Source organism: Frankia sp. Hr75.2, assembly GCF_949319125.1.
GTDB classification, from domain to species: domain Bacteria; phylum Actinomycetota; class Actinomycetes; order Frankiales; family Frankiaceae; genus Parafrankia; species Parafrankia soli.
The window spans coordinates 1-115,343 of record NZ_CASGGV010000055.1 but is presented as its reverse complement, the minus strand read 5'-3'; the positions used below and the strand labels follow the sequence as shown (position 1 = coordinate 115,343).

Annotated in this window: 96 protein-coding genes and 1 pseudogene (1 of these 97 running past the window's edge); 40 read left to right on the top strand and 57 right to left on the bottom strand. The window is 71.9% G+C overall.

Annotated features, from left to right (window positions below):
• The 5 genes from AC559T_RS06240 to AC559T_RS06220 all read right to left on the bottom strand — a co-directional run.
• A protein-coding gene (locus AC559T_RS06240) for a flavin-containing monooxygenase (RefSeq protein ID WP_498868058.1) crosses the window boundary here: on the bottom strand, window positions 1–1,594 show its 5' portion. The gene continues 233 nt to the left of window position 1, outside the view; only the first 1,594 of its 1,827 coding nucleotides appear in the window; its start codon is at window positions 1,592–1,594; its stop codon lies beyond the left edge, outside the window.
• A 76-nt stretch (window positions 1,595–1,670) separates the two neighbouring features.
• On the bottom strand, window positions 1,671–3,053 hold the full coding sequence (locus tag AC559T_RS06235; protein ID WP_112105666.1) for an aromatic ring-hydroxylating oxygenase subunit alpha: 1,383 nt from the start codon (window positions 3,051–3,053) through the stop codon (window positions 1,671–1,673).
• Window positions 3,054–3,143: 90 nt separating this feature from the next.
• Window positions 3,144–3,989, bottom strand: a complete 846-nt coding sequence (locus AC559T_RS06230; protein WP_112105665.1) for an SDR family NAD(P)-dependent oxidoreductase — start codon at window positions 3,987–3,989, stop codon at window positions 3,144–3,146.
• A gap of 6 nt (window positions 3,990–3,995) precedes the next feature.
• Window positions 3,996–5,591, bottom strand: a complete 1,596-nt coding sequence (locus AC559T_RS06225; RefSeq protein WP_498868057.1) for an SMP-30/gluconolactonase/LRE family protein — start codon at window positions 5,589–5,591, stop codon at window positions 3,996–3,998.
• 119 nt (window positions 5,592–5,710) lie between these two features.
• Window positions 5,711–7,021, bottom strand: a complete 1,311-nt coding sequence (locus AC559T_RS06220) for a cytochrome P450 (protein ID WP_373693861.1) — start codon at window positions 7,019–7,021, stop codon at window positions 5,711–5,713.
• Between the two features lie 230 nt (window positions 7,022–7,251).
• Between AC559T_RS06220 and AC559T_RS06215 the strand changes: the two genes are divergently transcribed.
• The 7 genes from AC559T_RS06215 (at window position 7,252) to AC559T_RS06185 (ending at window position 13,993) form a co-directional block, all read left to right on the top strand.
• Window positions 7,252–7,812 (top strand): TetR/AcrR family transcriptional regulator, encoded by a 561-nt coding sequence (locus AC559T_RS06215; RefSeq protein ID WP_071066252.1) that lies wholly within the window; start codon window positions 7,252–7,254, stop codon window positions 7,810–7,812.
• 233 nt (window positions 7,813–8,045) lie between these two features.
• Window positions 8,046–9,182 (top strand): acyl-CoA dehydrogenase family protein, encoded by a 1,137-nt coding sequence (locus tag AC559T_RS06210; RefSeq protein ID WP_071066253.1) that lies wholly within the window; start codon window positions 8,046–8,048, stop codon window positions 9,180–9,182.
• Complete coding sequence (locus AC559T_RS06205) at window positions 9,179–10,492, top strand: acyl-CoA dehydrogenase family protein (protein WP_116430166.1); 1,314 nt, start codon at window positions 9,179–9,181, stop codon at window positions 10,490–10,492. Before AC559T_RS06210 ends, AC559T_RS06205 begins: the two co-directional genes overlap by 4 nt.
• Before the next feature lie 12 nt (window positions 10,493–10,504).
• Window positions 10,505–11,689, top strand: coding sequence for an amidohydrolase family protein (locus AC559T_RS06200; protein WP_498868056.1), 1,185 nt, complete (start codon window positions 10,505–10,507; stop codon window positions 11,687–11,689).
• Between the two features lie 118 nt (window positions 11,690–11,807).
• On the top strand, window positions 11,808–12,668 hold the full coding sequence (locus tag AC559T_RS06195) for an SDR family NAD(P)-dependent oxidoreductase (protein ID WP_498868055.1): 861 nt from the start codon (window positions 11,808–11,810) through the stop codon (window positions 12,666–12,668).
• Window positions 12,669–12,841: 173 nt separating this feature from the next.
• A complete protein-coding gene (locus AC559T_RS06190; protein ID WP_071066256.1) occupies window positions 12,842–13,399 on the top strand; it encodes a nuclear transport factor 2 family protein in 558 nt (185 codons plus the stop codon).
• A gap of 54 nt (window positions 13,400–13,453) precedes the next feature.
• The gene (locus tag AC559T_RS06185) at window positions 13,454–13,993 is read left to right on the top strand and encodes a nuclear transport factor 2 family protein (protein WP_071066257.1); all 540 of its coding nucleotides are present in this window, start codon (window positions 13,454–13,456) and stop codon (window positions 13,991–13,993) included.
• Here the strand turns inward: AC559T_RS06185 and AC559T_RS06180 are convergent.
• Together AC559T_RS06180 and AC559T_RS06175 are read right to left on the bottom strand one after the other, a co-directional pair.
• The gene (locus AC559T_RS06180; RefSeq protein WP_112105660.1) at window positions 13,965–14,387 is read right to left on the bottom strand and encodes a PPOX class F420-dependent oxidoreductase; all 423 of its coding nucleotides are present in this window, start codon (window positions 14,385–14,387) and stop codon (window positions 13,965–13,967) included. The genes AC559T_RS06185 and AC559T_RS06180 overlap by 29 nt on opposite strands.
• Window positions 14,388–14,531: 144 nt before the next feature.
• On the bottom strand, window positions 14,532–15,791 hold the full coding sequence (locus AC559T_RS06175; protein ID WP_131622078.1) for an aromatic ring-hydroxylating oxygenase subunit alpha: 1,260 nt from the start codon (window positions 15,789–15,791) through the stop codon (window positions 14,532–14,534).
• A 243-nt stretch (window positions 15,792–16,034) separates the two neighbouring features.
• On the opposite strand from AC559T_RS06175, the gene AC559T_RS06170 reads away from it, so the two are divergent.
• Both AC559T_RS06170 and AC559T_RS06165 read left to right on the top strand, forming a co-directional pair.
• Window positions 16,035–17,663, top strand: coding sequence for an aldo/keto reductase (locus tag AC559T_RS06170; RefSeq protein WP_498868054.1), 1,629 nt, complete (start codon window positions 16,035–16,037; stop codon window positions 17,661–17,663).
• Window positions 17,664–17,955: 292 nt separating this feature from the next.
• A complete protein-coding gene (locus tag AC559T_RS06165) occupies window positions 17,956–18,312 on the top strand; it encodes a group I truncated hemoglobin (RefSeq protein ID WP_112105657.1) in 357 nt (118 codons plus the stop codon).
• A gap of 132 nt (window positions 18,313–18,444) precedes the next feature.
• On the opposite strand, the gene AC559T_RS06160 is transcribed toward AC559T_RS06165, so the two are convergent.
• Window positions 18,445–19,032, bottom strand: coding sequence for a TetR/AcrR family transcriptional regulator (locus AC559T_RS06160; protein ID WP_112105656.1), 588 nt, complete (start codon window positions 19,030–19,032; stop codon window positions 18,445–18,447).
• Window positions 19,033–19,617: 585 nt separating this feature from the next.
• Between AC559T_RS06160 and AC559T_RS06155 the strand changes: the two genes are divergently transcribed.
• Entirely contained in the window at window positions 19,618–20,862 is a 1,245-nt protein-coding gene (locus tag AC559T_RS06155; RefSeq protein ID WP_112105654.1) for a hypothetical protein, read from the top strand.
• A 103-nt stretch (window positions 20,863–20,965) separates the two neighbouring features.
• Here the strand turns inward: AC559T_RS06155 and AC559T_RS06150 are convergent, their stop codons facing one another.
• The 12 genes from AC559T_RS06150 to AC559T_RS06095 all read right to left on the bottom strand — a co-directional run bounded on the left by AC559T_RS06150 (window position 20,966) and on the right by AC559T_RS06095 (window position 33,800).
• On the bottom strand, window positions 20,966–22,705 hold the full coding sequence (locus AC559T_RS06150) for a glycosyltransferase family 2 protein (RefSeq protein ID WP_498868053.1): 1,740 nt from the start codon (window positions 22,703–22,705) through the stop codon (window positions 20,966–20,968).
• A gap of 93 nt (window positions 22,706–22,798) precedes the next feature.
• Window positions 22,799–22,966 carry a hypothetical protein gene (locus tag AC559T_RS06145; RefSeq protein WP_157904353.1) on the bottom strand — a complete coding sequence of 56 codons (168 nt, stop codon included), beginning with the start codon at window positions 22,964–22,966 and terminating at the stop codon, window positions 22,799–22,801.
• A complete protein-coding gene (locus AC559T_RS06140) occupies window positions 22,963–23,601 on the bottom strand; it encodes a PadR family transcriptional regulator (protein ID WP_112105652.1) in 639 nt (212 codons plus the stop codon). The genes AC559T_RS06145 and AC559T_RS06140 overlap by 4 nt, the downstream gene beginning before the upstream one ends.
• A 60-nt stretch (window positions 23,602–23,661) precedes the next feature.
• Window positions 23,662–24,993 carry an ABC transporter substrate-binding protein gene (locus tag AC559T_RS06135; RefSeq protein ID WP_498868052.1) on the bottom strand — a complete coding sequence of 444 codons (1,332 nt, stop codon included), beginning with the start codon at window positions 24,991–24,993 and terminating at the stop codon, window positions 23,662–23,664.
• Between the two features lie 58 nt (window positions 24,994–25,051).
• The gene (locus tag AC559T_RS06130; protein WP_112105650.1) at window positions 25,052–26,278 is read right to left on the bottom strand and encodes an ABC transporter substrate-binding protein; all 1,227 of its coding nucleotides are present in this window, start codon (window positions 26,276–26,278) and stop codon (window positions 25,052–25,054) included.
• Window positions 26,279–26,655: 377 nt separating this feature from the next.
• On the bottom strand, window positions 26,656–27,585 hold the full coding sequence (locus AC559T_RS06125; RefSeq protein ID WP_498868051.1) for a DUF7064 domain-containing protein: 930 nt from the start codon (window positions 27,583–27,585) through the stop codon (window positions 26,656–26,658).
• A 71-nt stretch (window positions 27,586–27,656) separates the two neighbouring features.
• Window positions 27,657–28,154 carry an MDR/zinc-dependent alcohol dehydrogenase-like family protein gene (locus AC559T_RS06120; RefSeq protein ID WP_112105648.1) on the bottom strand — a complete coding sequence of 166 codons (498 nt, stop codon included), beginning with the start codon at window positions 28,152–28,154 and terminating at the stop codon, window positions 27,657–27,659.
• A 251-nt stretch (window positions 28,155–28,405) separates the two neighbouring features.
• The gene (locus tag AC559T_RS06115; protein WP_368953839.1) at window positions 28,406–28,852 is read right to left on the bottom strand and encodes a peroxiredoxin; all 447 of its coding nucleotides are present in this window, start codon (window positions 28,850–28,852) and stop codon (window positions 28,406–28,408) included.
• Window positions 28,853–29,019: 167 nt separating this feature from the next.
• On the bottom strand, window positions 29,020–29,955 hold the full coding sequence (locus tag AC559T_RS06110) for an aldo/keto reductase (protein WP_498868050.1): 936 nt from the start codon (window positions 29,953–29,955) through the stop codon (window positions 29,020–29,022).
• A 116-nt stretch (window positions 29,956–30,071) separates the two neighbouring features.
• A complete protein-coding gene (locus tag AC559T_RS06105) occupies window positions 30,072–30,926 on the bottom strand; it encodes a flavin reductase family protein (protein ID WP_498868049.1) in 855 nt (284 codons plus the stop codon).
• Between the two features lie 28 nt (window positions 30,927–30,954).
• Window positions 30,955–31,932 (bottom strand): transporter substrate-binding domain-containing protein, encoded by a 978-nt coding sequence (locus AC559T_RS06100; protein ID WP_235013839.1) that lies wholly within the window; start codon window positions 31,930–31,932, stop codon window positions 30,955–30,957.
• Window positions 31,933–32,273: 341 nt separating this feature from the next.
• Window positions 32,274–33,800, bottom strand: a complete 1,527-nt coding sequence (locus AC559T_RS06095; RefSeq protein ID WP_498868048.1) for a GlnX family signal transduction membrane protein — start codon at window positions 33,798–33,800, stop codon at window positions 32,274–32,276.
• 37 nt (window positions 33,801–33,837) lie between these two features.
• Between AC559T_RS06095 and AC559T_RS06090 the strand changes: the two genes are divergently transcribed.
• From AC559T_RS06090 to AC559T_RS06080, 3 genes are all read left to right on the top strand, one after another.
• Window positions 33,838–34,311, top strand: coding sequence for a hypothetical protein (locus tag AC559T_RS06090; protein ID WP_498868047.1), 474 nt, complete (start codon window positions 33,838–33,840; stop codon window positions 34,309–34,311).
• A gap of 82 nt (window positions 34,312–34,393) precedes the next feature.
• Window positions 34,394–34,618 (top strand): Sec-independent protein translocase subunit TatA, encoded by a 225-nt coding sequence (tatA, locus tag AC559T_RS06085; RefSeq protein WP_071066273.1) that lies wholly within the window; start codon window positions 34,394–34,396, stop codon window positions 34,616–34,618.
• Window positions 34,619–34,757: 139 nt separating this feature from the next.
• Window positions 34,758–35,384, top strand: coding sequence for a peroxiredoxin (locus AC559T_RS06080; protein ID WP_498868046.1), 627 nt, complete (start codon window positions 34,758–34,760; stop codon window positions 35,382–35,384).
• Window positions 35,385–35,450: 66 nt separating this feature from the next.
• On the opposite strand, the gene AC559T_RS06075 is transcribed toward AC559T_RS06080, so the two are convergent.
• Complete coding sequence (locus tag AC559T_RS06075; RefSeq protein WP_498868045.1) at window positions 35,451–36,374, bottom strand: alpha/beta hydrolase; 924 nt, start codon at window positions 36,372–36,374, stop codon at window positions 35,451–35,453.
• Window positions 36,375–36,427: 53 nt separating this feature from the next.
• Window positions 36,428–37,309, bottom strand: coding sequence for an alpha/beta hydrolase fold domain-containing protein (locus AC559T_RS06070; RefSeq protein WP_498868044.1), 882 nt, complete (start codon window positions 37,307–37,309; stop codon window positions 36,428–36,430).
• Window positions 37,310–37,487: 178 nt separating this feature from the next.
• Between AC559T_RS06070 and AC559T_RS06065 the strand changes: the two genes are divergently transcribed.
• A complete protein-coding gene (locus AC559T_RS06065) occupies window positions 37,488–39,110 on the top strand; it encodes a dolichyl-phosphate-mannose--protein mannosyltransferase (RefSeq protein ID WP_498868043.1) in 1,623 nt (540 codons plus the stop codon).
• Window positions 39,111–39,125: 15 nt separating this feature from the next.
• Here AC559T_RS06065 and AC559T_RS06060 read toward each other — a convergent pair whose 3' ends face one another.
• Window positions 39,126–39,944 carry an Fpg/Nei family DNA glycosylase gene (locus AC559T_RS06060; RefSeq protein WP_071066278.1) on the bottom strand — a complete coding sequence of 273 codons (819 nt, stop codon included), beginning with the start codon at window positions 39,942–39,944 and terminating at the stop codon, window positions 39,126–39,128.
• On the opposite strand from AC559T_RS06060, the gene AC559T_RS06055 reads away from it, so the two are divergent.
• On the top strand, window positions 39,930–40,094 hold the full coding sequence (locus AC559T_RS06055) for a hypothetical protein (RefSeq protein ID WP_498868059.1): 165 nt from the start codon (window positions 39,930–39,932) through the stop codon (window positions 40,092–40,094). The genes AC559T_RS06060 and AC559T_RS06055 overlap by 15 nt on opposite strands.
• Window positions 40,095–40,125: 31 nt before the next feature.
• Here the strand turns inward: AC559T_RS06055 and AC559T_RS06050 are convergent, their stop codons facing one another.
• The gene (locus tag AC559T_RS06050; protein ID WP_131622092.1) at window positions 40,126–41,847 is read right to left on the bottom strand and encodes a DHA2 family efflux MFS transporter permease subunit; all 1,722 of its coding nucleotides are present in this window, start codon (window positions 41,845–41,847) and stop codon (window positions 40,126–40,128) included.
• Window positions 41,848–41,998: 151 nt separating this feature from the next.
• On the opposite strand from AC559T_RS06050, the gene AC559T_RS06045 reads away from it, so the two are divergent.
• A complete protein-coding gene (locus AC559T_RS06045) occupies window positions 41,999–42,472 on the top strand; it encodes a MarR family winged helix-turn-helix transcriptional regulator (RefSeq protein ID WP_498868042.1) in 474 nt (157 codons plus the stop codon).
• Here AC559T_RS06045 and AC559T_RS06040 read toward each other — a convergent pair.
• The 5 genes from AC559T_RS06040 to AC559T_RS06020 all read right to left on the bottom strand — a co-directional run bounded on the left by AC559T_RS06040 (window position 42,453) and on the right by AC559T_RS06020 (window position 47,972).
• Window positions 42,453–43,241, bottom strand: a complete 789-nt coding sequence (locus AC559T_RS06040; protein ID WP_498868041.1) for an NUDIX hydrolase — start codon at window positions 43,239–43,241, stop codon at window positions 42,453–42,455. The two genes, AC559T_RS06045 and AC559T_RS06040, sit on opposite strands and share 20 nt — an antisense overlap.
• A gap of 150 nt (window positions 43,242–43,391) precedes the next feature.
• The gene (locus AC559T_RS06035) at window positions 43,392–44,537 is read right to left on the bottom strand and encodes a thiolase family protein (protein ID WP_112107244.1); all 1,146 of its coding nucleotides are present in this window, start codon (window positions 44,535–44,537) and stop codon (window positions 43,392–43,394) included.
• A gap of 207 nt (window positions 44,538–44,744) precedes the next feature.
• On the bottom strand, window positions 44,745–45,536 hold the full coding sequence (locus tag AC559T_RS06030; protein ID WP_112107242.1) for a dienelactone hydrolase family protein: 792 nt from the start codon (window positions 45,534–45,536) through the stop codon (window positions 44,745–44,747).
• A gap of 42 nt (window positions 45,537–45,578) precedes the next feature.
• Window positions 45,579–46,829, bottom strand: a complete 1,251-nt coding sequence (locus AC559T_RS06025; protein WP_131622095.1) for a cytochrome P450 — start codon at window positions 46,827–46,829, stop codon at window positions 45,579–45,581.
• Between the two features lie 189 nt (window positions 46,830–47,018).
• Window positions 47,019–47,972 carry an SDR family oxidoreductase gene (locus tag AC559T_RS06020; protein ID WP_498868040.1) on the bottom strand — a complete coding sequence of 318 codons (954 nt, stop codon included), beginning with the start codon at window positions 47,970–47,972 and terminating at the stop codon, window positions 47,019–47,021.
• A 46-nt stretch (window positions 47,973–48,018) separates the two neighbouring features.
• On the opposite strand from AC559T_RS06020, the gene AC559T_RS06015 reads away from it, so the two are divergent.
• Complete coding sequence (locus AC559T_RS06015; protein ID WP_071062980.1) at window positions 48,019–48,585, top strand: TetR family transcriptional regulator; 567 nt, start codon at window positions 48,019–48,021, stop codon at window positions 48,583–48,585.
• Window positions 48,586–48,682: 97 nt separating this feature from the next.
• Here the strand turns inward: AC559T_RS06015 and AC559T_RS06010 are convergent, their stop codons facing one another.
• Window positions 48,683–50,236 (bottom strand): MFS transporter, encoded by a 1,554-nt coding sequence (locus AC559T_RS06010; RefSeq protein WP_071062977.1) that lies wholly within the window; start codon window positions 50,234–50,236, stop codon window positions 48,683–48,685.
• A gap of 407 nt (window positions 50,237–50,643) precedes the next feature.
• Between AC559T_RS06010 and AC559T_RS06005 the strand changes: the two genes are divergently transcribed.
• Window positions 50,644–51,930, top strand: a complete 1,287-nt coding sequence (locus AC559T_RS06005; protein WP_498868039.1) for a hypothetical protein — start codon at window positions 50,644–50,646, stop codon at window positions 51,928–51,930.
• A 176-nt stretch (window positions 51,931–52,106) separates the two neighbouring features.
• On the opposite strand, the gene AC559T_RS06000 is transcribed toward AC559T_RS06005, so the two are convergent.
• Both AC559T_RS06000 and AC559T_RS05995 read right to left on the bottom strand, forming a co-directional pair.
• Window positions 52,107–52,820: an NADPH-dependent F420 reductase gene (locus AC559T_RS06000; RefSeq protein WP_373693862.1), complete on the bottom strand. Its 714-nt coding sequence runs from the start codon at window positions 52,818–52,820 to the stop codon at window positions 52,107–52,109.
• Window positions 52,821–52,928: 108 nt separating this feature from the next.
• Window positions 52,929–53,459 carry a pyridoxamine 5'-phosphate oxidase family protein gene (locus tag AC559T_RS05995; protein ID WP_112107236.1) on the bottom strand — a complete coding sequence of 177 codons (531 nt, stop codon included), beginning with the start codon at window positions 53,457–53,459 and terminating at the stop codon, window positions 52,929–52,931.
• A 263-nt stretch (window positions 53,460–53,722) separates the two neighbouring features.
• Here AC559T_RS05995 and AC559T_RS05990 point away from each other — a divergent pair, with 263 nt between their 5' ends.
• On the top strand, window positions 53,723–54,544 hold the full coding sequence (locus tag AC559T_RS05990) for a siderophore-interacting protein (protein ID WP_498868038.1): 822 nt from the start codon (window positions 53,723–53,725) through the stop codon (window positions 54,542–54,544).
• A gap of 256 nt (window positions 54,545–54,800) precedes the next feature.
• Here AC559T_RS05990 and AC559T_RS05985 read toward each other — a convergent pair whose 3' ends face one another.
• Complete coding sequence (locus AC559T_RS05985) at window positions 54,801–54,965, bottom strand: hypothetical protein (protein WP_498868037.1); 165 nt, start codon at window positions 54,963–54,965, stop codon at window positions 54,801–54,803.
• Between the two features lie 359 nt (window positions 54,966–55,324).
• On the opposite strand from AC559T_RS05985, the gene AC559T_RS05980 reads away from it, so the two are divergent.
• Window positions 55,325–56,317, top strand: coding sequence for an alpha/beta hydrolase (locus AC559T_RS05980; protein WP_112107234.1), 993 nt, complete (start codon window positions 55,325–55,327; stop codon window positions 56,315–56,317).
• Window positions 56,318–56,580: 263 nt separating this feature from the next.
• Here AC559T_RS05980 and AC559T_RS05975 read toward each other — a convergent pair whose 3' ends face one another.
• Together AC559T_RS05975 and AC559T_RS05970 are read right to left on the bottom strand one after the other, a co-directional pair.
• The gene (locus AC559T_RS05975; protein WP_498868036.1) at window positions 56,581–58,905 is read right to left on the bottom strand and encodes an MMPL family transporter; all 2,325 of its coding nucleotides are present in this window, start codon (window positions 58,903–58,905) and stop codon (window positions 56,581–56,583) included.
• A 301-nt stretch (window positions 58,906–59,206) separates the two neighbouring features.
• On the bottom strand, window positions 59,207–60,130 hold the full coding sequence (locus AC559T_RS05970; RefSeq protein ID WP_498868035.1) for a TIGR03620 family F420-dependent LLM class oxidoreductase: 924 nt from the start codon (window positions 60,128–60,130) through the stop codon (window positions 59,207–59,209).
• A gap of 112 nt (window positions 60,131–60,242) precedes the next feature.
• Between AC559T_RS05970 and AC559T_RS05965 the strand changes: the two genes are divergently transcribed.
• The 3 genes from AC559T_RS05965 (at window position 60,243) to AC559T_RS05955 (ending at window position 62,698) form a co-directional block, all read left to right on the top strand.
• Window positions 60,243–60,821, top strand: coding sequence for a TetR/AcrR family transcriptional regulator (locus AC559T_RS05965; RefSeq protein WP_235014211.1), 579 nt, complete (start codon window positions 60,243–60,245; stop codon window positions 60,819–60,821).
• A gap of 153 nt (window positions 60,822–60,974) precedes the next feature.
• Complete coding sequence (locus AC559T_RS05960) at window positions 60,975–61,394, top strand: YciI family protein (protein WP_071062959.1); 420 nt, start codon at window positions 60,975–60,977, stop codon at window positions 61,392–61,394.
• Complete coding sequence (locus tag AC559T_RS05955; protein ID WP_200835342.1) at window positions 61,394–62,698, top strand: RNA polymerase sigma factor; 1,305 nt, start codon at window positions 61,394–61,396, stop codon at window positions 62,696–62,698. The genes AC559T_RS05960 and AC559T_RS05955 overlap by 1 nt, the downstream gene beginning before the upstream one ends.
• Before the next feature lie 54 nt (window positions 62,699–62,752).
• On the opposite strand, the gene AC559T_RS05950 is transcribed toward AC559T_RS05955, so the two are convergent.
• The 9 genes from AC559T_RS05950 to AC559T_RS05910 all read right to left on the bottom strand — a co-directional run bounded on the left by AC559T_RS05950 (window position 62,753) and on the right by AC559T_RS05910 (window position 73,729).
• Complete coding sequence (locus tag AC559T_RS05950) at window positions 62,753–63,397, bottom strand: nitroreductase family protein (RefSeq protein ID WP_112107254.1); 645 nt, start codon at window positions 63,395–63,397, stop codon at window positions 62,753–62,755.
• Window positions 63,398–63,487: 90 nt separating this feature from the next.
• Entirely contained in the window at window positions 63,488–64,336 is an 849-nt protein-coding gene (locus AC559T_RS05945; RefSeq protein WP_131622111.1) for an SAM-dependent methyltransferase, read from the bottom strand.
• 231 nt (window positions 64,337–64,567) lie between these two features.
• Window positions 64,568–65,974, bottom strand: a complete 1,407-nt coding sequence (locus AC559T_RS05940) for a tetratricopeptide repeat protein (protein ID WP_498868034.1) — start codon at window positions 65,972–65,974, stop codon at window positions 64,568–64,570.
• Window positions 65,975–66,001: 27 nt separating this feature from the next.
• Window positions 66,002–67,045 carry an OmpA family protein gene (locus tag AC559T_RS05935; RefSeq protein ID WP_498868033.1) on the bottom strand — a complete coding sequence of 348 codons (1,044 nt, stop codon included), beginning with the start codon at window positions 67,043–67,045 and terminating at the stop codon, window positions 66,002–66,004.
• Window positions 67,026–69,524 carry an Hsp70 family protein gene (locus tag AC559T_RS05930; protein ID WP_498868032.1) on the bottom strand — a complete coding sequence of 833 codons (2,499 nt, stop codon included), beginning with the start codon at window positions 69,522–69,524 and terminating at the stop codon, window positions 67,026–67,028. The genes AC559T_RS05935 and AC559T_RS05930 overlap by 20 nt, the downstream gene beginning before the upstream one ends.
• An 83-nt stretch (window positions 69,525–69,607) precedes the next feature.
• Window positions 69,608–70,135 (bottom strand): hypothetical protein, encoded by a 528-nt coding sequence (locus tag AC559T_RS05925; RefSeq protein WP_071062949.1) that lies wholly within the window; start codon window positions 70,133–70,135, stop codon window positions 69,608–69,610.
• A complete protein-coding gene (locus AC559T_RS05920; protein WP_498868031.1) occupies window positions 70,128–71,795 on the bottom strand; it encodes a hypothetical protein in 1,668 nt (555 codons plus the stop codon). The genes AC559T_RS05925 and AC559T_RS05920 overlap by 8 nt, the downstream gene beginning before the upstream one ends.
• Window positions 71,792–72,907 carry a serine/threonine-protein kinase gene (locus AC559T_RS05915; RefSeq protein WP_071062945.1) on the bottom strand — a complete coding sequence of 372 codons (1,116 nt, stop codon included), beginning with the start codon at window positions 72,905–72,907 and terminating at the stop codon, window positions 71,792–71,794. Before AC559T_RS05915 ends, AC559T_RS05920 begins: the two co-directional genes overlap by 4 nt.
• A gap of 105 nt (window positions 72,908–73,012) precedes the next feature.
• On the bottom strand, window positions 73,013–73,729 hold the full coding sequence (locus AC559T_RS05910; RefSeq protein ID WP_071062943.1) for a helix-turn-helix domain-containing protein: 717 nt from the start codon (window positions 73,727–73,729) through the stop codon (window positions 73,013–73,015).
• 515 nt (window positions 73,730–74,244) lie between these two features.
• Between AC559T_RS05910 and AC559T_RS05905 the strand changes: the two genes are divergently transcribed.
• From AC559T_RS05905 to AC559T_RS05890, 4 genes are all read left to right on the top strand, one after another.
• On the top strand, window positions 74,245–75,675 hold the full coding sequence (locus AC559T_RS05905; protein WP_498868030.1) for a serine/threonine-protein kinase: 1,431 nt from the start codon (window positions 74,245–74,247) through the stop codon (window positions 75,673–75,675).
• Window positions 75,676–76,022: 347 nt separating this feature from the next.
• On the top strand, window positions 76,023–77,174 hold the full coding sequence (locus AC559T_RS05900; RefSeq protein ID WP_498868029.1) for a substrate-binding domain-containing protein: 1,152 nt from the start codon (window positions 76,023–76,025) through the stop codon (window positions 77,172–77,174).
• A 108-nt stretch (window positions 77,175–77,282) separates the two neighbouring features.
• Window positions 77,283–78,074 (top strand): SAM-dependent methyltransferase, encoded by a 792-nt coding sequence (locus tag AC559T_RS05895; protein WP_498868028.1) that lies wholly within the window; start codon window positions 77,283–77,285, stop codon window positions 78,072–78,074.
• A gap of 55 nt (window positions 78,075–78,129) precedes the next feature.
• Window positions 78,130–79,002 carry a Sco1979 family transcriptional regulator gene (locus AC559T_RS05890; protein WP_498868027.1) on the top strand — a complete coding sequence of 291 codons (873 nt, stop codon included), beginning with the start codon at window positions 78,130–78,132 and terminating at the stop codon, window positions 79,000–79,002.
• Window positions 79,003–79,060: 58 nt separating this feature from the next.
• Here AC559T_RS05890 and AC559T_RS05885 read toward each other — a convergent pair whose 3' ends face one another.
• Complete coding sequence (locus AC559T_RS05885; RefSeq protein WP_498868026.1) at window positions 79,061–79,930, bottom strand: SDR family oxidoreductase; 870 nt, start codon at window positions 79,928–79,930, stop codon at window positions 79,061–79,063.
• Here AC559T_RS05885 and AC559T_RS05880 point away from each other — a divergent pair.
• Window positions 79,923–80,303 (top strand): annotated as a pseudogene (locus tag AC559T_RS05880) (winged helix-turn-helix transcriptional regulator); the annotation flags it as partial. The gene AC559T_RS05885 and the pseudogene AC559T_RS05880 overlap by 8 nt on opposite strands.
• A gap of 227 nt (window positions 80,304–80,530) precedes the next feature.
• On the opposite strand, the gene AC559T_RS05875 reads toward AC559T_RS05880, so the two are convergent.
• Genes AC559T_RS05875 through AC559T_RS05845 form a run of 7 tightly spaced genes read right to left on the bottom strand, consistent with a single transcriptional unit; the run spans window position 80,531 to window position 87,824 of the window.
• Window positions 80,531–81,796, bottom strand: coding sequence for an anthranilate synthase family protein (locus AC559T_RS05875; RefSeq protein WP_498868025.1), 1,266 nt, complete (start codon window positions 81,794–81,796; stop codon window positions 80,531–80,533).
• Complete coding sequence (locus AC559T_RS05870; RefSeq protein WP_498868024.1) at window positions 81,772–82,482, bottom strand: isochorismatase family protein; 711 nt, start codon at window positions 82,480–82,482, stop codon at window positions 81,772–81,774. The genes AC559T_RS05875 and AC559T_RS05870 overlap by 25 nt, the downstream gene beginning before the upstream one ends.
• A 57-nt stretch (window positions 82,483–82,539) precedes the next feature.
• On the bottom strand, window positions 82,540–83,388 hold the full coding sequence (locus tag AC559T_RS05865; protein ID WP_498868023.1) for a 2,3-dihydro-2,3-dihydroxybenzoate dehydrogenase: 849 nt from the start codon (window positions 83,386–83,388) through the stop codon (window positions 82,540–82,542).
• Window positions 83,385–84,866: an amidohydrolase family protein gene (locus AC559T_RS05860; RefSeq protein ID WP_498868022.1), complete on the bottom strand. Its 1,482-nt coding sequence runs from the start codon at window positions 84,864–84,866 to the stop codon at window positions 83,385–83,387. The genes AC559T_RS05865 and AC559T_RS05860 overlap by 4 nt, the downstream gene beginning before the upstream one ends.
• Window positions 84,863–85,135, bottom strand: coding sequence for a phosphopantetheine-binding protein (locus AC559T_RS05855; protein ID WP_112107195.1), 273 nt, complete (start codon window positions 85,133–85,135; stop codon window positions 84,863–84,865). The genes AC559T_RS05860 and AC559T_RS05855 overlap by 4 nt, the downstream gene beginning before the upstream one ends.
• Complete coding sequence (locus AC559T_RS05850; protein WP_498868021.1) at window positions 85,132–86,784, bottom strand: (2,3-dihydroxybenzoyl)adenylate synthase; 1,653 nt, start codon at window positions 86,782–86,784, stop codon at window positions 85,132–85,134. Before AC559T_RS05850 ends, AC559T_RS05855 begins: the two co-directional genes overlap by 4 nt.
• Window positions 86,784–87,824, bottom strand: a complete 1,041-nt coding sequence (locus AC559T_RS05845) for a ketoacyl-ACP synthase III family protein (protein ID WP_131622122.1) — start codon at window positions 87,822–87,824, stop codon at window positions 86,784–86,786. The genes AC559T_RS05850 and AC559T_RS05845 overlap by 1 nt, the downstream gene beginning before the upstream one ends.
• A 317-nt stretch (window positions 87,825–88,141) precedes the next feature.
• On the opposite strand from AC559T_RS05845, the gene AC559T_RS05840 reads away from it, so the two are divergent.
• The 3 genes from AC559T_RS05840 to AC559T_RS05830 all read left to right on the top strand — a co-directional run bounded on the left by AC559T_RS05840 (window position 88,142) and on the right by AC559T_RS05830 (window position 95,084).
• Entirely contained in the window at window positions 88,142–89,452 is a 1,311-nt protein-coding gene (locus tag AC559T_RS05840; protein WP_112107251.1) for a phenylacetate--CoA ligase family protein, read from the top strand.
• A gap of 118 nt (window positions 89,453–89,570) precedes the next feature.
• Entirely contained in the window at window positions 89,571–90,848 is a 1,278-nt protein-coding gene (locus tag AC559T_RS05835; protein ID WP_498868020.1) for a beta-ketoacyl synthase N-terminal-like domain-containing protein, read from the top strand.
• Window positions 90,849–90,854: 6 nt separating this feature from the next.
• The gene (locus AC559T_RS05830) at window positions 90,855–95,084 is read left to right on the top strand and encodes an SDR family NAD(P)-dependent oxidoreductase (RefSeq protein WP_498868019.1); all 4,230 of its coding nucleotides are present in this window, start codon (window positions 90,855–90,857) and stop codon (window positions 95,082–95,084) included.
• Window positions 95,085–95,144: 60 nt separating this feature from the next.
• On the opposite strand, the gene AC559T_RS05825 is transcribed toward AC559T_RS05830, so the two are convergent.
• Window positions 95,145–95,966 carry a TetR/AcrR family transcriptional regulator gene (locus tag AC559T_RS05825; RefSeq protein WP_498868018.1) on the bottom strand — a complete coding sequence of 274 codons (822 nt, stop codon included), beginning with the start codon at window positions 95,964–95,966 and terminating at the stop codon, window positions 95,145–95,147.
• A gap of 136 nt (window positions 95,967–96,102) precedes the next feature.
• Here AC559T_RS05825 and AC559T_RS05820 point away from each other — a divergent pair, with 136 nt between their 5' ends.
• Genes AC559T_RS05820 through AC559T_RS05800 form a run of 5 tightly spaced genes read left to right on the top strand, consistent with a single transcriptional unit; the run spans window position 96,103 to window position 101,279 of the window.
• Entirely contained in the window at window positions 96,103–97,674 is a 1,572-nt protein-coding gene (locus tag AC559T_RS05820) for an ABC transporter substrate-binding protein (RefSeq protein WP_498868017.1), read from the top strand.
• Complete coding sequence (locus AC559T_RS05815; protein ID WP_498868016.1) at window positions 97,671–98,657, top strand: ABC transporter permease; 987 nt, start codon at window positions 97,671–97,673, stop codon at window positions 98,655–98,657. The genes AC559T_RS05820 and AC559T_RS05815 overlap by 4 nt, the downstream gene beginning before the upstream one ends.
• Window positions 98,654–99,586: an ABC transporter permease gene (locus tag AC559T_RS05810; RefSeq protein ID WP_112107181.1), complete on the top strand. Its 933-nt coding sequence runs from the start codon at window positions 98,654–98,656 to the stop codon at window positions 99,584–99,586. The genes AC559T_RS05815 and AC559T_RS05810 overlap by 4 nt, the downstream gene beginning before the upstream one ends.
• Window positions 99,583–99,984: an ATP-binding cassette domain-containing protein gene (locus AC559T_RS05805; RefSeq protein ID WP_498868015.1), complete on the top strand. Its 402-nt coding sequence runs from the start codon at window positions 99,583–99,585 to the stop codon at window positions 99,982–99,984. The genes AC559T_RS05810 and AC559T_RS05805 overlap by 4 nt, the downstream gene beginning before the upstream one ends.
• Window positions 99,918–101,279: an ABC transporter ATP-binding protein gene (locus tag AC559T_RS05800; protein ID WP_498868014.1), complete on the top strand. Its 1,362-nt coding sequence runs from the start codon at window positions 99,918–99,920 to the stop codon at window positions 101,277–101,279. The genes AC559T_RS05805 and AC559T_RS05800 overlap by 67 nt, the downstream gene beginning before the upstream one ends.
• Before the next feature lie 15 nt (window positions 101,280–101,294).
• Here the strand turns inward: AC559T_RS05800 and AC559T_RS05795 are convergent, their stop codons facing one another.
• The 3 genes from AC559T_RS05795 to AC559T_RS05785 form a co-directional block, all read right to left on the bottom strand.
• Window positions 101,295–102,878, bottom strand: a complete 1,584-nt coding sequence (locus AC559T_RS05795; RefSeq protein ID WP_112104976.1) for an MFS transporter — start codon at window positions 102,876–102,878, stop codon at window positions 101,295–101,297.
• 88 nt (window positions 102,879–102,966) lie between these two features.
• Window positions 102,967–104,757 (bottom strand): ABC transporter ATP-binding protein, encoded by a 1,791-nt coding sequence (locus AC559T_RS05790; RefSeq protein ID WP_498868013.1) that lies wholly within the window; start codon window positions 104,755–104,757, stop codon window positions 102,967–102,969.
• Complete coding sequence (locus tag AC559T_RS05785) at window positions 104,754–106,568, bottom strand: ABC transporter ATP-binding protein (RefSeq protein WP_498868012.1); 1,815 nt, start codon at window positions 106,566–106,568, stop codon at window positions 104,754–104,756. The genes AC559T_RS05790 and AC559T_RS05785 overlap by 4 nt, the downstream gene beginning before the upstream one ends.
• 148 nt (window positions 106,569–106,716) lie before the next feature.
• On the opposite strand from AC559T_RS05785, the gene AC559T_RS05780 reads away from it, so the two are divergent.
• Entirely contained in the window at window positions 106,717–107,424 is a 708-nt protein-coding gene (locus AC559T_RS05780; protein ID WP_498868011.1) for a TetR/AcrR family transcriptional regulator, read from the top strand.
• Between the two features lie 39 nt (window positions 107,425–107,463).
• Here the strand turns inward: AC559T_RS05780 and AC559T_RS05775 are convergent, their stop codons facing one another.
• The gene (locus tag AC559T_RS05775) at window positions 107,464–110,469 is read right to left on the bottom strand and encodes a helix-turn-helix transcriptional regulator (RefSeq protein WP_498868010.1); all 3,006 of its coding nucleotides are present in this window, start codon (window positions 110,467–110,469) and stop codon (window positions 107,464–107,466) included.
• A gap of 1,191 nt (window positions 110,470–111,660) precedes the next feature.
• Between AC559T_RS05775 and AC559T_RS05770 the strand changes: the two genes are divergently transcribed.
• The 3 genes from AC559T_RS05770 to AC559T_RS05760 all read left to right on the top strand — a co-directional run bounded on the left by AC559T_RS05770 (window position 111,661) and on the right by AC559T_RS05760 (window position 114,325).
• Window positions 111,661–112,518 carry a class I SAM-dependent methyltransferase gene (locus AC559T_RS05770; protein WP_112104981.1) on the top strand — a complete coding sequence of 286 codons (858 nt, stop codon included), beginning with the start codon at window positions 111,661–111,663 and terminating at the stop codon, window positions 112,516–112,518.
• Between the two features lie 152 nt (window positions 112,519–112,670).
• Window positions 112,671–113,150 carry a hypothetical protein gene (locus AC559T_RS05765; protein ID WP_498868009.1) on the top strand — a complete coding sequence of 160 codons (480 nt, stop codon included), beginning with the start codon at window positions 112,671–112,673 and terminating at the stop codon, window positions 113,148–113,150.
• Between the two features lie 269 nt (window positions 113,151–113,419).
• The gene (locus tag AC559T_RS05760; RefSeq protein ID WP_498868008.1) at window positions 113,420–114,325 is read left to right on the top strand and encodes an SAM-dependent methyltransferase; all 906 of its coding nucleotides are present in this window, start codon (window positions 113,420–113,422) and stop codon (window positions 114,323–114,325) included.
• Window positions 114,326–115,343 lie beyond the last annotated feature (1,018 nt).

The following is a 115,343-nucleotide window of genomic DNA, read 5'->3' as shown; positions in this document are numbered from 1 at the left end:
CGGTCACCGCGCCACGGGCGAGGGTCTCGGAGATGATGTGGGCGATGTGCACGGCCTGCTGCTCGAACATCGCCGGCACGGCCGCCGTGACGCCGCCCTGGATGTAGCCGGTGAAGAACTGGTTCGGGAAGCCGTGCGTCATGATCCCGTGCAGGGTGCGGTACCCGTCGACCCAGTGCTCGTAGAGCGACCGGCCCTCGCGGCCGGCGTACGGGTGGATCGCGAGCCGGCGGTCGAGGTCACTGGTGATCTCGAAGCCACTGGCGAACACGATGCAGTCGACCTCGTACTCGACGCCGTGCGCGACGATGCCCTTCGCGGTGATCCGCTCGACGCCCTTGGTCTCCGCCACGTCGATCAGGGTGACGTTGGGGCGGTTGAAGGTCGGCAGGTACAGGTCGTTGAAGCACGGCCGCTTGCACAGGAACCGGTAGTACGGCTTCAGCGCCTCGGCGGTTGCCGGATCCTCGACGATCGCGTCGATCCGCTGCCGCAGCCGCTCCATCACCTGGTAGTCGACGAGCTCGCGCAGCTCCATGAACTTCGCCGGGTCCGCCAGCGCCGCCCAGCCGTTGGTGGCGTCCAGCTGCGCCTGCAGGTTACGGCTGATCTCGGTCCAGCCGTCGCAGATCAGGTCCGGCTGTCCCGGCGCGAACGCCTCGTACGCCGCGGCGTGGAAGTTGCGCCGCCGCTCCTCCTGCCAGCCCGGCTGCAGCGCGCTGGCCCACTCGGGGTCGGTCGGGACGTCGCCGCGTTCGTCGATCGAGGAGGCGGTGCGCTGGAACACGTACAGGTGCTCGGCGGTCTCGGCGACGTACGGGATGACCTGCACACCGCTGGCCCCGGTCCCGATCACCGCGACCTTCTTGCCGGCGAGCTTGTCCAGCCCGCCGTGCAGGTCGCCGCCGGAGTACTCGTAGTCCCACCGGGCGGTGTGGATCGTGTGGCCCTGGTAGTCGGCGATGCCGGGGATGCCCGGCAGCTTCGGCCTGTTGAAGGGCCCCTGGCACATCACCACGAACCGGGCGCTGATCTCGTCGCCCCGGTTCGTCGTGATCTTCCAGCGTTTCGTCTGCTCGTCCCACTCCTGCGAGCGGACCAGCGTGCTGAACACGGCGTGCTCGTACAGGCCGAAGTGCTTCCCGATGCGCTGGGCGTGCTCCAGGCACTCGTCGCCCCGGGCGTACTTCTCCTTCGGGATGTAGCCGACCTCCTCGAGCAGCGGGAGGTAGCAGTAGCTGTCGGTGTCGCACTGGATGCCGGGATACCGGTTCCAGTACCACACGCCGCCGAAGTCGCCCGCCAGATCGATGATCCGGAAGTCGGTGACGCCCTGCTGCTGAAGCCGCGCCGCGGCCACCAGGCCGGCCCAGCCACCGCCTAAGATCGCCACGTCGATGTCCTCGACTATCGGCGTCCGGGGCACGACCGGTGTGTACGGGTCGGCCTCGTAGAACTCCTCGAAGTCGCCCTCGGTCACCACGTACTGCTTCTGGCCCTCACGGCGCAGGCGCTTGTCCCGCTCTCCCAGATACTTCGTCCGGAGCGCGTCATGGTCGACCTCGGGCGTCTCGGTCGGGGCACAGTTCTGCATGCACATTCCTCGGATCTGGGCTGGTGCTCGGGTCACTCGTCAGGCGCCGCGGCGGGATTCGCGGGAGAGGCTGGGTCTAGGCGAGTTTGTGAGGCTCGCCGGTTCCCATGTACTTGGCCAGGTTGTGGTGCAGGTTCACGACACTGCGCTCGCGGTACGGATTAGGCTTCGGCCCGGAGAAACCGCCCGACTTCATGCCCTGCTGCACGGCCGACATGTTCGCGAAGTCCTGCGGCAGCACCGTGCGCCAGCCCGGGTCCTCCGGCGGCGTGAACTCCCACTTGGTCTCCGGCTCCCCGCCGGCCGGGTAGAGCTCGTAGACGGCGGCCTCGAAGATGCACTTGTCGGGGTCGTAGCCGTAGGGCCGGGCGCTGTAGCAGAGCATGTTGTTCAGCGCGTGCCCGATCTGGAAGTTCGGGAAGATCTGCCAGGCGGTGCCGCTCTTCGCGACGATCTCCGGGGGGACCGTCGGCCACACCACCCCGCGGGCGGCGTCGTCCCGGCGGGCCGAGGCGAGCCAGTGCTGCAGCACCTCGCCCGGGGGCGTCCCCTCCGGGAGCTCCTCGGTCAGCCGCTGGGCGGCGTCGACGAGGGTGCGGGTGGTGTTGGTGTTCGCGTTCTCCCAGGTGAAGTTCTGCAGCTCGATCGTCGACAGCCGGGCGTCCGGGCCGCTGCCGATCCGCAGCTTCGCCTGGTTCTCCTCCATGCCCTTCGGCGCGTCGTACCCGATGTTGCTGTGCCGGCCCTGCGCCCGCGCCCAGCCCAGGAAGTTCCCGAAGTTCATGAACTCCGGATGGGTGTACGGCACGTGGTAGGTCTCCATGAACGCCTCGAGGGCGACCTTCCAGTTGCAGTCGAAGACCAGCCACTTGCGCCACCGGTAGCGCATGTTCTCGAGCTGGAAGGGGTCGAGCAGCGACGCCGCCGGCTCCAGGTACTGCCGCAGCGGCTCGGCGTCCGGGTCCAGGTTCACCCAGATCCAGCCACCCCAGGTGTCGACCTGGACGTCCTTGAGCCCGGCCTTCTCGTCGGTCAGACCGCACGGCCAGTCCTCGCGCTCGGCCGCGAACGTGTTCTCGCCGTCGAGGTTGTACCGCCAGCCGTGGAAACCGCACACGAACTGCCGCAGCTGGCCGCGGGCGTCGCGCGCCCCCTCAGGGGTGTCGACCAGCCGGCGGCCCCGGTGCGAGCAGACGTTGTGGTACGCCCGGATCCGGTCCGGCGCCGAGCGCACCACGACGAGCGAGTCGTCCAGGATCTCGTACGTCAGGAAGTCGCCGACCCGCGGAATCTCCTCGACCCGGCCGACCTGCTGCCAGACCTTCCGCCACAGCTTGTCCCGTTCGGCCCGGGCGTACTCCGGGGAGAGGTACGCCTCCACGCCGATCTCGAGCGGTTCCGACAGCGGCTCGACTGGAGTGGAAACTGTTTCCTGGATGTTGTCGAGAGTCTCGCTCATGACATTCTCCAACCCGCGTCACGGGGTAATCGGGTTCGGGTGTGGCCTAGGTCCGGGATCTGGCAGAAAACAAACAGAATCGCTTCGGCGTCAGCGCAGGAGGGACGCGCGGAACTCCTCGTCCTTCAGGAACAGCGACGTGTTGTCGGCGCCCAGATGGGTCCACCTGAGGTTCAGGCCGCCGTCCACGAGAATCGTCTGCCCCGTGATGTACGAAGACAGGTCCGAAAGGAGGAAGAGGATCGCTCCGGCCTGCTCCTCCGGGCGGCCGCGGCGGCCCGCGGTGATGGCACGGCGGTCGCGGTCGGGGTCGGCGTCCACATACGCGCCCGACGACGGGGTCTCGGTCACCCCGGGCGCCACGGCGTTCACCCGGATGTCGTCCCCGGCGAGCTCGACGGCCAGCGTGCGCGTCGCCGCCACCACCCCCGCCTTGGCGGTGCCGTAGGCGACGTGGAACGGCGCCGTGTTCATACCGCTGATCGAGGAGACCGACACGATCGACCCGGGGCGGCCCTGCGACTTCAGCTCGGCGGCGACCGCCTGGCTGAAGAAGAACATCGTCTCGAGGTTCTGGGTGAACAGCGCGCGCCAGTCCTCCCGGGTCACCCGGGTCGCCGCCATCCACGTCGCGGGGGCGGCACCTCCCGCGACGTTGACCAGCCCGTACAGGTCGCCGTCCGTCCGCGAGGCCGCGTTCAGCACCGTCGCGATGCCCTCGTCGGTCGAGGCGTCCGCCGCGACCGGCACGACCGGCAGCCCCTCCTTCACCAGCGGCCCGATGTGCGTGTCGAGGTTCTCCTGGGAGCGGCTCACCGCGAGCACGGTCGCCCCGGCGCGCGCCACGGCGCTCGCCACCGAGGTTCCGATGCCGCCGCCGCCCGCGCCGGAGACGATGACGATGCGCCCGTCCAGGTTGAGGAAGTCGTTCGTCATGTCGCCTCAGCCCTCCCGCCGCAGCGCGAGCACGCTGCCCTCGGCGTCAGCAGATAGGTAGAGCGTGCCGTCCGGTCCGGCGGCGATGCCCGCGAACGGGCCCTGCGGCCCGGAGAAGGGCGGCAGCCCGCGCAGCGGCTTGGGCGTCACGCCGGGCGGGGCGCCCACCGGGAGGTCACGGGCGATGGTCTGCCGGGCCCCGGTGCCGAGGTCGACGCTGATCAGCTGCTTCGTGCCGGCGTCGACGATGAGGAGCTGCCCGCCGCGCACGAGGATTCCCTGCGGCTGCTCCAGGCCGTCGACCACCGTGTCGACGCGGAAGCCGGAGATCGTGACGACCCGCCCGGCGCCCGACTCGGAGACGAAGAGCGTGCCGTCCGGGCCGAACGCGACACCCAGCGGATCGTTGAGCCCGGACGCCAGCTCCTCGACCCGGCCGGAACGGATGGAGAGCACGCGGCCCTTGCCGAGCTCCGCGGCCACGACGTCGCCGCCCGGGGCGACCACCACGCCGTAGAGCTGGTCGAGCTCGTCGGCCAGCACCTCGCTCTCCGCGCTCGCCGGCCGGTAGCGGGTGACCTGCCCGCCCGAGGTGGTGACGATGAACTCGCCCGCGCCGACCGCGGTGACCCCGCGGACGAAGCCCGGGTAGCCCGGGGAGAAGAGCATGCCGAGCGTCTCCGGCTTGCCGCCGGGGCGCAGGAGGTAGAAGTACGTCCCGTCGGCGATGTAGAGGTTGCCGTCCTCACCCACGGTCAGGTCCAGCGGCCAGTTCAGCCCGCCCGGCAGCGTCTCGCGGGTCGCCCCGCCACCGAGGATCTCGGTGATCGACCCGGTGAAGTTCGAGACGAACAGCCGGTCGCCGACGAAGGTGCAGTTGTCCAGGCCAGGCGTGAGGGCGGCCAGCACGGTGCGCTCGCCGTTGCGCGGGTTGATCCGCAGCACCTCGCCGGAGGCGACCTGGGTGGAGACGATGAAGCCCTCGGGGTCGAACTTCAGCGAGTCCGGGACGCCGAGATCCCCCACGACCCGCTGCGGCTCGCCGCCCTCCGGGTCGATCCGCCAGATGTCGTTCGTCCCCATCACCGGGTAGTACAGGAGGCCGTCGGGGCCGACCTCCATGGCGTTGGGCATCGCCAGGTCCTCGAGCAGCACGCGGGGCTCGCCGCCGTTGAGGTCGAGCTCCATCAGGCGACCGCCGACCCGGCACTCGTTGACGAACAGCCGACCCTGGTGGACGGTGATGCCGTTCACGCTCGGGAGATCGTCGCGCAGCACCCGGGTGTTGCCGTCGGCGCCGCGCACGCTCACCCGGCCGTCCATGACCTCGGTGGCGTAGAGGTCGCCCTGCGGGCCGAAGGCCACGTCGTCGGGGGCGATGATCGCGCCGCCCTTCGCACTGATGGTCTCCAGCTGGCCGGTCTCGACGTCGAGTGCGCTGATCTGGCTGCCGGTCACCTGCGCCACGTAGACGCGGCCGTCCGGGCCGGTGCGTAATCCGTTCGCGCCGAAAAGTCTGCTCGGCGACGTGAGCCGGTCCAGGCTCCATCCTTCGGCGAGGCCGATGGATGCGGCGCTGTAGCGCGCCCCTTGCGACAACATGGTGACGGACTCCCGAACCTCGTCGTTGAGATGAAGAATTTCGGCTACCGGCCCGCGCGGGATGTCGACTCACGCCGCGGGCCGGTCTCACCGGGACCGGTTCTCACCGGGGAGGGCCGTTACCGGGAGTCGGACGCCGCCGGCGTGAACTCGAGCTGCAGGTGGGTCAGGCCGCGCAGGATGAACGTCGGGAGGTACTGGTAGTTGCGGGCGCCCGCGGGACCGTGCACGCGCTCGGAGATCCGGATGTCGGCCGTGCGGTCGAGCAGCCGCTCGATTCCCGCCCGGGCCTCGGCCCGGGCCAGCGGCGCACCGGGGCAGCTGTGGATGCCGCGCCCGAACGCGATGTGCTGACGTGCGTTGGGGCGGGCGACGTCGAGCGTGTCCGGGTCGGCGAAGCGGCGGGGGTCGCGGTTCGCGGCCCCGTTCACGACCATCACAGTGGTGCCGGCGGGGATGTCGACCCCCCCGACCGTGGTCGGCACCCGGGCCAGCCGGAAGTCGCCCTTGACCGGGCTCTCCAGCCGCAGCGTCTCCTCGATGAAGTTCGGGATCCGGTCGCGCTCGGCGCGCAGCAGGCGCTGCAGGCCGGGATTGTCGGCGATCAGCTTCGCCGCGGTGCTGACCAGCCGGACGGTGGTCTCCTGGCCGGCGGAGAACAGGTTCGCGGCCACCCGCACGACGTCGATGACCTCGGGGGTGGAGCCGTCCGGGAACGTCGCGGTGGCCAGCCCGGTGAGGACGTCGTCGCGGGGCTCCCGGCGACGGGCCTCGATGTAGGTCGTGAAGCGGTCGTAGAGGAACTGCAGCGGGGAGTGCTCCATCGAGTGGTCGCCGGTGCTGCCCACGCCGCCGCCCTCGGCCGGCCGGTGCTGCAGCCGGTCGGTGAACTCCTCGTGGTCCTCCTCGGGCACGCCGAGCAGGTCGGCGATGACGAGCAGCGCGAAGGGGCCGGCGAACCCGCGGATGAACTCGCCCTCGCCGCTGGCGAGGTAGTCGTCCAGCAGCCGGTCGGCGAGCCGCCAGATGAACTCCTCGTTCTCCTTGAGCCGCTTCGGCGTGATCAGCCGCATCAGCAGCGCGCGGTGATCGGTGTGCATCGGCGGGTCGAACGTTGGGAGCTGGTCGCTCATCGGCAGCTCGGCACGGTGCCGCTCGATCAGCTCGGAGATGTCGTCGCCCTCGAGGCCCTCGAGCGGGACCGGGAATCCGGGAAACGGCCCGGTTACCGAGGTACACGACGAGAATCTGTCGGAGTCGTGGAACACCGAGACGGCTTCCTCGTAGCCCGTCACCATCACCACGCCGTGGTGCGGCTCGCGGCGGACCGGACACTGCTCCCGCAGCGCGTGGAAATAGGGATAAGGGTCCGCGACGAGCTCGTCACCCCGGAAGAAGTCGATCGCCTCGATGTTCTTCACCGTCTGCACCGCATCCCTTCGACACCGCTGTGCGCGTGTCCCGCTGGCCCTGAAGCGAATGACCCGTTGTCCGCAGCGTTCGGCGCCATTCCCCGCCACGGTCCGACGCCTGGTCCGCCCTGCGCCCCGAATCGCCTTACCCGCGATCGGACCGGTCCTGCGAACTAGGCCGCTACGATACGGACCGGCGGTCCACATCGGCAAGAGGTCCGAGCACATCGGCGCGAGGAGGTGCAGCGGTGGCCGGGTCCGAGCGCGCCGACGCCGCCCGCAACCGGGCGGCGATCCTCGCGGCGGCGGCGGACCTGTTCGACCGCGACGGCGCCGAGCAGGTGTCGATGAACGACATCGCCCGGGCCGCGGGGGTCGGCAAGGGCACCCTGTTCCGCCGCTTCGGCGACCGCACCGCGCTGATCGAGGCCGTCCTGTACCCGCGGGTCGCCGCGATGCTGACCCTCGTCGAGCAGGGGCCTCCCCCGCTCGGCCCCGGCGGGGAGCCGGTGGCCGCGCTGCACGCCTACCTCGACTCGCTGCTCGACTTCGTCTGGACGAACCGCACCCTCATCCGCGCGCTCGAACACCACGGGCCGTACGCCTACTACGCCAACCCGTCCAGCCAGTACTGGATCAGCGAGCTCGCCCGGCGCCTCAACGCCGTGCGCCCGGGTGAGAACACCGACTACCTGACGCACGTCCTGTTCACCGCGCTGCGGGCCGACGTCATCGACTACCTGGTCTCCGGCCGCCGGATGGACCCCGACCGCGTCCGCGCCGGCCTGCACCGCCTCGCCGGCAGCTGACCGCCGACGTCAGCCCGCGGCGCCCGAATCATGCCCGAACCACCCTCTTGCGTATGTGGACCGCCGGTCCGTATCGTGACGGCCTAGTCCGCCGGACCGGTCCTGAACCACGGGCGCGCACCCCACGGTGTGCACCGCCCCGTGCGGCCGCGGTCGGACGGGAGCCCACGCGGCGCGACCCGAGCCGCGGCAGGCGTCGGGCAAGGGAGCCGAATGACGCGAGGTGACGGATCGTGCTGCTGGAGTTGAGTCCCGACCAGGAGGTCCTCAGGGAGGCGACCGCGAGATACCTCGCGGACCGGGTCCCGGCCGAGGCGGTCCGCCGCCTGCGCCACGACCCCGCCGGCTTCGAGGCCGACTACTGGCAGGGCGGAGCCGAGCTGGGGTGGACGTCCCTGCTGGTCGGTGAGGAGCAGGGCGGCGGGTCGATCAGCGGGTCCGCCCTGGTCGACCTGACGCTGGTCGCCCACGAGTTCGGCCTGCGCGCCGCACCCGGGCCGCTGGCCGCCACCAACGTCGTCGCCGCCGCGCTGGGCGCGGCGGGCCCAGCGCACTCCGAGGTCCTGGCCGACATCCTGTCGGGTGCCACGGTGGCGGCGTGGTGCCTCGGCGGGCCGCCGCCGCTGGACCGGCTCGACAGCGTCGGCCTCGCCCTGCGGGTCGACGGCGACGACCTCGTCCTCGACGGGGTGAGCCGCCCGGTCGAGTCGGCCGCCCAGGCCGGGCACCTGCTCGTCGCCGCCCGCGGCGAGGAGGGGCTCACCCAGCTGCTGGTGCCCGCGGCCACGCCCGGGGTGACGGTGGAGCCGCTGCGCACGGTCGACCTGACCCGGCGCTTCTTCGCCGTCCGGATGGACGGCGTCCGGGTGCCGCGCGCCGCCGTCGTCGGCGAGGTCGGCGCGGCGGCCGACCAGATCGAGCGCCAGCTCCAGCGCGCGATCGTGATCCTCAACGCCGAGACCGTCGGCGCGATGCAGGCCGCCTTCGACATGACCGTCCGCTGGGCCTTCGAGCGTTACTCCTTCGGCCGGCCCCTCGCGTCCTACCAGGCGCTCAAGCACCGTTTCGCCGACATGAAGACCTGGCTGGAAGGCGCGCACGCCGTCAACGACAGCGCCGCGGCGGCCGTCGACGCCGGCTCACCCGACGCCGGGGAGCTGGTGAGCGCGGCGAAGTCCTTCATCGGCGACTACGGGACGGAGCTGCTGCAGGACTGCGTCCAGCTGCACGGCGGGATCGGCGTGACCTATGAGCACGACCTGCACCTGTACCTGCGCCGCGTCACCGTGAACCGGGCGCTGTGCGGCACGCCGGCCGAGCACCGCCAGCGCGTCGCCGCCGTCGTCGAGCACCTCAAGGAGCGGGCATGACGTCCGACATCAGCACCGGCACCGGCTCGGCCGCCGGCGCGGCGAACGCGGAAGCCACGGAGAGCGTCGCGGACTTCCGCCGGCGGGCGCGGACGTGGATCCGCGCCAACCTGCGCCCCCTCGAGCACAACGAGGGTGCCGGCGTCATGCGGGCGGACACGACGGACGAGGAGGAGCTCGCCGCCGTCGCCCGCGAGCGGCAGATCCAGCGGATGCTGTTCGACGCCGGCCTCGCCGGCATCTGCTTCCCGCGCGAGTACGGCGGTCAGGGCCTGTCGCCGGAGCACCAGCGGGCGTTCAACGAGGAGATCACCGGCTTCGAGTACCCGGGCCGGCTGCAGGCGCCGACGTTCTCGCCGTGCGCCGCGGTGCTCCTCGAGTTCGGCACCCCGGAGCAGAAGGAGCGCCACCTCCCCGCCATCATCAAGGGCGAGGAGATCTGGATGCAGTTCCTCTCCGAGCCGAGCAGCGGCTCGGACGTCGCCGGCGCGCTGACCACCGCCGTGCGCGAGGGCGACGACTGGATCCTCAACGGCTCGAAGATCTGGACGACCGGGGCCTGGTGGTCGGACTGGGCGCTCTGCCTGGCCCGCACGAACTGGGACGTCCCGAAGCACCGCGGGCTCACCGTGTTCATCATGCCGTTGCGCCAGCCCGGCATCGACGTCCAGCGCATCGAGATGCTCAACGGCAACAAGGAGTTCTGCCAGGAGTTCATCACCGACGTCCGGGTCCCCGACACCGACCGCATCGGCGACGTCGACAACGGCTGGACCGTCGGCACCCGGTGGATGTTCCACGAGCGGATGCTGCACAACTCCCCGTTCGTCACCGTCCCCGCCGGCTGGTCCTACGGTGGCGTCGACGCCACCGTCCTGGTGGACGTCGCCCGCGACGCCGGCCGCCTCGACGAGCCGCGGGTACGGGACCTCATCGGCGAGGGCCGGGTGCTCGACCTGGTCCGCGAGTCGCTGCAGGGCCGGATCGGCCGCGGCGTCGTCTCCCGCCGGATGCCCGACCAGTCGGCCGCCATCGGGCGCCTGTTCGCCGGCATCGCCTCCACCCGCGTCACCAGCATGGCGTACGACATCGCCGGCTCGGCGGGCGCGGCCTGGAGCGCCGAGGACGGCGCGGTCGCCGAGTGCGGGAACGACTTCCTCCTGCGCCAGACCACCTGCATCGGCGGCGGGACCACCGAGATGGCCCGCAACGTGATCAGCGAGCGTGTCCTCGGCATGCCCCGCGAGCCCGCCCTCGACCGTGACCGTGCCTTCCGCGACGTACCCCGCGGGGGATCCGGCCGCTCCTGACCAGGAGGTGTGATGCCCACCCACGACATTCCGGTGTTCGACGCCGACAACCACCTGTACGAGACCCAGGACGCGCTCACCAAGTTCCTGCCGGCGCGCTACCGGGGCGCGATCGACTACGTCGACGTGCACGGCCGGACGAAGATCGTCGTGCGCGGGCAGATCAGCCAGTACATCCCGAACCCGACCTTCGAGGTCGTCGCCCGCCCGGGGGCGCAGGAGGACTACTACCGGCACGGCAACCCCGAGGGGAAGACGTACCGGGAGATCTTCGGCAAGCCGGTGCGGTCCATCGACGCCTGGCGGGAGCCGGCCGCGCGCATCAAGGTCATGGACGAGCAGGGGCTCGACCGCACCCTGATGTTCCCCACGCTCGCCAGCCTGATCGAGGAGCGGATGCGCGACGACGCGGACCTCGTCCACGCCGTCATCCACTCGCTCAACGAGTGGCTGTACGAGACCTGGCAGTTCGACTACCAGGACCGGATCTTCACCACGCCGGTGATCACCCTGCCGATCGTGGAGAAGGCCGTCGAGGAACTCGAGTGGGTCCTCGAGCGGGGCGCCCGGGTCATCCTCGTCCGGCCGGCGCCCGTGCCGGGCCTGCGCGGGCCGCGCTCGTTCGGCCTGCCGGAGTTCGACCCGTTCTGGGCCCGTGTGCAGGAGGCCGACATCCTCGTCGCACTGCACTCGTCCGACAGCGGGTACGCCCGCTACAGCGGCGAGTGGATGGGCGCCAACCGCGAGATGCTGCCGTTCCAGCCGAACCCGTTCCAGATGCTGCAGGCCTGGCGGCCGGTCGAGGACGCGGTCTCGGCGCTCGTCTGCCATGGCGCGCTCTCCCGCTTCCCCCGGCTGAAGGTGGCCGTCGTCGAGAACGGGATGAGCTGGGTCGCCCCGCTGATGGACGCCATGAAGAACCTGTACAAGAAGATGCCGCACGACTTTCCCGAGAACCCGCTCGACGTGATCCGGCGCAACGTCTACGTCAGCCCGTTCTGGGAGGAGGACCTCGGCGCGCTGACCAAGGTCCTCGGTGAGGACCACGTGCTGTTCGGGTCCGACTATCCGCATCCGGAGGGGCTGGCGAACCCGGTCAGCTACATCGACGAGCTCGCCCACCTGCCGGAACCGCTCGTGCGCAAGCTCATGGGCGGCAACCTCGCCCAGCTCATGAAGGTCCCGGCCGCGGTCTGAGCGGCAGCGCCTGATGAACCTCGCGGGGTAGGTCCCCCGCCCGTGGTCCGGCCGGCCACCACGGTGCCGTCGGGGCGGCCGGCCGGACCACAGCCATGAACACCAGCTGGGAGTTCGCATGGGTTTACTTTCGGGCCGGGTCGCCGTCGTCACCGGCGCCAGCCGGGGCATCGGGAAGGGCATCGCGCTCGCGCTCGCCGACGAGGGCGCGACGGTCTACGTCACCGGGCGGACGGTGTCCCCCGGCTCGCATCCGCTTCCCGGCACGGTCGGGGAGACCGCGGCGGAGGTGGACCGCCGGGGCGGCCAGGGCATCGCCGTGCAGGTCGACCACGGGGACGACGACCAGGTCGCCGCGCTGTTCGAGCAGGTCGAGCGCGAGCAGGGCCGGCTGGACATCCTGGTCAACAACGCCTTCTCCCTGCCCGAGGACCTGACGGAGCCGAACCCGTTCTGGGAGAAGCCGCTGTCGAACTGGGAGATGGTCGACGTCGGGGTGCGGTCGAACTTCGTCGCCGCCTGGCACGCGGCGCGGCTCATGGTTCCGCGCCGGGCCGGCCTCATCGTGGCGATCTCCGGCTACGTGGGAGTGACCTACACCTACGGCGTCGTCTTCGGCACCTGCAAGTCCGCGGTCGACCGCATGGCCAGGGACATGGCCGTCGAGCTCAAGCCGCACAACATCGCGTCGATCTCGCTGTGGCAGGGCCTCACCTTCACCGAGCGGGCCGAGCGCAACATCTCGCTGAACCCCACGATGAAGGAGCAGCTCGTCACCAACCCGACGATCGGCTGCTCGCCGGAGTTCCCCGGCCGCGTCATCGCGGCGCTCGTCCAGGACACGGACCTGATGCGGCACTCCGGGGGCACCTTCATCACCGCCGAGCTGGCCCAGGAGTACGGCGTCACCGACCTCGACGGGAAGGTCATCCCGTCCCTGCGGGCCCAGCGTGGCGCCCCGCTCTGGTCCCCCGTCTAGCGGCCCGCGAACCGCCGGCGCCCCCTGAACCAGAGGCGCGGTCCCCAACCAGCGGCGTTCCCTGAACCAGCTACGCCGCACACAGCATCGCAGAGCGCACGCCACCACACCCACGACCCGCATCTCCACCCCCGGCGTCGACGCCGACGTCGGCACAGCAACCGCGAGGAACGATGAGCCAGCCCATCACCGCCGAGAAGCTCGCCCGGCTCGAACGACTGCTCGAGCGGCAGGACATCCACGACACCCTGACCCGGTTCAGCCGGGGCATGGACCGGTTCGACCGCGAGCTCTTCCTCTCCGCCTTCCATCCCGACGCCGTGATCGCCGCCGGTCCGTTCGTCGGCGGCCCGGTCGAGCTGTACGACTGGGCGTCCGCCGGACATGAGCAGGGCCAGGTGGCCACCCACCACAACCTGCTCAACGTCACCATCGACATCGACGGCGACACCGCGCACACCGAGACGTACTACCTGTTCGTCGGGCGCAACCGCGACGACTCCAACTGGATCGCCGGTGGCCGCTACATCGACCGGCTGGAACGGCGCGCGGGTGAATGGCGGATCGCGCTGCGCACCAACGCCATCGAGTGGTCGGGCCTGGTGCCCACCATGGACATCCCGTTCTCCGACGTGCCGGACATCCACCTCGACGGCGCTCCCGCCCGCGGCAAGGAGGACCCCTCCTACCGGCGGCCGTTGATCAACACCCGCAAGCCGCAGATTCCCTAGCCCGGGGCGGCCACCGCCCGTTCCACCCCCAGCCGACCACGAGGTGAGCCGGATATGACTATCAGCGCCGACGACCTGAGTTTCGTCCTCGACCGGGAACAGATCCGCGACGTCCTCGCCCGGCTGGCCAGGGGCGAGGACCGGCGCGACGCGGACCTGATCAGCGGGGCGTACTGGCCGGACGCGACCGACGACCACGGCATCTTCCGCGGCACGTTCAAGGAGTACCTGGCGTGGGTCGTGCCCGGCGCGCCCTCGATTCCCGTCACCCTGCACACGCTGGGCCAGACCCTGATCGACGTCACGGGTGACACCGCGGTGGCCGAGACCCACGTCACCTCCTATCACCGGATCGACTTCGGTGAGCAGGAGCATGACGTCGTGATCGGCGGCCGTTACGTCGACCGGCTGGAGAAGCGGGACGGGGAGTGGCGCATCGCGCACCGCACCATGCTCTACGACTGGTTCCGGGATTTCGGGCAGTCGGTGGACTGGTCGCAGGGGGTCATGGGCACCCCGTTCCTCGCCGACCACTACGTGGGCAGCGCGAACGGCGACCACAGCGTCACGTTGTTCCAGCAGAAATCCGACTGACCCCGCGCGCCCGCAGTGCCGCCCCGTCCGGATCGACACCCCAGCTGATGATCCGGACGGGGTGGATGCGGATGACCTCGCGGCTGAGATGACGCTGCGGCGGGTCCTGATCGGTCAGCGCCTCCGCCGTTCCCCGGATCTCCACGCCGCGCACCCGCCACGGGTCGACGGAGGCGATGTCGTCGACGACGAGGGACACCACGCCGGTGGCCGCGACGTTGCGGAACTTCCGGCTGGCGCCCAGGTCGTACCCGTGGATGTCGATCGTGCCGGTCGCCTCGTTGACGCGGAAGGCGACCGGGGAGTTCTGCGGCGCGCCGCCCGGGGCGACGGTCGCCAGCCGGCCGAGCCGCTGACTGGCCAGATACGCACGTTCGGTCTCGGTGAAGTCCATGCCGCCAGCCTCCGACATGAAGTGGACTTCAGGTCAAGGGGGCGGCGCCGGACCCGGCGGAGCCGGGACCGGTTCGGCACCAGGCCAGACGCGCCCTACGGGGCAGCGCCCAACAGAGCAGCGCCCGGCCGCCGGCGTGCGGTGCTACCCCTGGTACCCGGCGACGTAGTCGCCCGCGGTCTTGTGGAGGTGCCGGATGGCGATCTCCTGGTCGTTGAGCGGGAACCGCGAGACGGCGCGGGACTCGAGCATGGTCTGCGTGGCCTCGAGCGTGTTGCAGTCCTGCAGCGCGAACTCCTTGAAGGTGACCGCGGCAAGCTCCTGCCGGATGCGGTCCTGCGCGGTCCGGGCCGGCACGAAGTACAGCGTGCCCTCGAAGATGTGCTGGTTGTACGCCGTCGGCCAGTAGTGGTAGGTGAGGTACCAGCCCGGCGCCCACACCACGATCATGAAGTTCGGGAAGAAGACGTAGGAGTCCAGGCCCCACGCCGGGTGGCCGACCGGGTTGACCCCCGACGGCAGCGGGTTCAGGCCCTCGATGTCGGGGCGGTCCCACGGCCCGAAGTTGCCGCTGCGCAGGACCCGCTCGATCGGCTTCACCATGTTGAGGTCCTTGGGCGGCGACATCCCGCCCCACGCCGACTGCATCGAGTGCGGACCGTCGATGTCGTAGTGCAGTGACTCGTAGCCGTAGCCCAGCAGCTTGCGTGACTCGTCGCCCACGTACTGCTTCGCGTGCAGGACGGGCGCGTGGTAGAACTCCGCGAACGCGTCGATGTAGAGCTTCCAGTTGCTCCCGACCTCGGCCCGGTACTTGTAGACCTCGGTCATCTCACCGAAGGGATAGCCCTCGAGTCCCTTCGCGAAGCGCCCCAGGTACTCGGCCAGCGATGTCGTGCCCTCGCTGTCGAGGTTGATGAAGATGAAGCCCTCCCACAGCTCACAGCGCACCGGTACCAGACCGAGCTGCGACCTGTCGAGGTCGAAGAACTCCGACTCCTGCTGGACGAACGTGCAGGAGCCGTCGAGCCCGTAACGCCAGGCGTGGTACTTGCAGGTGAACTGCCGTGCCGTGCCGTGCGTCTCCTCCTGGGGGAAGTCGTTCCACACCAGCTTGTTGCCGCGATGCCGGCAGACGTTGTGGAACGCGCGGACCTCGCCTTCGGCGTCGCGGACGACGATCAGCGACGCACGCGCGGCGTGGATCTCCTTCGTGAAGTAGTTGCCGGTCCTCGGGATCTGCTCGACCCGACCGACGTTGAGCCAGGTCCGCCCGAAGATCGCCTTGCGCTCCAGCTCATAGTGCTCGGGCGAGATCGAGTCCTCGAACGAGACGAACCCGGTACCGAGGTCCGGGTAGTGCTCGGTCCAGCTGCCCTCCGCGGGCTTCGGGAAGTGCGCCATCCGTCTACCTCCGAGCCGATGCACGTACGAGCCACGTGGCTACGGGCCGCCGCGAACTCCGAAACGATCCATCCGCGTGCTGCTTCTCCAGCCGCGTGAGAATGAACCCTACGAGTCCGTATGGTTTTGGTCAACAGCCGGCGGCAACGGGCGGACCAGGGCCGCGCCCGCCTCCCATGAAGGCGCCCGGACGGCACCGCCGTCGACCTTGACCAGAATCCGACGCATCCGTAGCTTTAGCGGATGGAGTCCAGGGCGGGTGGCGAGCGTTCACGGGCCGGGCGCCCGACGGCAACGGAGGCAGCCAGGCTGACCGAGCGGCTCCGGCGGGCCGCCGTCGACACGTTCCTGGAGTCGGGCTACGACGGCACCACGATGGAGGCCGTCGCGCAGGCCGCGGGAATCACCAAGAGCACCCTGTATGCCCGCTATCCCGACAAGCGAACTCTGTTCATCGCGGTGAGCTCGTGGGCGCTCACCCGCCAGGAGCGCGACGAGCGCGTCCTCGAACCGCTGCCCGACGACCTCGCCGAGAGCCTGACCGTGATCGCGCGGGCGATCCTGGCCCGCTCGGTCGACCCCGACATCGTCCGCCTGAGCCGGATGGCGATCGCCGAGTCCGCGCGCTTCCCCGAGTTCGCGGCGAGCTCGCAGGCCGTCACCTGGTCACCGCGGGTGCAACTGATCATTGATCTGCTACGCAGGCACGAGAGCGCGGGCACCGTGGTCGTCGGGGACGTCGACCTCGCCGCCGAGCAGTTCTTCGCCATGGTCGGCGCGATGCCGGCGTGGCTGGCCGCCTACGGCATCTACCGGACCCCCGAGGTCGAGGAGGAGCACCTCCACCACGCGGTGAGCCTCTTCCTCAACGGCGTCCTGGCCAGGCCGGAGACCATGCCGGACCCGCACCCGACCGAGGCCACCAGGCCCACCGAGGCCGCCAGGCCCGCCGGGGAGGGACCGGCCGTCCCGCGTGCGAGCTGGCCGATGGAGTACCGGCGGCTCGGCCGCAGCGGGCTGAACGTCTCGCGGCTCGCGCTGGGAGTCGCGGCTCTCGGCGCCGGGCCCGCGGGCCATGACGAGCGGGCCGCGATCGGCGTCATCCACCGCTTCCTCGACGCCGGCGGCAACCTCCTCGACACCACCGCCGCGGGCGACATCGGCCGGGGCGGCACGGACCCGGACGGCGCCGCGGCGGAACTCTGCGGCCGTGCCGTTCGGGACAGGCGCTCGAGCGTCGTCCTGGCCTCGAGCGTCGGGCGGCCGAGCGGGCAGGGCCCCCACGACGGCGGGAACAGCCGCCGTCATATCCGGGCCGCCTGCGAGGCGACCCTCCGCCGGCTCCGGACGGACTATCTCGACCTCCTCCAACTCGACGCCGACGACCCGACGACCCCACTGGAGGAGACGATCGACGCGCTGGACGACCTGGTGCGCGCCGGGAAGGTCCTCTACGTCGGCGTCGCCAACCTGCACGTCTACCGGGTGATGAAGGCGCTGTCGGTCAGCGACCGGCTCGGCCGGGCCCGTTTCATCTCGTTCCGCGGCCCGTACGGCCTGCTCTCGCGGGAGCTCGAACACGAGCACCTCCCGCTGCTCGCGGAGGAAGGCCTCGGCCTGATCAGCACGAGCTCACTCCGCTCCCACGGGCACGGGCACGCCACCGTCGCCGCCACGGAGGCCACGGCGGCGGAGCTCGGGTGCACGACCACGCAGCTGTCGCTGGCCTGGCAACTGACGAGACCCGTCACCTCGATCACGCTCGACGTCGCCTCCGCGGCCCAGCTGGACGAGCACCTCGCGGCTCTGGGCATCGAGATCCCCACCGAGATCGCGGCAGCACTGGAACAGGTCTCCCGTCCCCAGGGGTAACGGTCCGCGGCCGCGCCGGCCGGCCGGCCGGTACGGCCGCGGCCGCGCGCCGCCCGGCTGACAGCGGCGCTGACAGCGGCGCGGCGGCTTCACCTGCTGATACGCGTGGCCGTGAGGAGTCGGGCGGCCCCCGACCGCGTGCCGTCCGTCGCTCCCGCGTCGACATTCGGCTCTTTCGAACGCGTTACCTGCGCGATTTAGTGGACGTGTCGGAAATGTACCAATGCGGCCCATGGAAACGCACGTGGTCACCGACCTCGACTGGGCCCATCCTGCGAAAGCGAGACCTCTGATGAGTATCTACGACGCTATCGGTGGTGCGAGCGCCGTGCAGGCCGCGGTCGACGAGTTCTACGTCCGGGTGACGGCCGACCCCGAGCTCGCGCCCTTCTTCGCCGGCAAGGACATCCCGCACCTCAAGGCGCACCAGCAGGCGTTCATCTCCGCGGCGATCGGCGGGCCCGAGGTCTACCAGGGCGGAGCGATCGCCTCGGTGCACTCCGGCCTCCGGATCACCGATGCCAACTTCGACGCCGTGGTGGACCACCTGGTCTCGGCGCTGAGCGGCCTCGGCGTCCCGGCGGAGACCACCGGCCAGATCGGAGCGGCGCTCGCGCCCCTGCGTGCCGACATCGTCACGGCGAAGTAGCGCCCACCGGCGCCGGGCCGTCCCAACAGGGCCGTCCCATCGGATGGGGCTCGGGACCGTGCGCCGCCCGGCTGGTGAGGCCGACCAGCGCGGCCGGGCACGGCCCCGAGCGGCTCGGGCCGCGGCGCGGGCTCAGACGGCGACGAGTCTGTGCAGACCGGCGCGGACCTGCGACAGCGGCATCCCGCGCGCCGAGACCAGGTAGTCGACGGCGTTGGCCCGCAGCGCGGGGAACAGCACGTGCGCCAGGTATTCGGCGTCGGCGTCGGCGTCACCGCCGGGACGGGTGGCGGACAGCCGCCGCGCCAGCTCGCCGATCCAGAACTCGCTGAGTGGGCTGGTGTAGTAGGTCTCCAGGCTGTCATCCTCCAGGGTGCGGATGAGGGCCCGGTTGGTCCAGACGAACTCGAGCAGGGCGTCGAGGTAGGCGTTCAGGGCGTCGACGGGCTCGCCGCCGGGGCCGAGCGGCGCAGGCCCCTCCTCGATCCGCTCCCGCAGCGCGGCGGCGCGGGGGGCCAGCACCGCGTGGATCAGCGCCGCGCGGTCACCGACGCGGCTCAGCACCGTGGACCTGCCGACGCCGGCGGCCTCGGCGATGTTCTCCATCGAGACCGCCTCGACCCCGCCCCGCTCGAACAGGATGGCGGCCGCCGCCACGATCGCCGCCCGGCCGCAGGCGGTGTCCGATCTTTCCGGAGCCACTGCTCTTTCGAGAGCCACGGCGCTCCTCCCCTTACGGAGGCGGACTGATGGTCCGTATCGTAACAGCATTCCGGACCGACGGTCCGTTTCTGCTGGTCGACAACACTCGCGGGCACCCGGCCTCCTGACCGGCGGGCACAGCAACGGCGAGATCGGACCGTGCGGGGGCGGCGGTTCGGCGGGGCGCGCCCGCCGGTGCGCGGCCCCGAAAGCGGCTGGCACGTGGCATCGACATCAGCATCGGCACGCACCGCGGCAGCTGTCGGCCGTCAATCCTCCCGTTCATCCGCCATGAAAATGCGGACACTTACGGAAGGTAGGTCAGGCGATGCGCCGTACAACTCGATTACTCGTCACATCCGTCGCTTGCTGTGCGGCCATTCTTCTCGGGGTCTGCGGCGACGGCGACTCCGCCCCGGCCGCCCGGCTCCGCCCTCACTCTTCGTGGCTGCCGGTGCCCATCCGGCGCGGTGGGTGGCGCCGCTCGGTGGTGGCCCTGCGCCACCGTGTAGAAATGCGCGGTCTGCCGGGAGAGTCCCGGTGTGCGCGTCCTGTGCCCCGCGAGCGGTCGCACGGGCGGCCGAGGGTCGGGAACCGGGGGCCATGCCGGACTCATCCGCTTTCGATGTGCTGATCGGGCTGGCGCTGCTCTTCGCCGTGTTCAGCCTCGCCGTGTCCCGGATCAACGAGGCTGTGCTCGCCCTGTTCCGCTACCGGGGACGCCAGCTCGAGGCCGAGCTGCGGCGGCTGCTCGGCGCCCGGCCAGCCGGCGCCCCCGACGGCGACCCTGAGGACGGCCCCGACGGCGGCAACCCGCCGGACGTCGCCGCCGAACTGCTGGACGGCCCGCTGCGCACCACCCGTGCCACCGGCCGCAACGCCACCCCGCCGGCCATGGCGGACCACCCGCCCGTCTCCGGGGCCCTGGCCGCGGTGCGCCGGGCACGCAGCCTGCGGCTGCCGTCGTACGTGCCGTCGACCGCCTTCGCCCAGGCGCTCCTCGACCGGGTCGACCCGCCCGCCCGGGCCATGCTGTCCCAGCTCCGCCCGGAGACCCTGCCCGACCATGTCACCGACGAGGCCCGGGCCGCCTACCGGCGCGCCTACGACGAAGCCCGACACGCCCTCGACGAGCGGACCGCCCAGGCGCTGTACGCCGCGATGCCCGCGGACCACCCGGCCGGGCGGGTGATGGCGGCCGCGCTCGTCGCCGCCACCGGCTCCGGCGCGGTCGGGACCATCGAGGACGGGCTCGCCTCGCTCCCCCCCTCGCCGGCGAAGGACGCCCTGATCGCGGCGACCGTCCAGGCCGCCGGGGACCGCGAGAAGATCGTCACCGAGCTGGCCCGCTGGTACGACGATGCCATGGACCGCCTCTCCGGCTGGTACCGGCGGCGTATCGCCATCTTCCTGCTCTGCTACGCGATCCTGCTGGCCGTCCCGTTCAACCTCGACGCGATCGGGCTGGCCCGGGCGTTCTGGCAGGACGGGACGGTACGCCAGGCCGCGGTGGCGGCCGCCCAGGTCGAGGTGACCTCCGGCGGCGCGGCGGCACCCGACCAGCCCGAGCCCGACCAGCCCACGGCCGGCGAGGCGGCGGAGCAGGCGGTCCAGGCCGTGCGGGACGCCTCCGGACTCGCCGTCCCGATCGGCTGGGTGCACAACTCGGAGGAGCGGGACGACCCGCGGGAGGTCCCCGACTCCGTCGGCGGCTGGCTGCTGAAGATCGCCGGCCTCGCGATCGGCTGCTTCGCGCTCACCGCCGGCGCCCCGTTCTGGTTCGACCTGCTCGGACGGCTGGTCAACATGCGCGCCACCGGGCCCAAGCCCCGGGCCACCAACGGCTGACACGGGCCGGAGCCGGCGAGAGGGGCGGCCCCCCGGCCGGTTCACCGCCGGCGATCAGCTGACCGCCGGCTTCGGCACCGCCAGCATTTTCGGGTAAGCCCGGTCAGCCCTCCAGGAGGGTGACGACGGCGAAGCTCAGCACCAGTCCGAGGATGACGGCCCGGATCGGCAGCTGGGCCCGCTCCACCCGGTCCTGGCGTTCCGAGAGCGCCGACAGCGGCCCGGCCACCATCGACAGCAGCACCCCGGCCCACACCAGCGCGGACAGGTCGGCCACGTCCGGGCTGACGCCGACGACGAGAATGGTGACCACCAGACTGGCGGCGAAAAGCACCTGGGGCAGCAGCAGGAGCGACATCCGCGGCAGCGCGGTCTTCGCGGTCGCGCCGGAGTCGGGTCGGCCGGAGAGCACGACCCGCACGAACGACAGCGCGTACAGCGGAGCGTTGAACAGGGTGCTGGCCACCGTCCGCTGGGCTCCGCGCGGCCCGGTGTAGGCGACGATGAACAGCAGCGAGCCGACCAGGTACGGCAGGGCGTGCAGCACGTAGGCGGTCAGCGACACCCCGGCCGCGATCTGGACCCCGGCCAGGACGCTCAGCGGCGGCCCCAGCAGGAACATCATCTGCGCGCACGCCACCAGGTAGCCGATCCCGGTGTGCAGGTAGTGCGCCCGCTGCCAGCCGGTCAGGCCGGGCTTGCGCAGCGGGTTGTCGAACAGCAGCAGGCGCAGGCCGTCCATCGCCCACCGGCTGCGCTGCTTGGCGTACTCCGCCGCGGTGGCCGGCGCGATCCCGACGGACACCGGGCCGTGGTGGTAGACGCTCTGCCAGCCGGCGGCGTGCAGCTGGTAGGAGGTGTGCAGGTCCTCGACGATGTTCCACTCGCTGAAGCCGCCGACGGACTCGACCGCCGTCCGCCGGTACAGGGTGCCGTTCCCGCAGGACGACGCGGCGCTGTCGCGGTCCTTCGCCGGCTGCACCGCCTTGTACAGCATCGGTTCGGCGTTGTTGAGCACGTCGTGGCGGCCGACGTCGAAGCGCTGCTCGGTGCAGACGAACCCGACCTTCGGATCCCGCAGGTAGCCGAGGACGAGCTCGCCGAGATCGGGCACCGCGATGTGATCGGCGTCCAGCGTCATGATCGCGTCGCCGTCGGTGCGGGCCAGGCCGTGGTTGAGGTTCGCGGCCTTGCCACGCGGCCCGTCGGTGCGGGTGAAGCAGGTGATCCCGAGCCGGGCGGCGAGGGCGTCGATGTCGCGCCAGTTGGGCCGGCCGGCGATCCGCCCGTCGTTGAGGACGTAGGTGCGGTGCGGGTAGTCGATCGCCAGCGCCGCGCGCAGCGTCGCCTCGATCATCTCGACCGGCTCTCCGCAGACGGTGACGAAGACGTCGAGGGTGCCGGCCGGCGCCGGGGCGCGCCGGACGTAGCCGGTGCGCATCCGGCCGGTCATCACCGCCGTCCACACGATCGTGAGGTAGCTGACGATCTCGGCCGCGTAGAACAGGTGGCCGGCCACGCCGGTGCCGTCCAGCGTCCCGGCGCGCCACACCGCGTACACCGCGCCGATCAGCGTGATCGCGACCCCGACGACCCGTCCGGCGACGGCCCTCCACCACGCGACGGGCACCCTGACCCAGGTGTCGACGCCGTCCAGCGGCGGGATCCCGGCCGGGGAGGCGTCGCGGGTGTCGCCGGCCACGGCCTGCGCCGGGATCGCCGGGACGGCCGGGGCCGCGACCGCGGACGGCTCACGCGGAGCCAGGCTGGGCGGTGCTGACGGTGGCGCGAACTCGGGTGAAGCCGGGCCGGCCACGTCGGCGGGCGCTGCCTGGTACGCCATACAAGTCCCTTCTCTATCCCCCCGCCATGCATCCTGTCAGCTGGTCATTTCGGGCTAGTTCGCTGGGGGGCGGCAGCCGCCGGACTCCGCCACCTATGTGGTCTCGCCGGGCCCCACCGCGGTGCCAACCGCGTCCGCCGGCCCGCGCGCTGCCAGCCCTTCGCGCCGCCGGCAGTGCGGTGGGCGTGGGGGTGCGGCGGAGGCGCGAGGGACGCGGCGGGCCGCCGACTCCCGGACGGCGCCGTCCAGTGTGATCGTCATCGGCGGGCCTCCGTGACGGCACCCGGGCGCTCACCGCCGGACGCACCACCGGCAGACGCACCACCGGGCGCAGCGGCGTCGGTGCGGGTGCGCGTCACGGCGGCTCGCGCCAGGCGGGACTCGACGTGGTCGAGCCAGCGGATCTCGGCCTCGGCGGCGAAGACCAGACTGTCCAGCACGAGCAGCCAGGCGACGTCCCCGGTCTCGTCGGCCTGCCGGCGCAGCCGGGTGTGCTCCTGCATCGCCCGCAGCGTCTCGGTGCGCTGCCGCAGCACCAGCCCGCCGACATCGACACCGGGCACCGTGACGGCGAGCGCCAGCTTGATGGCGAGCTCGTCCCGGCCGACCGTGCGGCGGCTGACCGGGGTCGTCCACCAGCGCCGCGCGGCCGCGTGGCCCGACGCGCTGAGCCGGTAGACGATGCCCCGGCCCTCCCCACCGGCGGGCGCCTGCGGGCCGGGGTCCTCAGCACCCTCGACGAGCCCGTCGCGCTCGAGGCGGCGCAACGTCGTATAGACCTGCCCGATGTTCAGCGGCCAGGTCGACCCGGTTCTGGACTCGAACTCCGCTCGCAGCTGGTAGCCGTACATCGGGCGCTCGGCCAGCAGCGCGAGCAACCCGTTCCTGATCGACATCCCGACCCCGCACACCGCCCGTCACGGCGGCGGCCGGGACCGCCGCCGTGACCCGTCACCTCAGCCGAAGCTCGTCGGCTTCGGCTCGGACCAGGTGGTGTCCTTCGGCGGCCAGCAGACGAACGGCTTGTCCTTCGTTCCACCGACGATCTCGAACTTCCCGCCCCGTACGCGGACGAGCGCCCGGCAGTCGAGCTTGTAGCCGTTGGTGACCGGGTCGGCCTTGGAACGCTGGCCGTGCTGGCGCGACCAGTCCACCGGAACGGTCAGGCCATCCGCGGTGTAGTCGGTCAGGTGGTTGGTGGCGTCGATCACGGACGCCTGGGTGAACGCCGGCCCCGCCTTGAGGATGCCCTGGTAGGCGAGGTCCGCGTTGATCCATCCGTACATCGCCATCTCGTCGGGCCGGCCGCCCACCTTGCCGATCCACTTCTTGAACGTGGCCATGGCGGTGTCCGCGGGATCGGCCTCGAACGGCCGGAACCCGACGCTGACGTAGTCACCCTCGAAAAGCGCGCCGGCCTCCTCGACGAACTTCTGGTTGTAGGTGTTCAGGTGGTACATCGGGACGTCGCCCATGCCCTGCCGCTCGAGTTCCTGGGCCAGGGTCTTCATGCCGTTCAGATCGAGACAGGTGATGACCAGCTGCGCGTCCGCGCGCTTCATCGCGGCCACCTCCGGACCGACCCCGTTACTCAGGCCGAACGCCAGGGTGTCATTCTTGTAGACGATCTCCTGGTCGGTGGCCGCACCGTACCGCTCGATCGTGTCGGTGATCTGGGTGACGCACTGCTTCGAGTTGTCGGACACGCCGTACCCGAGCGCCGCGATCCGCTTGGTGCCGGCCAGTTCGGCGACGTAGGTGAAAGTGCGGTCCATGCAGTCCAGGCAGGGCGGGGCCGCGTTACCGAAGATGCTCTTCCGGCCGATCATCTGCGCCGGGTGGATGTCCCATCCATACAACGGGATCCCCGCGTCCGCGAAGTTCTGCCATCCGCTGGCGAGCTGCGGGGCGCTGAAGGTCGCGAAGGTGTCCTTCGCCGACACGATCTCGATCGCCTTCTGCTGGTTCTGCCCGAGCGCGTCATCGAGCTCCCGGGCGACGACGAGCTTGCGGCCGTGGACGCCGCCCTCGCTGTTCCGGTAGTCGAAATACGCCTTGATCCCCTGGGAGAAGCAGTCCAGCAGGCAGGTGCCCAGCGGGTTGTTGGTTCGCGTCCCCAGGACGGAGAACCGGATCTCGGCGTTCGTGACACCCGGTACCGCGCCGCCACCGGCGGACGAGGCGGGGGCGGCGGTGTTCGAGTCGGAGGAGTTCGAGCAGGCGGCGACCAGAGCGCCGACGGCAAGCAGGATGGCCAGGCAGCGCAGGCGGCGGCCATGACGTTTCATGGTCGGGCGGTTTCCTTCGTTCGGAGTACACGGATCGCACGCGGGCGGCACCGGCTCGTCAGTCGGCGAGCCGATGTCCGCAGTAGTTCGGGCTGACGATCTCGATGGCGGAGCCTTCGGGGTTCACCTCGACGAACGAGTAGCACTCGGCGGGCTTGCCGAAGTCACGTTCGAGGTCGATGTCGCCGATGAGGCCACCGGCGTTGTAGCCCTTCACCGCCCGGAGGCCGTCGATGTAGCCCTGCCGGGTCGGGCAGTCCCCCGCCTCCTCCAGGCCCCGGATGAACATGTCGGCGATGATGTAGCCGACCAGTGCCAGCGTCTGGTCGGTGTCCTGCAGCTGCGGGGCGTGGGTGGCCATCGCGGCGCGGTAGGAGTCGAGCGCGGGCGACTTCGTCTCCAGCGGTATGTAGGCGGCGAACGTCGTCAGACCCGCCAGCTGCGAGCCGTAGGTCTCCAACAGCTCGGCGTTCGGCGCGGGGCTGCTACTGAGGATGACCTTGAGCGGGACGCCCTGGCGCCGCGCGGCCGCGACGACCTGGGCCAGGCCCTCCGTGCTCAGCGTGCCGGCCAGCGTGTCGATGCCCTCCTCGGCCATCTGCCGCGCGAGCTGGTCCGCCTGGGCCGTGACGGGGTTGTTGTCGGTGCTGACCGAGGTCGTCGCGATCCCCACCGACCGGAAACTGGAGGTGAACTGTTCGGCGATGTGCGTCGACACCGTCGCGTCGAGCGGGTTGTACAGGATCATCGCCTTGGTCCCGCCGCGCTCATGGACGAACTTGCCGAACGTGTCGACCGAGCCCTTCGCCGTGAAACTGTAGTTGAAGGAGAACATGTTCCGGTACTTCGCCCACGCGTCCTCCACGGCGATCCCGAGCACCGGAATCCCGCGCTCCGCGAGATAGGCGGCGCTGCCCGAGGCCACCGTGCTCGTCTCGAGCATGCCGAAGATGTTTTCCCGCTCGATCAGTGTGCGGGCCATCGTGAGATTCACCGACACCTTGGCCGTGTCGTCTCGCCAGTCATAGACGATCTGGCGCCCGTGCACACCGCCGGCCGCGTTCACCGCTCCGAGTCGGGCGTCGATTCCGGCCCGGGCGGCACTGAACGTCACCGCGCCGAGCCCGGTGTCCGGAAACAACAGCCCCAGCTTGACCTCGTCCGCGGTGACACCCTCGGTGGTACAGGACGTCGCGCTCTGCGCCGCGCCGCCCTGACAGCCGGTCAGAGCGGCGGCGCATAACAGCACGGCGGACAACCACGACAGTGAACGAGTTGTCGCCATGCAAGCCTCCCGGGGATCGAGCCGATTCTTGCAGCCACCGTATCCCGGACGTCCAACATGGGTAACGACCTGCTCACAACTATGAATCGGCGCGCCTATACCACCTCGCGAATGATCACTCCGGCGTGCATGGACACTATGCTCCGATGGACGCGAACAATATGACCGAAACAGCGGTCACGATTCAACAGATACCCGCTGACCTGGGTTGATGCTCTGTCATGAGAACCTCCGCCGCAGCCCGCCCCGGCACCCGGGGCGGGCCACACCGACGGCGCCCCGTGGCGCACCGTCGGGTGGCCACGCGCCACGCCACGCCACCGATAGCCGATCCATTGCGTACTCGTTGACCTGACCGGGCCTGGCGTCACCGCCTCTCAGGGGCGGAGCAGCGACCGGACCTGCTCCCGCGGGAAGAACTCCTGGTTCTCACCCCAGCCCTGCTGGCCGTCCCAGCGCCAGTCGGTCAACGTCCAGAACGCCAGCCTGCCGGGCCAGCCGAACCAGCGCAGGGCGGTCACCACCTCGCCCTCGGCGTGCAGCGACCGCCCGCGGTCGTCCTCGGCGTCGAGCACGACCCTCGTCGGTGCGCCGCGACGCCGTTCCAGCACCCGCCGCTCACCGCGGACGAGCTCGCCCAGCTCACCGTTGCGGACGAGATAACCGTTCATCACCAGATCCACGCCGGGCTCGTCGTCGGCGATGGAGATCGCGTGCCAGTGCGAGTCCGGTGCGGCGATGGCCCAGAGGTAGTCCCCGGATCGCGACGCGCCCGGGCGGTGCGGGCCCCATGTACGGTCGCGCAGCGAGTAGCAGTCGATCTCGATCCGCTCGCCGTCCAGCACCAGCCACCCGGTGGCGCGCCCAGGCTGGTCGAAGTGCCGGGCCCCGGTCATCGTCTCCAGGTCGCTGTAGCGGATCTCGTGCGGCGCCATCAGCGCCGTCCACTCGAGGTCGAGCTCCAGGCCGAGCTCGGCGTAGGACAGCCGGTAGCTCCGTAACGGCTCGACCACCTCCTGGCGGAGGCTGTTCGGCAGCCGGAAGTCACGGAAGTCGAGCGGGCCGGTGGCTGGCTGGGTCCAGCGCCAGTCGTAGAAGCGGCAGTCGTAGGTCTCCTCGCCACTGGCATCCCACAGCGCGGGCCCGCCACCGGAGACGCCGGTCCGGACGTCGTGAAAGTAGTAGACGAAGCCGTTCATGCCCCGCTCGGGGATGGCGAAGCCGAACCAGGCGCTTTCCTTCCAGTAGGGGTCCTCACCCGCGGGGTGGAAGATCTCGTCGGCGGTGGCGTCGATCGGCCTGGTCACAGCCTCTGCCCTTCGTCTGGGACGCGGCACGGGACGGCCGCGGCCCCGGTGACGATAGGGGGTGCGGGTTCTCAGACGACGTCGAGCACGGCCCGGCGGCGCCGGGTCCGGCCGGCGGCGAAGCTCTCGAGCAGACCCGCGACCTCACCCCAGCCACCGCGCCAGCCCGGCCGTGGGCACAGCCGCCCGGCGGCGACCAGCTCGACGACCGTGGCCAGGTCGCCGCCGACCGGCCAGCTGCCCCAGAACCCGCGGACACGTCGGCGCAGCGGGCTCGCGAAGGCCGCCGGCGGGAAGACCATCCGCTCCCCGGAGATCGCGCCGACCGCGAGGGCGGTGCCGCCCTCCGCCAGCAGGTCGACCGCCCGGGTCATCGTCGACCCGCCCGCCGCGTCGAACCCCCAGACTCCGCCGTCGCCGAGCATCGCCGCGGCATAGCCCGTGTCGCGGTCGACCAGCGAGATCGCCGCCGTTCTGATCAGCACCTGGTCGGGCCCGGGTACCGGATCGGGCACCTCCCCAAGCCGCAGCCCGCTGGCCGCTGACCCGTCCGTCACAAGTGCCCGCATTTCTCCACTCTCCGCCCTCATTCCGATGCCCACGGTGATGGAGATTGAGATGCCTCCAGCCCATAGGCAGGACCAAATTTCCATCACGGCATCGACGACGAAACCGGTCGGTTCAGATTGAGAGGCGTGTCGCGTCCGGCGTGAGGCAGGTCTCGGCACGACGGAGCGGGGTCGGGCTGACCGCTCACCGGGTGGTGCGGCGGTCCGCGGGCGTGGCCTCAGGCCTCACGACCCGGCCCTGACGTCAGGCCTCAGCCGAGTGCGCGCAGCGCGTCGAGCGCCTTGTCCGCGTGCCGGTTCATCGCGAACTCCGAGTCGATCCGGGCGACGACCGTTCCGTCCCGGTCGAGGACGAACGTGGCCCGCTTGTTGGGGCCGAACCTGCGGCGGACCCCGAACGCGTCCGCGATCGTCCGGCTGGTGTCGGCGAGGAGCGGGAAGCCGAGGGAGTGCTTGGCGCTGAACTCGGCCTGCTTGGCGGTGTCGTCCGCGCTGACGCCGACGATGCCGGCGCCGATCGCCGCGAACTCGCTCGCCAGGTCGCGGAAGTGGCAGCTCTCCCTGGTACAACCCGGGGTCATCGCCGCCGGGTAGAAGAACACGACCAGCGGCCCCTTCGCCAGCAGGTCCGACAGCCGCAGTTCGGCGCCGGTCTCGTCGACACCGGACAGGTCACCGACCCGGTCTCCCACGTTCATCCGAGGGCCCTCCACTCGTTCGCGAACCGGCATCCTGGCCACCGGGCGACCGATCCTCCCACCTGTGCACGATAGGTGACATATCGAGTGGAGCGGACCGGCGCGCACTCAGGCCGGCAACGGGCACGCCGGTCGAGCACGCGCCGGTCAGGCGGGCACCGGCTTGTTCAGCCCGCGGCGGGCTGGGGCAGCGCGGCCAGGTCGTCCTCCGTCAGCGACCACCCGGCGGCGGCGGCGTTCGCCGACACCTGCTCGGGGCTGGTCGCACCGGCGATCACCGACGCCACGCCGTCCTGGGCGGCGAGCCAGGCGATCGCCAGCTCCAGCACGGAGCGGCCGCGGTCGGTGGCGAACGCGATGAGGGCGTCGAGGTAGGCGAAGTTCTCCTCGGTCGCCATCGCGGCGAAGTAGGAGCTGGAGGCCAGCCGGCTGCCGGCCGGGAACGGCTCACCGGCCCGGTACTTCCCACTGAGCATCCCGGAGGCGAGCGGGAAGTAGGGCACGATCCCCATGTCCGCCTTGAGCGCCGCCGGGACGATCTCCGCCTCGACGGCCCGCCGGAGCAGGCTCCACTCGATCTGGGCGGCGACGAACGGAGCGACGTCCCGCTCGGTGGCGAACGCCGCCCGTGCCTCGATCTGCTCGGCGCTGACGTTCGAGCAGGCGATGCTGAGTACCTTGCCCGAGCGCACCAGCTCCTCGAAGGTCTCCATCGCCTCGCTCAGCGGCGCCTCGGCGTCGGGAAAGTGCTGGTAGTAGACGTCGATGCGGTCGGTGCCGAGGCGGCGCAGGCTGCCTTCGCACCCCTCCAGGATCCGCCGCCGCAACGCGCCGGGCGTGTACGCCTCGCCCCGCGGGCGCGGGAGCACCTTGGTCGCGATGACCGCGGCGTCGCGGCGGGAACCGAGCGCGGCGCCGAGGAACTCCTCCGACGCGCCGTCGCCGTACATCTCGGCCGTGTCGAAATGGGTGATCCCGAGATCGAGGGCCGCGTGGACGACAGCCGCGCTCTCGGCGGCACCGAGCCGGGCCCCGAAGTTGTTGCAGCCCAGCCCGACGATCGAGACGGCTGGTCCGGCACTGCCCAGCGGGCGGGTCCGCATGACGGTTCTCCTTGGTTCCGCTCGGCACCACGGCACGAGCTGGTCGACGGCGCGCCTTGACGCGGAGGCACGCCTGGGAGGCGGTCGATCGGTCAGCCGCGCGGAGCGCACGCTCCTCAGCACGCGCCGCGGATACTCAGATCGCCGTCGCCGATCGTCCCATCCGGCTCTCCGGCACCCGGTCGAGGGCCCGCGCCACCCGCCGACAGCACCGCCGAGGGCACCGGCCTCGCACACACTCGCGTCGAACTCGCGGGCGCCGTGCTCGTCGGCACCGTGCCCGCTGCCGCCGTGCCCGCTGCCGCCGTGCCCGCCGACGTCGCGCCCGCCGACGTCGCGCCCGCCGACGTCGCGCCCGCCGACGTCGCGCCCGCCGACGTCGCGCCCGCCGACGTCGCGCCCGCCGACGTCGCGCCCGCCGACGTCGCGCCCGCCGACGTCGTCTGGACGGTGCCGTAGGCGCCGTCGTGGTAGACCAGCGGGGCCTCGGCCCGGCCGGTCTGGCTGTCGAGCACCTCGGCGACGACGAGATGATGGTCGCCCTCGACGGTGCGGCGCCGGATGCGGCACAGCAGCCAGACCGCGGCGTCGAGCAGCAGCGGCTCGCCGCCGGGGAGCGCCCGCCACCGCGTCGGCGGGCCGAACCGGTCAGCGCCCGGCTGCGCGAACCGGGCCGCCAGCTCATGCTGCCCTTCCGACAGCATGTGGACCATGAGCGTCTCGCTGGCCTCGAGCACGGGCGCGATGGACGACCGCACGGACAACGCCAGCGACACCAGCGGTGGGCGCTCGGACAGTGAGGCGACAGACGTCGCCGTGAACCCCACCGGACCGCGTGGCCCCGCCATCGTCACGATCGTCACGCCTGCGGCATGACGCCGGAAGGCACGCGCGAGCGCGCCCGGGTCAGCGACACTGCGGGCCGGTGACCGGCGCGGCGTCGGGTGCTGCGCGGAGACCTGCTTCGGCATAACCACACCCTTTCCCAGCGACGCCGATCTAACAACCACGGACGCCCCCGATCAGCCCGGCGGATGGCGGGCCGACGCAGCTGGCATGCTCGCGCTGTGACGGAACCGCCCCTGCCGCAACCGCCTCCGGCCAGGACGGATTCCGCGCGAGCGGACTGTCGCGGGGACCGAGAGCGCCGAACCACAGGTTGTAGATCCGGTCCCACTTCCCGCTCAGCATCATGTTCTTGAGCACACCGTTGACGAATCTGACGAACTCGTCGTCCTGGGCCTGATTCCCGCTGCGCCACAGGGCTACCCCGTAGGGCTCGTCCAGGGTCGCGGAGTCGGTCCCGAACACCCTGTCGAAGGCCGACGGGGCCACCTCGAGGTACTCGTCCTGATCGGCCATGCCGGCCAGAACGACGTCATCGGTCGCCGCGGCGTCCGCCCTGCCCTGTTGGACCGCGACGAGGCAGTCGGCGGCGCGCGGGAGCTCGATGACCGTCAGGCCGGGAATCGGTGGCCGGGACGGCGTGGCCGCCGGCGCCCCGGCGGCCGCCTCGCGCAGTTTCTCGACCGACGTGCTCTCCTGGGTGGAGCAGACGGTGAGGCCGGCGAAGTCGCCGATCGAGTGGAATCCGGCGTTCTTCGGGATGAGCAACTTGAAGCTGGACTCGAAGTACACCCCGGAGAAAAGGATGTCCGCCTTCCGCTCGCAGGTGATCGTGTAGGTCGCGATGACGAGATCCAGCCCGGACGCCGAGTCGGTCGCCGTATCCGCGTCCGGGTGTGCGGGATCGGCGTCGTCCATGATGAGAATGCCGCGCTCGCTCGTGGTGACCGCGTGGAACTTCATCCGGTCGGTGCCCGCCGGACCGAACAGCGCGGTGGCGATCTGTGCTGCTATGTCGACGTCGAAGCCCTCGATTTTGAGTGTCCGCCAGTTCATCGAACCGGCCGGGGGCACGTCGGTCGTGATCCCGACGTCCAGATAGCCGTTCCCGCCGTCGTAGATGGCTGCCATCGTCGAACCCGGGCGGAACCAGCCGGGGGAAGGCAGTGGCCCCACCGGTGGCAGGCTCGCCCGTACCGGCCGGCCATCGGCACAGACCTGTCCGGTGTCCGGCCCGGCCGGCGGCCCGGCGGGACGCGGGTCGGCCGGCGCCGCGGCTCGGTCGGTGACGGCCGGAGCCGACGGGACCGGACGCGCATCATCCGGCAGCTCCGCGCTGGTGGTCCCGCAGGCGGCGGCAGTGGCGGCGATGGCAGCCGCGGTGAGCACCGCGACGAGCCCGGCCGGCCGTCGTCGACCACGACGACGACGCGAACCGCCCGGACGACGCGACTCGCCCGGCAGGGCGGTCACTACCGGTACTCGCGGAGTCGTCGCCGCATGCCCCACACGACCAGGCCGGCCGCCACGGCCAGCAGCACGCCGGCCGCCAGCCCGAGGAAGGTCAGCGGGGTGGCGGCGGTCGACATCCGGTCGCGGAACCGCTGGGTGCTGACCTCCATCCCGCCGGCCAGCTCGTCGTCGAGCGCGCCGAAGGCGTCCGCTCCAGGGCCGGCGGTCAGCCGGGCCGCCCGTTCGAAGGAGTTCGCCCCCGAGCTGATCGCGTCGGTTCCCTCGGTACTCCCCAGCAACGACACGACCTCGTTCCGGTTGGTCAGCCACGTCCGAAGGCGGCCCTCGACGGCCGGGTCGAGGACGTCCCCAGGCAGCATGCGGAGCGCCAGGACCAGGGATCCGCTGCGGCCGGGCAGTGCGCCGGGCGGCAGCCGGTCGCCGGTCGCCGCGTCGTATCCGAGGGCCTCTACCGCCGTGTCGAGGCCCTCGTCGTACTCGGTTCCGATTCCCAGGGACATCAGATCGAGGTTCTCCTCGGCCCGGGCCTGCAACGCGAAGACCCGCGCCTGCGCGAGGGTCACCATGGGCATGTAACCGTCGTCGACGCCGTGTTGGACCCGGGCCTGCTGAGCCAGCGCGCCGGCGGCGAACAGGCCACCCGCGGCCAACAGGCAGACCGTCGCGGCGAGCAGCCGGAGTTCGAACACCCGGCGGCTTCGCCGCCAGTAGTGGACCTGGAGCGCGGTGAGCCCGGCTCCTCCGCCGGCGAAGAGCAGGAGCAGCGCTGTCTCGACCGCACCGTCGGTCGCGCGCCGGAAGTCCACGTCGACGTCGCGCCCACCCAGCTCGAGCAACATGTCGACCTTGGGGATGATCTGGTCCCGTACGAGGTCCGAGGCCGCCCGCAGGTACGCCTCGGCGACCGAGTCGCCCGTCTGGCTGTTGGCCTGGCCGGCGCTCACCAGACTCGCGTACCGGGGAATCAGCTGGCCCAGTTCGGTCAGGATCTCGTCGGCGCACGCCGACCCGGACGACCCAGCCGACCCGGCGGACGGGTCGGCGTCCAGGCAGCTTCGCACACCGAGTTGCTGCAGCCGGACGACTCCTTCCCCCGCCGCCCCGATCCGCTCGTCGATCCGGGGCTCGTCTCTCATCTGCCCGTACACGGCGCGCAGCCCGGCCGCGTCGGAGGCCTGGACGTCGAAGAGGGCGTGCCTGAACACCGACGCCGCGGCGGCCGCGTCGGCACTCGACAGCTCGCCCCGAACGAACTGGGCCTCGACGACCACCTGGCCCGCACGGTCACGGGCATCGCTGACGGCAGCGTGCCGCGACAACGCCACGAAGGTCGTGAGGCCCGAGAGCAGCGCCAACCAGACGGCGACGGCCACGGCGCCCGCCGCGAGCTGGCGTGGCGTGTCAGCCCAGGATCGGATCAGGCGGACCGGACCGGTCGACCACCGGCACGGACGACCGTACGGCCACAGGTCCACCGCCCCGGCCCCCGCTTGCAGGGAAGCCACGCGCTGCGCAACACCGGTCACGATGGGCAATATATTACCTAACGGATCACCTCGACCGATGGGCGCGACGCGGGCATCGCCGTCGTTCGCAGGCCTGGCCACCCGGCTCACGGCGCTGGCCGGCCGCCCGGCCCCGATGATCCCGGTGGTCGGGCCACCCGGCAGGACGGCGGCGCTCACCCCGGTGGGCTACTACGACGACTACCTCGCGATCGCCGGGCCGACCTGGCGCAACGAGGTCGCGGCCACCCTGGGCAGTGAGATCGGTTCGTTCCGGCCGGGCCGGTCGGCGGTCCGGGTGCTGCGGACCCGGTGGTTCGTACAGATAGCCGACTTCGACCGCGCCGCGCCGCCGCACGCGACGGCCAAGGCCGCGTTCCGTGGCCGGGCCGAGGTCCGGCACTACCCGTGCGACCACTTCGATCTCCACGCGGGCAAGCCGTGGCACGAGCCGGCGCTCGCCCACCAGATCTCCTTTCTCCGGCGGGCGCTGGCGCCGTCGGCCGGCCGCGCCGCGGTGGCCGCGCGCTGAGAGCAGGCCCGGGTCCGGAGCACGTAGCATCCGATCTGGCCCGGCAAGGCGGACACGTACTCGTCCCGAAGAGGATGGTTCCATGGCTGACATCGGTACTCCCGAGCTGCTCATCATCGCAGTGGTCGTCCTGGTCCTCTTCGGTTCCAAGAGGCTTCCCGACGCCGCCCGGTCCCTCGGCCGGTCCCTGCGGATCTTCAAGTCGGAGATCAGGGCGCTCGACACGGACGCGCCGGCCGCGCCGCAGGGCCCGGCACCGGTCGCAGCCGAAGTCCCGATGCCACTGAGCGTCACCTCGGCTCAGTAGCCACCGACGCTCCCCCGGCACGGGAAGAAAAGGCTCGTCCGGCGGCCACATGAGGTCTCGCACATACGGTCGCGGCCGATCGACCGTAGCCTTGGCCTGGCCTGAACAACCACCCGACGCTACGACGAAAGGACGGCCCGTGGGTCTCCGCCTGGGCGACACCGCTCCCGACTTCACCGCCACGACCACCGACGGCGAGATCACCTTCCACGAGTGGAAGAAGGACTCGTGGGCGGTCTTCTTCAGCCACCCGGCCGACTTCACCCCCGTGTGCACCACCGAGCTGGGCCGCACCGCCGCGCTGCAGAGCGAGTTCCAGAAGCGGAACACCAAGGCTCTCGCGCTGTCCGTCGACCCGGTCGACCAGCACAACGCCTGGGCGCCGGACATCGCCGAGGTCGCCGGCAGCGCGCTCAACTTCCCGATCGTGGCCGACCCCGACCACCGCATCGCCGAGCTGTACGACATGATCCACCCGGGTGAGGGCGACACCTCCACCGTGCGTTCGGTGTTCATCATCGACCCCGCCGACAAGGTGCGGCTCTCCCTCACCTACCCGAAGTCGGTGGGCCGCAACTTCGACGAGATCATCCGCGTCATCGACGCGCTCCAGGCCACGGACGCGAACCCCATCGCGACCCCGGCCGACTGGAAGCCCGGCGACCGCGTGATCGTCGCGATCTCGGTCTCGACCGAGGACGCCAAGAAGCGGTTCCAGAACGTCGAGGAGACCAAGCCCTACCTGCGCTACGCCGACGCTCCCTGATCGATCACGTCACCGGTCTCGTCCCGCCCGATCGCGGGGCGAGGCCGGCCGCCGGCCGCGCGTCCGTCAGGCCGCGCGGCTCAGCGCGCCGCTGAGGAAGGCGAGCTGCGCCGGCACGACGGAACGCCAGTATTCGGGGGTGTGACCGCCCGGGCCGAAGTTCTGTTCGCTCGCCGCCAGGTCACGGGCGGCCTGGCGGGACACGGCGAGGAACGGGTCGGCGGCGCCGCAGTCGATTCGGTACGACACGCCCGGCACGGGTGGCGTCCCGAGGACCGGGTGGGCCGCGAAGTCGGCCCTGGAGTCGAAGGCGCCGGGGGCGCTCGCCCCGTAGGACGGCCACATCGCCGGGCTGCTCGCCGCGACCGCCACGACCAGTCCGGGATGGCGACGGGCCAGTAGCAGCGCGCCGTACCCTCCCATCGACCATCCCGTCGCCGCCAGCCGGGTAGCCCGCAGGCCCAGCCCGGCGAACCGGGGCAGCACCTCGTCAATGATCATTTTTTCGGGGTCGTCACCCGAGGCGCGGCGATGCCAGTAGGTCTCGCCGCCGTCGACGGCGACGAGGGCGAACGGCGCCACGCCCACCGCCAGGGCCGCGGTGAGATACCGGTCGAGGTTCAGCAGGCCGACCGACCGCTCGGCGTCGTCCCCCCGGCCGTGCAGGACGAGGCAGGCCGGCAGCCCGTCCCGGGACCCGCCCGGCGCAATCACCACCATGCCGACCTGCCGGCCCCTGGCCGCGCTCGCGAAGGTCACTCGTGAGACCTCCACGGGGCCGGCCGCGACCGCCGAAGCGGCCGGCGTGCCCGCACCCGCCACCGGAGTGGTCGCCGCCGAAGCCGGTGCCGCTGACGGGGACGACGCGGGCGGGGCGGGCGGGGCGGGCGCACCGGAGCCGTCCGAGCATCCGGCGAGGCCCCCGCCGACCGCGGTCGCCGCGAAGGCCAGCAGCACCCGCCGGCTCGGCGGCACGGCTCTCGAGGGCATGGCGGAAATCGTCCCATCCCGGTCCGGCCGCGGGGTCGGCGGTGCCGCCACGGTCAGCTGGCGACGTCCCGCACGATCACGCGGGACGCCGCGCGGCCCTCCGGTACCGGGATGAGCGGGTAGACGTGCACGGCACCGTCGCGGACCGTGAGCTCCACCTGGAGGCCCTCGGCGGCGGCCCGCTTCTGGAAACGCAGGACGTCGGGGTAGAGCAGGTCGCGGGTGCCGACGTACACCTGCGTCGGGGCGATGCCGGTGAGCCGCCCGTTCATCGGGCTGAGCCGCGGTGCGGCCGGGTCGTCGCCGTCGGCCCAGGCGCGACCGGCCTCCACCAGGCCGATGCGGGTCAGCCAGGGGTCGCGGGCCTCCGCCGCCGCGACCGCCGGGTCGCCCAGGGTGAGGTCCAGCCACGGGGAGATGAGTACCAGGCCACGTGGCTGCGGCAGCCCGTGGTCTTCCAGGGTCTGCGCGAAGCCCAGCGCCAACCCGGCGCCGGCGGAATCCCCGGCGATGGTGACCGTGGCCGGGTCCATCTCGTCGAGCAGCCGCCGGTAGACCGTGGTGAGGAACGGATACGCCTCGCGGTAGGTGTGCCCCGGCGCGAGGCCGTAGTCGGGGACGTCCACCCGCACCCCGGCGTCGGCGAGCCGGGAGACCAGCGTCCAGTGCTGTGGCGCCATGCCGTTGATGTAGGAGCCGCCGTGGATGTAGACCGCCCCCCGCGCGGCGGGCCGGCCCTTCGGGGCGACGGTGTGGCAGGGGAACCCCTCGACCTGCCGGCTGCTCACCGAGTGCCGCCGGCGCAGGGCCGGCGGCGGCGCCGACGGCCGCTTCCGCGCCGCGATCCGCCGGTGGGCCCGTTCGACGGTGGCCGTCCCCGGCTTTCTGGTCAGCCGCAGAATCGCGGCGACGGCCCTCATCTGCAAGCTGGTCATCCACGTCCCTTCTGCTGCTATTAGACCAGTCCGGACGTCTCCGCCGCGAGGGCACATCCCGGGCCGCGCACGACGCGGAGATGCCTCCTCGACGCGGAGACCAGCGATCCCCGCGTGCGGCGCGGACCCGAGTGCCACCAGTTGTCCGTCTCGTCGGCGCAGTCCCTAGCCTGGCCATGTGACGGCAGCAACAACAGCTGATTTCTCCCGCTCCGGAACCGACCAGGCCGGTTCCGACCGGCGGCGCCCGACCGGGTCCGCGGCCGACGCGCTGCGGATGCGGCTGTGCCCGCCGATGCCCGATGACCGGGTGATCGGCTGGGTGGCCGCGCTCGCGGTCACCGCCGTCGCGGGCATCCTGCGGTTCTGGCAGCTCACCGAGCCGCGGGGCATGAAATTCGACGAGGTCTACTACACCAAGGACGCCTGGGGCCTGATGACCTCGGGCTACGAGGTGAACAGCGAGACCTGCACCGGCCCCGCCTTCGTGGTGCATCCGCCCCTGGGCAAGTGGTTCATGGCCGCCTCCGAGAAGATCTTCGGCTACACCGACTGCGCCGGCGTCGCGCACGGCAGCCCAGAGCTCGGATGGCGGTTCGCCTCGGCGCTGTTCGGCACGCTGGCGGTGCTGGTGCTCACCCGCACCGCACGGCGGATGTTCCGGTCCACCGTGCTCGGCTGCTTCGCGGGCCTGCTGCTGACCCTGGACGGGCTGGAGTTCGTCCAGAGCCGGATCGGCATCCTCGACATCTTCCTGATGACAGGGCTCGTGCTCGCGCTGGCCTGCCTGGTGCTCGACCGCGATCACGGCCGGGCCGCGCTCGCCGCGCGCGTCGCCGCGGGCCCGCCGTCCGGTGGCGCGCCGTCCAGGGCGACCGAACGCTTCGTCCGCTACGGGCCGCGCGCCGGGCTGCGGCCCTGGCGGATCGCCGCCGGGCTGTGCCTCGGGGCGTCGATGGGCGTGAAGTGGAGCGCGCTCTACACGCTGGTCGGTCTCGCCGCACTGGCCCTGGCCTGGGATGTCGGTGCCCGGCGCACCGCGGGCGCGCGGCGGCCGGTGCGCGGGGCGCTGCGCCGCGACCTGCCCGCCTGGTCCGGCTGTTACATCCTGCTGCCGATCGTGACGTTCCTGGCCACCTGGACGGGCTGGTTCGTCACCGACGGCGGTTACAACCGGCACAGGTACGGCGACGGGTTCTTCGCCGCCTGGCATGGCTGGTGGGACTACCAGCAGGACATCCTCGACTTCCACGAGCACCTGAGCGCGCCGCACGTGGCGCAGTCCACGCCGCTGAGCTGGCTGGTGCTCGCCAGGCCGGTGGTCTACGCCTACGACAGCCCGAAGCTCGGCGAGCGGGGTTGCCAAGCCGCCGCCGGCTGCTCCCGCGAGGTGCTGGCCCTGGGCAATCCGGCGGTCTGGTGGGTCGGCACAGCCGCGCTGGTCGCGATGCTCGCGCTGTGGGTCAGCCGGCGCGACTGGCGGGCCGCCCTGGTACTCGTCGGCTTCGGCTCGTCGTTCCTGCCATGGCTGGCGTTCCCCAACCGGACGATGTTCTTCTTCTACGCCCTGCCGTCGCTGCCGTTCCTGATCCTCGGGATCACCGCGTCCGCCGGTCTCGCGCTCGGCCCCCGCGACGCGTCGGACACCCGCCGCATGATCGGGGCGTTGTCGTTCGGGCTCTACCTGGCCGCCGTCGTGCTGATGTTCGCCTACTTCTACCCGATCCTCGCCGCCCAGACGATTCCGCTGAGCTCCTGGCGCGACCGCATGTGGTTCCCCGGTTGGATCGTCGCCCCCTGAGGCCCGGATCGGCGCTCAGCCCGGAACGGGTGGCTGGCAGCCGGGGCACCAGAACAGGTTCCGGCCGGCCAGCTGCACCGTGCGCACCTCGACGGCGCAGACCAGGCAGGGCTGGCCTGTTCTGCGGTACACGTAGACCTCTCCCCCGTGGTCGTCGACGCGCGGTGGGCGGCCCATCGCCTCCGGGGTGTGCGCGGGGCGCACGGTGTCGATCCGGCCCGTCCGCACCCCGTCGGCCATCAGTGCGACCAGGTCGGCCCAGATCTCGGCCCACTGGTCGCGGGTCAGCTCCCGGCCCGGTAGCAGCGGGTGGATCCCGGCGCGGAACAGCACCTCGGCCCGGTAGATGTTGCCCGGCCCGGCGACGACCTTCTGGTCCAGCAGGAGCACGGCGATCGGGGTGCGGCTGCGCTCGATCCGGCGCCAGGCCAGCGCCGGATCGGCGTCCGCGCGCAGCGGATCGGGGCCCAGCCGGTCGCGCAGCGCCTTCACCTCACCGGGTGCCAGCAGCTCGCAGACGTTCGGCCCACGCAGGTCGGCGTACCCGGTGTCGGCCGTGAGCCGCAGCCGGACGGCTCCCGTCGGCACGGGCGCCGGGCCGGGACCGAGTACGTAGGTGCCGTAGATACCCAGGTGGATGTGAAGGATCTGCTCGTCGCCGAATCCCAGCAGCAGGTGCTTGCCGTGCGCCTCGGCCTCGGTCAGCACCCGCCCGTCCAGCATGTGCGCGCCGTCGGCGAACCGGCCCTGCGGGCTCGACACGGTCACCGGCCGGCCACGGAACATCCGCTGGTGGACGGCCGCCAACCTGTGCACAGTGTGGCCTTCGGGCATAGTCGGGCGAGCATACCGACGGGCTGGTTCAAGGCCGGGCGGGTGCCGGTGGGCCAGGAGTCCGCCCAGCTCAGCTGGATGAGGAAGGTCCTCGCCTTCGGCAAGGGCACCTTCACCCACACCCGGCATGTCTTCACCAGGAGCCGCTGACGCGGCGTTCACGGCCGAGTTGCCGCCACCGTCACACGGCTGGATCAGGTGCCGGAGTGCCGACCGGGACGTACTCCCCCTCCGCGGCCGGCTCGTCCTCCCCGTCCCCGGCCGGCCCGTCGACGGCGTCGACCGCGTCGGCGGGCGGTCGCTCGTCGACCGCGGTGGCAGCGACAGCGCCGGCCGGTCGCTCGGCGGCGTCAGTAGCGGCGGGGGCTGCGGGAGCGGGGGCGCTGGTGGGCTTCGGGGCGTGGCGGGGCAGGAAGATGCTGGAGATGAGGCCGAGCACCGTCAGGCCGACGACCCACCAGAACGTGACGCCGAAGGCATGGCCGATCTTGTCCGCGACCGTCGCGGGCAGGTCGGTGCCCTCGGCGGCGTTCAGCACCCCGCCGTCCGAGCCGGGGATCCGGCTGGTGATCGCGTGCTGGAGCTGCACCGCGAGCAGGGCGGTGGCGATCGAGCCGCCCACCCGTTGCAGGATGTTGAGCGTCGTGGTGGCCCGCGGCACGGCGGTGGGCCGCAGCGTCACGTAGGCGGCGCTCATCGCCGGCATCATCGAGGCACCGAAGCCCAGGCCGCGCACGAACAGCAGCGCCCCGAGCACGACGGTGTTGGTGTGCGCGTCCACCTGGGTGAACGCGATCGTGCCGAGCAGGCAGACGGCCATCCCGACCGGTACGACGTAGCCGGCTCCGCGGCGGTCGGCGATCCGCCCGGCGATCGGCATGCCGATCATCGCGCCGACCCCCTGCGGGACGAGCGACAGGCCGGCGGCCAGCGCGCTCTGCCCTCGGGCGATCTGGAAGTACAGCGGCAGCAGGAACATCCCGCCGAACAGGCCGGCGCCGACCATGAACGTGGTCACCCCGGCGACGGTGAAGACGCGGTCGCCGAACAGGCGGAGGTCGAGCAGCGCGCCCTCGCGGCGCAGGGCGTGCACGACGAAGCCGGCCAGCGCGACCACGCCGGCGGCGACGCTGATCTGGACCTTCAGCGAGCCGAAGCCGTCGCCCGAGCCGGCTTCGGACAGGCCGTAGACGAGGGCCGCGAGGCCGGGTGAGATCAGCAGCAGACCGGGGACGTCGAGCCGGTGATGTGACTGCCCGCGGTCGTCGCGCGGCAGCACCCGCCACGACGCGACCAGCGCGACCGCGCCGATCGGCAGGTTGACGAAGAAGATCCAGCGCCAGTCGAGGTTGTCGACGAGCAGACCGCCGATGACCGGGCCGAGGATCGGGGCGACCAGCGCCGGCACACCGACGATGTTCATGACGCGGCCGATGCGCTGCGGGCCGGCGGCGCTGGCCAGCAGGGTCATGCAGATCGGCATGATCATTCCGCCGCCGAGGCCCTGGAGCACCCGGAAGACGATCAGGCTGCCGGCCGACCAGGCGGCACCGCACAGCGCGCTGCCGGCCAGGAACAGCACCAGCGAGATGTTCCACATCCGGGTCGCGCCGAACCGCTCGACCGACCAGCCGGTCAGCGGGATGACGACGGCGAGTGCCAGCAGGTAGCCGGTGGACACCCAGGAGATCGTCGACAGCGAGGCGTTGAAGTCCCGCCCGAGGGTGTTGATGGCGACGGCCACGATCGTCGTGTCGAGGATGGCCATGATCGCGCCGAGGGTGACCGTGAGCGCGAGGCGGCGCAGCGCCGGATCGATCTCGGTGGCATCGATCTCGGTGGCATCGACCGGTGCGGAGGCTCTGGTGGTCACCGCCCCCGCTTCGTGTGCTTGATCGGACACAGGTACTCCCGGAGCGAGGCGACGGACGGCCACCGGCTCCGCCGGTGGCCTGGTCGAGGCCCAGCATCCGTCGATAGTTGAGTACTGTCAAATATATAGTTGGCAGAACTAAAGATTTACCGGCGCGCTGTCGAACAGGTACCGTCAAGGAGTGATCGAATCGGCCGCGGGAGAGGCCTGGCGCGCCATGCAGGCCCTGGTCATGGGCGGCGAGGGGCACAACCGACTGCACCAGATCTGCCAGGATGTCGAACTCACCCCGGCCGCCCTCAAGATGCTGCTGGTGCTGTCCTCCGGGGCGCGGCCCATGCGCGACCTGGTCAGCGCGTTCCGCTTCGACCCGTCCTACCTGACGAGCGTGGTGGACACCCTGGAACGCCGCGGCCTGGCCCGGCGTGAGCCCCACCCGACCGACCGGCGGGCCAAGACGGTCACGGTCACCGACGAGGGCCGACTCGTGGTGGCGCGGACCCAGGAGCTCATGGCAGTCCCGCCAGTGTCGTTCGGCGTTCTCTCCCCCGCCGAGCACGAGCAGCTGTTCAGCCTGCTCCAGCGCGTCCTCGACGCCGAACCCGACATCCCCGACGCGCTGCGCCCCCGACCCCTCACGGCCAGGAGCGACTGACCGGCGGGGCGTCGCGCCGGGGCGCTGCCCCTGCGTACCTACGGACGATCGGTGCCAGATAGTCCGCCTGGGGGCCATCGAGAGCCACCAGATCGGCCGGAGAACGAACAAAGGCCATCTGGTCCAGCTCCGGATCGCTACCCAGTGCCGTCTCCGCGGATACGAGGGCGTCGAACTGCTCGCGCAGCAGGGACGCGGGTCTGCGCGGAGCAAGGAACAGGGCGCCGACGTCGCCGTCCTCCCCTCGAATGACCAGCCACAGCGTCAGGTCCTCGAGGGGTACGTCGATGCCGGTCTCCTCGACCAGTTCCCGAGCGGCATGTCGGCGCAGCGCGGCCACGTCGAGGGGCTCGTGGTCATCGGGCGGTTCGACGGATCCACCCGGCAGCTGCCAGCGACCGGCAGAAGCCGTCCACTGCGCCATCCGCCCTACCAGCAGGCGCTCGTCGTCGGTCGGCTGCACGACGCCGACGAACAGGAGGGATGACAGCCGCGAGCTGGCGCCGGGGAGTCGACGCAGGCCGTGGAACCGGTACCTCGTCCTCGCCCAGGCGAGGACCAGGCGGTGTGGCCCGTCCCAGTCCAGTCCGGCGCACGCCACCACCGGCCCGTCGAAAAGGCTGGGATTGGCCTGGACCGCCTCGTCCCACACGCGGTTCACGGCCAGCCGGTCCTCAGGTGACAGCCGAGGCGGGGCGGTTTCGACCAGGCGGAGCCGATGAACGTCCAGGAGCTCGATGCCGGCAGGCCGCGGGGACGGTTCGCTCACCGGACCATGCTGGCACGCCAGGAGAGAGGCGCAACGGAACGACCGGCGCGGTCACCGGGTGCCCGAGCTGTCGCGATCGGGCTGACAGGTGCCGGCCCGACCGCGACGGGTTGGTGGGTCAGAGCAGCTCAGGGTTCGACCAGCTCAGGGTCAGAGCAGCTCGAGGATGGTGGCGTTCGCCTGGCCGCCACCCTCGCACATGGTCTGCAGGCCGTAGCGGATCCCGTTGTCGCGCATGTGGTAGATCAGGGTGGTCATGAGCCGGGTGCCGGAGCCCCCGAGCGGGTGGCCGAGGGCGATCGCGCCGCCGTTCGGGTTCAGGGCCTTCGGGTCGGCGCCGATGTCGGCCAGCCAGGCGAGGGGCACGGAGGCGAACGCCTCGTTGACCTCGAAGGCACCGATGTCGTCGAGCTTCAGGCCGGACTTCGCCAGCACCTTCTGGGTGGCGGGGATCGGCGCGGTCAGCATGATCACCGGGTCGGTGCCGGCGAGGACGGCGGTGTGCACCCGGGCGACCGGGCGCAGGCCCAGCTCGGCGGCCTTCTCGCTGGTCGTCATCAGCAGCGCCGACGAGCCGTCGGAGATCTGGGACGAGTTCGCCGCGGTGATCACGCCGTCCGGCTTGAAAGCCGTCCTGAGCTGGGCGAGGCCCTCGACCGTGCCGCCGCGGCGGATGCCCTCGTCCTTGCTGGCCACGGTGCCGTCGGCCAGGGTGACCGGGATGATCTGCTCGTCGAAGCGGCCGTCGTCCTGCGCCGCCGCCGCCCGCTCGTGGGAGAGCAGCGCGAACTCGTCGAGCTGGGTCCGCGACAGGCCCCAGCGCTCCGCGATCATCTCGGCGCCGATGCCCTGGTCCGGGAAGGCGCCGTTGTAGCGGGCCAGGTACCGCTCGCCGAAGGGGACCTTGTCCATCAGGGAGGAGCCCATCGGCACCCGGGACATCGACTCGACGCCGCCGGCGACGACCACGTCGTACTGCCCCGCGATCAGCCCGGCGGCGGCGAAGTGCACCGCCTGCTGGCCCGAGCCGCACTGGCGGTCGACGGTCACGCCGGTGACGGTCTCCGGCCAGCCGGCGCCGAGCGCGGCGTTGCGGGCGATGTCGAAGGTCTGCTCGCCCACCTGGCCGACACAGCCCCACACCACGTCGTCCACCAGAGCCGGATCGACGCCGGCCCGCTCGGCGAGGCTCGCCAGCACGTGCGCCGAAAGATCCGTCGGATGCACACCTGACAGGGAACCATTGCGCTTGCCGGTCGGCGTGCGAAGGGCCTCCACGATCACCGCGTCACGCATGACAGTCGCTCCTCACAGTCGGTACAACTACTCGCCGGGTTCTCACCGAGGATCCCGCATTGAAGATCATGGCGCCCGCGATGCCGTCGCGCCCGCCATCCGCGCGCAGGATCCCGCCACCCGTCCGGCGCGCGCGACGTGAAGCGATCGTGACGCCCGTAGCAGCCGGCATGACGGCAAACCGCTGGAAAGTAAACGTACACTCCCTTACTCTCCGCGGCCATCCTCCGCCCGGCCGCGCCGAGCCTCCTCACCGTGCTGAACGCCTGGCTGGCACGGGGTAATCCGGGTACCGAGCTCCTCCTCGAACAGGTCGACCATCGCGCGCCACGACCGCTCGGCGGCCCGCCCGTCGTACCGGATCCCGGGGCGGGTGCCGTCGAAGGCCGGGTTCGTGAACCCGTGGGCCACTCCCCCGTGCAGGATCATCCGCCAGTCGACCCCCGCGGCGCACATCTCCCGTTCGAACGCGAGACGTTGCTCGAGCGGGACGAACGGGTCGTCGGTGCCGGCGCACACCAGCACCCGACCGGTGATGTTCCCGGCGTCCTCCGGCCGAGGCGTGGCGAGATCGGCGTGAAACGCGACGACCGCCTTGAGGTCCTCCCCGTCCCTGGCGAGGTCCAGGGCGAGGGTGCCGCCCATGCAGAATCCGACGGCCGCCACCCTGGCCGGGTCCGCCGCCTCGTGGGAACGCAGGACGTCGAGCCCGGCCCGGCCGATCGCCCGTGCCCGCGCGGGGTCGGCGCTCAGCTCGGCGAAGCGGGGGCCGAGGTCCGCGGGCGGTAACTCCCTGCCCCCGCCGTAACAGTCGAGGGCGAACGCCACGCAGCCGAGCCCGGCCACCCGCCGCGTCCAGTGCCTGACCTGGTCGCCGAGCCCCGTACCCCCGTGGCAGAGCAGCACCGCCGGGCGGGGGCCGGACACCGTGTCGTCCAAAGCCAGCGCGCCGACCAGCCGCAGGCCCTCATACGTGTACTCGATGTCGGCCGTGTACACGCGCCCTCCAGCTCTCGCCCGGCGCCCCGACGTCCGACCGGGTCAGGTCCGTTCGCCGTCCGGACCAGCATCCTGGCCGGTTCCGTGCGCCGCCGGGGTGAGATCCCGGGAGCAGGTCACCGTCGCGCCGCGCAGCTCGTAGCTCATCAGCCCGTCGCACCAGGTCATGTCCGGGGTTCGCGCGAGCCGGAGGTCGGGCAGGCGCATCAGCCGGTCCAGGAACACGCGGGTCTCGTTGATCGCCACCTGCGCGCCGGGGCAGCGGTGGCTGCCGTCACCGAAGCTCATGTAGGAGCCGACCGCCTTCAGCCGCCGGGCCCGGTCCGGGTCGAGTGCGTGCGGGCACTCCCCGACCGTCTCCGGGTCGACGTTCGCGGCCCGGATGCTCACGGCGAGCAGCTCGCCCTCCTTGACGGAGCCCACCCCGAGGTCGGAGTCCTGGGTCGCGCGCCGGTGCAGCATGGCGGCGACCGGCTCGAGGCGCAGGATCTCCTCGATGATCGCGGTCTGGTCGGCCTCGTCGCCCGCCGCGAACCGGGCGCGGAGCTCGTCGTCGTCGAACAGGTGCCAGGCCACCATCACGATGAACTCACGGGTGGTCACCATCCCGGCGACCGCGTAGGTCATGCACTCGATGAGGATCGCCTTGTCGGGGTAGCCCTCGTCGATCAGGTGCGAGATGACGTCGTCCCGCCGCTCCCGCCGCCGCGACCTGATCGCGGGGCGCACGTCCCGCAGGAAGAACCGCATCGCGTGGACCGCGGTCAACGCCTGGGCCCCGACGCGGATCACGGGATGCATCCCCCGCAGCCGGGTGCCGAGCAGGGTCGCCTGGATGCGCCGCGCCATCGCGACCTGGTTGCTGTCCGTCAGGCCGACGATCTCCGCCGCCACGGCGACGGCGAGCTGGTAGCTCAGCTCGTCGAGCTGCCCGCTGCCCTTCGCCCGTAACCGGGCGAGGAGCTCGTCGGACGTCCGCTCCATGACCAGGCGATGGCGGGTGCTGATGGCCTTGGGCGTGAAGAAGCGCGCGATCGCCGTCCGCCGCCGCCGGTGCTCCTCGCCGTCGAGGAAGAAGACCGGGCCGTGCTCGTCGCCGCCCACCTTCACCTGCTCGGAGCCGGCTCCGGCCTGCAGCATCGTCGCGCTGCGCAGGATGGCCCGGCCGAAGTCGAAGCTGCCGACGACGCGCGCCCCGGCATCTGCGCGCACCCGCTGCGCGGCGAGCGCCGCCGACTTGCGGTCGTCACGAGTCGGGTCCATCGGGCACTTGGGAAGTTCGGTAGTCGTCACAGCCGGCTCCAGACGGTCACGAAGAGGGGCCGAGGACACGAACGCGCGGATCACGATGGATGGCAGGGCCGGGCCCACGGCGCTCGCGTCTCGTCAGGCGCAGCGTAGCCCATTTCATGCACGGAGTCTTGCACGAATACGGGCTGCGGGAACTCCCCGTCCGGCTCACCGCGGGACGGACCGGAAGGATCAGCTGGACGTCTGGAAGTAGTGGCCCTGGTCGAGGTCCTCGACGAGGCCCTGCCGGGTCGGCTTCCAGCTCAGCAGCTCGCTGGTCAGGTGGTTGGAGGCGGGGCAGTCCGCCGCGAGGAACGGGGCGAGCCAGCCGAAGTGGTCGCCGGCCCGCTCGGCGGGCACGGAGACCACCGGGACGCCGAGGCCGCGGCCGATCGCCTCCGCGACGGCGCGGATGGGCACGCCCTCCTCCGCGACCGCATGCAGCACCGAGCCGGCGGGGGCGCCGTCCACGGCGAGGCTGACGAGGTGCGCGGCGTCGAGGCGGTGGACCGCCGGCCACCGGTTCTCGCCGTCGCCGATGTAGCCGGAGACGCCGCGCTCCCGGGCGATCGCGACCAGGGTGGCGACGAAGCCGTGATCGCCGGCGCCGTGGACCGTCGGGGCGAAGCGCACGACCGAGGTCCGCACGCCCCGCTCGGCGTACGCCAGCGCCGCATGCGCACTGGCGATCCGCGGGTGGACGCTCGGGTCGGCGCTGTCCCGCTCCGTTCCGACCCGTCCGACCGTGAGCCCGAGCGTGCCCGAGGCGATGAGGAGCGGGCGGCCGCTGCCCTCGAGCGCCGCGCCGAGCGCTTCGATCGCCTGCAGGTCGGTCTGCGCCGCCTGCGCGATGCGGGAGAAGTCGTGGACGTAGGCAAGGTGGACGACTCCGTCGGACCCGGCCGCGCCGGCGCGCAGGCTGTCGGGGTCGTCGAGACCGCCGCGCAGCACCTCGGCGCCGAGCGCGCTCACGGTGGCCGCGGCGGTGTCCGAGCGGGCGAGGCCGACGACCTGGTGGCCGGCGTCGCGGAGTTCGGGGATGACAGCCGAGCCGATCCACCCGGATGCGCCGGTGACGAAGATGCGCATGAGGACCTCCAGAGGGCCGTCCGCCGCGGGGGCGGACGTGATGTCACTTGATGACATGACCCTAGCAGGCCATGTCAGCGTGTGTCATCACTAGAATCGCCGCATGGGGCGATGGGAGCCGAACGCGAGCGGCCGGCTCAGCGAGGCGGCGATGGAGCTCTACGTCGAGCGCGGCTTCGAGCAGACGACCGTCGCCGAGATCGCCCAGCGGGCGGGGCTCACCGCCCGGACGTTCTTCCGCTACTTCGCCGACAAGCGCGAGGTGCTCTTCGCCGGCTCGGCCATCCTGGAGGAGCACCTGATCGCCGCGCTCGAGAGCACCCCCGCCTCCGCGTCGCCGATGGAGGCCGTCGCGGCCGCCCTCGACGCGGCGGCGACGATGCTCGGCCAGCGGCGCGAGTTCTCCCGGCGGCGCCAGTCCGTCATCGCCGCCAACGCGGAGCTGCGTGAACGCGAACTGATCAAAATGGCGTCACTGTCCGGTGCCCTCGCCGCGGGTCTGCGCCGGCGCGGCGTCGCCGACTCGGACGCCAGCCTGGCCGCGGAGGCGGGGATCGCCGTCTTCCGGGTGGCGTTCGAGCGTTGGGTCGGCGAGCCGACCGACCGGGGCCTGGCCACGATCATGCGCGAGTCGCTGGAACAGTTGAAGGCCCTCACAGCTGCCAGCTGACGGGGCGAGGCACGGCCGGCACCTCGCCGCGCTCACCCACCGTGATCTCGCTGCCAGGATTCCCGTTATTCCGCGGGTTGGCGGTCGCCGGCCCCGGTCAGCGGGCGGAGACGGCTGCCGTCGCCGGCTCGGCCGTCCGCGGCGACGACGGGCGGGGCGCCGGGAGAACGACGTCCGACTTCAGGGCCACCTCGGGCTTCGAGGCGACGTCCGGTGTCGGGGCCAGGCGGCCGGGAATGGCGATGGCGACCAGGCAGGCGACGAGGGCGGCGCTGGCGCCGATCAGGAATCCGATGTGCATACCGGCGAGGGACGGCACCTGGGCCGAGCCGAAGGTGACGGTCATGTTCGCCAGGACGACACCGATCACCGCGCTCGCGGTGGACGTCCCGATGGAGCGCATGAGGGTGTTGAGACCGTTCGCCGAGGCGCCCTCCGAGGCCGGGACGGCCTGCATGATCAGGGTGGGCATGGCGGCGTAGGCCAGACCGACACCGATGCTGGTCACAACGCTGACGAGCAGGACTCCGAGCGGGCTGCCGGTGAGGCCGATGGCGAGGAAGTAGCCGGCGGAGATCACGGCCGAGCCGGCGAGTAGCGCCACCTTCGGGCCGCGCACCGTGATCAGCCGGCCGGCGATGGGCGAGACGGCCATCATCACCAGGCCCGCGGGGGCCATCCACAGGCCGGTGGCGAGCAGCGACTGGCCGAGCCCGTGCCCGGTGGCCTTCGGCAGCTGCAGCAGCTGCGGGCCGATCAGCGACATCGTGTACATCGCGAAGCCGAGCATGACCGAGGCGAGGTTCGTCAGCAGCACGGGGCGCCGGATCGTGGTGCGCAGGTCCACCAGGGGCGCCTCGACGCGGGTCTCCCACCAGGCCCACGCCACGAGGAAGGCCGCGGCCGTTCCGCCCAGGCCGAGGGTGGTGATGCTGGTCCAGCCCCAGGTGCTGCCCTTCGACACCGCGAGCAGCAGCGCGACGAGCCCACCGGAGAGCAGGACCGCCCCGGACAGGTCGAACCGGCCCGTGCCGCGCACCGGCGACTCGGGAACGACCCGCCAGACCAGGATCATCAGCGCGACGACGGCCACGGTCGAACCCCAGAACAGCACGTGCCAGTTCGTCTGCTGGGCGATCGCGGCGGCGAGCGGCAGGCCGAGGGCGCCACCGATCCCGAGGGAGGAGCTCATCAGCGCCATCGCCGGGATCAGCCGCTTCGCCGGCAGCAGGTCACGCATGATGCTGATGCCCAGCGGGATGATCGCCAGCCCGAGGCCCTGCATCGCCCGGCCGACGACCATCGGCACGAGGGTGTCGACCAGGGCACAGACCAGGGAGCCGAAGCCGAGCAGGAACCCGGAGACGAACAGCATGCGCCGCTTGCCGTAGAGGTCACCGAGCCGGCCGAACACCGGGTTCGCGACCGACGCGGCGAGCAGGGTCGCCGTGATCACCCAGGACGCGTCCGCCGCGTTCGTGTGCAGCAGCGACGGCAGTACCGGGATCAGCGGCACCATCAGGGTCTGCGTCATCGCGACGACGATGCCCACGGCGCCCAGGACGGCGATGATCGCGTTGACGGGCAGTGCGCCGTCCGCCCGGTGGGCGGTGGCCGAGTCGTTGTGGCCGGTGTTCTCGATGGAGGCCATGCCTCCTCCCAACATTCGTTGCACGATACAAATATATGTATCATGCATATGAAGCGAATGTCAGTGCATGACCGGGCGGCGTCGGTCACACTCCGCACAGCGACGCCCGTTCCAGCCCACGGGGCGCGACGGCCCGGAACCCGGACCGACCCCGACCCCGGGCCGGCCGACAGCGGGAGCCGATCCGACAGCGGGGCAGACGCCCCGCCGGCCACCCCGGCGCGGACTCCCCTACGCCAGAGCGGACACGCCCACACGGCCGCGGCCGGACGCCGGGAGCCCATCCCATCGGCCCGGGAGCAGCCAGGCGTTGCGGTCCACCCACATTGGTGACATTATGCTGTCACTAAATATTCCCAATCGGGATAGGTGACATATATGGAAAGCACCCGACAGGAGTCGTCACGATGACATTCGCCGGTGACCCGGACACTCGACCGGTGCTCGCGACGCCCGCGCAGATCCTCGCCGAGGAGACCCTCCTCCAACTGCTCGACGACCCTGCCCTGAAGAACGTGCGGGCGGAGCTTTACGCCGAGCTGGCGGCGACACCCAGGGGGCAGACGAAGTCGGGCGCGGCCACCCTTGACGAGGCGATGTCGCAGTGGACGAATTCGCTCGTCATGGCCGAGATCGGGAACTTTCTGCCGACCCCCGCGCCGGTGTGGGGAACGGATGACACGCCGCGTGAATGGCTCGGCCACACGCTTCCCGGTGTCGGAACCTCGGGAGACAATCCCGACGCGCTCTACCGCACCACCTTCCTCGAGGGAGACCGGCGCTACGAGGTCGTCGGCCAGTTCGACCTGGCGCGGCGGCCCGCGCAGCTCAACATCGAGCTGCACCGGGGAAACAAGGTCAGTCCCCCGCCGATCGATCTCAACAAGTCGGACCTGACGCCGCTCGCCAGCATCACCGACCGTGATCTGCAGATCGCCACCGACGGGTCGTTCCGCATCACCATCGGCCCGGAACCGGAGAGCCCGGTGCACCTGCTGTCGGCTCCGGGCAGGCTGACCCTCGGTTCCCGCGACATGCTCGCCGACTGGGATCAGCGCCCGTCCCGCATGGAGCTGCGCCCGCTCGACGACGTGCCGCCCGGCACCTTCGATCCCGAGGAGATCGGGAAGGCCGCCCTCCGCGATCTTCCGCCCTACGTCCGCTTCTGGGCGAAGTTCCCGGAACTCTGGTTCGGCGGCCTCAAGGGCAACAAGATCACGCCCGCTCAGGGCCGCAACGGCAGCATGGCGGGCTTCATGGCGGCGCTCAGCTGGGACCTCGCCGCGGACCAGGCCATCATCGTCACCACCGATCCGATCGGTGCCGCCTACACCGGCTTCCAGATGATGGACCCCTGGATGATCAGCGCGAACGGCAAGCAGGCCCAGGTTTCCCTCAACCGGGGCCAGACCGCGCCGAATCCGGACGGCACCTTCACCTTCGTGCTGTCACACGAGGACCCCGGCGTCGCCAACTGGCTCGACACGACCGGTCTCGCCGAAGGACTCGGGCTGATCCGGTGGCAGGCGGCGCCGGCCGGCGCAACGATCGACACGAGCACCCTCGTGCGCGAGTTCAAGGTCGTCTCGCTCTCCGAGGTGGACGCGTTGCAGGATCTCCCCCGCGTCACGCCCGAGCAGCGCGCGGCGCAGCTGGCCGCGCGGGTCGAGGGATACAACAAGCGGACCCTGTAGGGCCGGCGAATCCCGCCGGCCGGATTCGGCTTCCTACACATCCGGACCGCGGTATCCGGAATGCGGGCGCCGCCGCCGGCCGATGCCGGGGGCCCACCCAGGCCCCCGGCTCCGCCACCTCGCCCGGCGAAGATCCGCATCAAGGCGGCATCCTCGTCAGGCGTCGTCGGGCCTCGTCAGGCGCGGAACTCCTCCGGGCGAACAGGGGACGCGGCGGCCAGCGCCTCGATGGCGGCCGCGGCCCCGAGGTCCTTGCCGTACACCGGCGTGCCGGGCTGCTGACGCCATGATTCCTCCAACGGGCCACCGTCGACCGGGTCGAAGCCCAGGTGGTCGACCAGGTCGAAGACCGTCTGCTTCCCCGGCCCGCCCGCGCCCGCGACCGGCAGCGCGATGCGGCCCTCGGCGCCCTTCGGCCGGCCGGACTCCAGCAGGTGCTTCCACCAGATCCCGTTGAACACCTTTATCACCGGTGAGCCGATCTGCTCGGCGACCCACACGCTCTCCGGGGTGCCCGCCTCGATCGCGGCGATGAGTCCGTCCCGTTGCTGCGGGTAGTAGTTGTTCGTCTCGATCACCGGGGCTCCGGGCTTCGCGCCCTTGAGAATCCCCGCCGCAAGATCCGGGACGCGCTTCTGCGGGATGCTGATGATGACGAGATCCGCGCCGTCGGCGGCTTCCGACGCCCAGACAGCCGTCGCCCCGGTCTCCTGAGCGAGGTCGGCCAGGGTCTCCGGATCCCGGGAGTTGGCCACCCGCACCTGATGGCCCAGCGCGGCCAGCCGCCGCGTCAGCGTCCCACCGATCTGACCTGCCCCGATAATCCCGATCTGCATTGTTGGACCCCTCCGACAGCTCGAACACCGCGCCTCGACCGGCGGCCGCTGCAACCTCGCCCGCGGGCGGCGTGTTCCCGTTCACGCGCCAACGAGTTACCGGCGGCGGCGTTCTCCCGACCGGCGCTGATCCTGCTGCCACGGGGCACCGGTGCGGCGGGGTCAGAACCGCCAGCGGGTGGCGCCACCCGGCTCGACAGTCCGCAGCGCGGTGGCGGTCGTCGGTCCGACCTGGTACACGAACCAGGGTGGCGGGCCGGCCGAGGGAGCGCTGAACTCGGCCGTGAGGGCCTGTCCCGACTCGTCCACCCGGGCCGGCCAGCCCTCGGCGGCCCAGCGTTCGGCCATCGCCGCCACGGTCACCGGATCGGTGACCCGGCTCGCCCGCCCCTCGAGCACGACATCGAACTCGGCGGTGGCCACGCTCAGCGCGCAGCGCGGATCGCGCGCGAGGTTCCTGGCCTTACGGGTGCGCTCCCCCGTCTCGAACCAGAAGCAGCCGTCGGCGAACAGGGCACCGATGCCCGTGACGTGCGGGGCGCCGTCCGGATTGATCGTGGTCAGCCAGCAGGTATGCCGGTCGGGTCCGCCGGAGCCGGGGGCCTGGGTGATCCCGGCGTCGAGGCGGGCCTGGACGGATGCCCAGTCCAGCAGCGGGAGGTCGTAGAGGTCGGCAAGGTTGGTTGCGTCCATGGACACATGGACCGCGCCCGGCCCCGAAACTCATCGCTTACGTTCCAGGCCCGCCATCCCCGACCGGCCGCTCCAGACCCGTCGTTTCAGACCCGCTGCTCCAGACCGGTCACCCACGCGGGCGAGCGCCCGGCAGGGAGTCCGTGACCTTCAGTGATCTGCACGTCGCCGACGCCCGAGCGACACCGGCAGTTTGGTCAGGTTAGGCTTACCTTCATTCAAAGTCTCCGGCGGCCCGGCCGGCGACGAAGGAGGTCAGGACCATGGCCACGACTGGTCGCACCCGGCCCGTTCGAACGCAGGCGGTTCTCGCCGTCCAGGAGAAGCGTTGGATCAGCCCCGGCATCGTCCGCGTCGTCCTCGGCGGCCCCGGATTCGATGCCTACAACGACAACGCGTTCACCGACAAGTACGTGAAGATCTTCTTCGCCGATCCGGCGCACGGCCTGGAGCCACCGTACGACCTCGCCGCGCTGCGGGCCGAGCACCCGGAAAAGCTGCCCGCGACCCGGACCTACACCGTCCGCTGGGCCGACCCCGACACCCGCCGGCTGGCCATCGACTTCATCGTGCACGGTGACGAGGGCATCGCCGGGCCCTGGGCCGCGGGCGCCGAGGTCGGCGACCTGCTCGTCCTCAGCGGCGCCGGAGGCGCCTACCGCCCGGACCCGGCCGCCGACTGGCACCTGCTGGCCGGCGACGAGACCGTGATCCCCTCCACCACCTCAGCCCTGGCCGCGATGCCCGCCGAGGCGACGGGAGCGGTGATCCTGCTCGTCGACTCCGCGAAGTACGAGATCCCCATCCCCCGACCCGACGGTGTCAACCTGCGCTGGCTGCACCGGGAGACGGCGGTGGCGGACGTCGACCCACTCGTCGACGCGCTGCGCGAGCTGCCCTGGCCCACCGGAACGCCACAGGTGTTCGTGCACGGCGAGCGAGGCACCGTCAAAGCCGCCCGACGCCTGCTCACCGTGGATCGCGGGGTGCCCCGCGAACGGCTCTCGATCTCCGCGTACTGGGCCGCCGGCCGCACCGAGGACCGGTTCCAGGCCGAGAAGCGCGAGCCCATCGGCCAGATCTAGCGCCGATCTGAAGCCGCGTCCGCGAAGATCGGCTCTGCGGCGCGGACGCGCCAGGCAGGTTCCGGCGCCGGCCGAGCAGACATGGCGATCGGCAGCAGTACGGACTCTCAACGGCTGATTACCGTCAGCAGGTGCGACGGGCGCGGGGTCCGAGGGCCGCCGCGCGGTACGGCGGCGGCTGTCACAGCCGCCTCAGCCTGGGTGCACCATGCCCGGCAGTGGAACCCTCACGGTCCGGGTTCGGGTGTGGTCGGGGTCAGAAGGGCGGTTGTTTGTCGTGGGTGATGTTCCACTCCGAGGTGGTCTTTCCCGATGATTCATCGCCGCCCTCTCCCGCCGCACCGGAGTTGTACCGCGGTTCGACATATGAATGCGGACGGGTGACGAGCGTCGCGCCGAACGGGCCCGTCCAGAAAAACATTCCCTTCTCCGACCATGTCAGCCGCCAACGGCCGGAGTGGTCAAGCCCTACATTTGGAACCCACTGCAATCAGGTGCTCTACCTGCGGTTCTTGCTTCCAAGATAATCGATGGCCTGCCGGTTCACCGATCGTGATTTCGCTGCCGGACCGTCGACGCAGGGCCGAAGATCGAGAGCTTGCAGTCCCCTGCCACCGCCGCGCGCCGCGAGCGCCCTCACGATTCCGCGGCGCCACACCTATCTCGCCGTGGGTGGCGAGACCGAGCCGCCGATCGGACTACTTGCGCGCGATAGTACCGCAATGGTAACGTCGCTTCCGAGTCACTATCACGCGCTAGCGACGTGACATACAGGGCGAGGTGGGCACTTTGGATCATTCGACGCCAGTCATGGATGAGGAATGCGCGGCCGCGTGGCGGCTTATTCTCGACAAGTACTTCGGTGGAGCAGCCGGAAGGATAGACATCACCGAAGACATCATTCCCAAAGCGCGTGCCCACAAAATGCCGAGCCGCGAAATGCTACTCGAAGCATTCCCCTTTACCGAGGAGGAGCACACGATCCCAGGGCCAGAATCAGAGATCACCATCTCTGTTTTCACACCCATTGATCACGGCGACACTGGCCCGGGAATTTTCTGGATTCATGGTGGCGGAATGGTCACTGGCGACCGTTTCGGGGTTGTTCCGGCGCTTCGGCTTGCGATGGCGACCGCCGCCGTCGTTGTTTCCGTCGAATATCGGCTCGCTCCTGAGTATCCCGACCCCGCGCCCGTGGACGACTGCTACGCCGCTCTGCTCTGGACCTTTGATCATGCTGACGAACTCGGGATCGACGCCAGTACGCTCGTCCTCGCTGGCGGCAGCGCCGGTGGTGGCATTGCTGCTGGCACAGCACTTCGCATGCGGGACAACGGCGGGCCGAGCATCGCCGGATTGCTGTTGTCGTGCCCGATGCTCGACGACCGGATGCACACTGCTTCAGCCCACATGACCGGCGTACTCCCCTGGAGCCGTACCAGTAACGAGACCGGGTGGCGTATGCTGCTGGGGGATCGTGCCGGCACCGACAATGTATCCATCTACGCTGCGCCCGGCCGAGCGACCGACCTGTCCGGGCTCCCTCCAACCTTCATCGACGTCGGCACCGTCGATCTCTTCCGCGACGAGGACGTTGCCTTTGCCTCAACGATCTGGGCGTGCGGCGGCGATGCGGAGATCCATGTCTGGCCCGGCGGATTTCACGGCTATGAGGACTGCGCGCCCAACGCCCCGCTCGCCGTAGACACTCTCGTAGCCCGCGAACGCTGGTTGGCCCGAGTCCTCAGTCGTGCCCGTAGCCACGCCACCTAGGCCAACAGCCTTTAGGAACCTCCAGGTTTCCGCGACATGGCCGGAGGACAGGCTTGCGGCCTTAATTTCGACAGGAGTTCCGGACACTGCTGCCGGATACCGAAGGGATCGCCCGTTTCAGCGCTCGTCACAGGCACCGCCACGGCGGGCGCTCCTGGTGCCGGCGGCGGTGTCACCGCCGCCGGCACCATTAACCACGTTGAAATCGCGAAACCCCTGATCGCGACAAGTGCGGCAGCCTCATTTGACGGTGCTGACCCGCCTCAGGAGCGGGCCAGCTCCCGCTCGTCTTCGGGCCGGTCGTCGTCGTTTTCGGGCCGGTCGGTGTCGCCTTCGGGCCGGTCGACCTCGTCTTCGGGCCGGTCGACCTCGAAGGAGCCGGTGCCCACACTGTGGGGGACGGCCTCGTCGGCTGGTTCGACCGAGACTCGCGGAGTGATGCGGTCCAGCCATTTCGGGAGGTACCAGTTGGCCTTGCCGACAAGGTGCATCAGCGACGGTACGAGCATTGTCCTGAGAACGAAAGCGTCGATGAACACGGCGGCGGCGAGGCCGGTACCGAAGATCTTGATCGGCCGGCCCGGGCTGACCACGAAGCCGAGGAAGACGGCAATCATGATGATGGCGGCGGCGGTGATGATGCCGCCGGTCTCGCCCTGCCCGATGGTCACCGATCGCTTGTTGTCGCGGGTGTGTACCCATTCCTCATGCATGCGACTGACCAGGAACACCTGGTAGTCCATCGACAGGCCGAACAGGATGGCGAACAGCATGACCGGGATCCAGGCGTCGATCGGTCCGCCTGGTCCGGCGCCCATGCTGTCGGAGAGCCAGCCGTACTGGAAGATCGCCACAACCAGACCGAACGAACCGGCCGCTGCCAGCAGGTTCATCACCGCGGCGGTCAGCGGGATGACCAGGCTCCGGAACGCGATGAGCAGCAGGACGAACGACAGGCCGACCACGACCGCGATGAACAGCGGCATCTTCCGGGCGAGCACCGCGGCGAAGTCGACGTTGATCGCCGTGTCACCGTATGTGTAGATGTGGTTGGCCGTGCCGTCGTACAGCGGCGGCAGGGTGGTCGAGCGCAGGTGCCGGACCAGCTCGTAGGTCTTCTCCGACTGCGGTGACGTGGTCGTCTTGAACGTCACGAAGGCGACGTTCTCAGCGAGCGGAACCGTGCCCAGGCTGCCCGGGTCGATGCCCGGGACAGCGGACAGCGTCTTTGCCACGCGCTGCAGGTAGGCCTGGTCCGAGGCGCCCGGGCCGCTCACAACGGCTTCCAGAGCGGAGTTGTAGCCGACGCCGAAATCGGAGGCGATCAGGTCGTAACCGTCGCGGGTCGTGGAGCTCTTCGGGTCGCTGCCCTGATCGCTGGCGCCCAGCTCCATCGAGAAGAACGGCAGCGCGATCGCGACCATGATCGCGCCCGAGACGATCGCGCCGACGGCGGGGCGCCCAGCAACGAACCGCGACCACCGGGCCCAGCCCCCCACCGGACGGTCATCGATGAACTCACCGGCCCGCACCGCCGCCCGCTGCCGGCGGGGCAGCACCTTCAGGCCGAAGATGGCCAGCAATGCGGGCAGCAGCGTCAGCGAGGCGATCATGGTGAAGCCGACCGCGAGCGCGGTCGCCACCGCCATACCGTTGAAGAAGCTCACCCCGAGCGCGATCAGACCGAGGATGGCGATGCACACGGTCGTACCGGCGAACAGCACCGCCCGGCCGGAGGTGTTGAGCGCGTTCACGATCGAATCCGCGACGGGCATGCCGCGCCGCAGGTTGCGGCGATGCCGCGTGAGGATGAACAGCGCGTAGTCGACGCCGACGCCGATCACCATCAGCTCGGCCAGGTACGGGGTGATGTTGGAGACGTTGATGGCGTGGCTGAGGATGTAGATCACGCCGAGGCCGCTGACGAGCGCGGCCACCGCGCTGGCCAGCGGCAGCACCGTGGCGGCCACGGTGCGGAAGACCAACGCCAGGATGATGAGGGCGGCCGCGAATCCGATGAACACCGACGAGCCCGAGCCGTCGCTCTGCCCGATGCCGGTGAAGGCGTTACCGGTGAACTCGACCTGCAGCGAATCGCTGCGCAGCGTCTTCAGCTGATCAAAAACGTTCTTGAACAGCTCGGCGTCGTAGTAGTCGTTCTCCCAGGTGATGGTGACCAGGGCCGTGGTGGAGCCGCGCGCGGTGTTGAGCAGCTGCGGGTTTCCCGGAGCTGCGACATCGCTCTTCGCGCAGTCGATCGACTCCCACGGCGACGCGATCAGCGCCACGTGGTTGCCTGAAGCGCACACCTCGGCCAGGGCCGGCTTCAGCTTCGCGGGCGGCTGGGTGAGCGTTCCACTCTCGCTCTTGATCACAACCGTGCCCGGGGCGCCGTTCTGATTGTTCAGGCCGGCATCCTCGAGGAGCTTCGCGACGGACGCGGTCTCGGTGTGCGGGAGGCTGAACGTGTCCTTGTACGAGGCCCCGCCCATCGCCCCGGCGATCCCCTGCACCGCGACGATGAAGACAATCCAGCCGGCGACGACGAACCATCGGCGACGGACAGCGAGTTCAGCGATCCGTTTCATCAATTCTCCTGCTCGATGTCGGGTAGCCGGCGAACGTCCTGGCATCAACGATCAAGTCCGAGTCGATCTCAGCTTCTCGCACATACTTCCAGACAGCCGTGGCCTGCGATTTGGGTGGCGCCGGCAGGGGCCCTGCCCGTAGTCGGCCTGCTACTCGGCAGCCGGCACGTCATCCCGAACGGCGGACCTGTGGAGGCTCCGTGCTCGGCACGTGCTCGGCACGGCGACCGCCCGTGTCTGCGAGCTGCAAGCCTGGTGACCCTCCGCGGATGTGTTTCGACGCACCGGCACCAGCGGTGCCTCATGGGGCGGCGTCGCGCAGGGCTGGGGCGAGCTCACGCCATTCACGGTCTGGCAGCACGGTCGGGTCGACGGTGAGGACCTGGACACAGACGTGGTTGGCGCCGGCGTGGAGGTGCTGGCGTACCCGGTCCCGGATTGTCCCGGCGTCGCCGTAGGCGACGATCGCGTCGACCAGCCGGCGGCTCGGGCCGCCGACGAGGTCGTCATCATCGAAGCCCAACCGCCGCATGTTCGCCTCCTGGTGGGGTGCCGCGGAGACGTAGCCGGCGACGTGCGCCGCGGCGACCTGGCGGGCCCGGTCGACATCGGTGTCCAGGACGACGGCCTGCTCGACCCCGAGGAACGCCTCGGGACCCATGATCTCGCGGGCCCGCCGGGTGTGTTCGACGGGCACGAAGTACGGGTGTGCCCCCCATGTCCGTTCGGCCGCCAGCGACAGCATCTTCGGGCCGAGCGCGGCCAGCACCCGGCGCACGGCCGGCCGCGGCGACGGGCTGTGGGCGGGGACGGCGTCCATGGCCGCCAGGTAGGCACCCATGGTCGACACGGCTCGACCCAGGCCCGGTACGGGGTATCCGTCCAGCAGGTGGGTGGTGTCGTCAACCCGGTGTCCCCCGAGGCCGAGAAGGTAGCGTCCCGGGAACGTCTCGCCGAGCGCGCGGGCCGCGCCCGCCAGGGCGATCGGGTCACGGAACGCGATGTTCGCGATGCCGGACGCGACGGTGACCCGCCGGGTGGCCGACAGCAGCAGCCACGCCTGGCTCACCGCGTCCCGACCGAATCCCTCGCCGTACCAGATCGCGCCGTAGCCCAGTTCCTCGATCTCCGCGGCGGCCTCCCGCACCCGGCTGGAGGGCTGGCCGTCGAAGGCGAACGTCCAGACGCCGACGTGGCCGAGCGGGTGTCCCAGGTCCTCTGTCACCGTGCTCCTTCGAGCCTCTCATCATCCGGACAGGCTGTCCGGTTCGGTCCGGCTACGATACGGACACGATGTCCGGTTGTCCATATGGGCACGTGAGAGGAGAAGGCCGGCAGTGGTTGGACGAGCGCCCGCAGAGCGCCCCCCACGCACCGACGCCCGGCGCAACCGGGAGCGCCTGCTCGTGGTCGCCCGCGAGGCGTTCGACGAGGCCGGACCCGACGCGTCTCTTGTCGAGATCGCCCGCCGGGCCGGGGTCGGGCAGGGAACCCTCTACCGGCACTTCCCGACCCGGGCCGCGCTGCTCAGCGCCGTTCTCGCCGACCGGATCGAGACACTTCGCAGACAGGCGGCGGAGCTGTCAGCCGCCCTCTCCACCGACGAGGCGCTGGCGGCCTGGCTGCACCTGTTCCTCGTACACGCACGTGTCAACCAGGGCCTGGCCGGCGCGTTCATGACCGAGGGACCCGAGACGGCCGCCGACTGCCATCAGACAATCACCGCCGCCGCGGCCGACCTTCTGGGCCGCGCCCAGCGGACGGGGACCGCCCGCCCCGACCTGAGCCCGGATGATCTGATCCAGATCGTCGTCGGCATCGCGCTGGCGACCGCCCGCGACGGCGACGCCGACCAGGCCGACCGGCTACTCACGCTCGTCCTGGACGCCGTCCACCGGACAGGGCCCGTCGCATAGGCCGGGACGCCTCTGATCAGGTTCACGCAGGACGACGGCGCCGGTCCACAGGAGGCCACGAAAAATGCCGGCTGGCCGTGTCGATCCGCGGCGGGGCCGTTCGACCTGGTGGTGAGAGGGTCGAACGGCGACCTCAAGAAAGGGAGATCGACGATGGCGAAGTACATGCTGATCATGCGTGGCACGGACGAGTCCCTCGCGAAGATGATGGACACGCCTTTCGAGGAGATGCTCGAGGTCGTGGGCCGCTTCAACGAGGAGTTGATCCGGGCTGGTGTGCTCGTCGCCGCCGAGGGGCTGGACGACCCGTCCCAGGGCGTGGTGGTCGACTACAGCAGTGAGACGCCGGTGGTCACCGACGGTCCGTACGGCGAGACCAAGGAGCTGTTCGGCGGCTTCTACATCATCGAGGTCGCCTCGAAGGAGGAGGCTGTCGAGTGGGCGAAGCGGATGCCCGCGATCAACGGTTCGAAGTGCGAGATCCGCCGCGTGCCGGGCATCGACGAGTTCCCGCAGGACAACGAGTGGGTCGTCAGGGAGCGGGCGTGGCGCGAGCGGACCGGCCAGCTCTGATGCCCGCGGGCACCGGCGGCCCGCCGAGCGCCGAGCCGGCGCGGCGGGCCGTCGAGGCCGTCTGGCGGATCGAGTCCGCCCGGATCGTCGGCGCACTCGCCCGCTACACCGGCGACTTCGCGCTCGCCGAGGACGTCGCCCAGGAGGCGGTGGCCGAGGCGCTCGTCTCCTGGTCACGGGACGGCGAGCCGGCGAACCCGGTGGGCTGGCTCCTGACGACCGCGCGACGGCGCGCCGTCGACAGTTTCCGCCGCCGGGCGGCGCTCGACGAGCGGTACGCCATGGTCGCCGGGCAGCTCGCCGAGGGTGAGGCCGTCTCGGGCGGCCTGGCCCCGGCGGCCCGGTCGGACGATCTGCCGTGGGACCCCGACCGGATCGACGACGACATCCTGGCGCTGATGTTCGTGGCGTGTCATCCGGTGCTGTCGGCCGAGGCCCGGGTGGCGTTGACCCTGCGAGCGGTCGGCGGATTGTCCAGCGAGGAGATCGCCCGGGCGTTCCTGGTGCCCGTGCCGACGATCCAGGCGCGGATCACGCGGGCGAAGAAGACCCTCGCCGCGGCCCGGGTGGCGTTCGAGCTGCCGCCGGCGGCGGAACGGCGCGGGCGGCTCTCCGACGTCCTGAGTGTGCTTTACGTGATCTTCACCGAGGGTTCGACGGCGACGTCCGGTGACGACCTGCTGCGGCCCGATCTGGCCTACGAGGCGATCCGGCTGGGACGGACGCTGGCCGCGCTGTTGCCCGACGAGCCGGAGGCGCACGGGCTGCTCGCCCTGTGCGAGCTGACGGCCGCGCGCTTCGCGGCGCGCACCGGGCCCGACGGCGAGGCGGTGCTCCTGGAGGACCAGGACCGGCGGCGGTGGGACAGGTCGGCGATCCGCCGCGGCGTGGCCGCGATCGGCCGGGCCGCGTCGCTCGGGCACGGCCTCGGGCCGTACGGCCTGCAGGCGGCGATCGCTGCCTGCCACGCGTCGGCACCCTCGGTGGCGGAGACCGACTGGGAGCGGATCGTGCTCCTCTACGAGGCGCTCGGCCGGGTGGCTCCCTCCCCCGTCGTCGAGCTCAACCGCGCCGTCGCCGTGGCGATGGCGGCCGGGCCGCGGGAGGCGCTGTCCATCGTGGACGATCTCGTCGCCGCCGGCCGGTTGTCGGGCTCGCACCTGCTCCCGAGCGTGCGCGGCGAGCTGCTCTCCCGGCTCGGCCGGACGTCCGAGGCCCGGGCCGAGCTGGAACTCGCCGCGCGGCTGTGCCGCAACGTCCGCGAGCGTTCGGTGCTCCTGCGCAAGGCAGCCGCGCTGGCGTGACGCCCTCGCCGGGTTCAGCGCCGGATCGCCGGGATCACCACCAGGTCGCCGGGATCACCACCGGTCGCGGTGCAGGACGGTCTCCAACGGCTCCCGCGCGGCCGGGCGGAACGTCGTGCCGATGGTGTGGGCGACCGGGATCAGCGCCCCCTGGCTGTACCCGGGCGGGATGCCGAGCAGCTCGGCGACCTCTCGCGAGTAACCGAGGTGCAGCGACGTCCACGCGGTGCCGAGGCCGCGCAGGCGGGCGGCGAGCATGAAGCTCCAGACGGCGGGCAGCAGGGAACCCCAGAACCCGGCCTGGACCTGCGGCGGGATCTGCGTGACGTCACCCTCGAGGCAGGGGATCAGCAGGACGGGAACCCGGTGCATGTTCTCGGCGAGGTAGCGGGCCGAGTCGCTGACCCGGGCCTGCGTCGCCGCGCGCTCGCCCTCGTACCCCGCGGCGGACGCCCCGCCGGCGGCCAGGTAGGCGGTCGCGCCCTTCCGGTAGTACCCGGCGATGCCGGCGCGCAGCTCGGGGTCGGTCACCACGATCCAGTGCCAGCCCTGCCGGTTCGAGCCGCTCGGCGCCTGCAGCGCGATCCGCAGGCACTCCTCGATCAGTTCGGGTGCGACCGGGCGGTCCAGGTCCAGCCGCTTGCGGACGCTGCGGGTCGTGGTCAGCAGTTCCTCTGGGGTCAGCTCAGGTACGGCCACCGGGTCATCCTCCCACTGCCGGCCACCGGCGGGGGCCGCCACGGGCTCCTCACCCGGCTTCCCGGAATCACCGGACGGGGGCGTGGGACGTCACGCCTTGTAGGCGAGGCCGCCGTAGATGCTGACCGCGGCGTCGGTCAGGTCGGCGGGCACCGCGCCGTCCGGCCGCCAGCGGTGGACGACCTGCAGGCCCGGTTCGAGCAGCTCCAGCCCGTCGAAGAACCGCTCGACCTGCGCGCGGTCACGCAGGTGCATGGGGACACCGCGGCTCAGGTAGGTCTCCTGCACCGCCAGCATCGCCGGGTCGAAGTCGGCCGTCAGATGGGTGAGCGCGACGTAGCTGCCGGACGGCAGGGCGTCGACGAGACGCCGGATGATGCCGTACGGGTCGTCGGAGTCGGGGATGAAGTGGAAGACCGCGATGAGGGAGAGGGCGACCGGCCGGGTGAGGTCGAGGGTCTCCTTCAGCTCCTGGGCGCCGAGGATGTGGTCGATGTCGCGCACGTCGGAGTGCAGGTAGGACGTGCGGCCCTCGGGGGTGCTGGTGAGCAGGGCACGGGCGTGGGCGAGGACGATCGGGTCGTTGTCGGTGTAGACGACCCTGGTCTCCGGCGCGATCTCCTGGGCGACCTCGTGCAGGTTCGGCGAGGTCGGGATGCCCGTGCCGATGTCCAGGAACTGGCGGATGCCCAGCTCACCGGTGAGATGACGGGTCGCCCGGGTCATGAACGTCCGGTTCTGCCGGACGACGATCCGGGAGTTCGGGAAGACGGCGATGGTCTGTTCCGCCGCCTCCCGATCGGCCGGGAAATTGTCCTTTCCGCCGAGGAAATAGTCGTACATCCTCGCCGCGTGCGGGACGTCCGTTCTGAGCTCGACGGGGTCCAGCCGGTCCATCAGGGTCTTCCACTGATGGCCACCTGTCGGATCGTCGGTCATGCCCACCCCTCGGCGTCACTGGTGCCGCCCCCGCCGACAAGCCGATGACCTGCGACGGACGCGGGCGCCAGGGCGGAGCACGGAAGTTCTGTCACCGGATTATGGTGTTTCGTCCGCGGAGCGTCGCAGCGGGCACGAGTGGCGTCCGCCACCGGATCGGCCCGGACACGCTGCCGACCCGGGGCCGCGGACCTCGTGACAGCCGGTGAGATCAGGTGCCGGCTCCGCCGGTCAGGGGCTGATCAGTGGTCGGAAGGCTGCCTGCACCTGGGAGTCGGAGGGGGTGACGGACCTCGTCGGACTGTAGCCGTAGACCAGATACGGGCAGCTGGTCCCGCCGATCTCCACTCTGGTGTCGGCCAGGAGCTGTCCGGTCCGTAGCTCGTAAACGCGGACGGGTATCGCCACCCGGTGAAACGTCACGTTCCCGCTGGTGTATCGGCAGGTCTCGACCGCTGCTCCGAATTCGGACGCGCCGACGCAGAGAACCCGCGTGGCAGTGGCGACGTCATCGGTCTTCCACTCGGCGGGGAGCTTGCTGGTGTATTGCGTGTCGCCGACTGTCAGTGCTCGATTCGGCCCGGCGGGAGCGGCGGAGAACGGTACCGGAGCGGCGCAGTACCTCGGTTGAGCGGAACCCGACGGCCGCAGCAGATTCCGCAGGTTCGCCAGCTCGACCGCCCGCTCGTGGGCGATCCTCGCCTCCTCGATCTTCTGGGCGGCCTGCCGCACCCCCTCCCGGGCCGCGGGCGCGAGCTCGTGGTCGGGGTACTCGTCGAGCAGCTGCTGGTAGCTCGCCCGCGCGTGCTCCCAGTCCGCGGCCGCCAGCAGACGGCTGCCGCAGTCGGCCAGCGCCGCGGGCGCTATCCGCGGGACGGCCCGGCGGGCGCGGTCCAGCTCGCCGCCATCGGACGGCCGCTCGGCGAGCCAGGTGGCGATCCGCACGGTGATGCAGGGATCCTCGGTCGGCAGGCCGTCGAGGAACCGGTCCAGGGCCGCCTCGACCAGGCCCTCGTTGCCGGGCAGCTCCGTGAGCACGGTGGTCAGCTGCTGGAAGCCCTGGTCCAGCGCTTTCGTGTCGCCGGCCAGTCCGGCGTCGAGCGGGCCGACGGCCGTCCGCAGCAGCCCGCACGCCTCGGCCATGCCCTCGCCGTCGGCGCCCGGGGAGACGTCGACCATGCGATGGGCGGGCGACACCCGTCCCACGGCTGATTCCACCCGCGGGCAGTCGCCGGCACGGCGGGCCTGCGCGACGTCCCCCTCGATCCGCGCGACGTCGAACCGGAGAAGACCGAAGGCCAGCAGCACCGGGAGCACGCAGGCGACGGCGATGACCCACTGCCGCCTCGACCGGAACGGTCGGATCCGGCCCCGGTGCGGCCGTCCCCCGGCCAGGTACCAGCCGTGCACGATGACGGCCACCCACCACGCGAGCACGACGAGCCCGAACCACAGCGTCTGCGCGACCGAGGCAAAGATGATCAGTAGCTCGACGGTGATCAGGAGGACGACGACGGCGAGCTGTCCCCGACCCAGCATCAGGTAGCCGCCGCCGAACAGTGAGGCGTTGGCGACGGCGACGGCCAGCGGGTCGTGGGACCGGGCCGCCGGCTTCGGCGTCGGCTCGCCCTGCGTCATGGGTTGTCCTTCCTGGTCGCCGTCGCGTCAGGCGGGCGGCGCCACGCGGAGGGTCACCGTTCGGTTTCGGAGATCGCCGGCGGCGTCTCCGGTGGGATCGCCGGCGGGCTCGCCGGCGTAGGGGGCGAGGGCGTCGCCGGCCGCGGAGATCGTGAGGGCCGCGGCCGGGACGCCGGCCGCGCGCAGGATCTCCGCGGCGGACGCGGCGCGGGCCAGGCTCAGCGCGGTGTTGTCGGGGAAGGGTCCGCCCGGGCGGACCGGGAGATTGTCGCTGTGGCCTACGACCTCGACGGCGACCCCGGGCGCGGCCGCGAGCCGGGCACCCAGCGCGGTGAGCGCCGCGCGGCCTTCGGGGGTGGGTGTGTCGTGCGTGGCGAACAACGCGTTGCGGAAGACCACGACCGCCTGCCCGCCGGCCCTGGTGATCGTGACGTCCGGGCCGGCGAGGCGCGCGGCCAGGTCCGCCGTCAGATCCCCCGGCCGGGCCGGAGCCGGAGCGGGGGCCGCGGGCGCCGCGGGGGCTGATGCGGTGGCGGTCGACGCCGCCGGCTCGGCGCGGTCGTGGCCGAGCCACCAGCCGCCACCGAAGGCGAGCGCGACGAGAAGGGCGGCGGCCGCGCCGCCCCGGGCGATGCCGCCGCCGCGGGTGCGCAGCCGTTCCAGGCGGCGCAGACCCGCCGCCGCCCCCGCCAGGTTGCCGTCCAGGGCCAGTGCGGCCCGCCAGTGCCGCTCGGCGTCGTCGAACCGGCCCTGCTGCGCCCGGATCCGGGCGAGCAGGTCGTGCTCCGCGGCAGTGTGGTCGCGCCCGGCGGCCAGCTCCGCGAGCAGGCGCGCGGCGTCCTCGTACCGGCCGGAGCGGGCCAGCACGGCGGCCTGCCCGCGGACGACCTCGCCGACGAGCACGGCCCGGGCGGTGTCACCGGGCCCCGCCGCGGCCGGCGGCGGGCCGGGCTCGGTCACCGGCTCGGCCGGCACGGCCAGCACGGCCAGATCCGGCGGCCCGGTGCGGCCCAGGGAGCCGATTCCGGCCCGGCGGTGGCGGGTGCCGACGTCACAGGGATCGCCGGACACTGCTCCCCTCCTGCCGCTCTGGCGTGCCCTCGGACGGAAGCAGGTCGAACAGCTGCCGGTTCACCGTGCGCAGCCGCTCGATGTCGTTGCTGTCGACGGCGCGCCGGCCCTCCGCGATCAGGCGGGCGGCCAGAGCCTGGTCGCGCAGCTCGGGCCGTTGTTCGACGAGCTGGGAGAAGTGGGCCATCACGACGGCGCCCGTCTTGCGGTCGACCACCATCGCCAGGTGACCGGTCAGCTCGTCGACGAGGGTGCGCAGGTGCGCGGCGTCGCGACCGGCCAGTGCCCGGCGGACGTCGGCGGCGAGGACCTCGTACCGGCGCCGGTCCTGGGCGTCGCCGTACTCGTCGATGATGCCCGGCGCGTCGCGCAGCACCCGGTTCGCCCACTCGACCAGCGAGGGCCACTCCAGTGCATCCTCGACGGCGTCGAGCTTGGCCCGCAGGTCGAGCATCCGCTTGCCGGCGGTGCCCGCCGCGTCCGCGTCCCCGTGTTCGGTGGAGGACACGTCGTTCTCGAGCTGGCCGAGCGCCCGCTCGTCCTCCAGCTCGCCGAGCAGGGCGAGCGCGGCCGGGTCGGACGTCCGCTCCGCGTCGGCGCGCAGGGCGTCGTACCGCTCCTGCTCGGCTGTCAGGTCCCGGCGCAGCTTGACCGGATCGGCGGCGGTCTCGGTGGTCAGGTCGTGGAACGCCTCGAACTCCTCGTCGAGAATCGGTACGTAGGCCTTGGTGGTGACCAGCCGGGAGGCGTCGATCTGGATCTCCACCTCGATCTCGCTGTTCTTCGGGATGTCCCGGGCCACCTGGTCGGCGAGGATCTCCAACGCGCCGACCTGCCGGTTGCGGTCGGCCCGGGGGTGCTCCCCCTCCAGGATCGGGATCCGCAGCAGGCCGCCGGACTGGCCGCGGGTGAGCCGCACGGTGCTGCGCAGGATCTCGCGGGCCCTGGCGGGAATCCGGGTGCCCTTCTCCAGCAGCCAGGCGACCTCGTTGCCGGCCAGCGCCACCCCGATCGAGTGGGTGAGGGTGGCGGCGGGGGCGACCACGCCGAGGGTGTAGGTCAGCTCCGCGGGCTGGATCCGCTCGCGGGTGCCCGTCGGGTCCTCCAGGACGATCTCGTAGGTGTTGCGCAGCCCGGGCTCGGCCCGCAGCGTGGTGATGAACGAGCCGGCCGCCGGCAGGATGATCTGCCCGCTGCGCCACGGCGGGCGGGCCTGCCCGTTGACGAACTCGACGGTGAACCCCTCCAGGTTCCGGTCCGCCGGGCCCTGCACCACCCCGCCGACCACCGGCTCCGGGTCGGCGCCGATCGGCTTGTACTCGAGGTCCACGGTGTAGGAGACGTCGGCGCGCACCGGTTCCGCCGGCAGCCGCTGAGTCCCGGCGAAGATCGCCGCGCCGCGGGCCACGACGGTCATCGGGTCCTGACTGACGTCCAGCTCGATGCCGAGGCCCTCGCGCAGCCGTCGCCGCAGATGGGGCATGAGGGTGGGCCCGCCGACGAGCAGTACCCGGTCGATCTTCTCCGGCGCGAGCTGGCTCTCCCGGAGCGCGGCCTGGCAGATGTTGATCGCGCGGGCGACGAAGGGCTCGGTCAGCTTGTCGACGTCAGCGGCGAACAGCTCGTGGACGAACTCCACCGGGTTGCCCCGGGGGTCGGTGCACAACGGGGGGTCGCTGATGTCGATGAGCGCCGAGTCAGCGGAGGACAGCTCGATCTTGGCGTTCTCGGCGGCGGCCTTCAGCTTCGCGATCGCCTGCGCCCAGGTGGGCTCGCCCCGTCCGAAGCCGGGCAGGGAGTACTGCCGGAGCAGCGCGGGCATCAGCAGCTCCTCGACGATCGCCCAGTCGATGAGCTTCCCGCCGAGGAAGTTGTCACCGCGGTGGTTGACGATGTCGAACTCGCCGTCCCGGATGTGCACGATCGAGGCGTCGAAGGTTCCGCCGCCCAGGTCGAAAACCAGCCGGTAGATGTTGTCCTCGTCGCGCTGGAAGCTGTAGGCGAGGGCGGCCGCGGTCGGTTCCTGGAGCAGCGGAGACAGTCCGAGGCCGGCGGCCTCGGCGGCCCGCCGGGTGGCGTCGGTCTGGTTCAGCTCGAAAGCGGCCGGGACGGTGATGACCGCGGCGCGGATATCCTCCCCGAGCTGCCTGTTGACGTTCGCCTTGAGCGCCCGTAGCACGTGCGCGGACAGTTCCTCCGGGCTCATCGAAAGGCCACTGTTGGCGAATGTCGTCGCCTGGTCACGTAGCCCCATCTTGAGCTTGAACTCGGCGGCGGCGTTCGCCGGATCGGATTCGACCCGTTCCCGGGCGCGTTCACCGACGTGGATCCGGCCGTTGCGGTCGGCGTAGACCGCGGACGGGGTCGTGTCGTGCTGGAACGCGTTCTTGACGATGCGGGCCTCGGTGCCGTCCAGGACCGCGATCGCACTGTTGGTGGTGCCAAGGTCGATACCGAAGTCCATCGTCGATCGCGCCATCGTTCCTCCTGCTGCCCGGTGGGGCGGGTCGCGCGGTGCCGGTGTCAGGGGCCCACGAGCGGGCCGGGCGGATGCGGGTCGGATCAGCCGTCCTCGTCCCGGGTCACGGGGACGCCGACGACGACCTCGCCGGTCTGGACGCGCAGTCCATGCAGGTAGACGCTCGGCCGCAGGGTCTCCAGGACGGTCTCGTCGGTCAGGCCCTCGGTCTGCTGGAACTCCAGGACCTGCAGATCGAGACCGGAGTCGTACCGGGTGTGGTCGTGCTCCTGGATCTCGACGCCGGCCGCGGCGAGGGTGCTCCAGAGCGATTCGAACTGGCGCCGCGCCCGGCGGAGATCCGCCGCCCCGCCGCCGTCACGCGCGCCGGGGCTCGGCGCCGGGCCGGAAAGGCGGCGGCGCAGTCGCCACAGCCCGGTCGCGAGCTCGGCCACCGCCGGCTGGGCCAGCGTCCCCGCCGGAGCCGGGTTCACCGGCTGATCGTCGGGCGCCGGAACGGGCTCGGATCTCGCGACGGCTCGCAGCAGTGCCGCGGCCCATTCCTCGGGCGTCGCGGGCCGGGCGATGCGGAACTCACGGGGATGGCGCCACTGGCGCGGGATCTCAAGCACCGCCGACTCCCAGCGGCCGTTCCCCGTTCCGCCATCCCTTTTCACGCAGTTCCACGATCGGCGGGAACAAGTCGATGTGTTCTCGTTGTCTTCGCCCGGCGGAACCGACGACGACATTAAGATCCACGATGAGCGCGAAGAACGCGACCAGCACGGCCAGGAAGATGTATCCGCCGCCGGCGCTGGTGAACAGCATGGTGGGCAGGCTGATCGCGACCACGAAGTACAGCGCGCACCGCAGCGCGGCCAGCCAGCCCCGGCCCCTCTCACCACGCTGGCAGGACCGGCAACGCGGCACGGTGACCTCCACCTTGTTCCAACGCAGCTCGCGCACAGCCCGGACCACGTCGCCGTGCATCCATCTCGTGATCGCCGCACCGGGGTCGGCCGGCTTCTCATGACAGATCCAGCAGGTCAGGCGTACGGAGGCCTTGTCGAGAATTTCCCGGTTCTCGGCCAGCCGGCCGCGGACGGCCTCGGACGCCGCCGCCCGCTCGGCCCGGGTGATCACCTCGATCATCCGCGGGTGGTCGCGGGCCGCGGAGGCGTCCGAGGTGTCCCGGGCCTGGTCGAAGAGGAGCAGGCAGCGCAGCGCGTCGAGGGCGACCTTGTCGTGCGTGCGCACCCGCGTCGAATCGTCGGGCGCCAGCATCCGGTCAAGCCGCGCCAGCGGCCCCGCGGAGTGGTCGAGGATGTGCGCGGCCTGGTCCAGGCCCGCCGCCCGGGTGTCGGTGGCGAGCCGGACGGCCTCCTCGCACAGCTCACCGACCTGGTCGGCCCAGGGTTCGCCGGCGGCACGCAGGGCGGTGCCGAGTGCCTCGCGGGCGCCGTCCCCGAGCTGGGCGGCCCGCATCGCCGTCAACTGCCGTTCGGCCCGGTCGTCGTCTCCGTCCCCGATGGCGGCGACAACGATCTCGGCACCGATGGACAGCAGCGCGCCCGGCAGCGCCGCGCGGATCCTCGGCGCGAGGCCCACGTCGAGCCGGGCGTCGGCGGTACGCCTGATGCGCGCCACCAGGCTGTCCCAGACCCGGTCGTCGTGCAGGACGTGGCCCCAGCGGCGATAGACCGACACCCAGTCGGGCTGTTCGCCCTCGGCGCCCATCTCGACCTCGAGGGCCCGCAGGTGCTCGAGCACCGCGATGTTGTGAACCGCGCTCGCGGCGTCCCCGGCCGCGACCGGCTCGCTGGGCGCGACCGGCTCGCTGGGCGCAGCCGGCTCCCCGGACGTATCCGCGTCGCCGGGTGTATCCGCGTCACCGGGCGGGGCGCCCGTGCCGGAGACGGCCGCCGCGGTCCAGTGCCGGAGCGCGCCGTCCGGGTCGCCCGCGGCCAGGGCTGCGATCCCCTCGTCCCGCGCGGCGCCGGACTCGGCCGGCCAGAACCAGAAGAACTCGTCGACCAGCCGCTGACGCGGGTCACCCAGCCGGTCGAGAGCGGCCCGGACATCCCCGGCGGACGGAGCCGGCCGCAGCGGCAGGATGTCCGAGGTCGGTATCTGCCCGCCGGTCTTCTCGATCACGGCGAGCATGTCGGCCTTCCGCCGGATGTCCCGTCCGGTGGACGAGAGCGGCAGGCCTGTCACCCGGAAGGCGTTCTGCCGGTAGATCCGCGCGGACACCCGCGGCAGGGCGTCGGCGTCGCTGTCCTGGGCCGTCACATCGTCACCCCCTTGCGCCACAGCCGGATCCGTGACGCGTACTGGTCACGCAGCCCGGGCCACTTGTTGCAGGCCTCCTCCATCAGGTCGGCGGCCCGGTCGTACTGGCCGCCGGTGGCGACGGTGACCGCCTGGCGGGCCATCCGCACGGCCGCGGCCTCGTCCGCGGGGGACGACCGGCCGAGCGCGTTCTTGCCCGCGGCGATCTCCCCGGCCGGCCCGGGTTCCCGCTCGGGCGGGCTCGGCGGCACGGACCTACCTGGCTCCCACGCCTCCAGGTCGGCGAGCATCTCGACGGCCGACGGATAGCGTTTCGCCGGGGCGTAGGACAGCGCCCGGGCGACGATTCCGTCCAGTGCTTCGTCCACGGAGTACCGGATCTCGCTGGGCGGTACGAGCGTGCCCGTGTTCCAGGCGGCGGTGATCGGGTCGCCGCCTGAGCGCTGCGGGTAGGGCAGCCGGTCGGTCAGCAGCAGGTAGAGCACCGCGCCCAGCGCCCAGACATCGCCCGGAACCGACGCGAGATGCGGGTGGAGCAGGGTCTCCGGCGCCATGAAGGCGATGGTTCCCTGGGAGCTCGCCAGCAGGGTCAGGGCACTGACCTTCCTGGCGAGACCGAAATCGCTGATCCGCACCTGCAGACCGGCCCCGCTGTAGCCGACCAGAATGTTCTGCGGAGTGATGTCACGGTGGACGATCGGCGGGGACTCCCGATGCGCGACCGCCAGGCCGCGCGTTATCTGCCGCAGGATGTCCACCACGGTCGGGATGGGGACGAACGTGGTGCCGTACGACGACCAGAAACTGTGCAGGGTTCCACCGGCCACGTATTCCATGGTGAAGTACGCGTACACCCCACCGGCCGTCTCGACGGTGTTCGCCTCGAACACACGGATGACGTTGGGGTGCCCCATGCCGGACAGCAGCATAGCCTCGCCGAGTGCGTCGCGCACCTGTTCCGCGGACATTCCCACCTGACGGAAGACCTTCATCGCCTGCCGGCCAAGATAGCGGTGCTCGACCCGGTAGACCTCGGCAAAAGCCCCCTCGCCCAGCAGCCGGTCGACCTTGTAGGTATCCCGGACTACCTGCCCCTCGCGTAACAGGACCATAGGTGAGACCTCCGGCAGCCCAACTCCAGGTTTTTGTTCTCGCGAGCCGGCTCCGGCCGCCGGATCAGAACCTAGGCGAAAGACTTCCAGCCGGGTAGTTGAGCGCTACACCCCGGCGCCTGGTCGCCGGGACCTCCGGACGTCCCGCTCGGTGATCAGGCGGTTGAGGATCATCCAGCGGGCCAGGTCCTCCCAGTCGGCCAGGCCGGGCTCGTCGCGGTCACTCAGCTCGCGGCGGACGTCCGAGATGACGTTGCGCACGTAGTTCGGGCCGCGGCCCAGCCGCTCGCCGATCTCCTTGTAGGTGGCCGGCCGGGCGTCGGACCCGGACTTCGTCAGCAGTGGCCGGCACAGCTCGATGATGATGTCGAGCTGTGCGGGGCTGAGCTGGACCGGCTGGCTGATGGTCGCCCTGCTCTCGGAGAGCGTCGTATGGCCGAGCGACTGCCGGTCATGGGTGACGGCGGAGGCGTCGACCTGCACGGTGACGGTCGCTCCGCCGCGGCGGGCCGCGACGATGCCGAACCTGGGGAACGGCAGCGAGGTCATCGCCGCCCCGGGCTCGACGATTCTGTCCTCGCCGGCGGGCGGGCGCAGGCAGAACGGCTTCGACTGCGACTTGTTGTACACCAGGACGCAGTCGTCCAGAACCCGCAACGAGGCCATGTGCCGCGACAGGTAGGTGTCGTCGGGAAGCTTGATGGCACAGGCGCTGCTGCGCCCGACGGTGATCTCCTCATCGCGGGCGACGTGCCACCGCCGCCCGCAGTACTCCAGCACGACGACCGGGCCCGGCGAGCGGCCCGTACCGTGGTTGCCCACCCACAGCCCCTTTTTCTACGCTGCCTGTCACAGATGAATGTGGGGACAATCAATCGGCCGGCCATGCGCCCGGACAGTGCCGACCGACATGATCTTCCGAGCCGGGCCCATTTTAGGGCGGATTCGCGGCGGTGACCAGATCAGGACCGGGTGGCGCCCTCGTTCCCACCCACCATCACCAGGAATCCGCAACGCCGCAGGTCGGCGGCGTTCCTGGCAGCCCGGAGCCTCCGGGCGCGGGAAACCCGACAGAGGCTGACGACGACCAACGACCGCCATCACCGGCACCGAGCCGCGTGAAGCCGACATACGCCGGGATTGGCAGGAGGGGCCACCGGGCCGAGACGCCGGAGCGGGGCGATCCGTAGTGGTCCGGGATCCCGGGGCAATCGTTAAGCTGGTTTCATCGTGATGATCCAGATCGTGATGACACTAACCGTGATGACACAGGTCGTGGTGACACAGACCGTGATGATGCGGCGGTCAGCAGGTCGGCCGGGCCGCCGGGACTGCTGATGATCGTCGACCGGGCGCGGGTGGCCGCGGTGGTGCCGAACTACGTCCTCGGTGAGCAGTTGGGCGCGGGCGCGTTCGGGCTGGTACTGAGGGCGGAGCACCGGCGGATGCGCCGACCGGCGGCGATCAAGGTCATGCCGGCGCAGACGGCCGAGGGTGAGCGGATCGACTTCGCCGCCGAGGCGCGGCTGCTGGGCGGACTCGATCATCCACATGTGGTCCGGGTCTACGACTACATCGAGGCCGACGACCTGTGCCTGGTGGTGATGGAGCTGCTCGCCGGTGGCACGCTGACCCGGCAGCGCGCCGGGATGAGGCCGGAACAGGCGTGCGCGGTGGGCCTGGCGGTGTCCGCGGCGCTGAGCCATGCCCACGCCCGCAACGTGCTGCACCGCGACGTCAAGGCCGACAACATCCTGTTCGCCGCGGACGGGACCGTGAAGGTCGGCGACTTCGGCATCGCGAAGCTGTTCGAGGGGTCGGCGACGACCGCCAGCAAGGTGGCCGGCACGCCGGTCTACATGGCGCCCGAGCAGATCGAGGGCGGCCGGCTGGTCCCGGCTACCGATCTCTACGCGCTGGGCATCGTGCTCTACCGGCTCCTGACCGGCCGGTCGCCGTTCGACCCGAAGCTGCCGCTGCACATTCTGTGGCGCCGGCAGCTGACCGAGCCCGCCCCGCCCATGGACGGGGTGGCCGCCCCGGTCGCCGAGGTGGTGCTGCATGCGTTGGAGAAGAACCCGGCCGCCCGCCAGTCGGACGCCACCGCCTTCGCGTTGGCGCTCGCGCGTGCCACCGCCGCGGCCTTCGGCGCGGGCTGGATCGCCCGGGCCGGCCTGCCGTTGCATCTCGACGACGTCGTCCGCCGCATTGCCGAGGGGCTGCCGGCCGCCGAGCCGCCGGTCGGCCGCACCCCCGATGCCCCCGAGTCGACGACCGTCCGCATGGAGGCGTCGACCGTCCGCACGCGGCCCGCGACCGGCCCCGGCGGGCCGAGGGCCGTTCTCGATGACGGCGGCGCGCAGCAGCGGCCGGAGAGCAGGCGGCCGGGCGGCCCCGAATCCGCAGCGGAGGTGTTCGCCCGGCTTCGGCGGACCCACGGCCCCGAGCATCCCGACACACTGGAGGCCGCCAACGCCCTCGCCGTGCGGCTGAGCGCGCGCGGTGACCATCGGGCCGCCCGCGATCTCGGCGAGGACACCTTCGCCCGGCGCCGCCGCGTCCTGGGGCCCGACCACCCCGACACCCTCACCTCCGCCTACAACCTTGCCGTCTACCTGGGCAAACTCGGTCGGTACCGGGAGGCTCGCGCTCTCGGTGAGCAGGTCCGGGCCGGCCGCCGCCGGATCCTCGGCGCCGACCATCCCGACGCCCTCGCCGTCGAGGAGGCGCTGCAGTGGTGGACCCACCAGGATTCGGCCGGCGCGTAGTGCCCGGGGCCGCGCCGTCCGGCCGGCCTGCCATCGGGCGAGCGCCGTCCCGGCCCCACCGTCCGATCGCTGATGTCACGACAGATCAATCCGAGGTTCGCCCCATCCTTGACCACTCGGTCGGCAAGTACGAACGAAGCAGGTAAAAGGCCAGGTCAAAGCCAGTTCCCCACGTCTGGCAGGCAACACGCGGCAAATTTCGCCTGATCCCATACAGACAACACCAGCACTACAGAACATCTTGACCACGAAAACCGCGACGGGTGGGCCGGTCCCGTCACGGCGGCAATTTCGCGGGTCTGGAAGCATCCTTCCCCGTGCGAGTTTCTGGATTCCGTCGCCGTTCCGTGACCACGAGCGTGTGTGCCGTCGCCCTCCTATGCGGGCTAACCGCGTGCGCCGACTCGGACGACCAGTCGGCCGGGCCGGCCCCAACCGGAACCGGAGCGGTGGGCGCATCCCGGTACAGCACTCCGCTGAAGGGGAGCTGCCCGGATACCGTCACCGTCCAACAACCATGGTGGCCCGGCGCCGACCAGGGGTTCCTCTTCCAGCTCCTCGGGCCGAACCCCACCATCGACAAGGACTCCAGCCGCATCACCGGCCAGCTCGGCGGAACCGGTGTGACGCTTGAGATCCGGGCCGGCGGCCCGGCGGTGGGCTTCCAGCCGGCTTCCTCGCTACTCGCCCAGGACGACGACATCCTGCTCGGCGACATCAGCACGGACGAGGCGATCCAGAACTCGGCCAAGGCGCCGTCGGTGGCGGTCTTCTCGGTGTACGAGAAGAACCCGCAGGTCCTGCTGTGGGGAAACCCGGACTGGAACTTCACCAGCGTCGCCGACATCGGCCGGGAAGGCGCGACGGTGCTGGTCTCCGCGAGCCAGGTCTCCTACCCCGAGGTGTTCGAGCGGGAAGGCCTGCTGAACAAGTCGCAGATCGACACCTCCTACCAGGGTAGTCCGGACCGCTTCGTCGCGGCCGACGGTAAGATCGTGCAGCAGGGGTTCGTGACCTATGAGCCCTACCAGCTCGAGCATGACGTCAAGGCGTGGAACAAGCCCGTCAAGTATCTGCTCCTCGACAAGGACTACCCGGTCTACCGGTCGCAGCTTTCCATCCGGCCGGACAAGCTCGCGGCCAACCGCGACTGCCTCAGCAGGCTCGTGCCACTGTTCCAGCAGGCGCAGCGTGACTACATCAACGATCCCGAGGCGACCAACCAGCTCCTGCTCAAGGTCCTCGACTCGCTGAACACCAGCGGGTTCACCCTCTCCCCCGAGCTGCTCGCGAACGCCAACGCCCAGCAGAAGAGCCTCGGCCTGATCGCCGACGGCAGCGACGGCGTCCTGGGCAGCTTCGACACCGCGCGCGTCCAGACCCTGATCGGCCGCCTCACCCCGGTCTTCGAGGCCGAGGGCGACAAGCTGAAGCCGGGCCTCGCCCCGAAGGACCTGGTCACCAACGAGTTCCTCGACCGGTCGATCTCCCTGAAGTAGCCGAGAAGCAGCCAACCAGGAATCCGCGGTGGTCTCGAACCAGGGTTCGGGACCACCGCGGATTCCGCCCGCCGACGCCCGCGACCACCGCGCGCAGGGAGCCGCCCCGTGAACAGCCCCACCGACGACCACCCGCCAGCCACGTTCGACACCAGCAGGCCACAGTCGGCCCGGGTCTGGAACTACTGGCTGGGCGGCAAGGACTACTTCGAGGTCGACAGCGAGTACGGAGACCGCTACGTCGAGCTGTACCCGGACATCGTCGAGATCGCCCGGGCCTCCCGGGCCTTCCTCGGTCGTGCGGTCCGCCACCTGACCGGCGACGTGGGCATCCGGCAGTTCCTCGACATCGGCACCGGCCTGCCCGTCACCGGAAACACCCACGAGGTCGCCCAGTCGGTCGACCCGCGGTCCCGCGTCGTGTACGTCGACAACGACCCGCTGGTGCTGGCGCACGCCCGCGCCCTGCTGACGGGCAGCCCCGAAGGGGCCACCGCCTACCTCGACGCCGACGTGCACGACCCCGAGACCATCCTGGCGGGCGCGGCCGAGACCCTGGACTTCAGCCGCCCGGTCGGGCTCATCCTCATGGGGATCATGGGGAATGTGGTCGACCTCGACGAGGCATACGCGATCGTGCGGCGGTTTCTCGATGCCGTGCCATCGGGAAGCCATCTCATGCTCAGTGACGGCACCGTCGCCGACGGAGAGGTCCACGCCCTCAGCGAGGGATCCGGCGGGCACGGGTACTACAACCGGACGCCCCAGGAGATCGCCCGGTACTTCGACGGTCTCGAGCTGCTCGAGCCCGGCCTGATCTCGACCCCGCTCTGGCGACCCGCCCCGGGCACCACCCCCACTGCGCTGGACTCGTTCTGCGGTGTCGCGCGCAAGGCGTGAGCGCCGTCAAAGAAGGGGAGACATTCTCGGACGTTGATCACTTACGGGGGACAGGATGGTAGACCAGCGGAACCGCGGGCCGGTCGCGCTGCGGATCCTGCTTGGCGGCCAGCTTCGCCGGTTCCGGGAGGAGCGGGAAATCACCCGCGAGGCGGCCGGGTATGCGATCCGGAGCTCTGACTCGAAGATAAGCCGGCTGGAGCTGGGGCGGGTCGCGTTCAAAATTCGCGACATCGAGGATCTGCTCACCCTCTACGGGGTGGATGACGAGGCCGTGCGCGCCCCGTTGCTCGCCCTGGCCCGGGAGGCCAACCAGCCCGGCTGGTGGCGCGCCTTCGCCGCCGTCCTGCCGGACTGGTCCGAGATGTACCTCGGCCTGGAGACCGCCGCGACGCAGATCCGGGCCTACGAGGCCCAGTTCGTCCCGGACCTGCTCCAGACCGAGGACTACGCCCGCGCCGCCATCGGCCTGAACAGCAGCCAGTTCGCGGCTCCGCCCGGAGAGCTCGAACGCCGGGTCAGCCTGCGGATGCACCGGCAGAAGATACTGACCCACCCGGAGGATCCCGCCACGCTCTGGGTCGTCCTGGACGAGGCGGCCCTGCGGCGCCCGGTCGGCGGGCCGCGGGTCACCCGCGCCCAGATGAAGCACCTGCTCGCGGTCTCCGAACAGCCGAACGTCATCATCCAGGTGATGCCGTTCGCCTTCGGCGGCCACGCCGCGGAAGGCGGCACCTTCAGTATCCTGCGCTTCGCCGAGCCGGAGCTTTCCGACGTCGTCCACTGCAGGTACCTCACAGGTGCGGTCTACCTGGACAAGCCAGCCGACGTGCTCCGGTACTCGGAGGTCATGGGCCGCATGATCGTTGACAGCACACAGCCCGGAGAGTTCGCCGACTATCTGCAGCGAATCCTCGCCGAGGAATAGCCGCGCGCCGTCCTGACCGCCTTTCGTGGTGCGCCGGTCCACGAGCCTGCCCGGCCGGTCACGGCGCCGCGGGCGCGCCGGCGGCGGCCACCGCGTCCGCCAGGTTGACGGTCGGATGGCCGATGAGCCGGCTCAGGTCGCCGGTGTCGATCTGGAGCCGTCCCGCGCCGATCGCCCGGTCCGCGTCGGCGAGGACGCGCGCGACGGGCCCGGGCAGACCCGCGCCGGTCAGGACGGCCTCCAGCTCGGGCTGCGTGACGTCGCGGTAGACGATCGGCTGGCCGGTGTGCTTGGCGATCTGCTCGGCCAGCTCCGGCAGGGTGAAGGACGTGTCGCCGCCCAGCTCGTACACGGCGCCCTCGTGCCCCTCACCCGTCAGGACGGCGGCGGCCGCCTCGGCGTACTCCGACCGGGCGGCCCCGCTGACGCGGCCCTCGCCGGCGCAGCCCACGACCGCGCCCACCTGGAGGTAGACCGGGAGCTGGTCGGTGTAGTTCTCGAAGTACCAGCCGTTGCGCAGGAAGGTGAACGGGACGCCGAGCGCGCGGATGCCCGCCTCGGTCCCCCGGTGGTCCTCGGCCAGCAGCATGTCGGTGGTGTCGGCGTACGGCGCGCTGGTGTAGACGACGAGGGACGCGCCGGCGTCGCGCGCCGCCCGGGCCGCGCCCACGTGCTGCTCGACCCGGCGGCCGAAGTCCGTCCCCGACACGATCAGCGCCTTCTCGGCCCCGGTGAACGCCGTCGCGAGCGAGGCCGGGTCGTCGAAGTCCAGGCGGCGGACGTCCACGCCCCGCTCCGCCAGCGCCGACAGTGCGTCGACATTGCGGGTGCCCGCCACGATCCGCCCCGCGGGGACGCCGCGGGCCAGCAGGTTCTCGACGACGAGCCGGCCGAGGTGACCGCCGGCTCCGGTGACGACGATGGACATGGGTCCTCCAGTGGTGGGTGTGGTCGAACAGCGCCGTCTGCGCCCACCAGGACCCTCTCGCGAACACTTTCCTGCGCATAGTACCCACCTTCAGGTAAGGGGTACTGTCTTCATGGTTAGTAACCAGGTCAGCGACCAGTTCGGCGGGCTGCGGGCCCTCTTCGCGGACGGCTTCTTTCCCCGCGACTGTCCGACCCGGACGGTCCTCGACCACGTCACGAGCCGGTGGGGGATCCTCGTCCTGCTCACGCTGGCCGGGCGGACCCTGCGCTGGGGGGAGCTGCGCAGAGCCATCGAGGGCGTGAGCGAGAAGATGCTCGCCCAGACGCTGCGCACCCTCGAGCAGGACGGGCTCGTCCACCGTGAGGCTCTCCTGGTCATCCCGCCACACGTGGAGTACAGCCTCACCGGTCTCGGAGACGACCTGGTCACCCGCCTGGCCCCCCCTGGTGGCCTGGATCGCCCGGCACGCCGACGAGATCGTCACCCGCGCGACGCCGTCCACACCGTGATCCGGCCGGCGCCGGCGGTGCCGCCGACCGCCAGCCACCGGCCACCGGCCACCGGCCACCGGCCACCGGCCACCACGAAGGGTCGTCGTCACCGGTCCCGCAGCACACCGGTGACCAGGGTGTCCATGAGCGTCAGGCCGCCGCGGGTCATCACCGAGGCCGCGTGGAACTGCATGGAGGCGAACCCGGCACCCCGCAACGCGTGCACCTCGCCCGTGGTCAGGTCACGGGCCACCTCGACCGGTCCGACTCCCGGCCCGCCCTCGAGCAGGTCACTCGGATGAATCGCGACGAAGGTGTTGTAGAAGTACACCGGCTCCAACTGGCCGAACAGATCGGCGGTCCGCCGCACGCCCTGGTTGGGAACCGCCATCCGGATTACCGGTAGGCCGAGCAGGTCGCAGAGCACCTGGTGGCTCAGGCACACCGACAGGAAGGGCACATCCAGGTTCAGCAGGCTCCTGGTGACAGCCCGCAAGCTGGCGATCTTGGGATCCGCGCCGTCCAGTGGATCGCCCGGCCCGGGGCCGAGGACGACGAGGTCGACCCCCTCGATCTGGTAGGGCTCGTCGAAGCGGCGGACCGTGACGTCGAATCCGAGGGCGCCCAGCTGAGCCGCCCCCATCGCCGTGAAGGTGTCCTCCGCGTCCACGATCAGCAGGCGGCCCCGGTCGCGCGGACGAGTCTGCGCCGGCGTCAGCCAGAACGGCGCCAGCGGGAGGTTCCGGCTCGCCAGCGCCGCCCGTACCGCCGGATCCTCGCCGAGGGGGGCACCGGGGCGACGTGGACTGGCCGCCCGCGGCCCGGCGGCCGGTCCACGTGCCCGCCCTGTCGCGGTGGCCCGTGGCGCCCGCTGCCCGGACTCCGGCCGGTCGGACACCGGCCGTACGGACACCGGCTGGTCGGCCACCGCGGGCCCGCTCGAGGGCGAGGACCGACCGAGCCGGACGACGGGGCGACGCAGCGCGTGCAGGAGGCCGGCCACCTTGGCGCGGGTCTCGTCGGTCTCCGCCGCCGGGTGGGAGTCGCGCACCAGCGTGGCGCCGACCCCGACCCGCATCCGGCCCGTGCTGTCGACGTCGGCGGTGCGGATCAGGATCGCGGAGTCGAGCCGCTGGCCGCCGAGTGCGTCCCAGCCGATCAACGCGGCCGCCCCCGCGTAGTAGCCCCGCGCGGACGGCTCGAACTTCGCGATGACGTGGCAGGCGCTCTGCAGCGGGCTACCCGTCACCGTCGGGGCGAACAGGGTCTCCCGCAGGATCTCGCGCACGTCGCGGGAGCTGCGCCCGACGATCCGGTACTCGGTGTGCGCGAGATGGGCCATCTCCTTCAGGCCCGGGCCGACGACGCGCACGTCGTCGCAGACCCGGCCGCCGTCGCCGACGCGGCCGACGCGGCGCCGGAGGCGCCGAGCCAGCCCAGGACGTCGGCCGCCACCACGGCGGCCCCGCACCGGATGGCGACGTAGTCCAGCGCCATCCGGTGGAACTCGGGGGTGAAGTCGGCCACCGCGTCGGCCACGACGAAGGCCTGGATGTCGTTCGCGAACGCGTCGGCGGCGGTGAGCAGCACTCCGACGTGCGCGTACACACCACAGATGATCAACTGGTCACGACCCGCATCGCGCATCAGCTCCAGCAGCGGCGAGCGGTGGAAGGCGCTGGCCCGCCACTTGGTGAGCACGGTGTCGGCCGGGGCAGGCTCGAGCTCGTCGGGAATGCCCCGGTCGCGGGCCTGTGCGGTCATTCCCGGCCCCCAGAAGTCCGCCAGGAGCCCGCGGTCCCGACTACTCATGCCGCCGGGCTGCGCCGAGTACATCACCGGAATCCCGAGCTGTGCGCACCGCTCACGCAGCGCGCGCACGTTGTGGACGAGGTCGGTGTGCGGCTGCGCGCCACGCGCGAACGGTGCGAGGAAGTAGTGCTGCATGTCGTGGATGAGCAGGACGGCACGCTCGGGTTCGACCCGCCACGACGCGATGTTCGCGGGCAGGTCGGCCGGGGTCGGCATCGGATAGGACTCGATCGGAGTGATCCCCATGACCGCGGTCCGTTCCTTTCTGCGCGTTTCCGCGCGGCGATCGCCTTCGTGCGACGGTCAGGCGCCGAGCGTGGCTCCGCCGTCGACGGTCAGCTCGTGCAGGGTGATCTGGGCGGCCCGGTCGGAGAGCAGGAAGAGCACCGCGTCCGCGATCTGGTCGGGCTCGGCGATCCGTCCGGTGGGAATACCGAGGCGGAAGGTCGCCGCGGTGCCCTCGATCGACGCACGCTCGGCGGCGTCGCCGGCCAGCGCCGTGAGCATCGGAGTGCGCGTCGAACCGGGGGCGACGATGTTGCAGCGGATTCCGTGACCGGCCAGCTCCAGGCCGAGCACCTTGGTGATCATGGTCGCGGCGGCCTTGGACGCCCCGTACGCCGCCATCCCGGTCCGCGGCGTGCGCGCCGCGTTCGAGGCGACGGTGACGATCGATCCGGCACCGCGGGGAACCATCCGGCGGGCCACCGCGCGGCAGACGTGGAAGACCCCGCCGGCGTTCACCGCGAGCGTCTGCTCCCAGTCCTCGTCGGCGAGCGCGGTGACGGCCCCCGTCCGCAGCACACCGGCCGCGTTGACGAGCCCGCCGATGGCGCCCAGCTCCGCCTCGACCTTCGCGACCGCGGCGTCGACGTCGGCGCTGACGGTGACGTCCGCGGCGACGGCGAGCACCTGCCGGCCCGCGCCGGCCAGCTCGTCGGCGAGCCGCCACAGCGGCTCGGCGGAGCGGTCGACGAGCGCCACCGGCGTGCCCTCGACAGCGAGCGCGCGCGCCACCGACGCACCGATCCCGCCCGCGGCCCCGGTCACCAGCGTCACGCCACCGGACGACGGCCCGCCGGGCGCGGTGGAGCCCCCCGCCCTCGGCGTCGTCGTGGTCTGCGCCGTCTTGGTCTGCGCCGTCGTGGTCATCGGGCGGCCTGCCGCATCGCGCGGTCGACGACGTCGGCCGGGACCTTCACCACCCGGGTGGTGAAGGAGGCCAGCGCCGAGAGGTAGCGCGCCTCGAGCTCCCGCTCGTCGACGGCGAGGCTCCTCCCGCCGCGCAGCAGCGTGCGGCCCGCGACGATGACGGTGTCCACGTCGGTGGACCCGCCGAGCCACAGGAAGCCCTCGATCGGCCTGGGGTTGAGCACGTACCGCCAGTCGTCGGCCCGCACCAGCACCACATCGGCCTGGTAGCCGGGCGCCAGGCTCCCGACGCCCTCCCAGCGCAGGCCGCGGGCCGCGATGCGGGTGGCCATCGCCAGCGCGTCGCTGGCGCGCACCTCGGTCTGGTCGGCGCTCATCTCGTTGTACATCTGCCAGGCGGCCCGCATCGTCTCGGCCATCCCGGCGATCGGCATGGCCGCGCCGTCGGTCGACAGCGACACCTCCAGCCCGTCCCGGCGCAGCGCCGGGACGACGGCGGTCTCCGTCAGCGACGACTCACCGGACGGTCCGTACTTGGCCGGCGAGTGGCTGATGTGCACCCCCGCGTCGAGCAGGAGCTGCCGCTCGTCGTCGTCCACGAACGCGCAGTGCGCGGCCATGAGTCGGTCGTTGACGAGACCGAGCTCGGCGAGGCGGCGCACCCCGGTGGTGCCGTGAAAGGTCCGCATCACCTCCACCTCGTTGCGCAGCGCGCCCACATGCGTGGCGAACCCGAGATCCCTCGCGTCGACGAGCTCCGCCATCCCGCGGCCGAGCTCGTCGGTCATGTTGGTCACGTAGGCGATGCTGGGACGGACCCGCAGCAGCCCGGTCGGGTCGGCGCCGACCGTCTTGAGCAGCGACTCGACACCGCTGAGCACCGTGTCGGCGTCCCGGGTGCGCACGAAGCGCGAGCCGCCCGGCGGACAGATCGCGTCCGAGGCCCAGGTGCTGGCGGAGAAGCGGAGGCCGAGCGTCTGAGCGGCGGCGACCATGGATGCGGGCCGGTTGAGCGACCCCATGTCGCCCAGGGTGGTGACCCCGCCGCGCAGCTGGGTCCACATCGAGTACTCGGCGATCGCCTGGCCCTCGTCGGGCGTCATCGCCTCGATCATCGGGCCGAACGAGTCGAACATCCCGGAGATCTGGTGGATGTCGCCGCCGGCGCCCATGAAGACGGCCTTGTCCTCGCGGTCCGACGGCGGGCGCAGCACGCCCCGCATCGGGAACCGCATCGAGAACATCTCGTGCCAGTGAGCGTTCACCAGCCCGGGCAGGACGAGCATCCCGCGGGCGTCCACGGTCTCCAGGCCGGCCTGGATGTCCGGGGCGAGCTCGCCGACCCGTTCCGCGACCTCGGACGCGGTGCTGACCGCGACGATCTCGCCGTCCAGGGCCAGCAGGGCGCCGCCCGGCACGACGCGCTCGGCGTCGTCCGCGGTGTAGACCGTGCCGCCGGTGATCAGCAGGGCGCTCACCGGGTCGCCTCCGTCGACGGGTCGGCGGCGGGCACCAGCTCGGCGAAGTGCTCCAGCCAGCCGGTGAGCGTCGGGGCCGCGACCAGCCGGTCGAAGTCCGCGGGCACGCCCCGGCGCCGCCAGGTGCCGACCAGCCGCATGATCTCCAGGGAGCTCAGGCCGAGCACGACGAGGTTCGCCTCCGGATCGAGATCCGCGGGCGCGAGGCCGAGCGCGGACGCCACGACGTCGCGCAGCGCCGCCTCGTTCGGTACGGGGATGCCGGTCACACCTGAGCCTTCCGTTCGGACGCGGCCGCCGCGGCCAGTGCCAACTTGTCGATCTTCCCGAGCGGGGTGAGCGGGAACTCGGTCACGAACCGGACGGCGTCGGGCAGCTTGTAGTCGGCGACGCCGCGCGCGTGCATGGCCCGCTTGAGCTCGGCCAGCGACGGGGCCGGCCCGTCGACGATCAGGTGGGCGCAGATCCGCTCACCGAGCAGGTCGTCGGGGACGGCGGTCACGGCCGCCGCGGTGACGCCGGGGTGGGCGAGCAGGTGGTCCTCGACCTCCCCGGCGGAGATCTTGTCCCCGCCACGGATGATCATTTCCTTGATCCGGCCCTCGATCACCAGGTCACCGGCCGGGGTCAACCGGGCGAGATCACCGGTGCGGAAGAAGCCGTCCGGGGTGAACGCCCGCGCGTTGTACTCCGGCACCCGGTAGTAGCCGCGCAGCGTGTACGGACCACGGGCGACCAGCTCGCCGATCTCGCCGCTGGGCAGCGGGTCGCCGTCCGGCCCGACGACGAGCATCTCGTCCGCGGGCGAGATCGGGCGGCCCTGGGTGGTGAGCACCGCGTCGGCCGGATCGTCGGGGTGGCTGAAGCAGAGCAGGCCCTCGGCCATCCCGAACACCTGCTGGAGCGAGCAGCCCAGGCCCGGCCCGATCCGGGCGGTGAACTCGCGGGTCATCCGGGCGCCGCCGACCTGGACCAGGCGCAGGCTCGACAGGTCCGCGTCGTTCCACTCGGCGGCCTCCAGCCACAGCGCCACGACGGAGGGGACCATCGCGGTCATCGTCACGCCGTGCCGTTCCACGAGCGGAAAACAGTCCAGCGGGTTCGGGGTGTCGGCGAGCACGGCCATCCCGCCGGTCTGCAGCGTGCCGATCACACCCGGGCAGCCGAAGGCGAAGTTGAACTCGACGGGCAGCACGGCCAGGTAGACGTCCTCGGCGGACATCTGGCACACCTGGGCGGCCAGCTCGGACTGGTACACGTAGTCGTCGTGGGTGCGCGGGATCATCTTCGGCAGCGCCGTGGTCCCGCCGGAGAGAAGGAAGAACGCCACATCGGACGGGTCGGCCTCCGGAGACAGGGCCTCCCCCGCGGCGGTGCCGGCTTCCCGGGCGGCGGTGCCGGCGGCCTCGACGTCCGAGAGCGCGACGAAGCCGTCGGCACGGTCACCGAACACGAACAGCGTCCGCAACGTGTCGGTCTCCGCCTGGACCTGGCGGGCCAGGGCCAGGTGGTCGAACCGGCGGTAGGTCTCGGGCACCATGTACCCGGTGGCGCCGGACAGCCGCACCAGGTGGGTCAGCTCGGTCGCCCGGTGCGCGACCAGAGAGAACACCGGGATCGCGCCGATCCGGGACAGCCCGAACACGATCGCGATGAACTCCGGGGTGTTCGGCAGCTGCACCACGACGCGCTCGCCGCGCGCGACGCCGTGCGCGGCGAACCCGGCGGCCAGCCGGTCGGCCCAGGCGTCCAGCTCGGCGTAGCTGATCCGGCGGTCGTGGTGGACCAGCGCCGTGCGGTCACGGTGGCGGCCGGCGAGCTCGGCCAGCATCGCGCCCATCGTCTGTCCCCGCCAGATGCCCTTCTCCCGGTAGCCGCGAGCGACCTCCGCCGGCCATGAGGTGCAACCGGGCAGCATCAGACCTCCCACTCCGCCGGCGTCACGGTGATCCGGACGACGGCCGCCCCGGCTTCCATCCCCGTGCTGGCGCCGATCAGCAGCACGTTGTCGCCCGGGCCGACCTGACCGGTGCGCCACAGGTGCTCCAGGCCGAGGAACAGGTCGGCGGCGCCAGTGTGGCCGATGGTGTTCACGTAGTCCCAGGTGTCCTTGTCGGCGGGCAGGCCGAGCGGGACGAGGAACATGGCCTCCAGCGCGGGCCGGCCGAAACCGACATGGCAGACCCGGCTCACCTGCTCAAGGGTGAGCCCGGCCTCCTTCAGCGTGCGCTCGGCTATCTCGGCTACCCGGTCGCCGAAATTCTTGATGGGGGGCGCCTGGCCGGCCGCCCACTGCTCGCGCACCTTCTCGGCCCGCTCGGCGAAGTTCAGCCCGCGGCCCCGGGTGATTCCCGGCGGAAAGAGATCCTCGCCGGCCCGATGCAGGATCTCCATCGACGAATCCGACAACGACCCGACGGCGAGCAGCTCGGCGAATCCGGCCCGGCGCGACACGACCACCGCCGACCCGGCGTCGGCCAGCAGGAACAGGCCCGAGCCACGCCAGCGGTCGACCAGCGGCGTGGAGAAGTTGTCGCCGGTGGTGACCAGCGCCGCGTCGTGGGTCGGGTTGGCGACGAGCCGGTTCGCGGCCGCCTCCACGCCGGCGATCATCCCGAGGCAGCCCTGGCGCACCTCGACCGCGGGCACCGGCCGGTCGACCGTGTTGCGCAGGATGTAGTGCACCGCCGACCAGCCGTCCGGGCCCTGGTGATGGGTGTAGCTGTGGAACAGCACGCCTATGTCGTCCGCGGTGTGCCGGGAGCCGGCCAGCGCCGCCCGGGCCGACTCGATGGCCATCTCCGGGGCCGGAGTCGAGTCACTGACCGCCACGGAGCGCATCCCGGACGCCTTCGCGGCGGCGGAATCGTAACGGCCCTCGGCGACGGCCCGCTCGACCGGTTCCAGGGGCGGCAGATGGCTGCCGATCCCGGCGAGATACAGATTCGTGGTCCTCATCGTTGGATATCTCCTCCACGTGAATCAACTGGGTCTCCTCCGGCTGCCGCCAGCCGGCCGCGAAGAAAAGAAGAACACGACGCGTATTCCGATCTCGTGAGTAGTCACTACTCAAAGATTCTCGGTGGACCCAGCTTCCGGAACCCTTTTCCGGCCGTCATCGGCAGGTTCCTCGCAGCACTCCCGGCCCGCTACTGACGACCGAATTGAGTGCCGGCTACTCACGATCCGGAGCAGGTTCCGGTGCTGTGCTGCTGGACGTCGTCGGTCCATCTGACACGCACCTCGCAACGAACCTCACCCGAACGGGAGTCCCGATGCCGTGGACGCGTCCTGACGCAACCAGCTGGCCCAACCCGGACGAACTTGCCGCCCTGCAACGCGCCGAACTGCCCCGAGTCCTGGCCACCGCGCTGCGCTCGCCTTTCTACGCGGCCCGGTACGCCGGCGGTGAGCCGCCGCGGACCGCGGCCGACTTCGCGGGCCTCGCCCTCACCACCAAACAGGACCTGCGCGACGCCTACCCGTTCGGCATGCTCGCCGTTGCGCGCACGGAGCTCGCGACGTACCACGAGTCGAGCGGCACGGCCGGCGACCCGACCGCGTCCTACTACACCGAGAAGGACTGGACCGACCTGGCGGAACGGTACGCCCGCAAGTGGATCGGCATGAGCTCGTCGGACACCTTCCTGGTCCGCACCCCGTACGCGCTGCTCATCACCGGCCATCTAGCGCACGCCGCCGGCCGGCTGTGCGGCGCCACGGTCGTGCCCGGCGACTCGCGGTCGATGGCCACCCCGTTGTCCCGCATCGTCCGGGTGGTGCATGACCTGGAGGTCACGCTGACCTGGTCCAATCCGACCGAGGCGCTGCTGCTGGCGGCCGCCGCCCGGGCCGCGGGGCTGCGGCCGGAGCGGGACTTCCCGGCGCTGCGGGCGATGTTCGTCGCGGCCGAGCCGCTCACCGCCGCGCGGCGCCAGCGCATCAGCGAGATCTGGGGCGGCATCCCGGTGATCGAGGAGTACGGCTCGACCGAGACCGGCACCATGGCCGGCCAGTGCCCGTCCGGGGCGATGCACCTGTGGGCGGACCGGGCGATCTTCGAAGTCTGGTCGCCGGAGACGGGGACTCTCAGCTCGACCGGGCGCGGCCAGCTGGTCGTGACCCCGCTGTTCCGGGAGGCGATGCCGCTGCTGCGGTACAACCTCGCCGACGAGGTCGAGGTCTCCGCGCGGCCCTGCCCGTGCGGCTGGCCGCTCCCGACCGTGCGGGTGCTCGGCCGGGCGGCGTTCGCCTATCACGTCGGTTCCACCCCCATCACCCAGCAGCAGGTCGAGGAACTGGTCTTCCGGCTTCCCGCCGCGTGCGAGGTGATGTTCTGGCGCGCGGCCGCCGAGCCCGACGTGCTGCGGGTGGAGATCGAGGTGGCGGACGAGGCCCGCGAACGCGCGGTCAAGGAGCTGCGCGCGGCGATCGACCGGGAGCTGGGAGTTCCGCACCAGGTCACCGGCCTGTCGCCGGGCACGATCGTCCCGGCCCACGCGCTGCGGGAGCAGCGGGACATCCTCAAGGCCCGCTATCTGTTCGGGCCGGGCGAGGAGTGGAGCAAGGCGGTCATGTACCAGTGACCGCCGTAGTCGCCCGCGGCCGCGTGCCGCTGTGGCCGGTGACCTCCCCCGGCGTTCCCACCATCTCCCCCTTCCGCGCCGCCCAGGACGTGTGGCGCCCGACCCGCCGCGGTGACACATGAGCAGGTTCAGCCCGCCCCCCGACGACCGGGTGGCGATCATCGGCATCGGCTGCCGGTTCGCCGGAGGCATCGACAGCCCGCGGTCGTTCTGGGAGTTCCTCCTCGCCGGCCGGACGGCCGCCGGCCCCGTGCCGGCCGGCCGCTGGGACGCCTACCGCGGCCGCTCGCGGGAGGAGGCCGCGGTGCTGTCCCGCGTCATCGACCGCGGTGCCTTCATCGACGACATCGCCGGTTTCGACGCCGCCTTCTTCGGGATCTCGCCGACCGAGGCCCGCCAGCTCGACCCCCAGCAGCGGATGGCGCTGGAGGTCGCCTGGGAGGCGCTGGAGCACGCCGGGATCCCGCCGACCAACCTCGCCGGCACCGACACCGGGGTCTTCCTGGGGGTCGGCACCGACGACTACGGCCGCAGGCTGCTGGAGGACCTGCCCGGCGTCCAGGCCTGGACCGGCATCGGGGCGTCGCTGTGCGCGGTGGCGAACCGGATCTCCTACACGCTCGACCTGCGCGGCGCGAGCGTCGTGGTCGACACCGCCTGTTCCTCGTCGCTGGTCGCGCTGCACCAGGCACGCCTGAGCCTGCTGCGCGGCGAGGTGCCGGTCGCGCTCGCCGGTGGCGTGATGCTGATGGCGGGCCCCGGCCTGACCACGGTGCTGGACCGGGCCGGGGCGATCTCCCCGGACGGCCGGTCCAAGGCCTTCGACGCCGCGGCGAACGGCTACGGGCGGGGCGAGGGCTGCGGGATCGTGGTGCTGCGCCGCCTCTCCGACGCGCTGCGCTCGGGTGACCGGATCATCGCCGTGCTGCGCGGCAGCGCCGTCCACCAGGACGGCCGCACCGACGGCATCATGGCGCCGAGCAGCGAGGCCCAGGCGCACCTGATGCGACGGGCCTACTCCGACGCGGGCGTCTCGCCGGCCGAGGTGGATTACGTCGAGGCACACGGGACCGGAACCCGGGTCGGTGACCCGATCGAGGCGGCCGCGCTGGCGGCCGTCGTCGGCAACCGCACCGCCGATCACCACGAGGGCGACGGCGACGGCGGACGGATACCGCGCCCGTGCCTGATCGGCTCGGTGAAGACCAACATCGGGCACACCGAGGCCGCCGCCGGTATCGCCGGCGTGATCAAGACAGCGCTGGCGCTGAGCCGCGGCGTCCTTCCGCCGACCCGCACGGTGACCGGCCCCCGGCCCGACATCCCCTGGGAGGCCAGCGGCCTGCGTCTGGTGACCGAGACGACTCCGTGGCCGGCCAGCGGTCATCCGCGCTGAGCAGGGGTGGCGAGCTACGGCTACGGCGGCACCATCGCCCACGTCGTCCTCGAGGAGGCCCCGCCGCGGCCCGCGTCGGCCGGTCAGGCCGGGCGGCGCGGCGGCCCGGAACGGACGGCGGCATCCGATCTCCGCCTCTACCCGCTGTCGTCGACAAGCCAGGCGGGTCTCGCCGCCCAGGCCGCCCGTCTGGCGGCCGCGCTCAACCCCGGCGGCCCCGGCCCCAGCGTCGGAAACGGCCACGGCCGCCCGGGCGGAGCGCGCGCCGGGATCGCCCGCGCCGACCTCGCTGCCGTCGCGGACACCCTGGCCACCCGCCGCTCCCACCTCAGCGCGCGGGCGGTGGTCGTCGCCGAGGACCGGGCCGAGCTGTCGGCGGGTCTGGCTGCCCTCGCCGAGGGACGGGCGGATCCCGCCGTCGTCACCGGCACCGCCGCGCGCGCCGGCCTGCCCGCGGGCCCGGCCGCGCACGCGCACCGCAAGGCGCCCGGCGCCGTGTGGGTGTTCTCCGGGCACGGCGCGCAGTGGTCGGGCATGGGGCGGGAGCTGCTCACCGACGAGCCGGCCTTCGCCGCCGCGATCGACCGGATCGACCCGGTCTTCGCCGCCGAGCTGGGAGTCCGCCCGCGGGAGGTGCTGGAGTCCGGAGACCTGGGCTCGGTGGACGTCATCCAGGCGATGCTGTTCGCGATGCAGGTCGGGCTGTCGGCCGTCTGGCGGGCGTACGGCCTGGTGCCGCGGGCGGTGATCGGCCACTCGGTCGGTGAGATCGCCGCGTCGGTCGCCGCGGGGGCGCTGACCGAGACCGAGGGCGCGACGCTGGTGTGCCGGCGGTCGATGCTGCTGCGCCGGGTCGCCGGGCGTGGCGCCATGGTGATGGTCGACCGGTCGTTCGACGAGGTCGAGTCCTGGCTGGCGGACATGGGAGCGGACGCCGCCGGGGCCGTCGCCGCGATCTCCGCCGCCCCGGCGTCGACAGTGGTATCCGGGGACATCCCGGTGGTCGACCGCGTCGCCGCACGGGCCGCCGACGCGGGCTGGACCGTCCGCCGGATCGACTCGGACGTGGCGTTCCACAGCCCCCAGATGGACCCGCTGTGCCCGGACCTCGCCGTGGCCGCCGCGGAGCTGCGGCCCCGTGCCGTGGCCGTGCCGCTCTACGCGACCGCGGTGAACGACCCGCGGTCACGGCCCCGCCTGGACGCCGTCTACTGGGCCGCGAACCTGCGCAACCCCGTCCGCTTCCGGGAGGCCGTCGCCGCGGCGTACGACGACGGCCACCGGGTGTTCCTCGAGGTGTCGGCGCACCCGGTGGTCAGTCATTCGATCACCGAGACGCTCGCCGCGGCCGGTGCCGGGACACCGGCGGACACCGGCGGCGTCGTGGTACCGAGCCTGCGCCGCGACAAGCCCCAGCGCCGGACGCTGCTCACCGCGCTCGCGTCCCTGCACTGCAACGGTGTGAGCGTGAACTGGCCGGCGGCCCCGGACGGGCCCGCCGTGGACCTGCCCACCACCGCCTGGCGGCACACCCGCCACTGGGTGGACGGGGCGGCGGGCACCGAGTTCCCCGCCGACACCCTGCTCGGCGCCGACCTCGCCGTGCCCAACGCGCGGCAGCGGATGTGGCGGACCACGCTGGACTTCCGCACCCGGCCCTACCCGCGCACCCATCCGGTGCTCGGGACGGAGATCGTGCCGGCGGCCGTCCTGTTGAACACCTTTCTCACCGCCGCCGGCACCGAGGAGCTCCGCCAGGTCGCGCTGCGCCAGCCGGTCGTGGTGCCGGCGGAAGGCGAGCCGATCGAGCTGCGGGTCGTCCACGACGAGGCCGGCCTACGGCTGGTGACCCGCCCGCTGGCCGGCCCTTCCGCCGGCTGGTCGACCCACACCACGGCGCTGCCGGCGGGCGGCTCCGCATCGCCGGTCCCGGGTGAGGAACCCGAGGCGCAGGACGAGACCCTGCCCGACGATCACGTCGTGACCCGGCTGGCCGAGCTCGGGGTCGCGGACATGGGCTACCCGTGGACGGTCACCGAGCTCCGCCGGGGCCCGCGGTCGATGTCCGCCGTCGTGACGACGGAGGCGACCCGCAGCTGGGCCGCGGTGCTCGACGCCGCGCTGTCGGCCGCGTCCGTGATCTTCCCCGGGCCCGCCGTCCTGCGGATGCCCGCGCGGATCGACCATGTCCGGGTGGCCGGGCCGCCACCGGCCACCGCGCGCGTCGCGGTATGGCTGGACGCCGAGCAGAAGAACACCGTGCACGTCACGGTCCACGGTTACGGCGATGTCGCCGGCGCCGGGCCGGGCTCCGGATCGGAGGCGGCGCTGCGCGGGCTGCGCTACGGCGAGCTGGACGGTGACCTGGACGGCCGCGGCGGCACGGACCGCTTCGAGATGAGCTGGCTGCCGACCGCGGGGCCGGTTTCCGCCGAGCCGGCATCCGCGGATCCGCTGGCCGGCCAGACGATCCTCGTGCTCGGATCACACCAGGTGGCGCGCGAGTTCACGCCGGCCTGCGCAGCGCGTGGAGCCGTCGTCGACGACGATCCGGACGCCGTGGCCACGGCGGCGCACGTGGTGTTCGCGCCGTGGGCCGCGCCGGCCGGCGGGCGCGCGGCGGGCGGGAACGCCTTCGGCGCCGGGCCTGACGCGGGCGGTACGACCGTTACCCCGGCAGGTGCGCCGTCGGTGGTGGCGCCGTCGGCGGCCGACTGCGCGTCGGCGTTCACCGCCCTCGTCCAGCGCGTCGCCGCGCTCCCCGAGCCCCGCCCGCGGCTGTGGTGCCTGACCCGGGGTGTCCGCGAGGCTGGCGGGCCGCAGGCCCTCGCGCACTCACCCCTCTGGGGACTCGGCCGGGTGGTCGCCACCGAGCATCCCGAGCTCTGGGGAGCCGTCGTCGACGTCCCCGCAGGCCGGTGGGACGCCGATACAGTCGTGGGCCTGTTCGCGACGCCTCCCGCCGAGCCCCTGGTCGCCGTCGGGCCGGCTCCCGCGCCGGGCGGCGCCGACCCCACCGGCCCCACGCCGAGGGTCCTGGTGCCGCGGCTGGTACCCGTGCCCCTGGGCCCGGCCGAGGCGTTCACCTGCCGCGCCGACAGCACGTATCTGATCACTGGGGGCCTGGGGGTGCTCGGCCTCGTCGTCGCCGAGCACCTGGCCGCACGCGGGGCCCGCCGGGTCGTCCTGCTCGGCCGGACGCCCATGCCAGCGCGGGCGAGCTGGACAGATGAGGATCCGCGAGCCGCGTCCCTCCGGCGGCTGGAGGCCGCCGGGGTCACCGTCCACACGGTCGCGGCCGACGTCACCGACCTGGCGGCGATGCGCGCGGCGCTCGACGTCGCGCACCTGCCCCCCGTCCGGGGCGTCGTGCACGCCGCCGGCGTGGTGCACGGCGAGCTGCTGCGCCGCCTCGACGACGGGCGGCTGCGCGAGGTGCTCGCGCCGAAGGTGGACGGGGCGTGGGTGCTGCACCAGCTGTTCCCGCCGGGCAGCACCGACTTCTTCGTGCTGTTCTCCTCCGCCGGCCCGCTGCTCGGGCTGCCGGGTCAGGGCGCCTACGCGGCCGCGAACACCTTCCTGGACGTCCTCGCCGCGCACCGGCGGACCGCCGGTCACCGCGAGTCGGTGAGCATCGCGTGGACGAGCTGGCAGGGCCTGGGGATGGCGACCTCGGGCGACACCACGGACATGGAACTCGCCGCCCGCGGCACGACGCCGATCTCACCGGACGAGGCGTTGCGCGCGTTCGACCAGACCGCCGCCGCATCGTCAGCGTCAGCGGCGGCAACGTCGGCGGCGGCCAGGGCCGGTGCGCCGAGCGCACCGCTGGTCGCGGTGCTCGGGCTCGCCCGCGGGCACACCGGCCCCCGGCCGGCGCTGCTGTCCGAGCTGGCGACCACCGACGCGGAGGCACCGGCCGACGTGCCGGACTGGATCGGCCTGCGGGGCAACGAGCTGGCCGACCACCTGCTGGGCGTGGTCGGTGGCCGGGTCGCGGCCGTCCTCGGCACGGACGTGACCAGCCTCGACCCGCACCAGCCGCTCACCGAGGCGGGGGTCGACTCGCTGCTCGCCGCCTCCGTGCGCATCGCGCTGGAACGCGAGTTCGGCCTCGCCCTGCCCGCGACGCTGCTGTGGAACCATCCCACGGTGGTCGCGATAGCCGGCCATCTGGCGTCGATCCTCGGCGACGCCGGTGATCCGGCCCTGCCGCACCTGGTGGGCGGAGGCTGAGGGGCCGCGCCGGGCCTGGCAGGGGGCTGACTTGGCTCTCCGGGCCCCGGATTCCGGACTTCAGGGCTCCGGGGGTCGGGCGCCCGGACTTGGAAGGGGTCGGAGGGGCCCGGCTCCGGGCCCAGCCCCGACTCCGACTCCGGCTCCGGTGACCACGGCTCGCAGCAGCAGCGCGACGCCGTGGGCGAACGAGTCGCCCCCCGCGTCGGTCAGCAAGGGGCCTGCCTGGGCCAGGACGGGCAGGTCGGCCACCGGTATCGCGGCCCGCCGCAGACGTCGGGCCGCGGCGGCGGCCGGCGCGGCGTGCTGGTCCAGCAGCTCGCCCACCAGCAGGTGCCAGCAGCTGCGGTAGGCGAGCGCGGCGGCGGGCATGTCGAGCCCGGCCGCGAGCAGATCGGCCAGGTTCGCCTCGTCGAAGGCGAGCGACTCCGCGGCGACATACTGCCCGGTGACCAGCACAAAGGGCACCCAGGGCCAGTCGGCCAGCAGGTCGTGCGCCCCGATCAGCCGGGCCGCGACCCGCTCCAGGGGTGTCCGGCCCGACACGGTGACCGGCAGGCCGGACGCGACGCTCGCGAGCATCGCGGTCAGCAGCGCGTCCCGGTCGGCGATGTGCCGGTACAGCGAGGTCGTCGCGGTGTTCAGTTCCGCCGCGACGGCCCGCATGGTGAGCCCGTCCAGGCCGTCGCGGGCGACGACCCGCAGGGCGGCGTCGACAACCACCTGCGGGGTGAGACCCCGCCGCGGCCGCCGGTGGCCGTAGCGGCCGAGCACCCCGGACGGCCGCGTCGCCGGCTCCGTCCGGGCAGGGGGCTCGGCACCGGACTCCGCACCGGACTCCGCGGTGCCCGCCGTGTCGCCGTCTTCACCCTGTGTCCACACCGGACCATCGTCGCATGCCGACCCGTCAACCCAGGTCAGATGCAACTAAGGTCTTCCTTAAGCGAATGGTCTATGCATAAGGTTACCCTTAGCTGCCCGCTGGTTGGGTGGCACGGGCCCCCAGGAGAAGACCTCGATGAACGTTGCTCTCAACCGTCGCGCGTTCGGGCGCGCCGGCCTGCTCGCCGTCGGCGCCCTCACGGCGCCGGCACTGCTCGCGGCCTGCGGCGACGACGATCCCGCCGTGCCAGCCACGGGCGCGGCGGGGGCGGCGGCCCCGCGCCGCGGCGGGAAACTGCGGGCCGCGTTCGCGAGCAGCCCGGCCGACACCCTGGACATCGTGAAAGGGCACGACGTCCTGGGCTCGGTGCGCGGCCTGGCGGTGTACGAGCGCCTCGGCGACGCCCACCCGGACGGCTCGGTCACCCCGCGCCTGTTCGAGAGCCTGACACCCAACGCCGACGCGACCGTCTGGACGCTCAAGCTGAAGCCGGGGATCACCTTCTCCGACGGCAAGCCGTTGACGACGGCCGACGTGCTGGCCAGCTTCGCGACGTTCGCCGGCACCGAGAGCGGCGCCGCGATCGCCGCGATCGATCTGAAGGCGAGCAAGGCGACGGACGCACGCACCGCGACCATCGCGCTGACCGCCCCCGTGTACGACCTGCCGGCCCGAGTCAGCGGCGTCGTCCTGGTGATCATGCCGGGTGGCAGGCCGGCGTCCCAGCTCGGCGACGTGGTCGGCAGCGGCCCGTACGAGATCGCCTCGTTCGTGCCCGGCCAGCGCACGGTCCTGCGCCGGCGCGCCGACTACTGGGACGGCGACGCCCGGGGCTACCTGGACGAGATCGAGCTGGTGGCCGCGCCGGACGCGAAGTCGCGGCTGTCCGCACTGCGGTCGGGCCAGGTGGACTGGGCCGACGACGTCGCCTACCTGGACGCTTCGACCCTGCGGGAGGACCGCGGGGTCACCATCCACCGCGGCGCGGCCGAGCAGGGCCTCGCCTGGTTCCTGAACATGGCGGCGCCGCCGTTCGACGACGAGCGCGTCCGGCAGGCCCTGCGATACGCGGTGGACCGCGAGAAACTCGTCGAGACCACGCTGTTCGGATTCGGCTCCGTCGGCAACGACCTGTGGGGCAAGGGCCTGCCGAACTACAACGGCTCGATCGCGCAGCGGCCGCACGACCCGGCGAAGGCGAAGTCGCTCCTGCGGGAGGCCGGGGTGCCCACCCCGGTCAAGGCCACCCTCCTGACCTCGCCCATCGGCCCGGGTCTCGTCGAGGCGACCCAGCTCCTCGCCGACCAGGCTCGCGAGGTCGGCTTCGACATCAAGGTCGAGGTCATCCCGCCGGACGTCTACTTCGCGCAGCCCGAGGAGTGGGCGAAGGCGTCGGGCGTGGCGTTCGCCCAGGTCGGCGCGTTCACCGACATGGCCCCGCTGGTCTACCTGTCCGACGGCCCGTTCAACTTCGGCTGGCGCAAGCCCGACTGGGACGCCGGGTTCGCCGACGGAGTGGGCGAGCTCGACGCCGCGAAGCGGCGAACGACGTTCGACGGCCTGCAGAAGCAGCTCTGGGACTCCGGCTCCGACCTCGTGTGGGGCTTCGCGCCGAGACTCGTCGCCACGGCGCCGTCCGTCGGGGGGGTCGACTCCAGCCCCAACTTCGGCATCCCGGACCTGATCTTCATCCATCGCACGGGGTGAGCACTCCGCCTGCCGGGCCGCGTGCGCTGGCCGGCCGCGTGCCGTCGCCCTTCTGGCGGCTGGCCGGTGCCTTCGCCGTCATCCTCGGGGTGTCCGTCGTGACCTTCGCCGCGACGTCCGCGCTGCCCGGTGACAACGTGCGCGCCCGCCTGGGCCCCTACGCCACGGAACAGCGGCTCCACGCGGAGCATGTCCGGCTGGGGCTCGACCACCCGGTCTGGGAGCGGTACCTGCGGTGGATCTCCGGGCTGGCGCACGGCGACCTGGGCCGGTCGCAGGTGAACGACCTGCCGGTGGCCACCCTGCTGTCGCGGCCGATGGTGAACAGTCTGACGCTGGCGGCCGCCGCCCTCGCCGCCGTGCTGGTGACCGGCACACTGGCCGGCGTGACCGCGGGCCTGCGGCCCGGCGGGGCCGTGGACCGGCTGCTGCTCCTGTTCTCGCTGACGGTGTCGGCCGTTCCGGCCTTCGTCACCGGTTCCCTGCTCGTGCTGCTGTTCGCCGTCGACCTGCGTTGGCTGCCCGCGCTCGCGCTGGTCGATCCCACCCGCCCGGCCATCCTCCAGCCACGGCTGCTGGTCCTGCCCGCGGCCGCGCTGACGCTAAGTTCCTTCGCCTACGTGACGCGTCTGGTCCGCGCCAGCGTGCTCGACGCCGCCGCGATGCCCTGGGCGCTCGCCGCCCGCCTGCGCGGCATCCCGCACCGGCGGGTCGTCGCCCGGCACATCCTTCCGGCGGCGCTGCCCGTGCTGTGCCAGGCCGGGGCACTGACCATGATCGCGATGGTCACGAACGTCGTCGTCGTCGAGATCGTGTTCGGCTACCCGGGGGTGGGAAATGCGCTGCAGACCGCCGTCTCCCAGCGGGACGTCCCGGTCATCCAGGCGGTGACGATCGTGGTCGCCGCGTTCGTGGTCACGGTGAGCGCCCTCGCCGACGGCGCCGTCCGGCTCCTGCTCCCCCGCGCCCGGACGGCCACGTGAGCGGGCCCTCCGCCGCGTCCGGCACCGGGCCGGCGACCGAGACCGCCCTGCCCGGCGAAGCGACCGGGGCCGCGTCAGAGCCGGGTGGCCGCGGCGGCCGTGGGCTCCCTGGACGCCAGCACCTGCGCGGACGCACCGGACTGGTGATCGGTCTGCTCGTCCTCGGCGTACCGGTGCTGACGACTCTCGTCGGTGTCTTCGTCCACCCCTACCCGACGACCGCCAGCGTCTCCGGCCCGCTCGCCGGGCCGAGCGGGGCGCACCCGCTCGGGACCGACCTGCTGGGCCGGGACGTGCTCTCCCGCATGCTCGTCGGCGGCCGGAGCCTGCTGCTCATCACGGTCCTCGCGGTCGCCTCCGCCCAGCTGATCGCCGTCAGCACGGGCCTGCTCGCGGGCTGGCTCGGCCGGGGCGGCGCGCGGGCCGTGCTGGCGGTGTTCGACGTCATCCTCGCCGTCCCCGCGGTGCTGGTCCTGGCCGCGGCGGCGAGCGCGCTGGGCGTGGGTGGCCTCGCCGCCTTCGCCGCGATCGTCGTCGTCCTCACGCCGCCCACCGCGCGGGTCATCTACGCGGCGACCCGCGCGCTCGTCACGGAGCCCTACGTCGAGGCGGCGGTCCTGTGCGGGACGCCGACCCGCCAGATCCTCGTCCGCGACCTGCTTCCCAACCTCCGGACGATCATCTTCGCGGACGCCGGCACGCGGATGGTCGAGGCCATCATCATCATCAGCGCGGCCGGGTTCCTGGGCTTCGGCCCCCAGCCGCCCACTCCGGACTGGGGCCAGATGATCAACGAGAACGGCGGGGGCATCACGGTCGCGCCCTGGTGCGTGCTGGCCCCGGCCCTCGCGATCACGCTGCTGGCGGTGGGCACGAACCTGATCAGCGACTGGCTGGTCGCCCACTCCGACGGGACGAACCGGGAATGACCACCAGAACGGCCGGCGCACCGGACGTCGGCAAGGCCCCCGAGGGCCCCGAGGAGCCCGCCGCGGACGTCGTCGTGACCGACCTGAGCGTCGCCGCGGCCGGCGGACGCGCGGTCCTCGACGGCGCCTCCTGTGACCTGCCTGCCGGTGGGACCCTCGCGGTCATCGGCACCTCCGGCGCGGGCAAGACCACGTTCGCGCTCGCCCTGCTGGGCCACCTCGGGCCGGGCCTGACCCGAACGTCGGGCGGCGTGACGATCGGTGGGGTCGACGTGTTCGCCCCGCGCGCGCCCCGCGCGCGTCCCGCGCGCGGGAGCTGCGCCGCCGCCGGGTGCGCTACCTGCCGCAGGATCCGGCGGCCTCGCTCACCCCGACCATGCGCGTCTCGGCGCTGCTGACGGAGATGATCCGCCTCGTCGGCGGCCGGGGGGCGGACGTGCGGGCGAGGGCCGCCGCGGCGTTGCGCGCGGTCGGGCTGCCCGACGATCGGGCCTTCCTCGCGCGGTATCCCCACCAGCTCTCCGGCGGGCAGCGCCAGCGGCTGCTGCTCGCGCTCACGCTGACCGGCGAGCCGGACGTGCTGGTCCTCGACGAGCCGACGGCGAACGTGGACCCCGACCAGGCGGCCGCCCTGCTGGCCCTGATCGAGCAGCGGCGGGCGGTGCGTTCGTTCTCGCTCGTGCTGGTCAGCCATGACCTGGCGGCTGTGGCCGAGCTGCCGGGCGTGCCCGAGCTCGTCGTGCTGGACGCCGGGCGGATCGTGGAGCGGGGAGCGCCCCGCGACGTCCTCGACCGGCCGCGCACCGGCCCGACCCGGGCGCTGAGTGCCGCCAGCCGGCGGCTGAGCCACGTACCGGCACCAGCACCGGCACAGCAGCCACCGGCACAGGCGTCGCCACGGGCGGCCGGGGCCGAGCCTGCCCCGGGCCCCGGCCCTGCCGCTGTCCCCTCCCTCTCCCCAGGGCCCGGGGCGGTGGCGCTGCGCGTCGCCGGGCTGCGGGTCTCCACCGGGGCCGCGCGCCGCCGGGCCGAGGTGCTGCGCGGTGTCGACCTGACCGTGCGACGGGGTGAGTGCGTCGGCGTCGTCGGTGTCTCCGGCACCGGGAAGACGACCCTGGCCCGCGCCGTCATCGGCCTGCACCCGTGGGACGACGGGACCGTGGAGCTCGACGGAGTGCCGCTGGCACCCTCGGCGACGGATCGCCCACCGCCGCAGCGCCGCCGGATCGGCTACGTCTTCCAGGACCCGTACACGTCCCTCAACCCGCGTCGTCCGGTCGGCGAGGCGGTGACCCGCGCCTACGCCCTCGCCGCGGGCGACGCGCGGGAGGCGGGGGAACCGGAGGGACCGGAGGAGTCGGGCGGTGAAGTCGCCGCGCTGCTCGCGGAGCTGGGGCTCGCCCCGGAGCTGGCGGCCCGCCGCCCCGGGCGACTCTCCGGCGGCCAACGCCAGCGGTTCGCCCTGGCCCGGGCCCTGGCCACGGCTCCGGACCTGCTGATCTGTGACGAGGTGACGTCGGCGCTGGATCCCGTGTCGGCCGGCGCGATCTGCGGGCTGGTCCGCGGCCTGGTCACCGAGCGCGGTCTCGCCGCCGTGTTCATCAGCCACGACCGGGGCGCCGTCAGCGCGGTGGCCGACCACGTCCGGGAGCTGCGGGGCGGGCTGCTCGCCGCCCCGCCGCCCGGGGCCTGACCGCGGCCCCGCCGCTCAGCCGTTCGCCCCCGTCGGCAGCTGGCTGCCGCCGGGCGCGGGGATCGCGGGCCCCCCGGGTACCGCCGCGCCCGCCGGGCCGTCGGCCGCCGCGGCGCGGGGGGCCGTCGGTACCGGTCGGACCAGCAGCAGCACCGCGACACCCGCCACCAGCGCGGCGACCCCGCTGATCAGGAAGACCCGATCGAGCCCGTCGGCGTACGCGGCGTGCAGGGCCTGGTCGACCGCGGCGCGCGCGGCCGCGGGCACGCGCGCGATGATCTCCGGCGCGCCGCCGCCGGACAGCGCGCTGGCGGTGGCCTGCGGGTCGTCGAACTGGCCGCTGTCGCTGAGCGTGGCCCGTGCCTGCCCGGCCAGGGCCGTGCCGAAGACGGGAACGCCGACCGCGAACCCGAGCTGGCGGAACGTGTTCATCGCGCCGTTGGCCATGCCCGCGCGCTCGGGGGGCGCCGTGGTGAGCGCGGCGGAGGCGAGGACCGGCGAGGCCAGCCCCACCCCGACACCGGTGACGATCAGTCCGGCCAGCAGCGCGGTCCATCCCGACGACGGTGCGATGACCATGTCGAGCAGCGTCCCGGCTCCCACGAACAGCAGGCCGGCCCCGATCGAGATCCTCGGCGGGACTCCGTGCAGCAGCCGGCCGCCGGCCCCGGCGACCACGAACGACATCCCCGCCAGCGGGGTGAGCACCAGACCGGCCTTCACCGGGTCGAAGTCGAGGACGGTCTGCGCCCACACCGACACGAACACCAGGTTGGCGAACGCCGCCCCGGTCAGGACGAAGCCGCCGAGCATGAGCGCGGAGAACGACGGGCCGCGGAACAGCCGCGGGTCGAGCATCGGCGCGCGCCGGCCGCGTTCCACCAGGACGAAGACCACCAGAGCCACGGCGGCGCCGATGAGGCACCCGAGGGTGACGAAATCCGACCAGCCCTGGTCACCGGCCTCGATGAGGCCGTAGATGAGCAGGGAGACCCCGAGCGTGAACGTGACGGTGCCGGGGATGTCGATGCGGCCGCTCGCCCGGTCCCGCGACTCCGTGACGGCACGCAGGGCGATGACGATGGCGACCGCGGCCACCGGCAGGTTGACCAGGAAGATGGCCCGCCAGCTGATGTGCTCGGTGAGCAGGCCGCCGACGATGGGGCCCAGCGCCGCGGCGGCGCCGTTGACCGCGCCCCACACCCCGAAGGCCACACCGAGGTCACGGCCGCGGTAGGTGGCGCTGAGCAGGGCGGCGTTGGTCGCGAACATGGCCGCGGCACCGAGCCCCTGCATGCCCCGGGCGGCGATCAAAAAGCCGATGTTCGGAGCCAACCCGCAGGCGAGCGAGGCCGCCGCGAAGACGACCAGCCCGAGGAGGAAGATCCGGCGGCGGCCGAAGAGGTCGGACGCCGAGCCGATCGCCATCAGCAGGGCGGCGAGCACCAGGACGTAGATGTCGACGGTCCACTGCAGATCGGTGAACGAGGAGTCGAGCGCGTCGGCCATGGCCGGCACCGCCACGCTGACGATCGTGACGTCGAGGAGCAGCATGAAGGTGCTCAGGGAGACCGTGAGCAGGGGTAGCCATTTACGCATGGGGAGCCGTTCTCGGGAGGGGCGAGGCGGCGCTCGGGCGTCGACCCGACGCGTCCCGCCGGCGGTAGCGGGAGTGACCTCGGGTTTCCTAGTGGCCCGCGGCCGGGTGGGGAAGACGGGCGAGCGCGGCCTCGCCGGTGGGTGCGGTGCCAGGCGCCAGGCGCCAGCCCTCGGCTCCGCGGCGCCGCTGCCAGAAGGCGGCGTACCGGCCGCCGGTCCCGATGAGCTGGGCATGGGTTCCGGACTCGACGACGAGGCCCCGCTCCAGGACGAGAATCTGGTCGGCCGCCATCACCGTCCCCAGCCGGTGCGCGATCACGAGCAGCGTGCGGTTGTTCGCCAGCGCGGCCAGTGCCTGCGCGACGGCCTGCTCGTTCTCCGGGTCCAGCGCGGACGTCGCCTCGTCGAGCAGCACGATCGGAGCGTCCTTGAGGATCGCGCGGGCGATGGACACCCGCTGGCGCTCGCCGCCGGACAGGGCGCTGCCGCCCTCCCCGACCCGGGTGTCCCAGCCCTCGGGCAGCCGCGCGACGATCTCGTCGACCCGGGCCAGCCGCGCGGCCTCGCGCACCTGCTCGGCGCTCGCCCCGGAACGTCCGACCCGGATGTTGTCCTCGATGCTGCCCTCGAACAGGTAGACGTCCTGGAAGACCACGGAGATCAGCGACGTCAGCTCGTCGGGGTCGATCTCCCGGACGTCGACCCCGCCGATCCGCACGGCTCCCGAGTCGGTGTCCCAGAAGCGCGCGATGAGCCGGGTGACCGTGGTCTTGCCGGAGCCCGACGGGCCCACCAGCGCGGTCATCGTGCCCTCGGCCAGCCAGGCGGACACCCCGGAGAGCACGCGGCGGCCCTCGTAGCCGAACACGACGTTGTCGAGCTCGATGCCGGTGCCCTCGGGGTGCCGGGGGGCCGCCGGGGTTGGCAGCGTCGGTAGGGCGAGCAGGTTCTCGATGCGCTCGAGGGCGCGGCTGGCCTTCTGCAGCTCGGTGCCCAGCGCCGCGGCCTCCGCGACGGGTTCGATGAACCTGGCCGCCAGGGCGAGCACCGCGAGCAGCGTGGGCGCGTCGAGCGAGCCGTCGAGCGCGAGGTAGGTGCCGAGGATGATGACCACGGTGAACGCGGCCTGGACCGCGACCGCGAAGCCGATCAGCCCCGGCACGGCCACGCTCAGCTGCCGGTGCCCGGCCGCCCGCTGCCGTTCCAGGGCCTCGTCGAGCGCCCGGGCGGCGGGCCCGGTCGCACCGCGGCCGAACACCCGCAGCACCCGCTGGGCCCGGGCGAACTCGAGCACCCGCCCGCCGGCGTCCACCTGGGCGGCGTCGCTGGCGGCGTCGGCCTGGTGGGCGAGCCGGGTGCTCCAGCGGTAGACCAGCGCGAGCATCGGGACGGTGAGCGTGGCGGCGAGCGCGAGCCGCCAGTCGAAGACGTACATCAGCGCGACGACGACACCGGGGGTCACGAATCCGGTCAGCAGCGGCCGCAGCAGGTGCGCGAACACGCCCATGACGTCCATGACGTCCCGCGTGGCGAGCTGGTTGACCGCCGCCGTCCGGTCAGCCGAGAACCAGCCGAGCGGGAGGCCGGCGACCCGGTCGCCGATGCGGTGGTGCACGGTGCGCGAGAGGCCGGCACCCGCGTCGGCGCTGGCCAGCAGGCCCACCCGGTGCGCGAACCCGTACCCCGCCGTCGTCGCGAGGAGGGCCAGGATCCACGGCCAGACGTCATCCGGGTTGTCGCCGAGCAGCGCGCGCAGGATCGGCACCAACAGCACGAAGGCCGCGCCCTGCAGGACGGCCGCGCCGACGAGCCAGCCGAGCAGGCTCCGCAGCTCGCCCCGGTGCTCCGGGCCGAGCAGTGTGAACAGCCTCCGGATCACCGGGCCTCCTCCGTTCCGGTCAGCGCGCCCGCGGCACCGCGAACGCCGGCAGGTCCCGGGGCAGGGCCGGGACGTGCGTGCGGGTCGGCGGCGCGCTCGTGCTCCGCCCACATCCGGGCGTAGACGCCGCCCGCCGCGACCAGCTCGGCGTGGGTGCCCCGCTCGGCGATCGCGCCGTCGTCGAGAACGACGATCTGGTCGGCGGCGACGATCGTCGCCAGCCGGTGGGCGATGACGAGCACCGTCTTCTCCCTGGTCAGTTCGGAGAGAGCGTCCTGGATGTCGGCCTCGGCCTCGGGGTCGGTGAACACCGTCGCCTCGTCCAGGACGATCACGGGGGTGTCCGCGAGCAGGGCGCGGGCGATCGCGACCCGCTGCGCCTCACCGCCGGAGAGCTGGCCGTCCTCACCGATGACGGAGTCGTAGCCCTGGGGCAGCTCACGGATGCGGCTGTCGATGCGCGCGGCCTGGGCGGCGGCGCGCACCTCGGCGAGATCGGCCTCCGGCCGGGCCAGCCGGATGTTGTCGGCGATCGAGTCACGCAGCAGGTGGGTGTCCTGGAAGACGAAGGCGACCCGGCGGTACAGCTCGTCGGGGGCGATGTCGCGCAGGTCGACGCCACCCAGCCGGATCGCGCCGCCGGTGACGTCGCCGAAGCGCGGCACCAGCGACGCGAGGGTCGACTTGCCGGAGCCCGACGCCCCGACCAGCGCGGTGATCGTCCCGGGGCGCAGGGTCAGGTCGATGCCCCGCAGGACCTCGGTCTCCCCGTCGTAGGAGAACCGGGCGTCCTCGAAGACGACGTCGTTGCCGGCCGGGACGGCGGGCTCGGCGGTGACGGGCAGCGGGGGCACGGCCAGCACGCCCGTCACGTTCGCGGCCGCCTGGTGGGCGGTGCGCATGTTGTAGATCCCGTAGCTGAGCGCGAGGATCGGCGCCGCGAGGCCGGCGCCGAGCAGCGCGAACGGCAGCAGGTCGACCGGCTCCATGTCGGCCTTCGTGACGAGCAGCGCGCCGCCGACGAGGACGGTGAGCAGCGCCACCACCGGGGAGAGCAGGATCTCCGAGATCGCGCGCAGGCCGATCGTCGAGGTGACCCAGCCCTTGAAGAAGGTCGAGTAGTCGTCGGCGGCCCGGGTGAAGCGCTCGTGCGCGCCGCGCGCCCGGCCGAAGATCTTCACGACGGCGATGCCGTCGACGAACTCGACCGTGCTGGCGCTGATGGCTCGCGTGGCCTCGTCGAAGGGCTGGAGCTGGGCGCCGACGGCCGCGAGGTTCCGCCCGTAGAAGTAGAGGCCGACGATCAGCGGAGCGAGGGTGATCAGCGCCATTCTCCAGTCGACCCAGAACAGGTAGGCCAGGGTCGTCAGCGGCACGACGGTCGCCGCAGTGATCTCCAGCCGGGAGTGCGCGACCAGGTGGTGCATGGTCGTCACGTCGTCCTGGACGGCCTTCTTGACCGTGCCGGAGTTGCGATCGGAGAACCAGCCCAGCGGCACCCGGCCGAGGTGGCTGACGATCCGCCGGCGGATGTCGAGCTGCAGCCGGTTGTCCGCGAAGTGGCTCACCCCGCCGGCCACGGCCAGCAGGACGAGCCGCGCGAACAGGGCCGCGACGCCGACCCAGGTGATCGTCCAGGCGCGCCCGTGATCGACCGGGCCGTCGTCGAGCAGGACGCGCCCCAGCTCGGCGGCGGCGATGAAGGGCACGACGCTCACGGCCGCGGAGACGGCCTGCGCCGCGGTGGCGAGCCACAGCCGGCCCCGGATGGGCCGCAGCAGCGCCGCCAGCGCTCCTCGATCTTCGTTCATGTGTCGACCTTCGCTAGATCGTCCAAGCCTTCGCTGAACAGTGTGCAACAGATGTTAGACACCGTCTAATAGCTTAGGCTGACCTTAGCCGATGGATGTTCCTCGCATCGAGACGGGGGCGCTCGAGCCCGGCGGTTAAGGTGACCCCATGGACCGGCCCAGCCACTCCGCACGATCGCGCCTGGCCGCCGGTCTGCCGCCGATGACGGCCGAGAAGATCGTGGACACGGCGCTGGAACTGACCCGCGGCCAGGGTCTCGACGGCTGGTCGATCCGCCAGCTGTCCGGAGCCCTGGAGGTCTGGCCCGGCGTCATCTACCACCACGTCGGCGACCGCGAGACCGTCGTCGACGCCATCACCGACCGGGTGATAGCCCTCATCCCCGTCCCGGACGCCGACCTACCCTGGCGGGAGTGGTTCACCCGGCTGCTGCGCGAGGGCCGGGCGGTGCTGCGGGAGTTCCGCGGGGTCGCCCGGCGCGTCGTCCTGATCGGGCCGACGGTTCCCGCCGCCCTGCCCACGATCGACCGCGGCATCCAGGTACTGCAGCGCGCCGGTTTCGGCGGCGACGCGACCCTGGTCTACCGGTTCCTGCTCAACACCGCGTTCATGATGGTTGCGGCGGAGGACGACCGCGCCGAGCGGCCGGAGGCGCGCGGCAAGATGGCACAGGTCCTCAGTGACTTCCAGGACACCCCGCAGCCCGGCCTCGCCGCGGCCAGCGTCGACGCCCTCGCCCGGGCGCGCGACCCTCGGCCGCCCGCCGAGCTGGACGTCGAGTTCTTCGAGTTCACCGTGGCCCGTGCCCTCGACGGCGTCGCGATCTGGTTGGAGTCGTCGAGCGCCCCGCGATGACCGGCGGCGCGCACGGCCGGAGCCGGCGGCGCCCCGGCGTCAGGTCACCGACCCCGCGGCGAAGCCGGACTCCAGGCTCTCCTGCAGCCGGAGTGCCAGATCGGCGCGACGCAGCACCCCGAGCTTGCCGTAGGCGCGTTGCAGGTGGTTCTCGACGGTCCGGACAGACACGACCAGACGGGACGCGATCTCCCGGTTCGACAGCCCGACGGCCGCGAACGCCGCCACCTCCCGTTCCCGCGGGGTGAGCTCGGGGCCGGGAACCCCGTGCGACCTGGTCCCGCCACGCGCCGCCGCGGCACCGGCGGCGACGCTGACCTCGTCGGACGCCCAGGGCGGCAGCGGCCCCCCGCATCGGGAGACGAGATCGGCGCCGCGGACTCTCGCCAGCCGCCCGCTGCGGACCGCACCGCGCATCTGATACGCGGCGGCGGCCTGGACGGCGGCCTCGGCGGCCAGCGGCAGCAGGCACATGTCCTCGAAGCGGCGGGAGACGCCACTCAACGCGTCACCGTCGGCGCCGGCAAGGGCCCGGACATGAACGGACCACGCCTGCGCCACCTCGGCGGCCCCGATCCGGGTGGCCAGGGCCTCACACCGGGCCACCACGGCGTTCGCGACGCCCAGCCGCGCGGCGAGGTGCAACGCCTCGACGGCGCGAACAATCCGCCCGGCGGCCACGAAACGGTCAGCCAGCTCCAGCGCGAGGGCGACGGCCCGCGCCCGGTCACCGGCATGCGCGTGCACGGCCGCCTCCTCGATCTCCACCCACCCGCGGGCGGTCGTGGAGCCGCCGGTCGAGGCCACCAGCGCACGGGCCTCCGCGATCGCCACCAGCGCGTCCGCGTGGGAGCCGGCCTCCGCGAGGGCACCCGCCAACTGGGCACGCGTCCAGCAACGGATGTCCGGGATGCTCGCGGCGGCGGCCGAGTCATCGGAGCGCCGCAGCAGGTCGACAGCCTCGGCGTTCCGGCCGGTCAGCCTCAGGTGGTGGGCCTCGACAAGCACGGTCAGCGGATCCCACATCACCCGGGACGGGCCGTCGGCCAGCCGGCGGCGCACCCACCGCAGCGTCGCCGAGGCGTCGCCCATCCGTCCCAGTGCGACGCAGGCGGCCACCGTCGCCAGCCGGTGCGGCAGCCAGTGGTGATCAGCCCACCGGTCGAGTGCCGGCAGGCAGCTGTCCAGCAGCTCGAGGGCACCGGCCGCGTCACCGAGCTCGGTGCGCGCGACCGCCATGACCGGGACGGCCTCGCGCACCAGCGGTGAGTCCGCGTTCTCCCCCGCGATGGCGGACCCGACCAGCGTCAGCGCCTCCGGCAGGCGGTCCGCGAGCATCCAGACGATCGCCAGGGTGGCCGACAGCTTCGCCTCGTCCGCGGCGGGCACCGCGGAGCGGACGGCGGCGAGCAGCGCCTCAGCGTCGTCGATCCGGCCCAGCCCACCGGCCATGTTCAGCGCCCGGGTGCGGGCCAGCGCGGCCAGCTCCTCCCGGGGGGCGTGGTCACAGCCCGGCCCGAAGACGTCCTCGGCGTCCGAATGCCTGCCCTGCGAGCACAGGGCCCGGCCCAGCAGCAGCTCGATGCGGCTGCGGGAGAGGGTCGGCTCCCGCACCGCGATCGCGAGCCGGCACAGCCGTTCGGCGAACACGACGTCGCCGGTGCCCACCGCCCGTTCCGCCGCCGCGATCAGATGCGCCGGTTCGGGCATCTGACCCGCGTCGAGACGCAGCCGGACGGCCCGCAACAGGTCGGTGCGCCGACGCAGCCCCGTTTGTTCGATCGCGCCGGCCAGCCGGGCGCGCAGTCGCCGCGCGGTCAGCTCCGGCAGGGACGCGACCAGCACCTCGCTGTGCAACGGATAGAAGAGGCGCAGCTGGACACGGCGGCCGACTCCTTCGGCCACGATGATCCGGCGCCGGTTGAGCGACTCGGCCGCGGCGGCGAGCTCCGCCACAACGGGCAGATCGGCCTCGAGGGGCTCGGCGAGCGCCACCATGGCGACCAGCTCGACCTCATCCGGCGCGAGGTCGGCCAGCCGAAGCCGGACCAGGTCGGAGAGCCGGCCACCGCTGCTCGCGAGACCGGACCACCGCCAGATCCCGTCCGCCTGGACCAAGGTCCCCTCAGCCAGGGCGTGACCCACCAGCTCACACAGGTAAAGGGCATTGCCCCGGGTCAGGTGGTGCAGCCTGGCCAGCGTCGACTCGTCGACGGTGCCGCCGAGCCGGGCCCGGACCATCGCGTGCACACCGCTCTCGTTGAACTCGGCCAGGTCGAAACGTTCGGCGAGCCGCTCCATCCAGAGCCTGCTGACGCCCCGGTGCTGGTTCTCACCGGAGCAGACGGCGGCGACGAGAGTGACCCGGCCGGTGGCGACCAGGTGGTGCAGCATCGCCGCCGGCTCGGAATCCAACAGGTGCGCGTCGTCGACGCCGAGCACCACCCGTCCCGCCGTGCCGGCCGCCGGCGGGAACCGAGCGGGCGCTCGGTTCCCGCCGCCCGCCTCCGGGCCTCGGCGGGTACCGGAGAATCCGTGGTCCGGGCGTGCCGCGCCCAGACCCGCCGAGCCGAACACCCGCCGCGGGCGGGCATCCGGGCCCCCCGGCCGGTGCTCCGTGTCGCGAGGCCGAAAACCCCCGGTCGGACCGCCCTCGAGCGGATCCCCGCCCAGCAGGTCGAAGGTCGCCGAGAGCTCCGCCAGCAGCGAGCCGGGCAGGTCGGGATGGGTCCCGTGTGGAGCGTCGATCAGTCGGACCGGATCACCGGCTGTCGCCACCTCCGCCAGGGCGGTCCGCAGCAGCCGGGTCTTGCCCACACCGGGCTCGCCGACGAGAACGACGCTGGTTCCCCGCCGGACGGCGCCCACCACCGCGGCGAGCTCGGACGCACGGGCCGCCATCGGCCACTGCTGGTTGCTGACGGCGCGGTCCTCGCCTGGCGCCACCGGCCCCACGCCGCCGTCGGATTCTCGGGTGTCCAGGGCCAGCGAGCCAACCCGGTTCAGGAAGTCCAGTTCTTGACCGCCGGTGTTTCCCCTATGCACCGGTACACCGCGAGGTGCCCGCGATCATTGTGGCAAGCTGTCTCGACACGGTCAGAGCGGCGGCACGCCGGTTCCCCACGAACGGGGCTGGCGAATCCGGCCATCGTGGACGCAATAGTTTCCGCATCCTCGTCCCATCCTTGTCAAATTGTGTGCATCGAGATTCGCCGAGCCTGCCGGGACCCGCACCGGGTGCCGCCTGGAACATCGCTTTTGATGCGCTGCAGCGGTGTGGTCAGAATGACGCCCTGAGGTTACAGATCATCTCCAGTGTCGACATCGGTGCTTTTGTTGCCGGCCGGGAACGACCTGGGCGGTCGTCCCGGTGGTCGCGACCGCTCCGTCACTCAGGCGGCGCCGTGACCGGAACGGCTCCGCCGTCCAAGCGCGCCCGCAACCGTCGGCCAGAGGTGCTGACCGGCGTCCCCGGCCCGACTCGACATGCCCGACAGAGGGCGGGTGAGCAGACAGAAGATCGCTTCACGGAGACGGGACGGCTCCGACCTAGACAGCGTCTAACAACTAAGGCCAACCTAAGCCAGCGACCATCGATCGTCAAGAAGATCTGACAACCTTTACACAGGATCGCAATGCCAGCACGATGCCAGGCACCAATATCACGGAACGCACATCGAGCCATACGCTCGGACTTCATCGACATCAGGAACATCACCGGGCCACTCGCCTCCCCCGGTCTGTCCGGAAGGCGACGAAGGCTTGTGTTCCACGGGAACCCCGCTACGCCTGCCGGCACGAGCCAGCCGGCACGAGCAGCCGGCCCCAGCACCGTGGCTCCGCGGGCCCGCCCGCGCCGGTGGAGCGGCCAACGCCCCGAGCACACCCGCGCCGGCCGCGGCCCCCACCGTGAACCAGCTCTCTTTCTCCGGGCCAGGACGCGGGCGGCGCCGTTTCAGCCACGCTCCGACAGGCGGTTCACCAGGGTAGCCACCCCATTACCCGCCAATCACCGCCAATCACCTGCGGCCCGGGCGGTATCAAGGACACGGGTAGGCTGCGAAGGCCGCTGTCCGAGATTCCGTGCTCGCGAATCCCGCCGAGAGCAGATGGCAGACGGCGGCAGGCAGATAAAGGCGAGCGGATCCGCGCCGGAAGAAATCGTGCCCCGCGCATACCCGAATGAGCCGCTGTTCCCACACCCTCGGGTACTTCGGCAGAAGGTGAGAGAAGCTCATGCCTGGCACGCGAACCGCGGCCCCGGAAAGCACCGCGACGCGGGTTGCCCTGTGGCGGGCCATGCACGTCCAGGTCGACCCGCGGCCGCACGTGTTCGAGGACGAGATCGGCCTTCGGCTGGTGGCCCCGGGCGACGACTGGCGCGCCCGCCCGGACATGGACCAGCACGCGACGCGCCGCACCCGGGCGTCCATGGTGGCCCGCGCCCGCCTCGTCGAGGACCTGGTCGCCGAACAGGCCGGCCGCGGTGTCAGCCAGTACGTCATCCTCGGAGCCGGCCTGGACACCTTCGCCCAGCGCCGGCCGGAGATCGCCTCGGGCCTGCGGATGTTCGAGGTCGACCAGCCGGGCCCACAGGCCTGGAAACGGCGGCGCCTCGCCGAGATCGGCTTCGGCGTCCCGGAATGGCTGCGGTTCGTCCCGGTCGACTTCGAGGTGGGGCCGTCCTGGTGGGAGCGGCTCACGGCCGCCGGCTTCGACCCGACGCGGCCGGCCGTCGTGGTCTGCGCCGGCGTCACCATGTACCTCACCAGGGACGCGACCACGGCCATGCTCCGCCAGGTCGCCGCGCTCGCCTCCGGCTCGACGCTCGTCACGACGTTCCTGGTGCCGCCGACCCTCGTCGAGCCGGCGGAGCGCGCCCTACGCGAGATGACGGAGAAGGCGGCGCGCGCAGCCAGGACCCCCTTCATCAGCTTCTTCACCCCGCCGGAGATGCTGGCGCTGGCCCGGGAAGCAGGTTTCGGGGAAGCCCGGCACGTGTCGGCCGGCGATCTGACCAGGCTCTACTTCACCGGCCGTTCGGATGACCTTCGGCCCTCAAGCTCGGAGGAGCTGCTGGTGACGACCACCTGACGACCCCGGCCGGCGGGCGCCGAGCCGAGCCGCTGGGCCGTCGGAGTCATCGCGGGGACTTCGGCGGTGGGCGCGCGCACCCTGGAAGCCGGCGCGCCGTTCACCGGAACGGCGCCGACCGCCGGCTTTCCCGCGTGATCCCTGGAGCTCCCGTGCCCACTGTGCCGTATGACGTCAATGCGTCCCTGCTGCAGGCCGCCGCGTGCTCCGAAAACGAGATCAGCACGCTAATCAATTCACTCACCCTGGAAAGAGCCGCGCCGCCGATCCTCGACGAGATACTGGCCCGCCGCCTTCCCTGCGCGGACCTGGCCGGCACGGTCCTCTTCGAGCTCCGCCTCGGTCGGATGTCGGCGGAGCGCACGCTCTCCTTTCGCGACGGACGCGTCGAGGTGACCCGCAGCCGCGCCGACTCCCCCGGCGGGACGGGAACCCGGACGGTTATGACCCGACTCAAGGAGCTTCTCAACGGCCTGCACTACCCGGAGCACGAGGACACGTCGGTCTACCAGCCGCCCGCCACCAACCGGGGAGTCTCGGCCGTGCTTTTCTACCGGAACATAGTTTTCATCGAGAAAGGCCTCAACACCGAGATCGGACCACCGGAATGGACGCCACGCGTACCCGTATGACCCGGAACCGACGGCGCGCGAGGAACCGCATAACGGCCACCGCTGGCGATCAGCTCGTCCACCACCCGGTCCACGTGGCCCGGCCGGCGGTGACCGCCGACGACGAGCACCCGCACACCGTCGATGACGGGCGGCCGCACCGGGACATGGTCTCCAGCCTCACCGAGGCGCAGGCCCCGGCAGCGCAGGCAGCGAAGCGCCCAATCGGCGGCCACGGTCAGTCCTGCGGGCTAGATTCCCCTCGACGCCCGAGGCGGAAGGAACATGACATGGCGGAGCAGAGGAGCTGGGACATCGTCACCGGCCCCGGGCTGACGGCCCTTGGTATAGCCGCGTCCCGGACTGTGGAGTCGTCGATGCCCGACGCGCTCATCGACGACCGGTTCGGGGCCGCGTTCGTCCAGGCCGTAGCCTCACCCGTGCCGTTCCCGCTGAATTGGCCCGCCGCGGGCGAGCCGGTGACAGACCGGCAGGCGCTGTCTCTGCATACCTCCCGCTACATCGGCGTGCGCTCGCGGTTCTACGACGACTTCGTCCACGACGCACTTCGCGGCGGTGTCGGTCAGGTCGTTCTTCTCGCCGCGGGCCTGGACACCCGTGCGTTCCGACTGGGCTGGCCCGGCGACGTCACGCTGTACGAACTGGACCAGCCGCAGGTCCTCGCGTTCAAGGACGACGTGCTGCAGCGCAAACAGGCGCAACCGGGCTGCCGGCGCGTCCCGGTCGGAACCGATCTGCGCGAGGAATGGCCGGACGCGCTCATCGCGGCGGGGTTCACCCCGAGCGACCCAACCGCCTGGATCGCGGAAGGGCTGCTCGGCTACCTACCGGCGGCGGCCGAGGAACGCCTGATCCGGGAGATCCACCGGCTCTCCGTCCCCGGCAGTCGACTCGCGCTCGACCGCTTCGCCCACCTGGAGCGCCTCGCCTCCGACACCGCCACGCTGGACCAGCTCACCAGCCGGTCCGGGATCGAGGCGAGGGCCCTGTTCAACACCGAGACCCGCCCCCACCCCGCCCAGTGGCTACGCCCCAACGGCTGGACCATCCGCGAGGATGACGACCGCACGGTCGCCCACCGCTACGGTCGCGATCTGACCGACCCCTTCACCGGGAAGGCCACCCGGCCCTGGCTCGACACACAGTTCCTCACCGCCGAGCTCACCCGTACCTGACCCTCGGACGGAGCCATCCGCCCGACCGCTCGACTGCAAAACGGAATACCGCGTATCGGAATATACCGGAAACTGACGCGCAGTGCCGCAAAATCCGAGGCCGGGGCATTTCCGGTGTCGGAACGTGCCGGCGCATGTCGTGCCGTGCCGGAGCATCCGCGCGCCCAATGCGCGCCCACGCGGCCGGGCCATGGCCGGCGACGCCACGACATAAAAGCCATACCACCCCTTACTGAATGCTTCGGTTACGCCACGCAGTTGATCGTGGACCAGGAAGAACCGGCCCAGCCCGTCCGTCAATCGACGCACTGGGCGACGACGGCCGAGCGAGGGCTGATGGTTGTGCCGCCTGCTACTGGTGAACTCGTCGTCGACGCCACTGATGAAGGCGTTCTCCTCGGCGGGCGTGAAGACCAGGCCAGGGACTGCGGTGTTCCGGGATGCGGGCGGACGCCACCGTACACGTCGGCCTCGGCGTCGGTCGGGCTGTCAGCGCCGCTGTCGTCGGGCCGCCAGCGGCACGGACTGCACCCCGGGCTCGACGCAGCCCAACATTCGGCGAGAGCGGTCAGGTCGTCCCCACATCCACGGGAGTCTCCTCCTAATCCGCGGGAGTGCCCATGCCCATGGCACCCCGACCGTCCCGCACGCGTGGGAGTGGCTCCGGGACGACTGATAATTCTTCGTGGTCGGCTGGTGCACGCCACACCGCGCCCGCCGCCGCAGGCCGCACGGGTCATACGGGCGTGGAGGTGACGCCGAACCTCGAAACCTCAATTCACCAGTCGTCCTCGCGCTGCCCCGCCAGTGCCGGGACGGCGTGGTTGGCATCGTCCGATGGCGTCGGCCGCCTTGGGAAACCCCGCGCATGCGGGGACGAGCCGTTGATCAGTGGCCACAGTTTGCGGATTCCGGGAAGATCCCCGCGCGTGCAGGGACGACCCGTGGACGGTGGTCACCTGGCCGTTCTGGCGGCGGCCGACGCCTGGGTGGCGCCGACCGCGGCCGGTGGTTCGGC

Excerpts from the sequence above, each read along its gene's own strand:
- AC559T_RS06165 (WP_112105657.1), top strand. The coding sequence starts at position 17,956 with ATGAGTATCTACGACGCTATCGGTGGTGCGAGCGCCGTGCAGGCCGCG.
- AC559T_RS06015 (WP_071062980.1), top strand. The coding sequence starts at position 48,019 with ATGGGGCGATGGGAGCCGAACGCGAGCGGCCGGCTCAGCGAGGCGGCG.
- AC559T_RS06070 (WP_498868044.1), bottom strand. The coding sequence starts at position 37,309 with ATGACCAGCTTGCAGATGAGGGCCGTCGCCGCGATTCTGCGGCTGACC.
- AC559T_RS06185 (WP_071066257.1), top strand. The coding sequence starts at position 13,454 with ATGACTATCAGCGCCGACGACCTGAGTTTCGTCCTCGACCGGGAACAG.
- AC559T_RS06110 (WP_498868050.1), bottom strand. The coding sequence starts at position 29,955 with ATGCGGACCCGCCCGCTGGGCAGTGCCGGACCAGCCGTCTCGATCGTC.
- AC559T_RS06150 (WP_498868053.1), bottom strand. The coding sequence starts at position 22,705 with ATGGCGTACCAGGCAGCGCCCGCCGACGTGGCCGGCCCGGCTTCACCC.
- AC559T_RS05805 (WP_498868015.1), top strand. The coding sequence starts at position 99,583 with ATGACCACCAGAACGGCCGGCGCACCGGACGTCGGCAAGGCCCCCGAG.
- AC559T_RS06225 (WP_498868057.1), bottom strand. The coding sequence starts at position 5,591 with ATGTTGTCGCAAGGGGCGCGCTACAGCGCCGCATCCATCGGCCTCGCC.
- AC559T_RS05870 (WP_498868024.1), bottom strand. The coding sequence starts at position 82,482 with ATGGGGATCACTCCGATCGAGTCCTATCCGATGCCGACCCCGGCCGAC.
- AC559T_RS05840 (WP_112107251.1), top strand. The coding sequence starts at position 88,142 with ATGCCGTGGACGCGTCCTGACGCAACCAGCTGGCCCAACCCGGACGAA.
- AC559T_RS05975 (WP_498868036.1), bottom strand. The coding sequence starts at position 58,905 with ATGAAACGGATCGCTGAACTCGCTGTCCGTCGCCGATGGTTCGTCGTC.
- AC559T_RS05780 (WP_498868011.1), top strand. The coding sequence starts at position 106,717 with ATGGACCGGCCCAGCCACTCCGCACGATCGCGCCTGGCCGCCGGTCTG.
- AC559T_RS05885 (WP_498868026.1), bottom strand. The coding sequence starts at position 79,930 with ATGTCCATCGTCGTCACCGGAGCCGGCGGTCACCTCGGCCGGCTCGTC.
- AC559T_RS05955 (WP_200835342.1), top strand. The coding sequence starts at position 61,394 with ATGCCCGCGGGCACCGGCGGCCCGCCGAGCGCCGAGCCGGCGCGGCGG.
- AC559T_RS06170 (WP_498868054.1), top strand. The coding sequence starts at position 16,035 with ATGGAGTCCAGGGCGGGTGGCGAGCGTTCACGGGCCGGGCGCCCGACG.
- AC559T_RS06230 (WP_112105665.1), bottom strand. The coding sequence starts at position 3,989 with ATGACGAACGACTTCCTCAACCTGGACGGGCGCATCGTCATCGTCTCC.
- AC559T_RS06135 (WP_498868052.1), bottom strand. The coding sequence starts at position 24,993 with ATGAAACGTCATGGCCGCCGCCTGCGCTGCCTGGCCATCCTGCTTGCC.
- AC559T_RS06205 (WP_116430166.1), top strand. The coding sequence starts at position 9,179 with ATGACGTCCGACATCAGCACCGGCACCGGCTCGGCCGCCGGCGCGGCG.
- AC559T_RS06175 (WP_131622078.1), bottom strand. The coding sequence starts at position 15,791 with ATGGCGCACTTCCCGAAGCCCGCGGAGGGCAGCTGGACCGAGCACTAC.
- AC559T_RS05770 (WP_112104981.1), top strand. The coding sequence starts at position 111,661 with ATGCCTGGCACGCGAACCGCGGCCCCGGAAAGCACCGCGACGCGGGTT.
- AC559T_RS05930 (WP_498868032.1), bottom strand. The coding sequence starts at position 69,524 with ATGGCGCGATCGACGATGGACTTCGGTATCGACCTTGGCACCACCAAC.
- AC559T_RS05960 (WP_071062959.1), top strand. The coding sequence starts at position 60,975 with ATGGCGAAGTACATGCTGATCATGCGTGGCACGGACGAGTCCCTCGCG.
- AC559T_RS05865 (WP_498868023.1), bottom strand. The coding sequence starts at position 83,388 with ATGACCACGACGGCGCAGACCAAGACGGCGCAGACCACGACGACGCCG.
- AC559T_RS06075 (WP_498868045.1), bottom strand. The coding sequence starts at position 36,374 with ATGCCCTCGAGAGCCGTGCCGCCGAGCCGGCGGGTGCTGCTGGCCTTC.
- AC559T_RS06180 (WP_112105660.1), bottom strand. The coding sequence starts at position 14,387 with ATGGACTTCACCGAGACCGAACGTGCGTATCTGGCCAGTCAGCGGCTC.
- tatA (WP_071066273.1), top strand. The coding sequence starts at position 34,394 with ATGGCTGACATCGGTACTCCCGAGCTGCTCATCATCGCAGTGGTCGTC.
- AC559T_RS05905 (WP_498868030.1), top strand. The coding sequence starts at position 74,245 with ATGATCGTCGACCGGGCGCGGGTGGCCGCGGTGGTGCCGAACTACGTC.
- AC559T_RS05795 (WP_112104976.1), bottom strand. The coding sequence starts at position 102,878 with ATGCGTAAATGGCTACCCCTGCTCACGGTCTCCCTGAGCACCTTCATG.
- AC559T_RS05940 (WP_498868034.1), bottom strand. The coding sequence starts at position 65,974 with ATGACGCAGGGCGAGCCGACGCCGAAGCCGGCGGCCCGGTCCCACGAC.
- AC559T_RS05845 (WP_131622122.1), bottom strand. The coding sequence starts at position 87,824 with ATGAGGACCACGAATCTGTATCTCGCCGGGATCGGCAGCCATCTGCCG.
- AC559T_RS06115 (WP_368953839.1), bottom strand. The coding sequence starts at position 28,852 with ATGAACGTGGGAGACCGGGTCGGTGACCTGTCCGGTGTCGACGAGACC.
- AC559T_RS05945 (WP_131622111.1), bottom strand. The coding sequence starts at position 64,336 with ATGACCGACGATCCGACAGGTGGCCATCAGTGGAAGACCCTGATGGAC.
- AC559T_RS05990 (WP_498868038.1), top strand. The coding sequence starts at position 53,723 with ATGGCCACGACTGGTCGCACCCGGCCCGTTCGAACGCAGGCGGTTCTC.
- AC559T_RS05890 (WP_498868027.1), top strand. The coding sequence starts at position 78,130 with ATGGTAGACCAGCGGAACCGCGGGCCGGTCGCGCTGCGGATCCTGCTT.
- AC559T_RS06140 (WP_112105652.1), bottom strand. The coding sequence starts at position 23,601 with ATGTCGATCAGGAACGGGTTGCTCGCGCTGCTGGCCGAGCGCCCGATG.
- AC559T_RS06195 (WP_498868055.1), top strand. The coding sequence starts at position 11,808 with ATGGGTTTACTTTCGGGCCGGGTCGCCGTCGTCACCGGCGCCAGCCGG.
- AC559T_RS06005 (WP_498868039.1), top strand. The coding sequence starts at position 50,644 with ATGACATTCGCCGGTGACCCGGACACTCGACCGGTGCTCGCGACGCCC.
- AC559T_RS06010 (WP_071062977.1), bottom strand. The coding sequence starts at position 50,236 with ATGGCCTCCATCGAGAACACCGGCCACAACGACTCGGCCACCGCCCAC.
- AC559T_RS05785 (WP_498868012.1), bottom strand. The coding sequence starts at position 106,568 with ATGAACGAAGATCGAGGAGCGCTGGCGGCGCTGCTGCGGCCCATCCGG.
- AC559T_RS06060 (WP_071066278.1), bottom strand. The coding sequence starts at position 39,944 with ATGCCCGAAGGCCACACTGTGCACAGGTTGGCGGCCGTCCACCAGCGG.
- AC559T_RS06105 (WP_498868049.1), bottom strand. The coding sequence starts at position 30,926 with ATGCCGAAGCAGGTCTCCGCGCAGCACCCGACGCCGCGCCGGTCACCG.
- AC559T_RS06120 (WP_112105648.1), bottom strand. The coding sequence starts at position 28,154 with ATGCGGGCACTTGTGACGGACGGGTCAGCGGCCAGCGGGCTGCGGCTT.
- AC559T_RS06155 (WP_112105654.1), top strand. The coding sequence starts at position 19,618 with ATGCCGGACTCATCCGCTTTCGATGTGCTGATCGGGCTGGCGCTGCTC.
- AC559T_RS06200 (WP_498868056.1), top strand. The coding sequence starts at position 10,505 with ATGCCCACCCACGACATTCCGGTGTTCGACGCCGACAACCACCTGTAC.
- AC559T_RS05915 (WP_071062945.1), bottom strand. The coding sequence starts at position 72,907 with ATGGTCCTGTTACGCGAGGGGCAGGTAGTCCGGGATACCTACAAGGTC.
- AC559T_RS06020 (WP_498868040.1), bottom strand. The coding sequence starts at position 47,972 with ATGTCATCAAGTGACATCACGTCCGCCCCCGCGGCGGACGGCCCTCTG.
- AC559T_RS05995 (WP_112107236.1), bottom strand. The coding sequence starts at position 53,459 with ATGGACGCAACCAACCTTGCCGACCTCTACGACCTCCCGCTGCTGGAC.
- AC559T_RS05985 (WP_498868037.1), bottom strand. The coding sequence starts at position 54,965 with ATGTTTTTCTGGACGGGCCCGTTCGGCGCGACGCTCGTCACCCGTCCG.
- AC559T_RS05820 (WP_498868017.1), top strand. The coding sequence starts at position 96,103 with ATGAACGTTGCTCTCAACCGTCGCGCGTTCGGGCGCGCCGGCCTGCTC.
- AC559T_RS06235 (WP_112105666.1), bottom strand. The coding sequence starts at position 3,053 with ATGAGCGAGACTCTCGACAACATCCAGGAAACAGTTTCCACTCCAGTC.
- AC559T_RS06130 (WP_112105650.1), bottom strand. The coding sequence starts at position 26,278 with ATGGCGACAACTCGTTCACTGTCGTGGTTGTCCGCCGTGCTGTTATGC.
- AC559T_RS06145 (WP_157904353.1), bottom strand. The coding sequence starts at position 22,966 with ATGACGATCACACTGGACGGCGCCGTCCGGGAGTCGGCGGCCCGCCGC.
- AC559T_RS06035 (WP_112107244.1), bottom strand. The coding sequence starts at position 44,537 with ATGCGTGACGCGGTGATCGTGGAGGCCCTTCGCACGCCGACCGGCAAG.
- AC559T_RS05760 (WP_498868008.1), top strand. The coding sequence starts at position 113,420 with ATGGCGGAGCAGAGGAGCTGGGACATCGTCACCGGCCCCGGGCTGACG.
- AC559T_RS05850 (WP_498868021.1), bottom strand. The coding sequence starts at position 86,784 with ATGCTGCCCGGTTGCACCTCATGGCCGGCGGAGGTCGCTCGCGGCTAC.
- AC559T_RS06090 (WP_498868047.1), top strand. The coding sequence starts at position 33,838 with ATGGGCGCGACGCGGGCATCGCCGTCGTTCGCAGGCCTGGCCACCCGG.
- AC559T_RS06190 (WP_071066256.1), top strand. The coding sequence starts at position 12,842 with ATGAGCCAGCCCATCACCGCCGAGAAGCTCGCCCGGCTCGAACGACTG.
- AC559T_RS06100 (WP_235013839.1), bottom strand. The coding sequence starts at position 31,932 with ATGGCAGCCATCTACGACGGCGGGAACGGCTATCTGGACGTCGGGATC.
- AC559T_RS05835 (WP_498868020.1), top strand. The coding sequence starts at position 89,571 with ATGAGCAGGTTCAGCCCGCCCCCCGACGACCGGGTGGCGATCATCGGC.